The 115343-nt window shown below is 73.0% G+C and carries 82 protein-coding genes and 1 pseudogene (2 of these 83 running past the window's edge); 27 read left to right on the forward strand and 56 right to left on the reverse strand.

The features are described from left to right. The 4 genes from ACGFYU_RS20600 to ACGFYU_RS20615 all read right to left on the reverse strand — a co-directional run. Positions 1-1531: the 5' portion of an amino acid adenylation domain-containing protein gene (locus ACGFYU_RS20600; protein ID WP_393828724.1), read on the reverse strand. It extends 8651 nt beyond the left edge of the window; only the first 1531 of its 10182 coding nucleotides appear in the window; it begins with the start codon at positions 1529-1531; its stop codon lies off the left edge, out of view. After that, positions 1528-14028, reverse strand: coding sequence for an amino acid adenylation domain-containing protein (locus ACGFYU_RS20605; RefSeq protein ID WP_393828725.1), 12501 nt, complete (start codon positions 14026-14028; stop codon positions 1528-1530). The genes ACGFYU_RS20600 and ACGFYU_RS20605 overlap by 4 nt, the downstream gene beginning before the upstream one ends. A 14-nt stretch (positions 14029-14042) precedes the next feature. Next, entirely contained in the window at positions 14043-35876 is a 21834-nt protein-coding gene (locus ACGFYU_RS20610) for a non-ribosomal peptide synthase/polyketide synthase (RefSeq protein ID WP_393828726.1), read from the reverse strand. Between the two features lie 153 nt (positions 35877-36029). Further along, positions 36030-36725 carry a DedA family protein gene (locus ACGFYU_RS20615; protein WP_393828727.1) on the reverse strand — a complete coding sequence of 232 codons (696 nt, stop codon included), beginning with the start codon at positions 36723-36725 and terminating at the stop codon, positions 36030-36032. Between the two features lie 245 nt (positions 36726-36970). On the opposite strand from ACGFYU_RS20615, the gene ACGFYU_RS20620 reads away from it, so the two are divergent. The 3 genes from ACGFYU_RS20620 to purU are packed head-to-tail and all read left to right on the forward strand — an operon-like array spanning position 36971 to position 40154. After that, positions 36971-38686 carry a sensor histidine kinase gene (locus ACGFYU_RS20620; protein WP_393828728.1) on the forward strand — a complete coding sequence of 572 codons (1716 nt, stop codon included), beginning with the start codon at positions 36971-36973 and terminating at the stop codon, positions 38684-38686. 40 nt (positions 38687-38726) lie between these two features. Next, positions 38727-39242 (forward strand): flavin reductase family protein, encoded by a 516-nt coding sequence (locus ACGFYU_RS20625; RefSeq protein WP_393828729.1) that lies wholly within the window; start codon positions 38727-38729, stop codon positions 39240-39242. A 42-nt stretch (positions 39243-39284) separates the two neighbouring features. Beyond that, positions 39285-40154: a formyltetrahydrofolate deformylase gene (gene purU / locus ACGFYU_RS20630; RefSeq protein WP_393828730.1), complete on the forward strand. Its 870-nt coding sequence runs from the start codon at positions 39285-39287 to the stop codon at positions 40152-40154. Between the two features lie 77 nt (positions 40155-40231). Here the strand turns inward: purU and ACGFYU_RS20635 are convergent, their stop codons facing one another. Together ACGFYU_RS20635 and ACGFYU_RS20640 are read right to left on the reverse strand one after the other, a co-directional pair. Next, complete coding sequence (locus ACGFYU_RS20635; RefSeq protein ID WP_393828731.1) at positions 40232-40762, reverse strand: NUDIX domain-containing protein; 531 nt, start codon at positions 40760-40762, stop codon at positions 40232-40234. A 1-nt stretch (position 40763) separates the two neighbouring features. Continuing rightward, positions 40764-42125 carry a tetratricopeptide repeat protein gene (locus ACGFYU_RS20640; protein ID WP_393828732.1) on the reverse strand — a complete coding sequence of 454 codons (1362 nt, stop codon included), beginning with the start codon at positions 42123-42125 and terminating at the stop codon, positions 40764-40766. Positions 42126-42318: 193 nt separating this feature from the next. Between ACGFYU_RS20640 and ACGFYU_RS20645 the strand changes: the two genes are divergently transcribed. The 5 genes and pseudogenes from ACGFYU_RS20645 to hemC all read left to right on the forward strand — a co-directional run bounded on the left by ACGFYU_RS20645 (position 42319) and on the right by hemC (position 46329). Next, the gene (locus ACGFYU_RS20645; protein ID WP_393828733.1) at positions 42319-43068 is read left to right on the forward strand and encodes a hypothetical protein; all 750 of its coding nucleotides are present in this window, start codon (positions 42319-42321) and stop codon (positions 43066-43068) included. Between the two features lie 78 nt (positions 43069-43146). Next, on the forward strand, positions 43147-44058 hold the full coding sequence (locus ACGFYU_RS20650; RefSeq protein ID WP_393828734.1) for an aminoglycoside phosphotransferase family protein: 912 nt from the start codon (positions 43147-43149) through the stop codon (positions 44056-44058). Beyond that, positions 44059-44750: pseudogene (locus ACGFYU_RS20655) on the forward strand (class I SAM-dependent methyltransferase). Positions 44751-44765: 15 nt separating this feature from the next. Then, positions 44766-45335: an HAD domain-containing protein gene (locus ACGFYU_RS20660; RefSeq protein WP_393828735.1), complete on the forward strand. Its 570-nt coding sequence runs from the start codon at positions 44766-44768 to the stop codon at positions 45333-45335. Between the two features lie 58 nt (positions 45336-45393). Continuing rightward, on the forward strand, positions 45394-46329 hold the full coding sequence (gene hemC, locus ACGFYU_RS20665) for a hydroxymethylbilane synthase (protein ID WP_393828736.1): 936 nt from the start codon (positions 45394-45396) through the stop codon (positions 46327-46329). A gap of 6 nt (positions 46330-46335) precedes the next feature. Here hemC and ACGFYU_RS20670 read toward each other — a convergent pair whose 3' ends face one another. From ACGFYU_RS20670 to ACGFYU_RS20770, 21 genes are all read right to left on the reverse strand, one after another. Further along, complete coding sequence (locus ACGFYU_RS20670) at positions 46336-46647, reverse strand: acyl carrier protein (RefSeq protein ID WP_393828737.1); 312 nt, start codon at positions 46645-46647, stop codon at positions 46336-46338. An 8-nt stretch (positions 46648-46655) separates the two neighbouring features. Beyond that, complete coding sequence (locus ACGFYU_RS20675) at positions 46656-48494, reverse strand: acyl-CoA dehydrogenase family protein (RefSeq protein WP_393828738.1); 1839 nt, start codon at positions 48492-48494, stop codon at positions 46656-46658. Further along, positions 48491-50326: an acyl-CoA dehydrogenase family protein gene (locus ACGFYU_RS20680; RefSeq protein ID WP_393828739.1), complete on the reverse strand. Its 1836-nt coding sequence runs from the start codon at positions 50324-50326 to the stop codon at positions 48491-48493. Before ACGFYU_RS20680 ends, ACGFYU_RS20675 begins: the two co-directional genes overlap by 4 nt. Further along, on the reverse strand, positions 50323-52542 hold the full coding sequence (locus ACGFYU_RS20685) for a fatty acyl-AMP ligase (RefSeq protein ID WP_393828740.1): 2220 nt from the start codon (positions 52540-52542) through the stop codon (positions 50323-50325). Before ACGFYU_RS20685 ends, ACGFYU_RS20680 begins: the two co-directional genes overlap by 4 nt. Positions 52543-52798: 256 nt before the next feature. Next, entirely contained in the window at positions 52799-53530 is a 732-nt protein-coding gene (locus ACGFYU_RS20690) for a 2-hydroxychromene-2-carboxylate isomerase (protein ID WP_393828741.1), read from the reverse strand. Further along, entirely contained in the window at positions 53527-54285 is a 759-nt protein-coding gene (fabG, locus tag ACGFYU_RS20695) for a 3-oxoacyl-[acyl-carrier-protein] reductase (protein ID WP_393828742.1), read from the reverse strand. Before fabG ends, ACGFYU_RS20690 begins: the two co-directional genes overlap by 4 nt. After that, entirely contained in the window at positions 54282-54785 is a 504-nt protein-coding gene (locus ACGFYU_RS20700; RefSeq protein ID WP_393828743.1) for a 3-hydroxyacyl-ACP dehydratase FabZ family protein, read from the reverse strand. Before ACGFYU_RS20700 ends, fabG begins: the two co-directional genes overlap by 4 nt. After that, positions 54782-55183 (reverse strand): 3-hydroxyacyl-ACP dehydratase FabZ family protein, encoded by a 402-nt coding sequence (locus ACGFYU_RS20705; RefSeq protein ID WP_393828744.1) that lies wholly within the window; start codon positions 55181-55183, stop codon positions 54782-54784. The genes ACGFYU_RS20700 and ACGFYU_RS20705 overlap by 4 nt, the downstream gene beginning before the upstream one ends. Continuing rightward, positions 55180-55674: an acyl carrier protein gene (locus ACGFYU_RS20710; protein ID WP_393828745.1), complete on the reverse strand. Its 495-nt coding sequence runs from the start codon at positions 55672-55674 to the stop codon at positions 55180-55182. The genes ACGFYU_RS20705 and ACGFYU_RS20710 overlap by 4 nt, the downstream gene beginning before the upstream one ends. Continuing rightward, positions 55671-56768 carry a beta-ketoacyl synthase N-terminal-like domain-containing protein gene (locus ACGFYU_RS20715; RefSeq protein WP_393828746.1) on the reverse strand — a complete coding sequence of 366 codons (1098 nt, stop codon included), beginning with the start codon at positions 56766-56768 and terminating at the stop codon, positions 55671-55673. The genes ACGFYU_RS20710 and ACGFYU_RS20715 overlap by 4 nt, the downstream gene beginning before the upstream one ends. Next, positions 56765-57607: an SDR family oxidoreductase gene (locus tag ACGFYU_RS20720; RefSeq protein ID WP_393828747.1), complete on the reverse strand. Its 843-nt coding sequence runs from the start codon at positions 57605-57607 to the stop codon at positions 56765-56767. Before ACGFYU_RS20720 ends, ACGFYU_RS20715 begins: the two co-directional genes overlap by 4 nt. Continuing rightward, complete coding sequence (locus tag ACGFYU_RS20725; protein ID WP_393828748.1) at positions 57607-58650, reverse strand: beta-ketoacyl synthase N-terminal-like domain-containing protein; 1044 nt, start codon at positions 58648-58650, stop codon at positions 57607-57609. The genes ACGFYU_RS20720 and ACGFYU_RS20725 overlap by 1 nt, the downstream gene beginning before the upstream one ends. Continuing rightward, positions 58647-59834 (reverse strand): beta-ketoacyl-[acyl-carrier-protein] synthase family protein, encoded by a 1188-nt coding sequence (locus tag ACGFYU_RS20730; protein WP_393828749.1) that lies wholly within the window; start codon positions 59832-59834, stop codon positions 58647-58649. Before ACGFYU_RS20730 ends, ACGFYU_RS20725 begins: the two co-directional genes overlap by 4 nt. Continuing rightward, a complete protein-coding gene (locus ACGFYU_RS20735) occupies positions 59831-60781 on the reverse strand; it encodes an acyl-CoA thioesterase (protein WP_393828750.1) in 951 nt (316 codons plus the stop codon). The genes ACGFYU_RS20730 and ACGFYU_RS20735 overlap by 4 nt, the downstream gene beginning before the upstream one ends. A 1-nt stretch (position 60782) precedes the next feature. Next, positions 60783-61619: an alpha/beta fold hydrolase gene (locus ACGFYU_RS20740; RefSeq protein WP_393828751.1), complete on the reverse strand. Its 837-nt coding sequence runs from the start codon at positions 61617-61619 to the stop codon at positions 60783-60785. Beyond that, positions 61616-62749: a beta-ketoacyl synthase N-terminal-like domain-containing protein gene (locus ACGFYU_RS20745; RefSeq protein ID WP_393828752.1), complete on the reverse strand. Its 1134-nt coding sequence runs from the start codon at positions 62747-62749 to the stop codon at positions 61616-61618. Before ACGFYU_RS20745 ends, ACGFYU_RS20740 begins: the two co-directional genes overlap by 4 nt. Then, on the reverse strand, positions 62746-63912 hold the full coding sequence (locus ACGFYU_RS20750) for a beta-ketoacyl synthase N-terminal-like domain-containing protein (protein ID WP_393828753.1): 1167 nt from the start codon (positions 63910-63912) through the stop codon (positions 62746-62748). The genes ACGFYU_RS20745 and ACGFYU_RS20750 overlap by 4 nt, the downstream gene beginning before the upstream one ends. Then, positions 63909-65198, reverse strand: coding sequence for a beta-ketoacyl-[acyl-carrier-protein] synthase family protein (locus ACGFYU_RS20755; protein WP_393828754.1), 1290 nt, complete (start codon positions 65196-65198; stop codon positions 63909-63911). The genes ACGFYU_RS20750 and ACGFYU_RS20755 overlap by 4 nt, the downstream gene beginning before the upstream one ends. A 78-nt stretch (positions 65199-65276) precedes the next feature. Next, positions 65277-65540 carry an acyl carrier protein gene (locus ACGFYU_RS20760; protein WP_382645567.1) on the reverse strand — a complete coding sequence of 88 codons (264 nt, stop codon included), beginning with the start codon at positions 65538-65540 and terminating at the stop codon, positions 65277-65279. Positions 65541-65630: 90 nt separating this feature from the next. Next, complete coding sequence (locus ACGFYU_RS20765) at positions 65631-66605, reverse strand: LuxR C-terminal-related transcriptional regulator (protein WP_393828755.1); 975 nt, start codon at positions 66603-66605, stop codon at positions 65631-65633. A gap of 242 nt (positions 66606-66847) precedes the next feature. Beyond that, a complete protein-coding gene (locus tag ACGFYU_RS20770) occupies positions 66848-67048 on the reverse strand; it encodes a hypothetical protein (RefSeq protein ID WP_393828756.1) in 201 nt (66 codons plus the stop codon). A gap of 288 nt (positions 67049-67336) precedes the next feature. Here ACGFYU_RS20770 and ACGFYU_RS20775 point away from each other — a divergent pair, with 288 nt between their 5' ends. The 4 genes from ACGFYU_RS20775 to ACGFYU_RS20790 all read left to right on the forward strand — a co-directional run bounded on the left by ACGFYU_RS20775 (position 67337) and on the right by ACGFYU_RS20790 (position 70321). Further along, positions 67337-68944 (forward strand): acyl-CoA carboxylase subunit beta, encoded by a 1608-nt coding sequence (locus tag ACGFYU_RS20775; RefSeq protein WP_393828757.1) that lies wholly within the window; start codon positions 67337-67339, stop codon positions 68942-68944. A gap of 9 nt (positions 68945-68953) precedes the next feature. Continuing rightward, a complete protein-coding gene (locus ACGFYU_RS20780; RefSeq protein ID WP_393828758.1) occupies positions 68954-69220 on the forward strand; it encodes an acyl-CoA carboxylase subunit epsilon in 267 nt (88 codons plus the stop codon). 111 nt (positions 69221-69331) lie between these two features. Next, the gene (locus ACGFYU_RS20785; RefSeq protein WP_393828759.1) at positions 69332-69808 is read left to right on the forward strand and encodes a phospholipase; all 477 of its coding nucleotides are present in this window, start codon (positions 69332-69334) and stop codon (positions 69806-69808) included. Positions 69809-69934: 126 nt separating this feature from the next. Next, positions 69935-70321, forward strand: a complete 387-nt coding sequence (locus ACGFYU_RS20790; protein ID WP_393828760.1) for a hypothetical protein — start codon at positions 69935-69937, stop codon at positions 70319-70321. A gap of 133 nt (positions 70322-70454) precedes the next feature. Here ACGFYU_RS20790 and ACGFYU_RS20795 read toward each other — a convergent pair whose 3' ends face one another. Next, a complete protein-coding gene (locus tag ACGFYU_RS20795) occupies positions 70455-71288 on the reverse strand; it encodes an alpha/beta fold hydrolase (RefSeq protein ID WP_393828761.1) in 834 nt (277 codons plus the stop codon). Between the two features lie 167 nt (positions 71289-71455). On the opposite strand from ACGFYU_RS20795, the gene ACGFYU_RS20800 reads away from it, so the two are divergent. Beyond that, positions 71456-71869, forward strand: coding sequence for a MarR family transcriptional regulator (locus ACGFYU_RS20800; protein WP_393828856.1), 414 nt, complete (start codon positions 71456-71458; stop codon positions 71867-71869). A gap of 19 nt (positions 71870-71888) precedes the next feature. Here the strand turns inward: ACGFYU_RS20800 and ACGFYU_RS20805 are convergent, their stop codons facing one another. Together ACGFYU_RS20805 and ACGFYU_RS20810 are read right to left on the reverse strand one after the other, a co-directional pair. Then, positions 71889-72785 (reverse strand): RNA polymerase sigma-70 factor, encoded by an 897-nt coding sequence (locus tag ACGFYU_RS20805; protein WP_393828762.1) that lies wholly within the window; start codon positions 72783-72785, stop codon positions 71889-71891. Continuing rightward, entirely contained in the window at positions 72782-73987 is a 1206-nt protein-coding gene (locus ACGFYU_RS20810; RefSeq protein WP_393828763.1) for an NAD(P)/FAD-dependent oxidoreductase, read from the reverse strand. Before ACGFYU_RS20810 ends, ACGFYU_RS20805 begins: the two co-directional genes overlap by 4 nt. A 205-nt stretch (positions 73988-74192) precedes the next feature. Here ACGFYU_RS20810 and ACGFYU_RS20815 point away from each other — a divergent pair, with 205 nt between their 5' ends. Further along, positions 74193-74837, forward strand: a complete 645-nt coding sequence (locus ACGFYU_RS20815; RefSeq protein WP_393828764.1) for a TetR/AcrR family transcriptional regulator — start codon at positions 74193-74195, stop codon at positions 74835-74837. A 94-nt stretch (positions 74838-74931) separates the two neighbouring features. On the opposite strand, the gene ACGFYU_RS20820 is transcribed toward ACGFYU_RS20815, so the two are convergent. Genes ACGFYU_RS20820 through ACGFYU_RS20830 form a run of 3 tightly spaced genes read right to left on the reverse strand, consistent with a single transcriptional unit; the run spans position 74932 to position 77374 of the window. Then, positions 74932-75717 (reverse strand): ABC transporter permease, encoded by a 786-nt coding sequence (locus ACGFYU_RS20820; RefSeq protein ID WP_393828765.1) that lies wholly within the window; start codon positions 75715-75717, stop codon positions 74932-74934. Next, complete coding sequence (locus ACGFYU_RS20825) at positions 75714-76676, reverse strand: ATP-binding cassette domain-containing protein (RefSeq protein ID WP_393828766.1); 963 nt, start codon at positions 76674-76676, stop codon at positions 75714-75716. Before ACGFYU_RS20825 ends, ACGFYU_RS20820 begins: the two co-directional genes overlap by 4 nt. Positions 76677-76702: 26 nt before the next feature. After that, positions 76703-77374 carry a DUF4097 family beta strand repeat-containing protein gene (locus ACGFYU_RS20830; RefSeq protein ID WP_393828767.1) on the reverse strand — a complete coding sequence of 224 codons (672 nt, stop codon included), beginning with the start codon at positions 77372-77374 and terminating at the stop codon, positions 76703-76705. 224 nt (positions 77375-77598) lie between these two features. On the opposite strand from ACGFYU_RS20830, the gene ACGFYU_RS20835 reads away from it, so the two are divergent. After that, positions 77599-78366, forward strand: a complete 768-nt coding sequence (locus tag ACGFYU_RS20835; protein WP_393828768.1) for a helix-turn-helix domain-containing protein — start codon at positions 77599-77601, stop codon at positions 78364-78366. A gap of 7 nt (positions 78367-78373) precedes the next feature. Here ACGFYU_RS20835 and ACGFYU_RS20840 read toward each other — a convergent pair whose 3' ends face one another. Then, entirely contained in the window at positions 78374-79726 is a 1353-nt protein-coding gene (locus ACGFYU_RS20840; RefSeq protein WP_393828769.1) for an acyl-CoA synthetase, read from the reverse strand. Between the two features lie 228 nt (positions 79727-79954). Here ACGFYU_RS20840 and ACGFYU_RS20845 point away from each other — a divergent pair, with 228 nt between their 5' ends. Further along, positions 79955-80452, forward strand: coding sequence for a DUF1772 domain-containing protein (locus tag ACGFYU_RS20845; RefSeq protein ID WP_393828770.1), 498 nt, complete (start codon positions 79955-79957; stop codon positions 80450-80452). A 64-nt stretch (positions 80453-80516) separates the two neighbouring features. On the opposite strand, the gene ACGFYU_RS20850 is transcribed toward ACGFYU_RS20845, so the two are convergent. From ACGFYU_RS20850 to ACGFYU_RS20885, 8 genes are all read right to left on the reverse strand, one after another. Beyond that, complete coding sequence (locus tag ACGFYU_RS20850; RefSeq protein ID WP_393828771.1) at positions 80517-81158, reverse strand: DUF1772 domain-containing protein; 642 nt, start codon at positions 81156-81158, stop codon at positions 80517-80519. A 144-nt stretch (positions 81159-81302) separates the two neighbouring features. Continuing rightward, entirely contained in the window at positions 81303-82694 is a 1392-nt protein-coding gene (gene ahcY, locus ACGFYU_RS20855) for an adenosylhomocysteinase (RefSeq protein WP_393828772.1), read from the reverse strand. A 5-nt stretch (positions 82695-82699) separates the two neighbouring features. Further along, positions 82700-83656: a methylenetetrahydrofolate reductase [NAD(P)H] gene (metF, locus tag ACGFYU_RS20860; protein WP_393828773.1), complete on the reverse strand. Its 957-nt coding sequence runs from the start codon at positions 83654-83656 to the stop codon at positions 82700-82702. A 28-nt stretch (positions 83657-83684) separates the two neighbouring features. Beyond that, the gene (gene metH, locus ACGFYU_RS20865) at positions 83685-87155 is read right to left on the reverse strand and encodes a methionine synthase (RefSeq protein WP_393828774.1); all 3471 of its coding nucleotides are present in this window, start codon (positions 87153-87155) and stop codon (positions 83685-83687) included. After that, a complete protein-coding gene (locus ACGFYU_RS20870; protein WP_393828775.1) occupies positions 87152-88132 on the reverse strand; it encodes a carbohydrate kinase family protein in 981 nt (326 codons plus the stop codon). The genes metH and ACGFYU_RS20870 overlap by 4 nt, the downstream gene beginning before the upstream one ends. Before the next feature lie 74 nt (positions 88133-88206). Then, the gene (gene metK, locus ACGFYU_RS20875) at positions 88207-89415 is read right to left on the reverse strand and encodes a methionine adenosyltransferase (protein WP_393828776.1); all 1209 of its coding nucleotides are present in this window, start codon (positions 89413-89415) and stop codon (positions 88207-88209) included. A gap of 33 nt (positions 89416-89448) precedes the next feature. After that, positions 89449-91701 (reverse strand): condensation domain-containing protein, encoded by a 2253-nt coding sequence (locus ACGFYU_RS20880; RefSeq protein WP_393828777.1) that lies wholly within the window; start codon positions 91699-91701, stop codon positions 89449-89451. Positions 91702-91872: 171 nt separating this feature from the next. Next, on the reverse strand, positions 91873-93339 hold the full coding sequence (locus tag ACGFYU_RS20885; RefSeq protein WP_393828778.1) for a multicopper oxidase family protein: 1467 nt from the start codon (positions 93337-93339) through the stop codon (positions 91873-91875). A gap of 273 nt (positions 93340-93612) precedes the next feature. Here ACGFYU_RS20885 and ACGFYU_RS20890 point away from each other — a divergent pair, with 273 nt between their 5' ends. From ACGFYU_RS20890 to ACGFYU_RS20935, 10 genes are all read left to right on the forward strand, one after another. Beyond that, positions 93613-95007, forward strand: a complete 1395-nt coding sequence (locus ACGFYU_RS20890; RefSeq protein WP_393828779.1) for a pyridoxal phosphate-dependent decarboxylase family protein — start codon at positions 93613-93615, stop codon at positions 95005-95007. Positions 95008-95045: 38 nt separating this feature from the next. After that, on the forward strand, positions 95046-95639 hold the full coding sequence (locus ACGFYU_RS20895; RefSeq protein ID WP_393828780.1) for a hypothetical protein: 594 nt from the start codon (positions 95046-95048) through the stop codon (positions 95637-95639). Then, a complete protein-coding gene (locus ACGFYU_RS20900) occupies positions 95636-96271 on the forward strand; it encodes a DUF6875 domain-containing protein (RefSeq protein WP_393828781.1) in 636 nt (211 codons plus the stop codon). The genes ACGFYU_RS20895 and ACGFYU_RS20900 overlap by 4 nt, the downstream gene beginning before the upstream one ends. A 157-nt stretch (positions 96272-96428) precedes the next feature. Then, complete coding sequence (locus ACGFYU_RS20905) at positions 96429-97007, forward strand: Uma2 family endonuclease (RefSeq protein WP_393828782.1); 579 nt, start codon at positions 96429-96431, stop codon at positions 97005-97007. A 325-nt stretch (positions 97008-97332) separates the two neighbouring features. Continuing rightward, positions 97333-98589 (forward strand): helix-turn-helix domain-containing protein, encoded by a 1257-nt coding sequence (locus tag ACGFYU_RS20910; RefSeq protein WP_393828783.1) that lies wholly within the window; start codon positions 97333-97335, stop codon positions 98587-98589. Between the two features lie 88 nt (positions 98590-98677). After that, on the forward strand, positions 98678-98851 hold the full coding sequence (locus ACGFYU_RS20915) for a hypothetical protein (RefSeq protein ID WP_393828784.1): 174 nt from the start codon (positions 98678-98680) through the stop codon (positions 98849-98851). Then, entirely contained in the window at positions 98844-99053 is a 210-nt protein-coding gene (locus ACGFYU_RS20920; protein WP_393828785.1) for a hypothetical protein, read from the forward strand. The genes ACGFYU_RS20915 and ACGFYU_RS20920 overlap by 8 nt, the downstream gene beginning before the upstream one ends. Before the next feature lie 114 nt (positions 99054-99167). Next, positions 99168-100403 (forward strand): protein-L-isoaspartate O-methyltransferase, encoded by a 1236-nt coding sequence (locus tag ACGFYU_RS20925; protein ID WP_393828786.1) that lies wholly within the window; start codon positions 99168-99170, stop codon positions 100401-100403. Between the two features lie 109 nt (positions 100404-100512). After that, the gene (locus ACGFYU_RS20930; protein ID WP_393828787.1) at positions 100513-100788 is read left to right on the forward strand and encodes a hypothetical protein; all 276 of its coding nucleotides are present in this window, start codon (positions 100513-100515) and stop codon (positions 100786-100788) included. Then, entirely contained in the window at positions 100785-101192 is a 408-nt protein-coding gene (locus tag ACGFYU_RS20935) for a type II toxin-antitoxin system VapC family toxin (protein ID WP_393828788.1), read from the forward strand. The genes ACGFYU_RS20930 and ACGFYU_RS20935 overlap by 4 nt, the downstream gene beginning before the upstream one ends. Before the next feature lie 20 nt (positions 101193-101212). Here the strand turns inward: ACGFYU_RS20935 and ACGFYU_RS20940 are convergent, their stop codons facing one another. From ACGFYU_RS20940 to ACGFYU_RS20995, 12 genes are all read right to left on the reverse strand, one after another. Then, positions 101213-102058, reverse strand: coding sequence for an alpha/beta hydrolase (locus ACGFYU_RS20940; protein ID WP_393828789.1), 846 nt, complete (start codon positions 102056-102058; stop codon positions 101213-101215). After that, entirely contained in the window at positions 102055-102777 is a 723-nt protein-coding gene (locus ACGFYU_RS20945; RefSeq protein WP_393828790.1) for an indole-3-glycerol-phosphate synthase, read from the reverse strand. Before ACGFYU_RS20945 ends, ACGFYU_RS20940 begins: the two co-directional genes overlap by 4 nt. Continuing rightward, positions 102774-103520, reverse strand: a complete 747-nt coding sequence (locus ACGFYU_RS20950) for an N-(5'-phosphoribosyl)anthranilate isomerase (RefSeq protein ID WP_393828791.1) — start codon at positions 103518-103520, stop codon at positions 102774-102776. Before ACGFYU_RS20950 ends, ACGFYU_RS20945 begins: the two co-directional genes overlap by 4 nt. Continuing rightward, the gene (locus ACGFYU_RS20955; RefSeq protein WP_393828792.1) at positions 103517-104662 is read right to left on the reverse strand and encodes an acyl-CoA dehydrogenase family protein; all 1146 of its coding nucleotides are present in this window, start codon (positions 104660-104662) and stop codon (positions 103517-103519) included. The genes ACGFYU_RS20950 and ACGFYU_RS20955 overlap by 4 nt, the downstream gene beginning before the upstream one ends. 83 nt (positions 104663-104745) lie before the next feature. Then, positions 104746-105120 carry an ectoine synthase gene (locus ACGFYU_RS20960; RefSeq protein WP_030390275.1) on the reverse strand — a complete coding sequence of 125 codons (375 nt, stop codon included), beginning with the start codon at positions 105118-105120 and terminating at the stop codon, positions 104746-104748. A gap of 69 nt (positions 105121-105189) precedes the next feature. Further along, complete coding sequence (gene trpA / locus ACGFYU_RS20965; protein WP_393828793.1) at positions 105190-106125, reverse strand: tryptophan synthase subunit alpha; 936 nt, start codon at positions 106123-106125, stop codon at positions 105190-105192. Beyond that, complete coding sequence (locus tag ACGFYU_RS20970) at positions 106118-107173, reverse strand: hypothetical protein (protein WP_393828794.1); 1056 nt, start codon at positions 107171-107173, stop codon at positions 106118-106120. The genes trpA and ACGFYU_RS20970 overlap by 8 nt, the downstream gene beginning before the upstream one ends. A 40-nt stretch (positions 107174-107213) precedes the next feature. Continuing rightward, positions 107214-107471 (reverse strand): phosphopantetheine-binding protein, encoded by a 258-nt coding sequence (locus ACGFYU_RS20975; protein ID WP_393828795.1) that lies wholly within the window; start codon positions 107469-107471, stop codon positions 107214-107216. Continuing rightward, complete coding sequence (locus ACGFYU_RS20980) at positions 107468-109042, reverse strand: AMP-binding protein (RefSeq protein ID WP_393828796.1); 1575 nt, start codon at positions 109040-109042, stop codon at positions 107468-107470. The genes ACGFYU_RS20975 and ACGFYU_RS20980 overlap by 4 nt, the downstream gene beginning before the upstream one ends. Next, positions 109039-109887 carry a MaoC/PaaZ C-terminal domain-containing protein gene (locus ACGFYU_RS20985; RefSeq protein WP_393828797.1) on the reverse strand — a complete coding sequence of 283 codons (849 nt, stop codon included), beginning with the start codon at positions 109885-109887 and terminating at the stop codon, positions 109039-109041. Before ACGFYU_RS20985 ends, ACGFYU_RS20980 begins: the two co-directional genes overlap by 4 nt. Beyond that, positions 109884-111137 carry a beta-ketoacyl-[acyl-carrier-protein] synthase family protein gene (locus ACGFYU_RS20990; RefSeq protein WP_393828798.1) on the reverse strand — a complete coding sequence of 418 codons (1254 nt, stop codon included), beginning with the start codon at positions 111135-111137 and terminating at the stop codon, positions 109884-109886. The genes ACGFYU_RS20985 and ACGFYU_RS20990 overlap by 4 nt, the downstream gene beginning before the upstream one ends. A 41-nt stretch (positions 111138-111178) precedes the next feature. Then, on the reverse strand, positions 111179-112390 hold the full coding sequence (locus ACGFYU_RS20995; protein WP_393828799.1) for an aminotransferase class I/II-fold pyridoxal phosphate-dependent enzyme: 1212 nt from the start codon (positions 112388-112390) through the stop codon (positions 111179-111181). A gap of 316 nt (positions 112391-112706) precedes the next feature. Between ACGFYU_RS20995 and ACGFYU_RS21000 the strand changes: the two genes are divergently transcribed. Beyond that, complete coding sequence (locus ACGFYU_RS21000; RefSeq protein ID WP_393828800.1) at positions 112707-113609, forward strand: BTAD domain-containing putative transcriptional regulator; 903 nt, start codon at positions 112707-112709, stop codon at positions 113607-113609. A gap of 145 nt (positions 113610-113754) precedes the next feature. Here ACGFYU_RS21000 and ACGFYU_RS21005 read toward each other — a convergent pair whose 3' ends face one another. After that, a complete protein-coding gene (locus tag ACGFYU_RS21005; RefSeq protein ID WP_393828801.1) occupies positions 113755-114507 on the reverse strand; it encodes an SDR family NAD(P)-dependent oxidoreductase in 753 nt (250 codons plus the stop codon). Continuing rightward, positions 114504-115343, reverse strand: the 3' portion of a protein-coding gene (locus ACGFYU_RS21010; RefSeq protein ID WP_393828802.1) for a 3-oxoacyl-ACP synthase III family protein. Its footprint extends 147 nt past the window's final position; only the last 840 of its 987 coding nucleotides appear in the window; the start codon falls outside the window, past its right edge — the gene reads right to left on this strand; it ends in the stop codon at positions 114504-114506. Before ACGFYU_RS21010 ends, ACGFYU_RS21005 begins: the two co-directional genes overlap by 4 nt.

Raw genomic sequence — 115343 nt, forward strand, 5'->3', positions numbered from 1 at the left:
GACGGTTGGAGGCCTGGTCCAACTCCCCGTACGAGTACGAGACCTCACCCGACACGACGGCCACCGCATCCGGCGCACCGGCCGCCCGGGACGCGAACAGCCCGACCACATCGGCGGCGGGCAGCTCGCGGGCGGTCGCGTTCCACGCGTCGAGGAGCTGCCCCCGCTCCCCCGCCCCCAGCACGGCCACCCGCCCGACCGGCAGGTCCGGGTCGGCGGCGAGCCGGGTGAGGACGTGCACCAGGCGGTCGGCGAGGGCCTGGGCGGTGGAGCGGTCGTAGAGGTCGGTGGCGTAGGTCAGCGCGCCCACGAGACCGGCGTGCCGGTCCCCGGCCGCCTCGGAGATGCTGAAGGCCAGGTCGAAGCGGGCGGACGCGCTCGCGACGGGGTGGCCCTCGACCGTCAGGCCGGGAAGCTCGGCGAGCGCGGCGCGGGCGGCGCTGCGGTCGTTGTTGTCCCAGGTGAACGAGGTCTGGAAGAGCGGGTGCCGCCCCTTGGAGCGGGGCGGGTTGAGGACCTCGACCAGGCGCTCGAAGGGCACGTCCTGGTTCTCGTACGCGGCCAGGGAGGCCTCGCGGGTACGCCGGACGAGTTCGGTGAAGGCCGGGTCCCCGGACAGGTCGGTCCGCAGCACCAGGGTGTTGACGAAGTAGCCGATCAGCTCTTCGAGCGCGTCGTCCGTACGGCCCGCGATGGGCGTGCCGATGGGGATATCCTCGCCGGCGCCGAGCCGGTGCAGCAGCACCGCCAGGGCCGCCTGCACCACCATGAACAGCGAGGCGTGCTGCTCGCGCGCCACGGCGGCGAGCCGCGCGTGCGCGTCCGCCGGGACCCTGAAGGTGACGGTGTCGCCGCGGTGGGAGGCGGTGGCGGGGCGCGGCCGGTCGGTGGGGAGGGCGAGCTCCTCCGGGAGGCCGGCCAGCGCCGTACGCCAGTGGTCGAGCTGCTGCGAGACGACGCTGTCGGGGTCGTCCTCGGAGCCGAGCACCTCGCGCTGCCACAGGGTGAAGTCCGTGTACTGGACGGGCAGCGGCTCCCAGTCGGGCTCCTGACCGCCGGCGGCGCGGGCGGCGTACGCGGTGACCAGGTCGCGGACGAGCAGCGGCTGCGACCAGCCGTCGCCCGCGATGTGGTGCAGGAGCAGGAGCAGCACGTACTGCTCCTGCCCCTGCTCGAACAGCCAGACCCGCAGGGGGAGGTCGGCGGCCAGGTCGAAGGGCGTACGGACCGCCTCCGCGAGCGCCGCCTCCAGCGCGGCCGGGTCCCCCGGGGCTCCGGCCGGGACGACCGTGAGCTCCGGGGTGGCGGACCCGGCCGCCAGTACCACCTGGTGGGCGCCGTCCGGACCGTCGGCGATCAGGGTGCGCAGGCTGTCGTGCCGGGCCACCAGGTCGCCGAGCGCCGCCCGGAGCGCCGGGAGGTCCGGCGTTCCGGTCAGGCGCAGCGCGGTCGGGATGTTGTAGAGGGAGTTGGCGCCCTCCAGCTGTTGCAGGAACCAGAGGCGGCGTTGCGCGAACGACAGCGGAATCACGAGTTCTCCTTCGGCCTGAGCATCGGGCGCAGCGCCGGCCGGGAGACGGACTTGGTGGCCCTGTTCCGCGATTCCAGCTCCGCCACCGCTTCGCCGAGCGTGGCCACGGTCGGCGCTTCGAAGAAGACGCGGACCGGGACCTCGACACCGAGCGCGGACCGCAGCCGGCTGAGCAGCTTGGTGGCGAGCAGCGAGTGCCCGCCGAGGTCGAAGAAGTCGTCGTCGATGGTGACGGCGTCGGTCTTCAGCACCTCGGCGAACAGCCCGCACAGCAGCTCTTCGCGTTCCGTGCGCGGCGCCCGGCCGGAGGAGGCCGTGCGGTGGTCGGGGGCGGGGAGGGCGGATCGGTCGAGCTTGCCGTTCGGGGTCAGCGGCAGGGTGTCGAGCTGGACGACGGACGAGGGCACCATGTATCCCGGCAGCGAGGCACTGACGTGCCTGCGCAGCTCATTCACTTCTAGTGAGCCGCCCTCTACGGGAACTACATAGCCGACCAGGCGCTTGTCGCCGGGGGTGTCCTCGCGGACGAGCGCGGCGGCGCGGGCGACGGCCTCGTGGGAGGCCAGGGCCGCTTCGACCTCGCCGAGCTCGATGCGGAAGCCGCGGAGCTTGACCTGCTGGTCCACCCGGGACAGGTAGTCCAGCTCTCCGTCGGCGGTCCAGCGGACCAGGTCGCCCGTGCGGTACATGCGGGAGCCGGACGGGCCGTAGGGGTTCGCCACGAAGCGTTCGGCGGAGAGGCCGGGCCGGTTGAGGTAGCCGCGGGCGAGGCCGGTGCCCGCGATGTAGAGCTCTCCCGCGACCCCGGCCGGAACGGGCCGGAGGGACGCGTCGAGCACGTAGACCTGGGTGTTGGCGATCGGCCGGCCGATGGTGACCTCGGCGGACGTCACCTCGGTGGCCGTGGACCAGATGGTCGTCTCCGTCGGCCCGTACAGGTTCGTCACGGACGCCGCGTGGTCGGCCAGCTGCGCCGCCAGATCGGACGGCAGCGCCTCACCACCCGCCAGGACGCGTACGCCGCGCAGGGCGGCCGGGTCCTCGGCAAGCAGGGCGTGCCAGAGGCTCGGGGTCGCCTGGACCACCGTGGCCTGCGCCAGCCGGCGGACGAGGACGGCCGGGTCCTGGACGGCCTCGCGGTCGGCGAGGACGACGGAGGCACCGTTGAGGAGGGGGAGGTAGATCTCCAGGCCCGCGATGTCGAAGGCCACGGTGGTGACGGCCAGCAGGCGGTCCTCGGCGCCCAGCTCGAAGCGGTCCTGCATGCCCGTGAGGAAGTTCAGCAGCGCGCCGCGCGGCACGACCACGCCCTTCGGGCGGCCCGTCGAACCCGACGTGTAGATCACGTACGCCGGAGCATCCGCCGGAACGACCAGCTCCAATGCCTCGGCCGAGTAGCCGGAGACGTCCGGCAGCTCGTCCAGGACCACCGCCGGGGCCGCGTCCTCCAGCATGTACGCGATACGGTCCGCCGGATACTCCGGGTCGATCGGCACGTACGCCGCACCCGACTTCAACACGGCCACCAACGCGACCACCAGATCGGCCGAACGCGGCAGCTTCACCGCGACCAGGCCCTCCGGACCCGCACCCTGCTCGCGCAGCCACCGCGCCAGACGGTTCGACGCCGCGTCCAACTCCCCGTACGAGTACGAGACCCCGCCCGACACCACGGCCACCGCATCCGGCGCACCGGCGGCCCGCGCCTCGAAGAGGGAGACCACGTCGCCCGACGGCAGGGCACGCGCGGTCGCGTTCCACCCGTAGAGCACCTGCTCCCGCTCCCCCGCCCCCAGCACGTCGATGTCGCGCACGCGCAGCTCGGGGTCGGCGGCGACGGCCGCCAGGAGCCGCTCGAAGCGGGCCACCAGCGTCCGCGCCGACGCCGGGTCGAAGAGGTCCGTCGCGAAGTCGAGCGCGCCGCGCAGACCGGCGGGCGCGCCCTGCTCGTCGAAGGACTCGGCGAGGTTCAGCGAGAGGTCCGTCTTGGCGACGCCGGCCGCGACCGGCAGCGGGGCCACGGTGAGTTCGGCGAGGGCTCCGACGGCGTCCGCGCCGAGGCTCTGGTCGTTGTTGTTCCAGAGCAGCATCGTCTGGAAGAGCGGGTGCCGGGAGAGCGAGCGGTTCGGGTTGAGGGCCTCGACCAGCTGCTCGAAGGGCACGTCCTGGTGGGCGTACGCCGCCAGGTCCGCCTCGCGGACCCGGCCGACGAGCTCGGCGAAGGTCGGGTCGCCGGAGACGTCGGTCCGCAGCACGAGCGTGTTGACGAAGAAGCCGACCAGGTCCTCCAGCGCGTCGTCCGTACGGCCCGCGATGGGCGTGCCCACCGGGATGTCGTCGCCTGCGCCGAGCCGGTGCAGCAGGGCTGCGAAGGCCGCCTGGACGACCATGAAGAGGCTGGCCTGCCGGTCCCGTGCCACGCCCGCGAGCGCCGCGTGGAGCGCGGCCGGGATCTCCACCGGGACGAGGTCGCCCCGGTACGTGGCGACCGCGGGACGCGGCCGGTCGGTGGGGAGGGCGATCTCCTCGGGGAGCCCGGCCAGTACGTCCTTCCAGTGCGCGAGCTGCCGCCCGAGCGCGCTCCCGTCCTCCTCGGCGGAACCGAGGGCGGCCCGCTGCCACAGGGTGTAGTCGGCGTACTGGACGGGCAGCGGCGCCCAGTCCGGTGCTCCGCCGGCGCTCCGCGCCGCGTAGGCGCGGGTCAGGTCGCGGGCGAGGAGCGGGGTGGACCAGCCGTCGCCCGCGATGTGGTGCAGCAGGATCAGCAGTACGTGGTCCTGCTCGCCGACCTCGAACAGCGACAGCTTGAGCGGGACTTCGCGGGTGAGGTCGAAGCCGTGGCGGGCGGCCTGCGCCAGCCGGTCCGCCAGTTCCGCCTCGGTGGTGGTGGCGAAGTCCGGTGCGGGGCGCGCGGCTTCCGGTTCCAGGACCACCTGGTAGGCGCCGTCCGCGTCCTCCGCGAAGACGGTGCGCAGGGACTCGTGGCGGGCGAGTACGTCGTGCAGGGCGGCGGCAAGGGCCTCGCGGTCCACGGGCCCGGTGAGGCGCAGGGCGGTGGACAGGTTGTAGGTGGCGCTGGGGCCCTCCAGCCGGTGCAGGAACCACAGGCGCTGCTGCGCGAAGGACAGCGGGATCCGCTCGGGCCGCGTCTCGGCCCGTACGACGGCTCCGCGGGCCCGGTCGGCGGTGGAGAGGGATCCGGCGAGGGACGCCACGGTGGGCGTCTCGAAGAGCCGGCGTACGGACAGCTCCACGCCGAGGACGGTACGGATCCGGCTGGTGAGCTTGGTGACCAGCAGGGAGTGGCCGCCGCGCTCGAAGAAGTTGTCGTCGACGGTCACGGCGGGCAGCCGCAGGACTTCGGCGAACAGCCCGCAGAGGATCTCCTCCTGCGGCGATCGGGGGGCCCGGCCGGTGCCGGCTGCCGCCGAACCGTCGGGGGCGGGCAGGGCGGCCCGGTCGAGCTTGCCGTTGGGGGTGAGCGGGAGGGCTTCGAGGGTGACGAAGGCGGCCGGGACCATGTAGTCGGGAAGCACGGAGGCGAGGTGCTTGCGCAGCAGACCGGTCTCGACGCTCTCGCCGGTGGGCGGGACGACGTAGGCGACGAGGCGGCGGGCACCGGGGCTGTCCTCGCGGAGGAGAACGGCGGCACGGGCCACGGCCGCGTGCGAGGTGAGCGCGGCCTCGATCTCGCCGAGCTCGATGCGGAAGCCGCGGAGCTTGACCTGGTGGTCTGCGCGGCCGAGGTATTCGAGCTCGCCGTCGCGGGTCCAGCGGGCGAGGTCGCCGGTGCGGTACATGCGGGCGCCGGGGCCGTCGTACGGGTTCGCGACGAACCGTTCGGCGGTCAGGACGGGGCGGTTGAGGTAGCCGCGGGCGAGTTGGACTCCGGAGAGGTACAGCTCGCCGGAGGCGCCGGCCGGGACGGGGCGCAGGTGCCGGTCCAGTACGTAGGCACGGCAGTTGTCGATCGGACGGCCGATCGGGGCCACGCGCGGCCACTCCTCCTGCTCGGCGGGGAGCGTGTAGGCGGTGACGACGTGCGTCTCGGCCGGGCCGTAGTGGTTGTGCAGGACGGAGGCAGGGCCCGCGGCCGCATAGTGCGCTCGGACCGGCTCACGCAGGGTCAGGGCCTCCCCCGCCTGGGCCACATGCGCCAGGTCAGGGAGGGGGAGGGCGAGGTCGCGGGCGGCCTCGAAGACCGCGTCGACGACCAGGTTCGGGGCGTACAGCTCCGCGACACGGTGTTCCGCGAGCCAGGCGGCCAGCGCGGCCGGGTCGCGGCGGACCTCCTCCGGGCACACCACCAGCGTCCGGCCCGAGACGACCGCGGAGAGGATCTCCTGCACCGATACGTCGAAGCTGACAGCCGTGAACTGGGCGGTGACCGTGCCGGGACCACCCGGAACGGCTCCCTCGTGCCAGGCCAGAAGGTTCCGGACCGCACCGGCCGGCATCACGATGCCCTTCGGACGACCCGTGGACCCTGAGGTGTAGATGACGTATGCGGGAGCCTCGGCCGGGACGGCCAGGTTCAGGTCCCCGTCCTCGTATCCCGACGTGTCGGGGAGGGTGTCCAGGACCACTGCCGGAGCTGCGTCCTCGACCATGTACGCGATCCGGTCCGCCGGATACTCCGGGTCCAGAGGCAGATACGCCGCGCCCGCCTTCAGCGTCGCGAGCATCGCGACCACGAGGTCCGCCGAACGCGGCAGGCGAACACCCACCACCGACTCCGCACGCACACCCCGATCGGCCAGCCAGCGCGCCAGCCGGTTCGCCGACGCGTTCAACTCCCCGTACGAGAGACCGCCGTCACCGGCCAGCACGGCGGGCGTGTGCGGGGCAGCAGCCACCCGCGCCTCGAACATCGCCGGGAGAGTCAGCGGGGCGTGGCCCGTCTCCGTCGCGTTCCAAGCGGTCAGGAGCTGCTCGCGCTCATCGTCGGCGAGGATCTCCACCCGGTGGAGCGGAGCGGCCGGATCCGCGGTCGCCGCTTCCAGCACCCGGACGAGTCGGGCCGCGAGGGCCTCGGCCGTCTCGGGGTCGAAGAGGTCCGCGCTGTACTCCAGGGTGCCCTGGAGCCCGGCCGGGGCGCCCTTGTCGCCGCGCAGGTCCGTGACGGCGAACAGGAGGTCGAAGGTCGCGACGCCCGTGTCCAGCTCGTGGCCGGCCAGCCGCAGTCCGGGCAGTTGGACACCGCTGCTCAGGGACTCCTGCTGGGAGGCGTTGTTCCAGGTCAGCATGGTCTGGAAGAGCGGGTTCCGGGACATCGAGCGGGTCGGGTTGAGGACCTCCACCAGGCGCTCGAAGGGCACGTCCTGATTGCCGTACGCCGCCAGGTCCGTCTTCCGCACCCGGCCGACCAGCTCGGCGAACGTGGGGTCGCCGGACAGGTCGGTGCGCAGCACGAGGGTGTTGACGAAGAAGCCGACGAGGTCTTCCAGGGCGTCGTCCGTACGGCCCGCGATGGGCGTGCCGATCGGGATGTCCTCGCCCGCGCCCAGCCGGCCGAGCAGCAGCGCGAGCGCGGCCTGGACCACCATGAAGGAGCTGGCCTGCTGGTCGCGGGCCACGTCCTCCAGGCGGGCGTGCGTCTCGGCGGAGATCCGGAAGGGGATCCGGCCGCCCTGCCTGGTGCCGACCGCCGGGCGCGGCCGGTCGACGGGGAGGGCGAGCTCCTCGGGCAGTCCGGCGAGGGCTTCGGTCCAGTACGCGAGCTGGCGGGCGGCCAGGCTGTCGGGGTCCTCCTCGGAGCCGAGGAGCTCGGCCTGCCACAGGGTGAAGTCGGCGTACTGGACGGGCAGCGGGGTCCAGGCGGGGGCCTCGCCCGCGGTACGGGCCGCGTAGGCGACGGTGAGGTCGCGTACGAGGACCGGCATGGACCAGCCGCCGTCGGCGGCGATGTGGTGGACCACGATCAGCAGGGCGTGTTCGCCGGGCGCCAGCTCGAACAGCCGGGTCCGCAGCGGGATCTCGGCGGCGAGGTCGAAGCCCTCGGCGACCGCGTCGCCGATCGCCCGGTCGAGGGCGACCTCGGTGACGGGGACGATCCGCGGCTCGGGGTGGACGTCGGCCGGGTCGAGGACGACCTGGTGGGCGCCGTCGGCGTCCTCGGCGAAGACGGTGCGCAGGGACTCGTGCCGGGCGATGACGTCGCGCAGGGCGGCGGCGAGGGCCGGGCGGTCGAGGGCGCCGGACAGGCGCAGGGCGGCCGGGACGTTGTAGGCGGGGTTGGGGCCCTCGAACTGGTTGAGGAACCAGAGCCGCTGCTGGGCGGTGGACAGCGGGATGCGTTCCGGGCGTGCGTACGGGGCGAGTTCGGGGCGTACGGCGCCGCCGCCGGCGAGGGCGGCGGACAGGCCGGCCACGGTCGGGGCGTCGAAGAGCTGGGCGATGGGGAGTTCCACGCCGAGGACGGAGCGGATCCTGCCCGCCAGGCGCATGGCGGCGAGGGAGTGGCCGCCGTTGACGAAGAAGTCGTCGTCGATGGAGATCCGGGGCAGGCCGAGCACCTCGCCGAAGAGGCCGCAGAGGATCTCCTCCTGCGGGGTGCGCGGGCGGCGGCCCTGGGCGTCCGGGCCGAAGTCCGGGGCGGGGAGGGCGCGGCGGTCGAGCTTGCCGTTGGGGGTGAGCGGGAGGGCGTCGAGGGTCAGGACGGCCGACGGCACCATGTACTCGGGCAGCACCTCGGCGAGGCGCTTGCGCAGCAGTGCCTGGGAGGGCAGGGACACGCCGGTCCTGGGCACGAGGTAGGCGGTGAGGCGCTGGTCGCCGGGGGTGTCCTCGCGGACGAGGACGGCGGCCTGTTCGACGGCCTCGTGGGAGGTGAGGGCGGCCTCGATCTCGCCGAGCTCGATGCGGTGGCCGCGGAGCTTGACCTGCTGGTCGACGCGGGACAGGTAGTCCAGCTCGCCGTTCTTGGTCCAGCGGACGAGGTCGCCGGTGCGGTACATGCGGGAGCCGGACGGGCCGTAGGGGTTCGCGACGAAGCGTTCGGCGGACAGGCCCGGGCGCTTGAGGTAGCCGCGGGCCAGACCGGTCCCCGCGATGTACAGCTCGCCCGCGACCCCGGCCGGGACCGGCTGCAGGGCGGCGTCCAGGACGTAGACCTGGGTGTTGGCGATCGGCCGGCCGATGGTGACCTCGGACGAGGTGACCTCGTAGGCCGTGGACCAGATGGTGGTCTCCGTCGGGCCGTACAGGTTCGTGACGGCGGCCGCGTGGTCGGCCAGCTGCGCCGCCAGATCGGACGGCAGCGCCTCACCACCCGCCAGGACGCGCACCTGACCCAGCACGGAGGGGTCCACGTAGCGCCACAGGCTCGGGGTGGCCTGCATGACCGTGATCCCGCGGCTCTCGATGAGGGTGCGCAGGGCCGCCGGCTCGCGGACCTCGTCGCGGTCGGCGAGGACGACGGTGGCGCCGTTGAGCAGCGGGAGGTAGAGCTCCAGGCCTGCGATGTCGAAGGCCACGGTGGTCACCGCCAGCAGGCGGTCCCCGGCACCCAGCTCGAAGCGGTCCTGCATCGAGGTCAGGAAGTTCAGCAGCGCGCCGCGCGGGACGACCACGCCCTTCGGGCGGCCGGTGGAGCCCGAGGTGTAGATGACGTACGCCGGAGCGTCCGCCGGGACGGTCAGGCCCAGGGCCGTCGGCGCATAAGCAGAGGTGTCGGGCAGGGAGTCCAGGACCACCGCCGGAGCCGCGTCCTCCAGCATGTACGCGATACGGTCCGCCGGATACTCCGGGTCGATCGGCACGTACGCCGCACCCGACTTCAACACCGCCAGCAGAGCCACGACCAGATCGGCCGAACGCGGCAGCTTCACCGCGACCAGGCCCTCCGGACCCGCACCCTGCTCGCGCAGCCAGCGCGCGAGCCGGTTGGAGGCCTGGTCCAGCTCGGCGTACGTGTACGTGATCCCGCCCGACACCACGGCCACCGCGTCCGGCGCACCGGCGGCCCGCGCCTCGAAGAGGGAGACCACGTCGCCGGACGGCAGGGCACGCGCGGTCGCGTTCCACCCGTGCAGCACCTGCTCCCGCTCCCCCGCGGCCAGTACGTCCACCCGGCCCACCGGCTGCCCGGGTTCGGTGATGACCGTGTCCAGGAGACGTACGAACCGCGCCACCAGGGACTCGACCGTGGCGTGGTCGAACAGGTCCGTCGCGTACTCGAGTACGCCGCCCAGCCCGGCCGGGGTGCCCTCCTCGTCGAAGGACTCGGCGAGGTTGAGCGCCAGGTCGAACTTGGCGACCCCCGAGTCGACCGGGAGCCCGGTGACCGTGAGGTCGGAGAGCCGGGTCACGGCGCTGCGGGCGCCCTGCTGGTCGTTGTTGTTGAAGGCCAGCATGGTCTGGAAGAGCGGGTGGCGGGCCATGGAGCGGGCCGGGTTGAGGATCTCCACCAGCCGCTCGAAGGGCACGTCCTGGTGGGCGTACGCCGCCAGGTCCGCCTCGCGGACCCGGCCGACGAGCTCGGCGAAGGTCGGGTCGCCGGAGACGTCGGTGCGCAGGACGAGGGTGTTCACGAAGAAGCCGACCAGGTCCTCGACGGCGTCGTCGGTGCGGCCGGCGATGGGCGTGCCGATCGGGATGTCGTCCCCGGCGCCGAGGCGGCGCAGCAGCAGGGCCAGGGCGGCCTGGACGACCATGAAGACGCTGGCCTGCTGTGCGCGGGCGAACTCGGCGAGGGCCGCGTGGAGGCGGGCCGGGACCTGGACCGGGACCTGTGCGCCCCGGTAGGTGGCGGTCGCCGGGCGGGGCCGGTCGACGGGCAGGGCCAGCTCCTCGGGGAGGCCCGCGAGGGTTTTGGTCCAGTGGGCCAGCTGGGTGGCGGCGAGGCTCTCGGGGTCGTCCTCGGAGCCGAGGAGCCCGGCCTGCCACAGGGTGAAGTCGGCGTACTGGACGGGCAGCGGGGCCCACTGCGGGGTCTCGCCGGCGGTGCGGGCGGCGTAGGCGACGGTGAGGTCGCGGGCGAGCAGCGGGGTGGACCAGCCGTCGCCCGCGATGTGGTGCAGCAGGATCAGCAGGGCGTGGTCCTGCTCGCCGGTCTCGAACAGCCAGAGCCTGATCGGGACTTCGCGCCTCAGGTCGAAGCCGTGGCGGGCGGCCTCGGCCAGCCGGCCGGGGAGCTCCGCCTCGGTGGTGGTGGCGACGACGAGTTCGGGGCGGGCGTCCTCCGGGCTGAGGACCACCTGGTAGGCGCCGACCGTGTCCTCCGCGAAGACGGTGCGCAGCGCCTCGTGCCGGGCGACGACGTCGTGCAGGGCGGCGCGCAGCGCCTCGGGGTCGACGGGGCCGGTCAGGCGCAGGGCCGCGGCCAGGTTGTAGGTGGCGCTGGGGCCTTCCAGCTGGTGCAGGAACCACAGGCGGCGCTGGGCGAAGGACAGCGGGATCCGCTCGGGGCGGTCGGCGGCGGCGACGGGCAGCACGGGGGCGCGGGTGACGCCGCGGGAGCCGAGGGCGCGGGCGAGGGCCGAGACGGTGGGCGACTCGAACAGGGTCCGGATGGGGAGTTCCAGGCCGAGGGAGGAGCGGACCCGGCTGACCAGGCGGATGGCGAGCAGGGAGTGGCCGCCGAGTTCGAAGAAGCTGTCGTCGATGGAGACGGACGGCACGCGCAGGATCTCGGCGAACAGGTCGCAGAGGATCTCCTCGCGCGGGTCGCGGGGGCCGCGCCGGGTGCGGGCGAGGGTGCCGGGGCCGGCGGCGGGGGCGGGCAGGGCCTTGCGGTCCAGCTTGCCGTTGGGGGTCAGCGGCAGGGCGTCGAGGACGACGACGGCCGAGGGGACCATGTACTCGGGGAGCCGGCCGGCGGCCTCCTCCAGGAGGGTCTTCGGGTCGAGGGCCGGGGCGCCGGGGCGCTGGACGGCGTACGCGACGAGCCGCTGGTCTCCGGGCTCGTCCTCGCGGACGATCACGGCGGACTGGCCGACGGAGACGGAGGCGGCGATCACGGACTGGATCTCGCCCAGCTCGATGCGGAAGCCGCGCAGTTTGACCTGGTCGTCGGCGCGGCCGACGAACTCGATGAGGCCGTCCTCGGTCCAGCGGACCACGTCTCCGGTGCGGTACATGCGGGAGCCGGCCGGGCCGTACGGGTCGGCGAGGAACCGTTCGGCGGTCAGGCCGGGGCGGCGCAGGTAGCCGCGGGCGAGGACCACGCCTGCGATGTACAGCTCGCCGGCCACGCCGGGGGCGACGGGGCGCAGGGCGGCGTCGAGGACGAGGGCCCGGGTGTTCCAGAAGGGGCGGCCGACGGGGACGGGGCCGGCGGGGACGGGCGTGCCGGGGGCGATGACGTGGTCGAGGCAGTTGACGGTGGCCTCGGTGGGGCCGTACGCGTTGATGACGGTGGCCTCGGGGTGGGCGGCGCGCCAGCCGCGCAGGGTTTCGCCGAGGAGGGCCTCGCCGCCCAGGATGAGGGTGCCGGAGGGGGAGACCTCGTCGGGGAGGTTCTCCAGCAGGGCCAGGTGGCTGGGGGTGCCCTTGAGGAAGGTGGGGCGGGGGCCGGTGGTGGCGGCCTGCTCGTCGAGGTCGGCGAGGCGGACGCAGCCGCCGACGGTGAGCGGGGTGTAGAGCGCGGTGACGGTGAGGTCGAAGGCGACGGAGGAGTGCACGAGGGAGACCCCGGAGGCGTCCGGGTAGACCTCGCCCGCGCGGACCAGGTAGGCGCCGACGGAGCCGTGCTCGACGACGACGCCCTTGGGGCGGCCGGTGGAGCCGGAGGTGTAGATGACGTAGGCGCTCTGGTGGGGGTGGAGCGCCACGTCCAGGGGCTCCGCCGAGTAGCCGGTGAGGTCGGGCAGTTCGTCCAGGACCACCGCCGGAGCCGCGTCCTCCAGCATGTACGCGATACGGTCCGCCGGGTACTCCGGGTCGACGGGGACGTAGGCGGCGCCGGACTTGAGGGTGCCGAGGAGGGCGACGGCGAGGTCGGCGGAGCGGTCCATGCGGATGGCGACGAGTGCGTCGGGGCCGGCGCCGTGCTCGCGCAGGTGGCGGGCGAGCCGGTTGGCGCGGGCGTCGAGTTCGCCGTAGGTGAGGCGGTCGGCGCCGGCGATCAGGGCGGGCGCGTCGGGGGTGCGGGCGGCCTGGGCGGCGAACAGCTCGGGCAGGCTGCGGTACGGGACCTCGCGGGCGGTGTCGTTCCAGGCGTGCAGCACCTGGTGGCGTTCGGCCGGGGCGAGCAGGTCGATGCGGCCGAGGGGGAGTTCGGGGTGGTCGGCGACGGCCTCGAGGACGCGCAGGAACAGGCCGGTGATGGCCAGGGCGGCGGGGCCGTCGAAGAGGTCGGGCTGGTGGAACAGCTTGAAGTGCAGGGCGTCCTGCGGCATGCCGACGAGGCTGAGCGCGAAGTGGTTGGCGGAGTGGCTCTGGGCGCCGACGATCCGCAGGTCGTCCGGGTCGCCGTCGGCGGTGGGCTCGGGGGCGGCCTCGAAGGGGAAGTTCTCGAAGACGACGGAGGTGTCGAAGAGTTCGCCGAGGCCGGCGATCTGCTGCACCTCGGCGAGGCCCAGGTACTGGTGGGGCAGGAGCGCGGACTGCTGCTCCTGGATGCGGGTGACCAGCGCCCCGAGGGACTCCTCGGGGCGCAGCCGGGCGCGCAGCGGGAGGGTGTTGATGAAGAGGCCGACCATCTGCTCGACGCCGGGGAGTTCGGCGGGGCGGCCGTTGACGGTGACGCCGAAGACGACGTCGTCGCGGCCGGTGACGCGACCGAGTACGACGGCCCAGGCGGCCTGGACGAGGGTGTTGAGGGTGACGCCGTGGGCGCGGGCCTGGGCGGTGAGGGCCGCGGTCCGCTCCTCGCTGATCGCGAACTCGTGCCGGCCCGGTTCCACGGGGACCCGGCCGCTGTCGGCGGGCGGCGCGAGGCGGGTGGCCTCCTCCAGGCCGGCGAGGGAGTCGGCCCAGGCGGCGCGGGCGGCGTCGCGGTCCTGGGTGCCGAGCCAGGTGAGGTAGTCGCGGTAGGGGCGGACGGGCGGCAGGGCGCGGGCGTCGCCGCCCAGCGCGTAGAGGGCCTGGAACTCCTTGAGGAGCATGGGCAGCGACCAGCCGTCGAGCAGGGTGTGGTGGATGGTCATCACCAGGCGGTGGCGGCGGTCGGCCAGGCGTATGAGGGTGAAGCGGATCAGCGGGGGCTTGGCGGTGTCGAAGCGGCGGGCGCGGTCGTCGGCGACGATCCGCGCGGCGGCCCCGTCCCGCTCGTCCTCGGGGAGGGTGCGCAGGTCCTCGTCGTGCCAGGGGAGGGGGACCTCCCCCAGGACGAGCTGGGCCCAGTCGCCGTTCTTGCGCTGGCGGAAGGCGACCCGCAGGTTGGGGTGGCGCCGGAGCAGGGCCCCCGCGGCGGCGCGGGCCGCCGCGTGGTCCAGGTTCCCGTCCAGGTGGAAGACCAGCTGGACGGTGTAGATGTCGGGTGCCGACTGGTCGTACACGCTGTGGAAGAGGAGCCCCTCCTGCAGCGGCGACAACGGCAGAATGTCCTCGATCACGCGCGACGGTCGGCTCACAACGTCTCCCACTCGAATTCCATGGCGTCTTCGAACTCTTCGATCTCGCTCTGGGTGATCTCGGCCAGCGCCACGTCGGAGGGGGTGAGCCCGCCGGCGTCGGGTCGTTCGGCGTGGGCGGCGAGGGCACGCAGCGCACTGAAGAAGGCTTCGGCAAGCTCCTCTACGACTTCTACGTCGAGCAGTTCGCCGGCCCAGGTCCAGACGGCCGTGAGCCGGGGGCCGTCGCCGTTCCCGGCGTCCGCGGTGAACGAGTTGAGTTCGAGGGTGTGGGCGAGCGGGGTGTGCTCGGACTCGCCCGCCGGGGCGCGCAGCACGGGGTGGACGGTCCAGGCGTCGGGGCTGTCGGGGGCGGCTTCCTCGACGAACCTGCCGAGGTAGTTGAAGCCGATCTGGGGGCGGGAGAGGGAGTCGAAGGCGCGGGCGGTCTCCGGGTTGAGGTGGCGCAGCAGGCCGTGTCCGAGGCCGTGGTCGGGGATCTCCCGCAGCTGCTCCTTGACGCGCTTGAGGACGGTTCCGGCGGCCGCTCCGCCGCGCCGGGCGTCGGCGCGGTCGAACCGGCCGGGGTCGAGGCGGACGGGGTACATGCTGGTGAACCAGCCGACGGTGCGGGTGAGGTCGGTGCCGGGGACGGCCGCCTCCTCGCGGCCGTGGCTCTCCAGGTCGACGAGGGTGGCGGTGTCCGCGCCCGGCCGCCATTCGGCGAGCGCCCAGGCGAAGGCGGTGAGCAGGACGTCCTCGACGCCCGCGTGGAAGGCGGCGGGGGCGGTGGTGAGCAGGGTTTCGGTGGTGTCGGCGGGGAGGGTGACCTCCAGGCGTCCGGCGGTGGCGTGGGTGTCGCGGACCGGGTCGAGGGGGGCGCTGCCGATGAGGGCTTCGGAGGGCTGGAGCATGCCGGTCCACAGGGCGGTCTCGGCGACCCGTTCGGGGGTGGCGGCCTGGGCCTGGAGGCGCTGGGCCCAGCGGCGCAGGGAGGTGCCGACGGGTGCCGGGTCGGGGGCCTGGCCGGCGGCGGCGGCCTGCCAGGCCTCGTGGAGGTCGGGCAGCAGGATCCGCCAGGAGACGCCGTCGACGACGAGGTGGTTGACGGTGAGCAGCAGCACGCCGTCGGTGTCGGGGCCGCGGTCCAGCCACAGGGCCTGGAGCATGCGGGCCTCGGCGGGTGCGAGGCGGCCCACGGTCTCGTCGGCGAGGGCGGTGTAGGCGGCTTCCAGGGCCGTGTCGTCGAGGCCGGCGGCGTCCACGCGGCGGACGCAGTCGGCGGCGTCGACGGCTCCGGCCTCCAGGATCTCGCAGTCCCACGCGGTGGTGCCGGTCCCGGGGCGGGTGACCTTCATGCGCAGGGCGTCGTGCCGGTCGAGGACGGCCTGTACGGCGGTGCGCAGGGCGTCCTCGCCGAGCCGGCCGGGGACGCGCAGCACGGTGGACTGGCTGAACCGGTCGGTGTCGCCGCCGCGTTCGGCGAGCCAGTGGGTGATGGGCAGGGCGGGCAGCGGGCCCGTGCCCTGGTCGTCGGCGGCCTCTGCCTCGGCTGCGGGGTCTTCGGACACGGCGGCGGCGAGTTCGGCGACCGTGCGGTGGACGAAGACGTCCCGGGCGGTGAGGACCAGGCCGGCCTTGCGGGCGCGGCTGACGAGCTGGATGGACATGATGCTGTCGCCGCCGAGGTCGAAGAACCCGTCGTCGATGCCGACCTGTTCGAGGCCGAGGATCTGGGCGAACAGGCCGCAGAGGATCTCCTCGCGGCGGTTGCGCGGGGCGCGGCCGGTGCCGGCGCCCCGGCCGTAGTCGGGGACGGGCAGGGCCCTGCGGTCGAGTTTTCCGACGCTGGTCAGGGGCAGTTCGGGGAGTTCGACGACGGCCGCGGGCACCATGTAGTCGGGCAGGGCGGTGGCGAGGTGCGCGGCGAGGTCCTGGGCGTCGTAGGGGGCGGGGGCGCCGTCGGTGACGATGTAGGCGACGAGCTTCTTGTCGCCGGGGCGGTCCTGGCGGACGACGACGACGGCCCGGCGGACGGCGGCGTGGGCGGTGAGCGCGGCCTCGATCTCGCCGAGCTCGATGCGGAAGCCGCGGACCTTGACCTGGTCGTCGGCGCGGCCGACGAACTCGACGAGGCCGTCCTCGGTCCAGCGGACCACGTCGCCGGTGCGGTAGAGCCGGCCGCCGGCGGGGCCGTACGGGTCGGCGACGAACCGTACGGCGGTGAGGTCGGCGCGCCCCCAGTAGCCGCGGGCGACGCCGGTGCCGCCGATGTACAGCTCGCCGGGGACGCCGGGCGGGACGGGGCGCAGGGCGGCGTCGAGGACGTAGTGCCGCATGTTGTCGAGGGGGCGGCCGATGGGGACGGTGGTGGGGCTGCCGTCGAGGGATGCGGCGGGGACGGGGTGGCAGGTGGAGAAGACGGTGGTCTCGGTGGGTCCGTAGACGTGCACGACCCGGGTGTCGGGGCAGTGTTCGGTGACCCGGCGCATGGCGGCCGGTGAGGCCATGTCGCCGCCGGTCCACACCTGGCGGACGGTGGTGAAGGCCTCGGGGTGTTCCTGGGCCATGACGCCGAAGAGTCCGGTGGTCATGAACAGGGAGGTGATCCCGTTGGCGGTGATCAGGGTGCGCAGGGACTCGATGTCGAGTTCGCCGGGGGGTGCGACGACGACGCGGCCGCCGTGCAGCAGGGGGGCCCACAGTTCGAAGGTGGAGCCGTCCCAGGCGTGCGGGGAGTGCAGCGGCACCCGGTCGACGGTGCCGCCGGACCAGCGGTGGTCGCGGGCGAGCGCGGCGACGTCCCGGTGGGTGACGGCGACGCCCTTGGGGGTGCCGGTGGAGCCGGAGGTGAACATGACGTACGCGAGGCGCTGCGGGCCGCCGGCCGGGGCCGGGTCGGTGTCGGGGTGTGCGGCGGTCCCGGGGCTGTCGTCGACGAGGAGGAGCCGGCCGTCCAGGCCCAGGGAGGCGGAGCGGGCGGCCTGGGCGCGGTCGGTGAGCAGGATGTCGGCGCCGGTGCCGGTGAGGATCCAGCGCATCCGGTCGTCGGGGTAGGAGGCGCTCAGCGGTACGTACGCGCCGCCCGCCTTGACGACGGCCAGGAGGGCGACGACGAGGTCGGCGGAGCGGTCCATGAGGACGCCGATCCGGGATTCGGGCAGGGTCCCCAGGGATCGCAGGTGGTGGGCGAGGCGGTTGGCGCGCGCGTTGAGTCCGGCGTACGACAGTTCCGTGTCGCCGAAGACCACGGCGGTGGCGCCGGGGGTGCGGGCGGCCTGCTCCTCGAAGAGCGCGGCGAGGGTGTCGTCGGTGAGGGGGCGGGCGGTGTCGTTCCAGTCGTGGACCATCGTGGCGCGCAGGTCGTCGCCGAGCAGGTCGGCTTCGCCGACGGGCGCGTCGGGGGCCGCCACGACGGCCTCCAGCATCCGTACGAGCCTCTCGGCGAGGCGTTCTGCGGTGGCCGCGTCGAACAGGTCGGCGCTGTACTCGACGGTGCCGTCGAGGCCGGGGACGGGGGTTCCGTCGGGGGCGTAGCGGTCGGCGAAGGTGAAGGACAGGTCGAACTTGGCGATGGCCAGGTCGGGGACCTCGGGGGTGACGGTGAGGCCGGGCAGGGCACGGGCGGCCGCGAAGGATCCGGTCTGGTCGGTGTCGAATCCGAGGGCGACCTGGAAGAGCGGGTGGCGGGCGGCCGAGCGGGCCGGGTTGAGGAGCTCCACGAGGCGTTCGAAGGGGACGTCCTGGTGGGCGTAGGCGGCGAGGTCGGTCTCCCGGACGCGGGCGAGGAGTTCGCCGAAGGACGGGTCGCCGGAGAGGTCGGTGCGCAGGACGAGGGTGTTGACGAAGAAGCCGATGATCTCCCCGACGGCGTCGTCGGTGCGGCCCGCGATGGGGGTGCCGATGGGGATGTCGGTGCCGGCGCCGAGCCGGTGCAGGAGGGCCGCGAGGGCCGCGTGCACGACCATGAAGGGGCTGGCCTGCCGCTCCCGCGCCAACGCGGTGATCTTCTGGTGGAGTTCGGCGGGTACGGGGAACGCGATGCGGCCGCCGGCGTGTCCGGTGGTGGCCGGGCGGGGCCGGTCGGTGGGCAGCTCCAGCTGCTCGGGCAGGCCCTGGAGGGTCTCCTTCCAGTAGGCCTGCTGCCGGGCGAGCGGGCTGTCCGCGTCGTCCTCGGCGCCGAGCTGTTCGTGCTGCCACAGCGCGTAGTCGGCGTACTGGACGGGCAGCGGCGTCCAGTCGGGTGCCGTGTTGCTGCTGCGGGCTGCGTAGGCGGTGGTCAGGTCGCGGGCGAGCAGCGGCAGGGACCAGCCGTCGCCGGCGATGTGGTGGATGAGCAGCAGGGCCACGTGCTCCTCGGGCGCGGTGCGGAAGAGCCAGGCGCGCATCGGGAGTTCGGCGGTGAGGTCGAAGGCGTGCCGGGCGGCCGCGGCGAGTGCGGCGGGCAGGGCCTCCTCGGTGGTGTCCTCGAAGGTCAGGGTCGGGTGGGCGGTGGCGGGGTCCTGGATCAGCTGGCGGCCGCCGTCGGCGTCCGCCGCGTAGAGGGTGCGCAGGGATTCGTGGCGGGCGGTGACGTCGCGCAGCGCGGAGGCGAAGGCGTCCCGGTCGAGGTCGCCGGTCAGGCGCAGCCCCATGGGCATGTTGTAGGTGGCGCTGGGGCCCTGCATCTCGTGCATGAGCCACAGGCGCCGCTGGGCGGCGGAGAGCGGGATCCGTTCGGGCCGGCCGGCGGGGTCGGCGGTGAGGGCGGGCCGGGTGTCGGCGGCGGTGAGGGAGCCGGCGAGGCCGGCGACGGTCGGGGCCTCGAAGAGCTGCCGGATGGTGAGTTCGGCGCCGAGGGCGGAGCGGATCCGCCCGGCGAGCTTGGTGGCGAGGATGGAGTGGCCGCCGAGCTCGAAGAAACTGTCGTCGATGGAGACGGACGGCACGGCGAGGACCTCGGCGAAGATCTGGCAGAGGATCTGTTCCTGCGGGGAGCGCGGGGCGCGGCCCGCCGCGGCGGCGGTGCGCTGCGGGGCGGGCAGGGCCCGGCGGTCCAGTTTGCCGTTGCCGGTGAGGGGCAGCGCGTCGAGGGTGACGAAGGCGGCGGGCAGCATGTAGTCGGGCAGGGTGGCGGCGAGGTGCTTGCGCAGGGCCGCCGCCTCGGGGTGGTCGGCGCCGCGGGCGGGGACGACGTAGCCGACGAGCTGCTTGTCGCCGGGCCTGTCCTCGCGGACGACGACGGCGGCCTGGGCGATGGCCGGGTGTTCGGCCAGGGCGGTCTGGATCTCGCCGAGTTCGATGCGGAAGCCGCGGATCTTGACCTGGTCGTCGGCCCGGCCGAGGTACTCCAGTTCACCGGTGCGGTCCCAGCGGGCGAGGTCGCCGGTGCGGTACATGCGGGTTCCGGCGGGGCCGAAGGGGTCGGCGACGAACCGTCCCGCGGACAGGCCGGGGCGGCCGAGGTAGCCGCGGGCGAGGCCCGCCCCGGCCACGTACATCTCGCCGGTGACGCCGGGCGCGACGGGGCGCAGCCTCCGGTCGAGGACGTAGATCCGCAGGTCGGGGATGCCGGTGCCGATGAGGCTGCGGTGGGCGCCGGCGGCGGTGGCGGCGTCCAGGGCCCGGTGGGTGACGTGCACGGTCGTCTCGGTGATGCCGTACATGTTGACGAGGACGGGGGCGTCGTCGGCGTGCCGGGCGTACCAGTCCTCCAGGCGGGCGGGTTCGAGTGCCTCACCGCCGAAGACGACGTGGCGCAGGGCGAGCCGGCGGCCGGTGTCGGGGTCCTCGGCGTCGGCCTGCATCAGCTGGTAGAAGGCGGACGGGGTCTGGTTGAGGACGGTGACCCGCTCGTCGGCGAGCAGCTTGAGGAAGCCGGCCGGGGTGCGGCTGGTCTCGTGCGGGACGACGACGAGGGTGCCGCCGTGCAGGAGCGGGCCCCACAGTTCCCAGACGGAGAAGTCGAAGGCGTAGGAGTGGAAGAGCGTCCACACCTGGTCGGGGCCGAAGCCGAACCAGTGGTCGGTGGCGGTGAACAGCCGGGTGACGTTGCGGTGGGTGACGACGACGCCCTTGGGGGTGCCGGTGGAGCCGGAGGTGTAGATGACGTAGGCGGGGTGGAGGGGGGCGAGGGGGGCGCGCCGGTCGGTGTCGGCGAGGTCGGTGTCGGGGCGGGCGGCGAGGTCGGTGTCGGGGCGGGCGGCGAGGTCGGCGGCGGTGTCCGGGTCGTCCAGGTGCAGCCAGCGCAGGTCGGCCCGGCCGCCGGCGGCGAGCCGGCCCGCGGTCTCGGTGGTGGAGACGACGAGGGCCGGGTCGGAGTCGGTGAGCAGGAAGGCGATCCGGTCGGCGGGGTAGGCGGGGTCGACGGGGACGTAGGCGGCGCCGGTCTTGAGGACGGCGAGGACGGCGACGACGAGGTCGGTGGAGCGGGGCAGGGCGAGGGCGACGAACTGCTCGGGTCCGGCGCCGCGGGCGGCGAGCAGCCGGGCCATCCGGTTGGCGCGGGCGTTGAGTTCGCCGTAGGTGAGGCGGTCGTCCTGGAAGACGAGGGCGGTCGCGTCGGGGGTGGCGGCGGCTCGGGCCTCGAAGAGGGCGGGCAGGGTGGTGTCGTCGGCCGTCTCGGCGAGGGTGCCGTTCCACGCGGTGAGGATGGTGGTGCGTTCGGTGTCGCCGAGGATCTCGGCGGTGGCGACGGGCAGGTCGGGGCGGGCGAGCAGGGCGTCGAGGACGCGGACGAAGCGTTCGGTGAGGGTGACCGCGCTCTCGGGGTCGAAGAGGTCGACGGCGTATTCGAGGGTGCCGTCGACTCCGGCGGGGGCGCCGTCGGTGGCGGGCCGGGCGGTGAGGTGCAGCACGAGGTCGAACTTGGCGACGCCGGTGGCGGCGGGCTCGGGGGCCGCGGCCAGGCCGGGCAGCCCGTCGAGGGCGGTCAGGGCGGCGCGCTGGTCGTCGCCGCCGTTCCAGGTGAGAACGGTCTGGAAGAGGGGGTGGCGGGCCATCGATCGGGCCGGGTTGAGGACTTCCACCAGGCGCTCGAAGGGCACGTCCTGGTTCCCGTACGCGGCCAGGTCCGCCTCCCGTACGCGGGCCAGCAGCTCGGCGAAGGTCGGATCCCCGGACAGATCCGTCCGCAGGACCAGGGTGTTCACGAAGAACCCGACCAGGTCCTCCAGCGCGTCGTCCGTACGCCCCGCGACCGGCGTACCGATCGCGACGTCCTCACCCGCACCCAACTGGTACAGCAGGGTCGCCAGGGCCGCCTGCGCGACCATGAAGGGGCTCGCGCCATGCGCACGGGCCACCTCCTCCAGCCGGGCGTGCACCACCGCCGGGACCTCGAAGGACACCGAACCACCCCGGTACGAAGCCACGGCCGGACGCGGCCGGTCCACCGGCAAAACCAACTCCTCCGGAAGCCCGGCCAGCCGCTCCTTCCAGAACGCCAACTGCGCCGCGACCACACTCTCGGCGTCGTCCTCCGAACCCAGCAGCTCCCGCTGCCACAGCGAGTAGTCCGCGTACTGCACCGGCAGCGGAGCCCAACCCGGCTCGGCCCCCGACACCCGGGCCGCGTAGGCGGTGGCCAGGTCGCGGGCCAGGGGGCCCATCGAGCCGCCGTCGCCCGCGATGTGGTGCAGCAGGATCAGCAGCACGTGCTCCCGTACGCCGTCCCGCTCGCCCAGGTCGAAGAGGGTGACGGCCAGGGGCGGTTCGGCGGACAGGTCGAAGCCGTGGGCGGCGGCGGCCGCGAGGGCCTCGGGCAGCGCGGCTTCGGTGGTGGTGACGAGCTCGGGCACGACGACGGCGGCGGCCGGGTCGAGGACGACCTGGTGGGCGCCGTCGGCGTCCTCGGCGAATACGGTGCGCAGGGACTCGTGGCGGGTGACGAGGTCGGCCAGGGCGGCGGTGAGGGCCGCGCGGTCGACGCTGCCGGTGAGCCGGAGCGCGGCCGGCACGTTGTAGGTGGGGCTCGGTCCCTCGAACTGGTTGAGGAACCACAGCCGCTGCTGCGCGAAGGACAGCGGGATCCGCTCGGGCCGCGCCGCGGGGGCGAGGGCCGCCCGGACGGCGCCGGGCACGGCGTGCGGGGCGAGTCCGGCCACGGTGGGCGTCTCGAACAGCTGGCGGACGGGGAGTTCGGCGCCGAAGACGGACCGGATCCGGTTGACGAGGCGGGTGGCGAGCAGGGAGTGCCCGCCCAGGTCGAAGAAGCCGTCGTCGACGGAGACGGCGTCGAGACCGAGGACCTCCGCGAACAGGTCGGCGAGGATCGCCTCCTGCGGGGAGCGCGGGGCCCGGCCGCTGCCCGCGCCGCCGAAGTCGGGGGCGGGCAGCGCCCTGCGGTCCAGTTTGCCGTTGGGGGTCAGCGGCAGCTCGTCGAGGAGGACGACGGCCGCGGGCACCATGTGCTCCGGCAGGTGCGAGCCGACGTGGGCGCGCAGCGCGGCGGGGGCCGGGGCGGCGGCCCCGGCGAGCGGGACGGCGTAGGCGACGAGCCTCTTGTCGCCGGGCCGGTCCTCGCGGACGATCACGGCGGCGCGGGCTATGGCGGGGTGGGCGGCGAGGACGGCCTCGATCTCGCCGGGCTCCACGCGGAAGCCGCGTACCTTGACCTGGGTGTCGCTGCGGCCGGTGAACTCCAGCTCGCCGTCCTCGGTCCAGCGGCCGACGTCGCCGGTGCGGTACATGCGGGAGCCGGCCGGGCCGTACGGGTCGGCGACGAACCGGTCGGCGGACAGGCCGGGCCGGTGCAGGTAGCCGCGGGCCAGGCCCGCGCCCGCGATGTACAGGTCGCCGGTGACCCCGGCGGGGGCCGGGCGCAGCGCCGGGTCCAGTACGTACATGCGGGTGTTGGCGATGGGCCGGCCGATGGGCGGGACGACCGCGCCGGACAGCGGATCGCTCATGGTGGCGCAGACGGTGGACTCCGTCGGACCGTACGCGTTGATCATGCGGCGGCCTGCGGACCAGCGGCCCACCTGGTCGGGGGCGCACAGCTCGCCCGCGACGACGAGGCTGCGTACGCCGTGCAGGTCTCCGTCGGCGAGGACGGGCAGCGCGGAGGGCGGCAGGGTGACGTGGGTGACGCGCTGCTCGGCGACGAGCGCGGCCAGCGCCGGGCCGGGCAGCAGCCGCTCCTGCGGGGCCAGCACCAGGCAGGACCCGGAGAGCAGGGTCATGCAGAGCTCGGAGAAGGCGGCGTCGAAGCTGGGCGAGGCGAACTGCAGGACCCGGCTGCCGGGGGTGACGTCGAAGACGTCGATCTGGCCGTGGGCGAGGCTGGGGATGCCCGCGTGGGTGACGACGACGCCCTTGGGGCGGCCCGTCGAGCCGGAGGTGTAGATGACGTACGCGGGGTGCGCGGCGGAGATCGCCGTGCCGAGGTCGGCGCCGGACAGGCCGGCGGCCTCGGCCTCGGCTTCGGCGGCGGGCAGGGTGGCCGCGTCGAGGGTGAGGACGGGCCGGGCGTCGTCGAGCATGTAGGCGATGCGGTCGGCCGGGTAGGCGGGGTCGACGGGCAGGTAGGCGCCGCCCGCCTTGAGGACGGCGGTGATCGCGACGACCAGGTCGGCGGAGCGGGGCAGCGAGACGGCGACGAAGCTCTCGGCGCCCACCCCCCGGTCCACGAGGAGCCGGGCGAGCCGGTTGGCGCGGGCGTTCAGCCCGGCGTAGGTGAGCACCTCGCCCTCGAAGGCGACGGCCTCGGCGTCCGGCGTACGGGCCACCTGGGCCTCGAACAGCTCCGGCCAGGTGCCGGTGGGCAGTTCGCGCGCCGAGTCGTTCCACTCGGTGAGGACGCGGTGGCGCTCGGACGGGGCCAGCAGGTCGAGGCGGGCCGGCGGCAGCGAGGGGTCGGCGGCGAACGCCTCCAGGGCGCGGACGAGCCGGTCGGCGATCCGGCCGGCGGCGGCCGCGTCGAGCAGGTCGGGGCGGTGGCCGATGCGCAGGGCCAGGGCGCCGTCGGGCTCGGGCACCGCCATCAGGGACAGCGCGAAGTGCGTCGCGTCCCAGCTGCTCGCGCCGGTGACGGGCAGCCCGGAGCGGTCGGCGAGGGTGCGCAGCGCCTCGGGGTCCAGCGGGTAGTTCTCGAACACCATGGAGGTGTCGAAGAGATCCCCGATGCCCGCGAGGGACTGGATCTCGGCGAGGCCGAGGTGATGGTGGTCCAGGAGGGCGACCTGCCCGTCCTGGATGCGGCGGGCGAGGTCGCCGAGGGACGCGGCGGCGTCCAGGCGGACGCGCAGCGGCAGGGTGTTGATGAACAGGCCCACCATCTCGTCGGCGCCGGGCAGGTCGGCGGGGCGGCCGGAGACGGTGATGCCGAAGGCGACGTCGTCGCGGCCGGTGGCCTGGCCGAGGACGAGCGCCCAGGCGGCCTGGACGAGGGTGTTGAGGGTGACGCCGAGGGTACGGGCCGCCGCGGCCAGGACGGTACCGGTGGCCTCGGGCAGGGTCAGGTCGATCAGTTCGGGCAGGGCGGCGGGGCCGTCGGCCGCTTCCGTGGAGGCGGTGGCCGCGCGGGTGGGCTCCTCGAAGCCGGCGAGGGCCTCCCGCCAGGCGGCGCGGGCCGCGTCCCGGTCGCGGGCGGCCAGCAGGCGCAGGTGGTCGCGGTACGGGCGGGCGGCGGGCAGCGCCGGGTGCCCGCCGTACAGCTCCAGCAGTTCGCGCACCAGCAGGGAGACCGACCAGCCGTCGGTGACCAGGTGGTGGGCGGTCTGCACGAGCCGTCGGCGGCCGTCGCCGAGGTCGGCGAGGAGGTAGCGCAGCAGCGGCGGCCGGGCGGGGTCGAAGCGCTCGGTGCGCTCCTGCTCGGCCGCCCGGTCGGCGGCCGCGTCCCGGTCGGCGGCGGGCAGGCCGGTAAGGTCCAGCTCGCGCCACGGCAGTTCGACCCGGTCGGCGACGACCTGGAGGGGCTGTCCGGAGGCGCCGCGGACGAAGGCGGCGCGCAGCGCGGTGTGCCGTTCGGTGAGGAGGACCGCGGCGGCGCGCAGCCGGGCGGTGTCGAGGTCCCCGTCGAGGTCCAGGGCGAGCTGGGTGACGTACGGGTCGGCGCCCTCGGTGTCGTACAGGCTGTGGAAGAACAGCCCGTCCTGGAGGGGCGTCAGCGGCAGTACGTCGGCCGGGGGCCCGGCGGCTTCGAGGGTGTCGACGTCGGCCTGCGAGAGGCCCGGGACGAGCGGGAAGTCGGACGGGGTGTGCCCGCCCGCGGCGGGCCCCCGGGCGTGCTCGGCCAGGGCCCGCAGGGCGGCGAACCAGGCCTCGGCGAGCTCGCGGACCCGGTCGGCGCCGAGCAGGCCGTCCGCCCAGGTCCAGTGGGCGACGAGGCGGGGCCCGGCGTCGGTGTCGTGGGTGACGGCGTTGACCTCGACGGCGTGCGCGAGCGGCAGCCGGGGGTCCTGGCCGGCGCCGGGGTGCCCCAGCAGGGACCAGTCGTCGGCGGCGGAGACGGTCATCCGGCCCAGGTAGTTGAAACCGATCTGCGGGGTGGCGAGGCCGGTGAAGGCTCCGGAGCTCTCCGGGTCGAGGTGGCGGAGCAGGCCGTAGCCGAGGCCGCCGCCGGGGACGGCGCGCAGCTGCTCCTTGACGTGCTTGAGGGCGGCCCCGGCGGCGGGACCGGCGGACAGGATCTCCGCCCACGTGTACGGGCCGGGGTCGAGCCGGACCGGGTGGAGGGAGGTGAACCAGCCGACGGTGCGGGACAGGTCGGCGCCCGGGACGAGTTCCTCCCGGCGGCCGTGGCCCTCGACGTGCAGCAGCGGGGCCGCGGCGCCGGTCGCCTCGCCGCCGAGCCAGTGGCGGGCGGCCGGGGCGAAGGCGGCGAGCAGGACGTCCTCGACGCCGGTGTGGAAGGCCGCCGGGGCGGTGGTGAGCAGCGCCTCGGTGAGGTCGGCGGGGAGGGTCAGCTCCAGGTGCCCGGCGGTGGCGTGGGTGTCGCGGGCGGGGTCGAGGGCCCGGCCGCCGAGGGGGGCCTCGGGAGCCCCCAGGGTCCGTGTCCAGTACGGCAGTTCGGCGCGGACGGCGGGCGTGCGGGCGGCCTCGGCCAGCCCGGCCGCCCAGCGGCGCGGGGAGGTGGCGGGGAGGGCCGGCTCCGGGCCGCCGCGTACGGCTTCGGCGAGGTCCTCGCCGAGGATGCGCCAGGACACCCCGTCGACGGACAGGTGGTGGACGACCAGGAGCAGCCGGCCGGGTGCGTCCTCGCCCCGGTCGAACCAGACGGCCTGCAGCATGCGCCCCTCGGCGGGGGCGAGCCGGTCGCGGGCCGCCTCGCCCTCGGCGGTGGTGCGCTCGTCGAGGGCGGCTTCGGACAGGCCGGCGGCGTCGACGCGGCGCAGCACACCGGCGGCGTCGACGCCGCCGGGGGCGGGGACGGTGAGCCGCGGACCGGCGGACAGGGTGAGGCGCAGGGCGTCGTGCCGGTCGAGGAGGGTCTGCAGCGCGGCGGTGAGGGCCTCCCCGGTGAGCCCGGCGGGGGTGCGCAGCACGGCGGACTGGTTGAACCCCTCGTAGGAGCCGCCGCGTTCGGCCAGCCAGTGCACGATCGGCGTGGCGGTGACCTCGCCGAGGCCGGCGCCCGGCGCCTCGGCGGCCGGGGCCGCGGAGACGGCGGCCGGGGCGAGCGCCAGGGCGGCGGCGAGCGCGGACACCGTACGGTGCTCGAAGACCTGGCGGGGGGTCAGCGCGAGGCCCGCGCGGCGGGCTCGGCCGACGAGCTGGATGGAGACGATGCTGTCGCCGCCCCGGTCGAAGAAGTCGTCGTCGACGCAGACGCCGGCCGTGCCGAGCGCCTCCGCGAACAGGGCGCACAGCTGCTCTTCGAGCGGGGTGGCCGGGGCCCGGCCGGCGCCGGAGGCGGCTCCGCCGGTCCAGTCGGGGGCGGGCAGGGCACGGCGGTCCAGCTTGCCGTTGGGGGTGACGGGCAGGGCGTCGAGGGTGACGAAGGCGGCGGGGACCATGAACTCGGGCAGCCCGGCGCGCAGGTGCTCGCGCAGCGCCTCGGGGGCGACGGTGGCGGGGTCGGCGTCGGGGGCGGGCACGGTGTAGGCGACCAGGCGCTTGTCGCCCGGCCGGTCCTCGCGGACGACGACGGTGTTCCAGGCGAGCCCGGGGTGCTCGGCGAGCGCGGCCTGGATCTCGCCGAGCTCGATGCGCAGCCCGTTGAGCTTGACCTGGTCGTCGGCGCGGCCGAGGTAGTCGACGGCCCCGTCGGCGCGGCGCCGGGCGAGGTCGCCGGTGCGGTACATGCGGGAGCCGGACGGGCCGTAGGGGTTCGCGACGAACCGTTCGGCGGACAGGCCGGGCCGCTTGAGGTAGCCGCGGGCGAGGCCGGTGCCGGCGAGGTAGAGCTCGCCCTCGACGCCGGCGGGCACGGGGCGCAGGGCAGCGTCCAGGACGTAGACGTCGATGTTCCAGATGGGGCGGCCGATGGGGACGGCGCCCCGGCCGTCGTCGGCGGTGCACTCCCAGGAGGTGACGTCGACGGCGGCCTCGGTGGGGCCGTACAGGTTGTGCAGGCCGGTGCCCGGCAGCAGCTGCCGGAAGCGGTCGGTCAGTTCGCGGGAGAGTGCCTCGCCGCTGCAGATGACCCGGCGCAGCCCCGTGCACAGGGCGGCCGACTCCTCCTGGACGAAGACCTGCAGCATCGAGGGCACGAAGTGGACGGTCGTGATGTCCTCGGCGCGGATCAGCTCGGCGAGGTAGGCGGGGTCCTTGTGGCCCTCGGGGGCGGCCACGACGAGCGTGGCGCCCTCGATGAGCGGCCAGAAGAACTCCCAGACGGAGACGTCGAAGCCGGACGGGGTCTTCTGCAGGACCCGCTCGCCGGGCTGGAGCCCGTACTCGGCCTGCATCCACGCCAGCCGGTTCACGATCGCCTCGTGCGGGACGACGACGCCCTTCGGGCGGCCCGTCGAACCCGAGGTGTAGATCACGTACGCCGGGTGCGAGCCGGAGACCGGCACGCCCGGGTCGGTGTCCGGCAGGCCGGACAGGTCGGGGAGTTCGGTCAGGACCACCGAGGCGCCGGAGTCCTCCAGCAGGTAGGCGATGCGCTCCGCCGGATATCCCGGGTCGACGGGCACGTACGCCCCGCCGGCCTTGTGCACCGCGTAGAGGGCGGTCACGAGGTCGAGGGACCTCGGCAGGGCCACGGCCACCCGCTGCTCCGGGCCCACGCCCCGGCCGATCAGCCAGTGGGCGAGCCGGTTCGCCCGCGCGTCCAGCTCCGCGTACGAGAGCGTCTCGCCCTCGAACACCAGCGCCGGGGCCCGCGGCGTGCGCGCCACCTGCGCCCGGAACAGCTCGGGCAGCGGGGCCGCCGGGAAGGCGTGCAGGGCGCCCTGGCCGTGGACGACGGCCTCGGCGTACTCGGCGGGCGAGACCGTGCCGCGCCGTCCGGTCGGCAGCTCCGGCCGGGTGACCAGGTCCGCGAGGGTGTGCCGGAAGGCCTCCAGCACCCCGACCGCCCGCTCGGCGTCGACCAGGTCGGGCCGGTGGTCGAGCCGGAAGGCCAGGTGGTCCTCGGCGGGGAAGGCGGTCAGGCTCAGCGCGAAGTGCGTGGCGTCGCGTACGTCGGCGCCGACGACCCGAAGTCCCCCCTGCGCGGCGGCGCCGTCGACGGCGGCCGCGTCGAGCGGGAAGTTCTCGAAGACGACCGAGGTGTCGAAGAGTTCGCCCCGGCCGGTCCGCCGCTGGATCTCGGCGAGCCCGAGGTGCTGGTGTTCCAGCAGCCCGGACTGCTCGTCCTGGATGCGCCGGGCGAGGTCGCCGAGGGTCTCGGCGGAGTCGAGCCGGGCGCGCAGCGGCAGCGTGTTGATGAACAGGCCCACCATGTCGCCGGAGCCGGGCAGTTCGGCCGGGCGCGCGGAGACCGTCGCGCCGAAGACCACGTCCTCGCGTCCCGTGCGGCCGGCCAGGGTCAGCGCCCAGGCGGTCTGGACGAGGGTGCTGGGGGTGACGCCGAGCGCCCGTGCGGTGCGGTGGAGGAGGGCGGTGTCGTCGGCGGTGAGCGCGAAGGGGGTGCGCACCGGGGCGGCGGGGCGGCCGGAGGTCCCGGCGGTGTCCGCGCCCATGCGGGTGGGCCCGGAGAGGGAGTCGAGCGCCGCGTCCCAGGCGGCGCGGGCCGGCTCCGGGTCCTGGGCGGCGAGGTGGCCCAGGTAGTCGCGGTAGGGGCGTACGTCGCCCAGCGCGGCGGCCGGGTCCGCGTACAGCGCGAGCAGCTCGCGGACCAGTACGGGCACCGACCAGCCGTCCAGCACCAGGTGGTGCACGGTCATGACGAGCTGCCAGGTGTCCTCGCGCAGCCGCAGCAGGGTGAAGCGGACGAGCGGCGGGCGGGCGGGGTCGAAGCGCTCGGCGCGGTCGGCGGCGAGGAGCAGGTCGAGGGCCCCGGAGGTGACGGCGGTCGGCCCGCCGGTGGCGGAGACGGTGAGGTCGTGCTCGCGCCAGGGCAGTTCGACGGCGCCGGCGACGATCTGGACGGGGCGGCTGAGGCCCTCGTGCCGGAAGCCGGTGCGCAGGGCGGGGTGCCGGTCGAGGAGGGCTTCGGCGGCGGACCGCATCCGCGGGAGGTCGAGGTCGCCGGAGAGGGTCAGGGAGACCTGGATGGTGTAGACGTCGCCGTCGCTGTCGCCCTCCTCGCCGCCGTCGTCGTAGAGGGCGTGGAAGAGCAGCCCTTCGGCGGCGGGAGACAGGGGGAGGATGTCGGTGAGGTCGGGCTCGGCGACCGCGAGGGCCTTCAGTTCGGCCTCGGGCAGCGGAGCGGGAATCTCGTACTCCGCCGGCTCGACGACGCTCGCGGCGACGCCGGCGAGGGCGGCGGGCGTCCGGTGCGTGAGGACGTCGCGGGCGGTGAAGCCGAGTCCGGCGGCGCGGGCACCGCTGAGGAGCCGGAAGGACAGCACGCTGTCGCCGCCGAGGTCGAAGAAGTCGGCGTCGGCGCAGACCCCGTCGACCCGCAGCACCTCGGCGAACAGGTCGCAGAGCAGCCGCTCGCGGTCGGTACGGGGGGCCCGGCCGGCGGTCGGGCGCTGCTGGTCCGGGGCGGGGAAGGCGCGGCGGTCGAGCTTGCCGTTGGGGGTGAGGGGGAGGGCTTCGAGGGTGACGAAGGCCGACGGGAGCATGTAGTCGGGGAGTTCGGCGGCCGCGTGCGCACGGACGGCGACGGTGTCCACCGGGGCCGCGTCGGCGGGCACGAGGTAGGCGACGAGCCTCTTGTCGCCAGGGGTGTCCTCCCGTACGAGCGCGGCCGCGCGGGCCACGGAGGGGTGCACGGCGAGCACCGACTCGATCTCACCCAGCTCGATGCGGTGACCGCGCAGCTTGACCTGCTGGTCCACCCGGGACAGGTAGTCGAGACGGCCGTCGGCGGTCCAGCGCACGAGGTCGCCGGTGCGGTACATCCGCGAGCCGGACGGGCCGTACGGGTTCGCCACGAAGCGTTCGGCGGAGAGGCCGGGCCGGTTGAGGTAGCCGCGGGCGAGGCCGGTGCCCGCGATGTAGAGCTCTCCCGCGACCCCGGCCGGAACGGGCCGGAGGGACGCGTCGAGCACGTAGACCTGGGTGTTGGCGATCGGCCGGCCGATGGTGACCTCGGCGGACGTCACCTCGGTGGCCGTGGACCAGATGGTCGTCTCCGTCGGCCCGTACAGGTTCGTCACGGACGCCGCGTGCCCGGCCAGCTGCGCCGCCAGATCGGACGGCAGCGCCTCACCACCCGCCAGGACGCGTACGCCGCGCAGGGCGGCCGGGTCCACGTAACGCCACAGGCTCGGGGTGGCCTGCATGACCGTGATCCCGCGGCTCTCGATCAGGGCACGCAGAGCCTCCGGCTCGCGGACCTCGTCCCGGTCGGCGAGCACGACGGAAGCGCCGTTCAGCAGCGGCAGGTACAGCTCCAGGCCCGCGATGTCGAAGGCCACGGTGGTCACCGCCAGCAGACGGTCCTCGGCACCCAGCCCGAAGTGGTCCTGCATGCCCGTGAGGAAGTTCAGGAGGGCGCCGCGCGGCACGACCACGCCCTTCGGGCGACCCGTCGAGCCGGAGGTGTAGATCACGTACGCGGGAGCGTCCGCCGGGACCGTCACGGACAGGGCCTCGGCCGAGTAGCCGGAGACGTCCGGCAGCTCCTCCAGGACCACGGCCGGGGCCGCGTCCTCCAGCATGTAGGCGATACGGTCCGCCGGGTACTCCGGGTCGATCGGCACGTACGCCGCACCCGACTTCAGCACCGCCAGCAACGCGACGACCAGATCGGCCGAACGCGGCAGCGTCACGGCGACGAGGCCCTCGGGACCCGCGCCCTGGCCGACCAGCCAACGGGCGAGACGGTTCGACGCCGCGTCCAGCTCGGCATACCCGTACGAGACCTCACCCGACAGCACGGCCACCGCATCCGGCGCACCGGCCGCCCGGACCTCGAAGAGGGAGACCACGTCGCCGGACGGCAGGGCACGCGCGGTCGCGTTCCACCCGTGGAGCACCTGCTCCCGCTCCCCCGCCCCCAGCAGCTCCGCCCGGCCCACCGGCTGCCCGGGGGCGGCCGTCAGGGCGCGGGTGAAGCGGGCCGCGATGTGCTCGGCGTCCTCGGCAGTGAACTGGCCGGGGTGGTAGTCGAGCCGGCAGTCCAGCCGCTCGCCCGGGGTGATCACCAGGGTCACCGGGTAGTGGGTGGCGTCCCGCACCTCCGCGCCGGTGACGCGCAGCCCGCCCGCGCCGGCGGCCGCGTCGATGGCCGCCGCGTCCAGGGGGTAGCTCTCGAAGAGGACGAGGGTGTCGAAGAGTTCACCGACCCCGGCGGTCCGCTGGATGTCGGCGAGCGCGATGTGCTGGTGTCCGAGGGTCGCGGTCTGCTCGCGCTGGATCCGTATGCCCAGCTCGCCGACGGTCTCCCCGGCCCGCAGCCGCACGCGCTGCGGCACGGTGTTGATGAACAGGCCGACCGACTGCTCCACGCCGTCGAGCTCGGCGGGGCGTCCGGCGACGGTGGTGCCGAAGACGATGTCGTCGCGCCCGGTCCACTGGGACAGGACCAGCGACCAGGCACCCTGCACGAGGGAGTTGACCGTGACGCCGAGCGCGCGGGCGCGGTCGGCGAGTGCGGCGGTCTCCGGCCCGGTCAGGGTGAAGGGGAACCGTCCCGGGGCCCGGGGCGCGAGTCCGGCGCCGACGCGGGTCGGCTCGTCCAGTCCGGCCAGGGCCTCGCGCCAGGCGTCGAGGGCGGCCTCCTGGTCCTGGGCGGCGAGCCAGCCGAGGTGGTCGCGGTACGGGCGGACGGCAGGGAGGCCGGCGGAGGCGGTACCGCCGTACAGCTCCAGCAGCTCGCGGACCAGCACCGGCAGGGACCAGCCGTCGAGCAGGAGGTGGTGGTGGGTGATGACCAGCCGGAAGCGCTCGGTCGCCGTCCCGCTGAGCAGGGTGAAGCGGATCAGCGGGGGCCGGGTCAGGTCGAACGGCTCGGCGCGGTCGGCGCGCAGCGCGTCCTCGAACGCACTCCCGTCGGCGGCGTGCAGCTCCCGCCAGGGCAGTTCGACGGCGCCGGCGACGATCTGGACGGGGCGGCTGAGGCCCTCGTGCCGGAAGCCGGTGCGCAGGGCGGCGTGGCGGTCGATGAGCTGCCCGGCGGCCGCCCGGAGGGCGTCGGCGTCGACGCTCCCGACCAGGTCGAGGACGATCTGCACGGTGTACACGTCGTGCGCCTCGGTGGCGGCGTGGGCCAGCAGCCCCTCCTGGAGCGGGGTGACGGGCAGCACGTCCGCGATACCGGGGTCGGCCGCGTGCAGGCGGGCCAGCTCGTGCTGCGGGAGCGGGGCGGGGACGGGGTACGCGCGGTCGCGGGTGTCGGTGTGGGCGCCGAGGGCCGGGGCGAGGGCGGCGACGGTCCGCAGGTCGAAGACCTCGCGTGCGGTGGCGGCGATGCCGTGCCGCCGGAGCCGGCTGATCAGGCGGGTGACGAGGAGGGAGTGACCGCCCCGCGCGAAGAAGTCGTCGTCGATGGAGACGGAGGCGGCCTCCAGCCCGAGGACCTCGGCGAACAGGCCGCAGAGGAGGGCCTCGCGCTCGGTACGGGGGATGCGGCCCTGGGTCTCGGTCTCGTACGCGGGCGCGGGGAGGGCGCGGCGGTCGAGCTTGCCGTTGGGGGTGAGGGGGAGGGCTTCGAGGGTGACGAAGGCCGACGGGAGCATGTAGTCGGGGAGTTCGGCGGCCGCGTGCGCACGGACGGCGACGGTGTCCACCGGGGCCGCGTCGGCGGGCACGAGGTAGGCGACGAGCCTCTTGTCGCCAGGGGTGTCCTCCCGTACGAGCGCGGCCGCGCGGGCCACGGAGGGGTGCGCGGCGAGCACCGACTCGATCTCACCCAGCTCGATGCGGTGACCGCGCAGCTTGACCTGCTGGTCCACCCGGGACAGGTAGTCCAGCTCTCCGTCGGGGGTCCAGCGCACGAGGTCGCCCGTGCGGTACATCCGCGAGCCGGACGGGCCGTACGGGTTCGCCACGAACCGCTCGGCGGACAGACCCGGCCGCTTCAGATAGCCGCGCGCCAGACCATGACCCGCGATGTACAGCTCACCCACCGAACCGGCGGGGACGGGCTGCAGACCGGAGTCCAGGACGTAGACCTGGGTGTTGGTGATCGGCCGGCCGATGGTGACGTCGGACGAGGTGACCTCGTAGGCCGTGGACCAGATGGTGGTCTCCGTCGGCCCGTAGAGGTTCGTAACGGCGGCCGCGTGCCCGGTCAGCTGCGCCGCCAAATCGGACGGCAGCGCCTCACCACCCGCCAGGACGCGCACCTGGCCCAGCACGGAGGGGTCCACGTAACGCCACAGGCTCGGGGTGGCCTGCATGACCGTGATCGCACGGCTCTCGATCAGGGCACGCAGGGCATCGGGGTCCCGGACCTCGTCCCGGTCGGCGAGGACGACGGAAGCGCCGTTCAGCAGCGGCAGGTACAGCTCCAGGCCCGCGATGTCGAAGGCCACGGTGGTCACCGCCAGCAGACGGTCCTCGGCACCCAGCCCGAAGCGGTCCTCCATGCCCGTGAGGAAGTTCAGCAGCGCGCCACGCGGCACGACCACGCCCTTCGGGCGACCCGTCGAACCCGACGTGTAGATCACGTACGCCGGAGCATCCGCCGAAACGACCAGGTCCAAGGCCTCGGCAGAGTACGAAGAGGTGTCGGGCAGCTCGTCCAGGACGACCGCCGGAGCCGCGTCCTCCAGCATGTAGGCGATACGGTCCGCCGGATACTCCGGGTCGATCGGCACGTACGCCGCACCCGACTTCAACACGGCCACCAACGCGACGACCAGATCGGCCGAACGCGGCAGCGTCACGGCAACCAGCCGCTCCGGCCCCGCACCCTGCTCACGCAGCCACCGCGCGAGACGGTTGGAGGCCTGGTCCAACTCCCCGTACGAGTACGAGACCTCACCCGACACCACAGCGGTGGCCTCCGGCACACCAGCCGCCCGGGACGCGAACAACCCGACCACATCGCCCGACGGCAGCTCGCGGGCGGTCGCGTTCCAGGTGTCGAGAAGCTGCCCCCGCTCCCCCGCCCCCAGCACGTCCACCCGCCCGACCGGCAGGTCCGGGTCGGCGGCGAGGGTGTCCAGGAACGCGAGGAACCGCTCCTGGTGGCGGGCGAGTTCGGTGGCGTCGTACAGCTCCGGGTTGGCGCTGAACTCGAACGAGACGCCGGCGCGCCCCGTCGGGTCCCCGTGCGCGAGCACCGACAGGTCGTGGACCGGGCCGGTCCACAGCGGCCGGCCGGTGGTCTCCAGGTCGCCGAAGTGGACGTCCTGGCCGAAGGACATGATGTTGACGAGGACCGAGCCGATCGGGCGGCCCGCACCCGTGAAGGCGGTGTCGTCCTCGCCGGCGCGGTAGCGCTGGGCCTTCATCAGCTCGCCGACCCGGCGGGTGACCTGGGCGATCAGGTCGGCGTACGTGCTCTCAGGGCGGACCTCGACGCGCAGCGGCAGTTCGCCCGCGAGCATGGCCGGGGTGGACAGGGCCGCCGGGGTGGCACGCCCGGTGACGGGCAGGCCGATGACCACGTCGGCGGCCGAGGTGAGGCGGTGCAGGTAGGCGGCGACGGCCGCGATGACGGCGGTGGACCAGCGTCCGGCGGCGGTCACCGGCGCGACGCGTTCGGCCGGGAGCTCCTCGGTACGGCGCAGGGCCCGGTCGGCGGGGGCGGCGGAGCGGCCGGTGAGGAGGGCGGGCTCGGGGGCGTCGCGGAAGGCGTCGAGCCAGTGGGCGCGGTCGCGGGCGTAGCGGGGGCTCTCGCGGTAGGCGCGGTCCTCGTCCAGCAGCACGGCGAGCGGCCGGAACCGGCCGGGCTCGGGCTCGCGGCCGGCGGCGAAGGCGGTGTAGAGGTCGGCGATCCGCTTGCAGTGCAGGTACTGGCCGTAGCCGTCCATGACGGCGTGGTGGTAGCGGAAGTAGAAGAGGGAGCGGTCCTCGGCCAGGGTGTGGAGGGCGTGCTCGAAGAGGGCTCCCCCGCCGGCGCCGAGGTCCACGGGGGTGGCGAGGTTCTCGTCCATCAGGGCGCGGGCGGCCGCGTCGGGGTCGCTCTCGCCCCTGAGGTCCGTGAGGTGCAGGGGGGCCGGGGTGGCCGGGTCGAGGTACTGGACGACGCGGTCCCCGTCCTCGGCGAAACGGGCGTGCAGGGCCTGCGTCTCGGCCACGGCCTGCCGTACGGCGCGCGCGAGGAGCTCGGGGTCGAGCGGGCCGCGGATCTCGAAGGCGGCGCCGCAGTTGTACTGCGGGCTGTCGGGATCGAGCTGCTGTGCCACCCAGACACCCAGTTGAGCAGAGGTAACCGACTCGCGAGCAATCCGGTGTTCAGACACAGTCAACCCACCCATACATTCGAGGCATTGGCGTGTCCGAGAATGCGCGTGCGGGCTGTGCCGACCTCTACGTGCGGCCTATACGGGGGCCGCGGCTCCCGTGGACGCACCGCGGCCCGCCGCCGGCACGGGCCGGGCGGCGGGCCGCGGAAGGCGGAGCCGTGGTGATCAGGGGCGGGGGAACGACCCGGTTGCCAGCGACTCCGGCTCTCGGGCCGCCGGGTCGGGGATCGACCCGGCGACGGTCAGGGACTGCTGGTTGCGGGCGGCGCGGCGGTGGCGCAGCCAGCGGACGACCTCCACGGTGACGGTGATGGTGAAGGCCAGGCCGAGGCCGGTCATCAGGCCCTTCAGCGGGTCGTGTTCGAAGGCGGCGCCGCCGAGGTAGCCGATGCAGGCCGAGTAGATCGCCCAGCTGCCGGCGGCGAGGGCGTCGAAGCGGGTGAAGGAGCGGCGGGGGAAGCCGGTGGCGCCGGTGGTGACGGTGGCGGCGGTCCGGCCGCCGGGGATGTAGCGGGCGACGACCAGGACGAGTCCGCCGCGCTCGGCGAGGGCCTGGCCGACCCAGTCGTAGGCCTTGCGGGTACGGCTGCCGGGCTTCATCTTCCCGATGATGCGGTGGCCGGACTTGCGGCCGATGAAGTAGGAGATGTGGTCGCCGACGAACGCTCCGGCGGCGGCGACGGCGATGACGAGGAGCAGGTTGGGGTCGCCGTTCGCGGCGAAGACGCCCAGGGTGATCACGAGGGTCTCGCTCGGTACCACGGGGAAGAAGCCGTCGAGGGCCGCGATGGCGAAGAGCAGCACGTAGACCCACGGGCTGGAGACTGCTCCTTCCACGGCTTGCAGAAGTGCGTCGGTCATCGCTCACTCCGATGGTCGTCCGGGTTCCGTGCTGTCCGGTACGACGGTAGGAGCGGGATCTATACGGATGCCTTACCCGATGGTCGTCACTTGCACCTGACTTTCGTCAGGGTCGGCGCCCGGCGCCCGGCCCCGTATAGGACGGGCGTAGGGGGGACCGGGACGGTCGGGGAGCATGGACACCCGCCTCACGACTCCGACACGACGCCGACGGCGACGCCGATGCGCGTCAGTAGGGTGACCCGGTGACAGGCATCGGGAGTTCGTACCGGCGGATCGCCGCGGACGCGGTCCTGTGGGCGCTGGTCGCGTCCATGGTGGCCCTGGAGGTGTTCCGGCCGAACGGGCCGGACGGGTGGACGCGTTGGGTGCTGGTGGCGGGGCTGCCGCTGCTGGCGGTCGCGGTACGGATGAGCCGCGGTGCGCCGTTGGCCGCGCTCGCGGTGCCGGTGGGGCTGAGCCTGCTGCTGTCGGCGGAGCTGTTCACGACCGCGTTCTCGCTCGCGATGCTGGTCCTCGCGTATCTGGTGGGGGTGCGGGCGGAGGGCACCCGGCCGGCGCTCACGCTGTTCGGTGCGGTGTGCGCGGTCGGTCTGCTGCCGGTGCTGGCGACCTCGGCGGACCTGTGGGCGTGGTTCACGCTGGTCCTGACCGTGGTGCTGAACCTGGTCTTCCCCTGGATGGTGGGGCGCTACCGCAGGCACTACGCGGGGCTCGTACGGGCGGGCTGGGAGCTGGCCGAGCGGCTGGAGCGGGAGCAGCACCTGGTGAGCGAGCAGACGCGGCTGCGCGAACGGTCCCGGATCGCCGGGGACATGCACGATTCGCTGGGCCACGAGCTGAGCCTGATCGCGCTCCGCGCGGGCGCGCTGGAGGTGGCTCCCGAGCTGTCGGAGAAGCGGCGCAAGGCGGCCGGTGAGCTGCGGGCCGCGGCCGGGGCGGCGACGGAGCGGCTGCACGAGATCATCCACGTGCTGCGCGAGGACGGGGAGCAGGCGCCGACCGTACCGGCGCAGGACACGGTCGAGGACCTGGTGGAGCGGGCGGCGGCGTCGGGGATGGCGGTGCGGCTGGAACCGGTGTCGCCCGGCGACGGCGCGGACGGTCAGGGCGGTACGGGCCTGGCGGGCACTGCGGCCGGTACGGGCGGTGCGGCCGGTACGGGCGGTGCGGCCGGTACGGGCGGTGCGGCCGGTACGGGCGGTGCGGCCGGTACGGGGCTGCCCGGCGCGGACCCGGTGGGGGCGGAGCTGGCGCCGATGGCGCGGCGGGCGCTGTACCGGGTGGTGCAGGAGGCGCTGACCAACGCGGCGAAGCACGCGCCCGGCGCGGAGGTCGTCGTACGGCTGCTGCCGGGGCCGGAGTACCTCCTCGCGACGGTGGAGAACGCGGCCCGGCCGGCCGGGCCGCTGCCGGGCGCGGTCTCCAGCGGGACCGGCCTGGTCGGGCTCGACGAACGGGTGCGGTTGGCGGGCGGCACCCTGGAGTCCGGGCCGCGCCCGGGCGGCGGCTTCGCGGTGTCGGCGCGGCTGCCGGTGGCGGGCGGGAAGGCGCTCCCGGCGGAGCGCGGCGGGCCGCCGCCGAGCACCTCGGCGCGCGAGCTGGCGGCGGCCCGCCGGCAGGTGCGGCGCCGGCTGTGGGAGGCGCTGGTGGTGCCGGTCGCGGTGTGCGCGGCCGTCGGCGTCCTGATGCTGGGCTTTCAGTTCTACGTACAGCACCGCTCGGTGCTGGACCGGCAGACCTTCGAGCAGCTGCGGGTCGGCGACAGCCGGTCCGCGGTGCTGCCGAAGCTGCCGAAGTACGAGTTGGACGAGACCCCGCAGGAGGTGGCGGCCGGCGAACCGGCCGGCGCCTCCTGCAGGTACTACCGGATCACGGCGTACTCCGCCTCGCCCGCCTACCGGCTGTGCTTCGCCGACGGGCGGCTGGTGGTCAAGGAGCGCGCCGGGTCCGGCCCCTGACCGTTCCCTTCCGCCTTCTCCTGCCATCCGAGGGGTCCTCATGGACACGAACGCTTCGACGCTCCGCTTCGACCAGCGGCAGTTCCGCGATGTGCTCGGGCACTTCTGCACCGGGCTGACCGTGATCGCCGCCACCGACGGGACGGGCCGGCCCGCCGGCTTCGCCTGCCAGTCCTTCGCCTCGCTCTCGCTCGATCCGCCGCTGGTCACCTTCTCGGTGGCCGCCACCTCCTCCAGCTGGCCGCGCATCGAGCGGGCCGGGGCGTTCTGCGCGACCGTGCTGAGCGCGGGACAGGGCGCCCTGTGCCGGGCGTTCGGGACGCGCGGCGGCGACAAGTTCGCCGGGGTCGACTGGTCGCCTGCGCCGGCCACGGGGTCGCCGCGCATCGGCGGCGCGCTGGCCTGGGTGGACTGCGAGATCGAGTCGGTGCTGCCGGGCGGCGACCACCGGATCGTCATAGGCCGGGTGCTGGACCTGGACGTGAGCGGCGAGGCGGACCACGCCGAGCCGCTGCTGTTCTACCGGGGCGCGTTCCTCCGCCCGGCCGCCGCCTGACCCCGCACGCTCCCCTTACGGATTACGGAAGAGAGTCCTCTCATGCCTGTCGCACACCCGACCGAACCCGAGTACGTCCTGACCCTCTCCTGCGCCGACGACCAGGGCATCGTGCACGCGGTGACCAGCTTCCTGTTCATGACGGGCGGCAACATCATCGACAGCCAGCAGTTCGCCGACCGCTCCAACGGCCGGTTCTTCATGCGGGTGCACTTCACGGTGGATCCGCCCGTCCGCCTGGAGAACCTGCGGGCGAGCTTCGCGGCGGTGGGCGCCGCGCTGCGGATGGACTGGGAGATCCACGAGGCGGGCCGCCCGATGCGGGTGGTCATCATGGTGAGCCAGTTCGGGCACTGCCTGAACGACCTGCTGTTCCGCGCGTCCAGCGGGGCGCTGCCGGTGGAGGTGGCCGCGGTGGTCTCCAACCACCGGCAGTTCGAGGGGCTGACGGCTTCGCACGGGATCCCCTTCCACCACGTGCCGGTCACCAGGGAGACGAAGGAGCAGGCAGAGGCGGCGCTGCTGCGGGTGGTGGCCGACGAGGGGGCGGAGCTGGTGGTGCTGGCCCGCTACATGCAGATCCTCTCCGCCGACCTGTGCAAGGAGCTGGAGGGGCGGGTCATCAACATCCACCACTCCTTCCTGCCGAGCTTCAAGGGCGCCAAGCCGTACCACCAGGCGCACGAGCGCGGGGTGAAGCTGATCGGCGCGAGCGCCCACTACGTCACGGCGGACCTGGACGAGGGCCCGATCATCGAGCAGGAGGTGGCCCGGGTCCGCCACGACATGACCCCGGACCAGCTGGTGGCGCTCGGCCGCGACCTGGAGGGCCAGGCCCTGGCCCGCGCGGTGAAGTGGCACGCCGAACACCGTGTCCTCCTGAACGGCCGCCGCACGGTGGTCTTCGGCTGACCCGGAGTCTCATCGACAGAGCGCAGACCCGATCTTGTTTCTTCGAGGTCGGGGCCTGTGCCTTTCAGCGGGGAGCGTTAGAGCCATCCGTTGAGAGAGACCTGTGGCCCGTTGGTGAGGAAGGCGAGTAGGGCGCTGCGGGTGGTTGGCACGAATTCGTCCGGCAGGTCGTCGGCGTCGATCCAGCGGACCTGGGAGTGCTTGCGGGGTTCGCGGTTTTCGAGTTCGCCGGTCCAATCATGGGCGGCGAAGACGACCGTCAGGAACCCGTTGGGGGCTTCTACGCCCCAGGCGCCGTGGATGACGTGGGCGACCTTGAGGGACTCGGGCTTGACCATGAGGCCGGTCTCCTCATGCAGCTCGCGGACTGCGGTCTGTGTGATGGGCTCGCCCGGTTCGCTCTTGCCGACGGGGAGGTCCCACAGGCCCTGGGCGAACTTGGCGTTCTCGCTGCGCTGGAGGAGGACGACGCGGTTGGTGGCCTTGTCGTGGACGATGACGGCCGCGACCAGCAGGGTCATCGATTCGAGCGCCGGCTTGAGGGCTTGGGAGCGGTCGTCGGTCTGCTGGGCCACGGTGTTCCCTTCGTCGGGCGGGTTGTTGGGCATGTTAGGCGAGCGCCTCGCGTGCGCGGCAGGCGAGATCGGCCGCGCCGGGAACGCGGCGGCGCCGGTAGACCGCGAGCGTGGAGCGGATCGAGGTGATCGCCTTCCGGGTCCGGTCGGAGGTCATGCCCTCCATGAGGACGAGAGCCTGGGTCCAGGCGGCGACGGCCTCGTCGGCGCGTGCCTGGGCGGCGAGGCTGTCGCCGAGGTCGGCGTGGGTGAGGGCGTGGACCCGTTTGTATTTCTCTGGGTCCCAGCGGGTGAGGGCGTCGCGGTGCTGCTGTTCTGTGCCGATGTGGTCGGCGAGGTCGGTCAGGGTGCGGGCGGTGTGGCTGGCCACGGTGCCGGCGGCGGGGCCACTGACTCGGGAGTAGCTGGGCTGCGGGCCATCGTCCCTTAGCAAGGCGTCTTCAGCGACGAGGAGGGCACGTGCGGCCGACGGGTTCTCGTCGGTAGCGGCGTAGGCGCGGGCGTGGGTGATGTGGAGAAGGGCCTCGGTCTGTCCGTCAACGTGGCCGAGGCCCCGTCGCAGGGCGCCTTCGACGAGGTCGACGCAGTGGTGGGGCTGCTTGAGGCTCAGGGCCTGGTGGGCGAGGGCGCGCATCATCCAGGCCGCGTGCCCGTGGGGGTCGGCTTCGCAGGCGAGCTGGTAGCCGACCTGGTAGTAGCGCTGGGCGGCGCCTTCGTGGCCCAGGTCGTGGTGTTTCCACCCGGCGAGGTAGGCGAGTTCGGCTACGGCACCGAAGGCGGCCTGGCGTAACGGCTCCGAGGGGAAGCGTCCGCGGAGCATCGGGGCGGCGGTGTCGGCGAGGTAGGCGGTGACGGTGGTCAGGCCGTGGCCGCCGCCGAGGCGTTCGTCGGCTGCGCTGAAGGCGGCGGTGATCTGGCGTACGACGTCGATGTCCTCGGTTCCGACGAGGGAGCGGCCCGTGCGGGCGCGGAGCATCCGGGATGTCGCTTCGTGGTCGTGGAGCAGCGGCATGGCGACGCCGGCTGTGGTGAAGGCGGCGATGGCGAGGAAGCGGCGGCGTTCGACATCCGCGCGGCCGAGATCGGTGACGGTCACGACCGGATCGCCGTTCAAGGTGGCCTCGGCTTCGGCGTTGCCGGGGTGGAGGCCGATCTGGGTCTGAGTGACGACGCGGCCGAGGCGGCGGGAGAGGGCTTCGGCGAGGTACTGGCCGACCTGGCCTGAGGGCGCGCGGGTGCCGTTGGCCCAGTGCGAAATCGCGGACTTGTTGGTCTGGAGCAGTTCGCCGTTCTCGGCGGCGATGCGGCGGACGTCCTTGGCGAGGGCTTCGTAGGTGCATCTTGCGACGTGGATCGTCTCGCGCAGGCGGGAGTTGGGTTCGGACGGCGCTGGCACGTTCCTCCGTCCCGGAGCTGTAAACCGCGTATACCGCTTGGGCTCGCTCACACCGTACCCACTCTGCGTAGCGGGCGGTTCACTTATCGACAGCCGCCCCACTCTCGGGCCGGGCGGCCCCCACGTTCCGTACGCCCCTACCGGGCTCGGGCATTCCTATGCCCTGGCCCGGACGATCAGAGACGGAGACACGGTGACCACCATCGACACCGCGACCATCACAGTCGAGCTGCCCGACGCCTTCGACCCGCGCTGGAGCCGCCTCCCCGGCATCCAGGTCGACAGCCAGCGCCTCACCATCGACCCGGCCGAGTACTTCTTCCGCTTCGAGTCCAACACCTGGCTCGTCGCCGACTGGGAGCTGGTCAAGGCCCAGCTCTTGGACGTGGACGAGACCACTGAGAGCGCGGTCGAGCAGCTGGCGCTCGACTTCATCAAGAACCACGGCGAGTCCACCTCCGACGCCGCCCGCGTCCTGGCCACCGCGTACGGGGTGTACGCGTACCTCTTCCGCGACGAGCACCTCGCCGGCCTCGGACTCCCGCAGATCACCGCCGACCACCTGCGGATGCTCCGCGAGGCCGCCACGCTCATGGCGCTCAACAAGGTTGAGCTGGACGGGCACATCTCCAACGTCGGCCCGTGCTGGTTCTTCCCCGCCGCCACCTCCGTCGTCTTCGACCTGGACGACGAGACGGGCGGGATGCTCGACGAGGTCTACCACGGCGGCTGGTTCAACGAGCACCGCCGGATCGAGTCCATCAAGGCCCACGCCGCCCTCGGCGGCCGGCTCGTGCACGGCTGCCAGTCCGTGCCGGACCAGTCCGGCGGCGTGGTCGCGCCCTACGGTGCCTCGATGGCCAACTTCCGTGACGACCTCGCCGCGTTCAAGGCGGGCTGGATCGAGCAGGTCTACGCCCACCGCGTGACCACGGCCGAGTAGCCCCCACCCCCGTACGGCTCCGGGGCGGGCCGGCATGCTCGCCCGCCCCGGAGCCCACCAGCCCCTGGAGACACCCCCATGGACCAGAGCCTGACCGCCGCCCTGCTGGACGACCTGTGCGCCCTCATCCGCAAGCCCCTCCCCGAACGCACGGAGATCCGCGTCTGGGGCATGTCCGGCGTCGAGCGCGTCACCTTCCCCGATGGCACCACGGCCGTCTTCAAGTACGCCAAGGAGCCCTTCGACCGCGAGGCCCAGGCCCTGCGGATCGCCCACCAGCGGGGGCTGCCGGTTCCCGAACTTCACGCCACCGCCATGCGGGACCAGTGGCTCGGGATGCTCATGGACGACCTCGGCACCCCGGTACGGGACGCCGACGACCTCGACGGCGTCGCCGCCGCCGTGATGCTGCACGCCGCCCGCCCGGCCAGCGGCTTGCCCTTCCTGGACGGCACGGGCCTCGTGGCCCTGCCCGGGCGGGCCCTGGATCACCTCCAGCGGCTGCGGAAGGCCGAGCGGTGGACGGACTGCGACGACATCGAGACCGCGCTGGGGAAGATCTCCGCAGCGGCCGAGGCCCGTGCCCAGGGGGCGACGCTCGACCCGTTCGGCTGGGTGCACTCCGAGTTCCACCCCACGAGCGTCCACATCGGGGAGGAGGGCTGGCACCTCCTCGACTTCGCCCGCGCCTTCACCGGCCCCGGCCTCATCGACCTCGCCTCCTACCACGGCACCACCGACACACCGAGCCCCGTCCGGCTGCGGGTATTCCTGGAGCAGTACGTCACCGCCGGCGGGCACGAGGACACCCTCGCCGCCCGGGGCGGCCTGACCGCCGAGGCATGGGCCCTGGGCTGGCACCGCATGTGGGCCGTCGAGTGGTTCATGGAGCAGGCGATCCGCTGGATCAACGACCCGACCAGGGACTTCGCGTACATCCCCGTCGTCCGCCGCCACCTGAACGACGTGGTCCAACTCCTGGAGGTCTAGGTGCTCGCCCAGGTCTCCCCCTGGTACGCCCACGCAGCCCAGCGCCTGACCACCGCACCGGCCCACGCCCTCACTCCTCCGACACGGATGGAGTGGAGCACCCACCCCGGCCTTGGCCCCGGCGCGGAAATCCTCTGCCGCGAGCTGCGCGGCAGGCGCATCCTGGAGCTGGGCTGCGGCCCCGGCCACAACGTCGCCCACCTCGCCCAGCACCACCAAGCCCGCGTCACCGGAGTCGACCTGGTGGGCCTCCAGGTACGGCGAGCTCGGTCGCACTACGGCCACATCGAGGGAGCCGCCTTCGCCGCCGGCCATGCACTGCACCACCTCCAGGCCACCGGGCAGACCTTCGACGCGATCTACTCGGTCTTCGGTGCCGTCGGCCTGGTCGCCCCTGAGCTTCTGCTCGCTGCGGTCTCCCGTCGTCTGGTACTGGGTGGCGTACTGGCCTTCTCCGTCCCCACCCGGCACGGGCAGGAAGACATCCTTCGACGGACGACCGCCCCCGCGAGGACTACGTCACCATGCCCGACCGCACCCGGCTGCCCATCGCCCGCTGGGAATTCGACGCCCACCGCTGGGCCGCCCATCTCTCCCGGACCGGCCTGCGGATCACCTCCGCCATCGCGCTGCGGCACCCACGCCTCGACCCGTGGCCCACCACCCTCCTGATCACCGCCCGGAAACACTGACCGACGGAGGCAACGATGCCCCTGCCCTACCTCCTGCTGGACATCGACGGCGTCCTCATACCGTTCCCAGCGCCCGACGGCAGCACCCCACCCACCCACGTCCGCCACACCGTCCTGCCCACGGGCCGCAACCCCGACGATCCGGTGCCGATCTGGCTCAACCCCGCCCACGGCCCGTTGCTCGCCGACTTCCTTGCCGGCGCTCTCGTCACCCCCGTGTGGTGCACGAGCTGGCGCAAGGACGCCACCACCATCGTCGGGCCACTCCTCGGACTGCCGGAGTTCCCGTACCTCGACCTCCCCCGCCCCCAGATCACCACCAGCCACCCCAACGGCTACCTCTGGAAGCGCGACCACGTCGAACCGTGGCTCGGCGGGTCGGCGGTCGCCTGGGTCGACGACGACTTCACCGACCTCGACCACACCTGGGCCGCCGAACGCACCGCCCGCGGATGTCCCACGCTGCTCGTCCAACCCGATCCGTACGTCGGCCTCCAACCGGCTCAAGTTGCGGCAGTTGAGAGCTGGGCTGCCGGGCGAATCCTTCGCCGTGCGCAGGGTACAACCTCCTTTCCACACCGTTGAGATGGGCGCCTGATCTGGTCGTCGGGAGTCCGGATCTGAAAGGTCTATCGTGGGCGGCATGTCCGCCCCTGACCTGATCCGTATCGTCTCCCGCGACTCCCCGATGGCACTCGCCCAGGTAGAGCGCGTCCGCCGCGAGCTCGCCGCGCTCTACCCGCACATCACCACCGAAGTCATCCCCGTGAAGACGACCGGGGACCGGTGGATGGGCGACCTGGCCGCCGTCGAGGGAAAGGGGGCCTTCACCAAGGAAGTCGACGCCGCCCTACTGGACGGAACCGCAGACCTGGCCGTGCACTGCGTGAAGGATGTCCCTGCGGACCGGCCGCTACCGACCGGAACCGCCTTCGCCGCGTTCCTCAAACGCGACGACATTCGGGATGCCTTCGTACACCCCGGCGGACTCACCCTGGACGACGTTCCGGCCGGGACACGCATCGGCACCTCGTCGGTGCGGCGTATCGCCCAGCTCGCCGCCTCTCACCCGCACCTGGATTGCGTCCCCATCAGAGGCAACGCAAATCGCCGACTCGACAAGCTCGCCGCAGGCGAGGCGGACGCCTTGTTGCTGGCCGTCTCCGGGCTGGAGAGGATCGGCCGCACGGACGCGATCACCGAAATCCTCCCCACCGAGAGGATGTGCCCGCCCATCGGCGCGGGCATCCTGGCGCTTCAGTGCCGCGAGGGCGACGCTGCCCTGATCGAGACCGTGAGCGCACTCGGTGACCCGGCCACCCACCGCGAGGCCACCGCCGAGCGCATGTTCCTCCACGTCCTCCAAGGCCATTGCAACTCGCCGATCGCCGGATACGCCGCCACCGAGGAGGACGGCGAGCTCAGCATGTACGCGAAGGTGTTCACGCCCGACGGAAAGCGCGTCCTTCGCGCACGCGAGTGGGCCGGACCGCTGGACCCCGCCACTCTTGGTACGTCCGTAGCCGTCGCGCTTCTCCGGCAGGGCGCCCGCGAGCTCATCGACGGCATCCCGCACTGACCGCCGTCAAAAGGGAGATGCCTGGGGAGGCTCCCCACGGCCGCGGTCGGCCGATACACCGCCATACACGTCTGTGGCGAGGTAGGCCGTGATGGCGTCCACGGTGGGGTGGTCCCAGGCCATGGTGGGTTCGACGGCCAGGCCGAAGCGGTCCTCCACGTCGCCGCAGAGGGTGAAGGCGTAGACGGAGTCGAGGCCCATCTCGACCAGTTCGGCGCCCTCGTCGATCTCGGCGGCGGGGCGCTCCAGGTAGTAGGCCACCCGTTCGATCAGCCAGGCCCGGATCTCCTTGGTGGGCACCTCGGTGCTGTTCGCCATGTCGTATCTCAACTCCCTTGGATGAGTTCGGTGTTCGGGGACAGGTCGAAGGAGGCGCCGGACTCGAAGCGGGCGGCGAGCTCCGTGTGCAGGCGGGCGGCCGTCTCGGGGGGCAGCGGTCCGGGGTTCAGGCCCAGGCGGACCGCGAGGCGGTGCAGGGTGCCGATGGCCCAGGCGGGGTCGGGGCCCCGGTGGAGGCCCAGGCAGGCGGCGGCCGCGAGGAGGTGGGCGTAGCGGTCGGCGAGGACGAAGCCCTGGCGGCCGGCGAGGACCGTGCGGTCCCGTGGGGCGAGGGCCTGGACGCGGGCGGCGAGGTCGGCGAGGGCGTCCGCCAGGAGCCCGGCGAGGCGGGCCAGTTCGGGCCGGTCGCCGGCGGCCGCCAGCTCGCGGGCCGCGGCGGGCAGCACGGCGGCCAGGGTGTCGCGGCCGCGGGAGTTCAGCTCCAGCCGGTCGAAGTCCAGTGCGGGCAGGTCGGCCGCGGCGTCGAAGAGGGCCGCCGGGGGCAGCTCGCCGGCGCCCCAGGAGCGGGCGGCGAGGCGCGGCAGCTGGGGCAGGATCGTGGCCTGGCAGACGGCGCTGCCCGCGTGGGCGAGGGCGACGACGGGGAGGTCCCGGGCCATCTTCTGGAAGAGGGCGTACGGGCCTTCGCGGACGTAGCTGCGGGCGCCGAGCAGCACCGACAGCCGGTAGCTGGAGTCCTGGAGGAGGCGCGGGACGAGGTACTTCACGGCCGCCGAGTGGACGCTGGTCTGCTCCGGCATCAGGTGCAGGGAGCGGGCCACGGTGGTGGCGAGGGCGTCGCAGACCTGGAGGTCGAGGAAGGCGTCGGTGAGGGTGGCCCGGGCGTGCGGGAGTTCGGCGACGGGGCGCCCGTACAGGCGGCGCTCGCGGGCGAAGCCGAGGACGGTGCGCAGCTGGGTGTCGCCGACGCCGACGACCATCGACGGCAGGACGCTGCGGGTGACCTGGAAGGCGCGCAGGACGGTTTCCATCGCGGCGCCCTCCTCGCCGAGCAGGGCGTCGGCGGGGACCGGGTGGTCGTCGAAGGAGATCCCGCCGAGGAGACAGCCCCGGACGCCGGAGGTGGGGTAGCGGCCGGAGCGGTCGATGCGGGGGGTGTCGTCGAGGCCGACGAGGAGGTGGGAGTGGCTGCGGCTGCCGGGGCGGTCGTTGGTGCGGGCGAAGACGACGGCGGCCTCGGCCCGGGAGACGTTGTTGACCAGCTGCTTGCCGCCGGTCAGGCGGTAGCCGCCGGGGCGGGCCGGGTCCGGGGTGGCGGTCAGCGCGATGCGGGAGAAGTCGCTGCCGTGGGCGAGTTCGGTGTAGGCGGCGACGATCCGGCCGCCGGACAGCAGCAGGTCGGCGGCGCGGCGCTGCTGTTCGGGGCTGCCGGAGGCCCAGATGGGCAGTCCGGCGATGAAGCTGGTGACGCCGTAGCCGATGCCGAGGGCACAGTCGCGGCGGAAGACGGTCCGCATGAGGCGGGCGAACTCGTCGGCGCGGGTGAACCGGCCGCCGAGGGCCCGCGGCACGAACTCGGCGTTCAGGCCGAACGCGGCCAGGGCCTCCTCGCCCGCGGCGAGCAGTTCGCCGCGTTCGTCCGCGGCCAGGACGGCGGCGGCGCCGAGCGGGTTGGCGGGGTCGTCGGCGTCCCCGAGCAGGAGGGCGAGCTCCCGGAACCGGGCCGGGGCCGGGGCCGGCGCCTCGGCAGGGGCCTGCACGTCGGCCCGGACCGCAGGGGCCACGGCCGGGGCCGCGGGCACGGGTGCGTGCGGCGCCGGAAGGCCGGCGCAGGCCGGGGGGCGGGGCCGGGTGGCCGGTGACGGGGCTTCGGCGTAGGCGGTCATGGGGTCTCCTCCTTCTCGGGCGTGGAGCCCTCGGCCAGCGGGCAGGGCAGCAGCGAGAAGAGCAGGTGCTCGGTGTGCTGGGCGTGCAGGGCGGGGAGCAGCCGGTCGAGGGCGGGGCCGTCGGCGTCGTCGAGGTCGGGGGCCGGGTCGAGCTTGCGCAGCAGGCGGGTGAGTACGGCCTCCAGCCAGGCGGCGTCCGTCCACAGCGGGCCGTTCGCGAACGGCAGGTCGCGGTTGCGGAGGTACAGGTGCAGGCTCGCGGCGGCCGCGTAGAGGACGGCGTAGCGGCCCGCGAGGTCGAAGGCGCCGACCGGGACGTCCCGTGCCGAGGGCCGCTGGGCGGCCATCTCCTCGTGGAGGGCGTCGGCGAGGGCGTGCAGCCGGGCGCCGAGAGCGGCCGCGCCGCGCGGTACCAGGCCGGCGTCGGCGAGGCCGGTCAGCTCGGCTGCGGCGGCCGGGAGGGCCTGGACGACGCTGGAGCCGGAGCGGGAGTAGAGCGCGAGGCGGGCCGGGTCCAGGGCGGGGACCGGGGCGTCGAGACGGGCCGAGGCGGTGAGGCCCGCGGTGTCGGCGAGGCCCTTGCGGTAGGCGCGGGCCAGCACCGGGAACTGGTTGATCAGGGAGTTGAGGTTGACGACCGTACTGCCGTCGAAGATGCCGACGATGCGGTGGTCGCGCTCCAGCTTCTGGAAGGCGCCGTCCGCGTGCGCGTCGACCAGCATGGCGCGGGCGCCGAGGAGTCCGCGCAGGTCGGCGATGGTGCGGTCGGCGGAGGTGGGGACGAAGTACTTGACGGCGGCCGATACGACGCTCTGCTCGCCGGTCAGGGTGTGGATGCCGCGGGTGGCGACCAGGGCGGCCGCTTCGGCGGCGAGGAGGTCGGCGTACGCCTCGGCGAGGGTGCGGGCGGCGTGCGGGACGCCGGCGAGGGGGCGGCCGTACAGCCGGTGGGCGGTGGCGAAGTCGAGCGCGAGGCGCAGGGCGTGGTCGGTCATGCCGAGGGACATGGCGGAGCACAGGGTGCGGGTGATCTGGAAGCCCTTGAGGACGACTTCGAGGCCCTCGCCCTCGGCCCCGACGCGGGCGCCGGCGGGGACGGTGGCGCCGCGGAAGGCGATGCCGCTGATGTCGGCGCCGCGTACGCCCTGGGTGGGGACGGGGGGCAGCGGGTGCCAGGTGCCGTCCGCCAGGGCCGCCTTGTCGACGAGGAGGGTGGTGAACCCGCGGGTGCCGCCGGACGCGGCGGTGCGGGCGAGGACGGTGAGCGCGTGGGCGCGGGTGGCGTTGTTGATGAGCCACTTCTCGCCGGTGAGGCGGTAGCCGCCGTCGGGCGTGGGTTCGGCGGCGAGTTCTCCGGCCAGCAGGTCGCTGCCGTGGGCCTGTTCGGTCACGGCGAGGGAGACGATGTCGCCGGCGGCGACGCGGGCGCCGAGGGCGGCGGCCTGTTCGGGGGTGCCGGCGACCCAGACGGAGACGGCGCCGAGGTAGGTCTTGGTGTGGGCGAGGGCCACGGTGAAGTCGCGGCGGCCCAGGATCCGGATGATCTGGAGGAGCTCGTCGGCGGCGGTGAGGGCGCCGCCGTGCTCGGCGGGCACGAACCAGCGGGGCAGGCCGAGTGCGTCGAGGTGCCGGCAGGCGTCGGCGGGGAAGGCCTCGGCGCGGTCGAGCGCGGCGCCGCGGGCGGCGGAGAGCGGTCCGGCGGGGTCGCGGGGATCGCCGAGGGCCCGCTCCAGCCGGACGCTGAGCCGGTACGGGTCCCAGGGCCGGCCCGGGTCGGCGGGCGGCTCGGGGGTGAGGGCGCCCGCGATCGGCGCCGGGGTCGCCGCGGTCATCGGGCACCACCCGCCGCGGGCGCGGGCGCGGCCTCGGGTGCAGGACCGGGCGGGGGCGGGGGCGAGGGCACGGCCGTGGGCGGCGAAGCAAGCGCGGACGCAGGCGCGGGCACGGACGCAGACCCGGGCGCGAGCGCAGGACTGGGCGCAGGCGCAGGACTGGGCGCAGGCGCAGGACTGGGCGCAGGCGCAGGACTGGGCGCAGGCGCAGACCCGGGCGCGGACGCGGGTGCAGGCGCAGACCCGGGCGCGGACGCGGGTGCAGGCGCAGACCCGGGCGCGGACGCGGGACCGGGCACAGACCCGGGCGCGGACGCGGGACCGGGCACAGACCCGGGCGCGGACGCGGGACCGGGCACAGACCCGGGCGCGGACGCGGGACCGGGCACAGACCCGGGCGCGGACGCGGGACCGGGCGGGGCCGCGGGCGCGGACGCGGGACCGGGCGGGGCCGCGGGCGCGGACGCGGGACCGGGCGGGGCCGCGGGCGCGGACGCGGGACCGGGCGGGGCCGCGGGTTGGAGCAGGGTCGTGAGTTCCGGGGCGAGGTCCGCGTGGGTCGGGTGGAGGGCGCCGCGGAGGAACAGGTCGCGCATGGCGGCGCGTTGGATCTTGCCGCTGGTGGTGCGGCGGATGCGGCTCACCTTGACCAGGGCGAAGCCGCCGACGCGCAGGCCCAGGCGGCGGCTGAGGGCGCTGCGGCTGCGGCGGGCGAGGGCCGAGAGGTCGTCCTCGGACAGGCCGCGGGTCCGGGTCTCCTGGATCACCACGATCTCCTCGTGGGGGCCGGCGCGGACGGAGAAGACCGCGCTGGGGAAGTCCGCGAAGGCCGGGTCCAGCTCGCGGACCTCGCGTTCGATGTCGTGCGGGTAGAGGTTCTTCCCGTGCACGATGATCATTTCCTTGATCCGGCCGGTGACGTACAGGTGGCCGTCGAGGAGCGCGCCCAGGTCCCCGGTCCGCAGGAATCCCGCCTCGCCCTCCGCCGTGGCCGCCCCGAAGGTGAGGGCTGTCTCCACGGGGCGGTTCCAGTAGCCCGAGGCCACGCTCGCGCCCCGGATCCATATCTCGCCCACCTCTCCGGGGGCCCGTTCGGCGCGGGTCCGCGGGTCGACGACGCGGACGTCCAGGTCGCGTACGACACCACTGCTCACCAGCGCCTGCCCGCCCCCTTCGACGAGGGCCCCGGACTCGGCGGAGGCGCGCAGCACGCGCGGCGCCTCGTCGGCCGGGGTGCCCGAGACGTACAGGGTGGATTCGGCGAGGCCGTAGCCGGGGAGCAGGGCCTCGGGGCGGAAGCCGTGCGGGGCGAAGCGCTCCGCGAAGAGGTCCAGCGTGGCGGCGTGGATCGGCTCGGCGCCGTTGCAGGCGTAGCGCCAGCGGGACAGGTCCAGGCCCCGCGTCTGCTCCGGCGTCAGGCGGCGCGCGCACAGGTCGTAGGCGAAGTTCGGCGCGCAGGAGATCTCGGCGCGGTGCCGGTCGATGAGCCGGAGCCAGCTGACGGGGCGCTTGAGGAAGTCGGAGGCGGGCATGAGGACCGCCGTCCCGCCGAGGTACAGCGGGGTGAGCATCATCGCGATGAGGCCCATGTCGTGGTAGGCCGGGAGCCAGCTGCACCAGGTCATGTCCGCGGTCCAGCCGTGACTGCGGCGCATCAGGCCGATGTTGTGCACCAGCGCCCCGTGCGGGACGGTGACGCCCTTCGGCTCGCTGGTGGAGCCGGAGGTGTACTGGAGGAAGGCCGTGTCGTTCCCGTCGACCGGGACGGGGCGCCAGGCCTCCGGGTCGCCGGCCCGCTCCGCCTCCTCCACGGACGCCGCCGTCAGCGGGGCGAGCGCGCCGTCGGCGAGCCACTCCCGCACGGCGGGCAGGGTCTGCGCGTCGGTCAGTACGAGGACGGCGGCGCAGTCCCGGGCGATCCCGGTGGTACGGGCGACCTGGTGGGCGTAGCCGCCGGGGGCGGGCACCGGGACAGGCACCACGCCGGCGTACAGGCAGCCGAGGAAGGCGCGCAGGAAGCCGGTACCGGGGAGGAAGGACAGCAGCACCCGCTCGCCGGGGGCGGCCCGGGTGCCCAGCCAGTCGGCGGTGGCGCTGGCGGCCCGGTCCAGGGCGGCGTAGTCGAGCTCCTCCTCCGTCGTACCGGCGCAGTAGCGGACGGCGCTCTTGGCGGGCGCGGCCGCGGCGTTCCCGCGCAGCTCTTGGACGAAACTCACGAAGCCCGACACTCCGAACTCCCCACTGGATACGGCTGGATGAGCACAACCCTGCGGAGAGGCGCTATGCCGCGCCTATACGTGCGGGGGCGGTTCCGGGCACGGCGGAGGGGCCGGGGGGGGCCGGGGGGGGGGGGGCCGGGCCCGCCCCCCTCGGGGGGGGGGGGGGGGGGGGGGGCGGGGGGGCGGCCCCCCCCCCCGGGGGGGGGGGGGGGGGGGGCCCCCCCCCTCGGTGGGCCGGGCGGACGTGTGCGCGTCAGCCGCAGCCTCCCGCATGGCCGTCGTCGACGGAGCGGCCATGCGGGTGCCCCTGGTCCCGGGGAAGGGCCGGGGCGGTCTCGCGGGCGGGGGCCGGGGCCGGGTCCTCGTGCGCCGCGAGCGCGGCGACGAAGGCCGGGAGCCGGTCCAGTCCCCAGTACTTGTCGTAGTGGTCGGTGAAGAAGGGCACTCCGAACACCCCGCCGCGGTGCACCTCCAGCAGGGCGCGCACCCCCGCCTCGCGCAGCTCCGGGTCGTCCGAGGCCCCGGCCAGCTCGTCGCGGTCGAGGCCGAGCTTCGCGCCGAAGGCGCCGATCACCTCGGGGTCGCAGATGTCCAGGCCGCCCTGCCAGCGGGCTCGGGCGGCGAGCGCGATGAACTCGGCCCCCTTGCCGTGCCGTTCGGCGGCGAGGTAGCCGAGGTGCGGCACCTCCCATACGGGCTCGCGGTCGACGGGCCAGCGGAAGACGAGGCCGCGCTCGTCGGCGAGCCGGCGCACGTCCTGCAGGATGTAGCGGTGCTTGGCCTTGGACATCGGGGTGTACGGGAACTCCCCGCCCGCCGCCTGGAGCATCTTCAGGCTCAGCTCGTCGGGCTCGAAGAACGGCACCCATTCGAGCCGGTCGGCGACCTCCCGGTGGCGGTCTTGGAGTTCCCGGTAGGCGAGCCACGAGTAGGGGCTGCGCAGCGAGAAGTAGAACCGCGGCCGGCGCCGGGGGCGCCTGCTCACAGCGAGATCCCGCCGTCCACCTGGAAGACCTGGCCGGTGACGTAGCCGGCCTGTTCGGAGACGAGGAAGGAGACGGTCGCGGCGACGTCCTCGGGGGCACCGAAACGGCCCAGCGCGATGCGCTTCTTCATCTCCTTGCCGGTCTTCTCCGGCAGGACGGAGGTCATGTCGGTGTCGATGAAGCCGGGGGCGACCGCGTTGGCGCGGATGCCGTAGCGGCCCGCCTCCTTGGCGAGGGACCGGGTGAAGCCGATGATCCCGGCCTTGGACGCCGCGTAGTTGGTCTGCCCCGCGTTGCCGGCGACCCCGGCCACCGAGGAGAGGGTGACGACCGAGCCGCCGCCCCGCTTGATCATCGGGAAGACGACGGAGCGGGCCAGGTTGTAGGTGCCGTCGAGGTTGGTGCGGATGACCGCGTCCCACTCCTCGTCGGGCATCAGCACCAGGGGCTTGTCCCGGGTGATGCCGGCGGAGGTGACGGCGGCCCACACCGGTCCCAGCTCGTCCTCGGCGGCGTCGACGAACGCCTGGACCTGGCTGCGCTCGGCGACGTCCACGCGGCGCGACAGGACCCGGCGGCCCAGCTCCCGTACGTCCTTCTCGGCCAGGGCGGCGGCCTCGTCGTCCGAGCGGTAGCAGAAGGCGATGTCGTAGCCGTCGCGGGCGAGGCGGGTGACGACGGCGCGGCCGATGCCGCGGGATCCGCCGGTGACCACCGCGACCCTGCCCTCGTTCGGATTCGGGCTGTCGCTCATGCCGGGACCCCTTCGGGCTGCGGGCGCAGTTCGGTGACGTCGCGCAGGGCGACGACGAAGCTGGCGACGGACAGGATCTGCCGGCCGTCCACGAAGGACTCGCCCGCCAGGATCGCGGTGTCGCCGGCCTGTTTGACCAGGCGCACCTCGTGCTCGATGAGCTGGCCCGGGTAGGCCCGGCCGGAGAACTCGGCTCCGTTGATGGAGCCGGCCAGCTCCACCTTGCCCGCGAGCACGTCGGGGTTGGGGGCGTCCCAGACGGACAGCAGGACCGCGGACTGCGCCCAGGACTCGACGACGAAGGCGGTCGGGTAGGCGTACTCCTCGGGCTGGGCGTCCTGTCCCAGGCGTCCGTAGCAGGGCTCGTTGGCGGAGACCGCCTTGTACGTGGTGATGCGCTCGCCGGGAACGATCTCGGCCACGCGGTCGATCAGCAGGATCGGCGCGCGGTGCGGCATCGTGTTCTTGATCCGGTGGAGGCCGGGGTCGTGCGGAATCACTTCGGTCCCTCGCTTTCGGCGCGGCGATAGCGGAGCCGGAGGTCGGCGACGGGGCCGGTGCCGGAGACGGCCTTGGCCCGTACGTCGAGCTCCTCGGCGGAGGCGGCGCCCTTGACGGGGCCGACGGTGACGGTGGTGGTGACCCGGTCGCCGGGGAAGACCGGCCGGTGGAAGCGGCAGCGGTCCATGGCGACCAGGTCCAGCGGGGCGCCGTGGGCCCACAGCCGGGCGGTGCGGTCGGCGGCTTCGAGCAGGTAGACGCCGGGCTGCACGGGGAACCCCGGGTAGTGGCCCGCGAGTACGGGATCGGCCGGGTCGGCGGTGAAGGCCGTCACGGCGCCGTTCTCGTCGGCGGAGACGAGTTCCAGGACGTCCCCGAGGGCCGTCGCCGGGCTCATGCGGCGGCCGCCTCGGCGAGCTTCGCGTTCAGCAGCTCGAAGGTGCCCTGCAGCGAGGTGATGCCGGTGATCTCGGCCTCGGACATCTTCACGCTGTACTCGCGCTCCAGGCTCACGGTGATCTCGAGCGCCATCAGGGAGTCGACCTCCAGGTCGTCGACGAAGTGCGCGTCGTCGGTGACCTCGGCCGCGTCCAGGTCGAGGACGTCGGCGACGAGCCGGCGCAGCTCCTCCTTGTCGAGGGCCGGGGCGGCGAGGGAACTGGTCTGGGACATGGCGGACATCCATTCGTGGTTGCGGTGGCCGTGGGCACGGGGCGCACTGTGCGGACCGTCCGCCGCGGCCGGGGTGTGGACACGATGGGGGGTGGCTGTGACGTGGAAGAGCAGTCGGCGCACCTGGTAGGAGCGGCGCCGCGCGGCCGTGAGGGCGGCCGCGGAGGTGGCCCGGCCCGGCCGGGCGAGCCGGGTGGACGCCAGGGCCCAGGTCAACTGCGCTCCCCCGCCTGGAGGACGGTGGCTCCGGTCTGGCCGTCGGGGTCGACGGAGGTGACGAGTGCGAGTTCGCCCGGGCGCGCCGCGGTGACGGCCGCGGCCAGCTGGAAGGCGGCGGAGGCGGCGGAGGCGTCGCCGATGAGGCGGCGCAGGCGCACGGCGCGGGCGCCGGTGCGGTCGAAGATCTCGCCGAGGGCGGCCTCCTCGCGGCCGCCGAGGACGCCCCCGCAGTCGGAGGGCACGAGCACGGCAATGTCCTCGGGCCGTACGTCGGCCTCCTTGAGCGCCTCGGCGACGGCCCGGGTGAGGGCCTGGCCCACGCGGTCGGGCTCGCTGAAGGCGGTGAAGCGGGCGGAGCGCAGGGTGGCCAGGACCGGGCGGCCGTAGCGGCCGGCGCGGGCGAGGGATTCGACGAGGAAGAGGGCGCAGCCCTCGCCGAGCGGGCCGGCCGGGCGGTGCGGCCCCCGGCTGTGGTACTCCAGCCAGGCCCGTTCGGCGGAGAACTCCTCGACGGCCCCGGCCAGTACGGCCTCGCAGTGGCCCTGGCGCAGCAGCCGGGAGGCGTAGTTGAGGGCGAGGAGCCCGGTGAGCGCGCCGCCGGAGACGGTGGTGTTGGGGCCGCGCAGCTTGTGCCAGATGGCGCTCTGGCCGGCGGCGCGGTTCATCACCGTGTTGGGGAAGAGCGCGGGGTCCACGTGGAAGGGCTTCTCGGCGGTGAGCGAGGACCGGGTGAACTCCATGATCGACTGGATGCTGCCGTGGCCGGTGCCGAGCACCATGCCGATGTCGTCGGGGCGGTCCTGGGCCAGGCCCGCGCCCGCCGAGTCGAGCAGCATGCCGGCGGTGGTGACGGCGAGGGCGGTGGCCCGGTCCATGGAGCGGGTGCCCTTGCGGCCGAGGGCCTGGCGGATGTCGAAGCCGGGGACGGTGCCCGCGCGGTCGTACGGGCCGGACGCCGGGTCGTCGGCGGTCAGCTCGGTGGTGGCGGGCTCGGCGGCGGCCAGGCCCGCGGCGAACGGCTCGGCGCCGAGGCCGTACGGGGACGCGGCCGACCAGCCCGAGATGACCAGGGTGGCGGTGGGGGAAGTCATGACTCGCTCCTCACGGGGGTGGCGGAGCCCCAGGCCCCGGCGGCGGCGTGGAGTTCGGCACCGTCCACGCCGATGGTGTTGCCGCTGATCCAGGAGGACTCGGTACGGGAGAGCAGCGCGACCGCGTCGGCCACGTCATCGGGGCGGGTCAGCCGGCCGTGCGGGTTGTTCTGCGCCGCCCGGGCCACGTACACGGCGTGTTCGGGGATGCGCTCCAGGGCGGGGGTGACGGTGACCCCGGCCCGGATGGCGTTCACCGCGACGCCCTGGGGGGCGAGTTCGCAGGCGAGCTGGCGTACGTGGGCCTCCAGCGCGACCTTCGCGGCGGAGACGGCGCCGTAGCTGGGCAGGGCCTGCGAGGTGCCGGCGCTGGTCATCGCGTAGACCTTGGAGCCGGCGCGCAGCAGTCCGGCGGCGGCCAGGTCCTGGGTCCAGTAGACGAGGCTGTGCGCCATGACGTCGAGGGTCATCTCCAGCTGGCGGTGGCTGATGGGCTTGTCCCAGCCCTCGCGCGGCAGGAAGGGCACCAGGGTGCCGAAGGCGAGGGAGTGGACGAGGATCCGCACGCCGCCGGTGTCGGCGGTCAGCTCCCGGACGGCGGCGACGAGTCCCGCGCGGGCGGTGCGGTTGGCCGCGTTGGCGTTGTGGAAGCGCACCTCGACGCCCTGCGCGGCGATGTCCCGGGCCAGCCGGTCCACCTCGGCCTGGCGGGCGGCGGTGTCGAAGTGGACGCCGAAGACGTTGACGCCCTCGCTCGCGAGGCCCAGGGCGACGGCCCGGCCGATGCCGCTGGAGGCGCCGAGGACCACGCACCAGCTGCCTTCTAGTGACTTCAGCATCAGTTCTTCTCCCGTGGATGGGGCGGGTTCGGGGCGGCCTGCGCGCCGTGCGGCGGGTGCGGGCGGGCGCGCAGCAGTGCGAGCGCCACGTGGCCGCGGGCGCCGGCGGTGACCAGGAGGCGGTCGCCGGGCGGTCCGGTCAGCAGGTCGGCGAGGCGGACGGCGGCGGTCAGGGTGCCCGCGCCGAGCGCCGCGGCCCCGGCCGCCGGCCGGCGCATCGCGGCGTCCACGGCGGCCCGGACCTGGGCGGCGACCGCCGAGTCGTCGAGTACGTAGTGCACTTCGGGCGCCTCGGGGGCCCAGCCGTGGAGCAGCCGGTCCAGGGTGGAGCCGACCAGGGCGGTCAGCCGGGCCCGGCCCGCCTCCGTCTCCAGGGTGCGCGGCGGGACGAAGAGGGATCCGGCACGGCAGGTGCCGAGCACCCGGGCCCCGCGCGCCTCGGCGGCGGCCTGCCGCTCCAGGACGAGGGCGACGGCGCCCTGCTCCCCTGGCTCGCCCGCGGCCTTGGGCAGCCGGTGCTCGGCCGCGCCGATGAACAGGGAGTCGCAGCGGCCCGCGTACAGCGCGCGGGCGCCCGCCTCGACGGCCTCCAGGGCGGCGGTGCCCGGTGAGGCCAGGGTCAGCGCGAAGCCCTTGAGTCCGTGCTCGGCGGCGAGCCGGGCACCGAGCACGCTCACCGCGAAGTAGGGGGCGGTGGCCGGGGAGAGGCCGGCCGCGCCGCCCTCCAGGGCCACCTGGCGGTCCATCCGGTCGAAGAGCCCGGCGAGCGCCCCGTTGAGGGCGAGTACGGAGCCCCGCCGGTCCTCGGGGACCGCGTCGAGGCCGCTTCCGCCGGCGGCCGCCTCGCGGGCGGCCGCCAGCAGGTACTGGGCGGCGGCGGGCAGGTACTTGTAGCCGCGCGGCCCGAGGCGGCTGCGGTAGTCGAACCAGTCCTCGGGCGGGCCGTCGCCGGGGCCGTCCGCGCCGTCGGGGGACGGCGGCAGGACCACCGAGGCGCCGGTGACGGCGAGGGCGGGTGTCACGTCGGTGGTGTCGGACGTCATGCCGCCGCTCCTTCCTTGCGCGTCGCCCGTTCGAGGTCCTCGAGTACGAGCGAGGAGTTGCTGCCGCCGAAGCCGTACGCGTTGACGAGCACCCGGCGGCGGTCCTCGGGCAGCCGCACCGGCTGGTCCTGCGGCAGCCACACCGCGCACTCCGGGTCCTGCCGCTCCAGGCGGATGTTGCGGGGGACCCGGCCGTGGCGGAGCACCAGGGCGCCGGCGACGGCGCCCAGGGCGGCGGAGGCCCCACCGGTGTGGCCGAGGAGCGCCTTCAGGCTGTAGAGCGGCACCTCGCGGACGCGGCGGCCCAGCAGGTGGTGCAGGGCGCGGCTCTCCACCTCGTCGTTGAGGCGGGTTCCGGTGCCGTGCGGGATGACGCAGCCGATGCCGTGCGCGCCGGCCTCCCCGCCGACCGCCTCGCGCATCGCGCGGACGATCTGCTCCCCGTCGGCGTGCGGCGCGGTGGGGTGGCCCGCGTCGCAGCTCCAGCCGACGCCGGACAGCCGCAGCGGCCGGGGGGTCCTGCGTCCGACGGCGCGCTTGCGGGCGTGGGAGAGGGACTCGACGACGAGCATCCCCGCGCCCTCGGCGAAGACCGTGCCCGCCCGCGCCTTCTCGAACGGGCGGCAGCGCACCGGGTCGACGGCGCCGAGCCGGTTGAAGCAGCCGAGCGCGACCCGGGAGTACGCGTCGGAGCCGCCGGCCAGCACCACGTCGGCCTCGCCGGCGCGCACCATGTCCACGGCCATGCCGAGCGCGTAGCCGCCGGCCGAGCAGGCGGTGGCCACGTCGTGCGCGGCGCCGATGACGCCCAGCTCCTCGGCGAGGGCGGCGGCCAGCCGGAACGGCGGGGTCCAGCCGCCGTCGCCCCGGCCCCGCTCGTTCGTGCCGGGCTCGCCCATGCAGCTGCCGACGACGACGGCGGTGCGGGTGTGGGGGGACACCGCGAGCCGTGCCTCGGAGAGCGCTTCACGGGCCGCCCTGACGGCGAACCGGGTGGCCCGGGCCGCCGTGAGGTCGGGGTCGGGGACCAGGTTCATCAGCGGCAGGTCCATCTCGGCGAGCGGGTCCGCCGGCCGGTCCGGCAGGCGGGTCCCGGCCGCCGTCATGGCCCGCCACAGGGCAGCCGTACCCCCGCCGTGGCAGGTGACGGCGCCGAGCCCGGTGACCACGACCTCCTCGGTCATGCCTGCTTGCCCTCCAGCGCCGCGTTCATGCGGTCGTCGAAGGGGACCAGGCTCCAGTCGGCGCGGTTCTCGATGACCGCGTAGCCGTGGGTGATCTGGCCGGTGGCCGTGTGCAGCAGCTCGCCGTCGCGGACCACGTAGGTGTCCATGCGGGAGTCGTAGGTGAAGCCCTTGAAGACGTTCTCGACGGTGATGACGACGTACAGGTCCTCCTCCATCCGCGCCTCGTCCAGGACGGTGATCCGCGAGTGCGGGACGACGGGGATCCAGTTCTGCTCGTCCAGCAGGGTCTTGATGGAGACGCCGCGGGAGGCGACGAGCTGGTCCTTGGCCTCCTCCATCAGGCGCAGGTAGCCGGACATCTGGATGCGCTCGGTGAAGTGGCAGTACCAGTACGGGATGCGGAACTTCCAGGCGAAGGCGTTGCGGCCGGCCGTGAGCTCCTTGGTGAGGTCGTCGGCGTCGAGGTTGACCTCGGGGACCTCGGTCTTCCAGGCCGGGGCGGCGTGCAGCTTGTCGACGGCGTACGGGGCGAGGGCCGCGGTGGCGGGCTGCTCGCCGCCGCCGCGCGGGTCGAAGCGCAGCTGGACGCGGACGGTGGAGGTGACGGCCTTCAGGAGGGTCTCGCGCTGCACGTGCAGGGTGACCGCGAGGAGGATCTCGCCGTCCTTGGCCTTGCGGTGCGGCTTGACCTCGGCGACGGCGACGTCGTCGATGTGGAAGGCGTGCAGGATGCGGGTGTCGATGTCGACGATGTCGGTGCACAGCCCGTACGTCTCGTAGACGGTGCCGGGCAGCAGGCCGGACTGCCGCAGGTGGTTGAGTACGGCTTCCTCGACCAGGTAGTTGACGTGCTTGAAGCCGATCCAGGTGCAGATGTTGGAGCCCTCGTAGCGGGGGCGGATCTCCAGGGTGGACGGGGTCGACAGGGTCAGGGTCTCGGTCACGTCAGCTCCGGTGCGGGCGGGATGGGGTCTGGGCAAGGGCGAGGGCGGGATGGCGTCCGGGGGCCGGCTCGCCGGTGATGAAGGCGTTGACGGCGGCGGCGAAGAGCTCGGGCTGCTCGGCCATCGGGAAGTGGCCGCTGTCCCCGAAGACGTGGACCTCGGCGTCGGGCAGGGCCCCGGCGAGGCCGCGGGCGTCGCCGGGCGGCGCCGCGAAGTCGTGCTCCCCGGCGATCACGAGGACGGGCCGGGCGAGGGCCGAGGTGTCCACGAAGGGGCTGCGCAGGTAGGAGTCGAAGAACCGCATCCAGCCGTACGGGCCGATGCGCTCGCGCATGCGCAGGGCCATCAGCTCGCGCAGGTCCTCGGGCAGCCGGCCGTCGGAGCTGATCCGCAGGCCCTCGTCGAGGATCCGGTGGAAGCCGTTGAGGTAGTACTGGGCCGTCTCGAAGTCGAAGTCGGCGGGGTCCCGGCGGTGGAAGGGCGCGACCAGGACGGCCTTGTCCGGGCCGGTGCCGGGCTCGGCGGCGGCGAGCAGTTCCAGCGTGGCGTTGGCCGCGAAGGAGTGGGCGATGACGACGTCGGGTCCGCCGGGCACCTCCGCGAGGGCCTCGCGGACCCAGGGCACCGGGTCGGGGTGGTGGCTCCAACCGTGCGTGCCGACGGCGGAGGCCGCCCAGGGCAGTTCGGCCTCCCAGATCTCCAGGGAGGGGTGGGCGAGGGCGTTGAACCGGCGCCAGACCTCGGTGGTGCCGGCCAGGCCGTGCAGGGTGAGCACCCGCAGGGGTGCCGGGTCCCCTGCGGCGGCCCGGCGCAGCCGGACCCCGGTGGTCGCTGTCATCGCACGGTCCCGGCGGCCTCGGCGGTCTCGGCAGTCCCGGCGGCCCCGGCGGTCCCGGCGACCTCGGAGACCTCGGCGGCCTCGGCGGCCTCGGCGGCTTGGGCAGCCTCGGAAGGAACGTTTCCTCGCTTGGCTGCCACCGGCGCGACCACCAGCGCGGCCGCCGCGTCGTCCCCGCCCGCGTCCCCGGTACCGGCCGTGGCGAGCACGACGCGCGCTCCGGCTCCGGCCCCCGACAGCCACGCGGTGGCGGCCACCGCCTGGAGCACGCCCAGCGCCCCGGAGGACGGTCCGAGCAGGTCCGACAGGTCGTGCACGGGGGCTCCCCCGACACCGTTGCCGAGCGCCGGCGCGGGTGCCTTGATGCCCTCGGGGTGCTGCGGTACGCACCACAGCCCGATCTCCCTCGGGTCCCGCTCCCGTACGCCGGCCACGGCCGCGGCGTGCGTGGCGCGCCGCGCGTACGGGCCGATCTCGGCGAGCGGGCGCACCCCGCGCGCCTCGGCGGAGGCCGCGGACTCCAGTACCAGGGCGGCGGCCCCGTCGAAGAACACGCTCTGCTCGGGGAGCAGGTGGCGCACCGCGGGGTTGTCCGGCTCGACGCCCACGACCAGCGCCCGCTCCACCCGGCCGGCGGCGATGAGCAGCCGGGCCCAGTGGACGGCGTCCAGTCCGGAGGTCGGTCCGTTGCACAGGGTCAGGTTGGCGCCGCGCAGCCCGTGGGTGATGGCGATCCAGGAGGCGACGACGTTGCTGGAGGTGGCGGGCAGCATCATCGGACTGGTGGCGACGTAGGTGTCGCGGGCGATCGTGGCGACCGTCTCGCAGACCGTGTCCACGTTGCCGTAGTTGGTGCTGACCACGCAGCCGACGGAGGCGCCGGGCACCGTGGGGGAACCGTCGGCGGCGATCAGCGCGGCCTCGGCGAGGGCCTCGCGGGCCGCCACCATGCCGAGCTTGGTCGCGCGGTCCTTGTAGCGCAGGCCGCGGCCCTTGAGCCGGGCGACCGGATCGGAGCCCCCGCCGACAGGCCGTGGCGCGAGCAGGTCGGCGGGGGTGGCGGGGCCGTCCAGGGCGATGCCGAGCCCGGTGACGACCGTCCCCGTCCGTACGGTGTCGGTGCCGCTCACGGCCGACCTCCTTCGAGGCTCTCGACGACGGCGACGGCATTGAGTCCGCCGAAGCCGAACGAGTTGATCTGGGCCAGCCGCAGCGGCTCGTCCGGGCGCAGCGCGGCGGTGCCGCGGATCATCCGGAAGTCGCCCACCGAGTCGACCGGGTGGTCGAGCCCGAGGATCGGCGGGACGCCGCCGCGGCGCATGACGTCCACGGCCGCGACCAGGCTGTGCAGCCCGGAGGCGCCGGCGGTGTGGCCGGTCATGCACTTGATGGCGGTCATGTACGGGGAGGGGCTGACGCCCGCGAACACCGAGCCCAGCGCGTCCAGTTCGGCCTCGTCGTTGAGCGGGGTGCCCGTGCCGTGCAGCATCAGCAGGTCGATGTCGGCGGGGGCGACCCCGGCCCGGCGGTGGGCGTCGCGTACGGCGGAGGCGATGTTCTTGGCCTCCGGCGCGGAGGGGTGGTGGGCGTCGCAGTTGACGGCGACGGAACGCACCCGGACGTGGGCGCGCCCGGCGGGTCCGGGCCCGTCGGCCTCGCGGCGCAGGACGACGGCCACCGCGCCCTCGCCCTGGAGCATGCCGCGCCGGTCCTTGTCGAACGGGCGGACCCGGTCGGGCGCTTCGGGGTAGCAGCGGTCGAGCAGCCCGTAGGTGGACTCCGAGATGGTGTCCACGCCCGCCACCACCACGGTGTCGGCGGCGCCGAGGTCGAGCAGGTCGGCGCCCAGCCCGAGGGCGTACAGCGAAGCGGAGCAGGCGTTGGCGACGGTGTGCGTGTCGGCGGCGTTGAAGCGCTCCCGCAGCATCGTGCCGAAGTGCAGGTCGCGGGGATCGAAGGGGGCCCCGTCGCGCCAGGACAGCTCGACCGAGCGCAGTTCGCGCAGGGTGGTGCCGACCAGCACGGGGATCCCCGCGAGGTCCTCGCCGAGACCGGCGTCGGCGACCGCGGCGGCGACCGCCTGCTCCAGCCAGCGGGTGGCGCGCAGGGGCTCGTCCACGCCGGGGGCCGGCCGGTCGTCTATCTCGTAGGCGACCTGGGCGCGGAACCGGGTGGGGTCGTAGCCGCGCAGCGGGGCGAGGCCGCTGCGGCCGGCGACGAGGGAGTCGTAGATCTCCTCCACGGAGCCGCCGATGCTGGCGACGGCGCCCATTCCGGTGACGATCCAGCTCATACGGCGATCAGCTCCCCGGTGCGGACGCCGCCGACGCGGCGCTCGGGGCGGTACTTCGCGAGGATCACGACGGCGTTGTTGCCGCCGAAGGCGAGGGCGTTGTTCTGGACGATGTCGAGGTCGGCCTCGACCGCGTGGTTGGGCACGCAGTCCACGCCGCACTCGGGGTCCGTCTCGACGTGGTTGATCGTCGGCGGGATGAAGCCCTCGGTGAGCGCGATCGAGCAGGCGGCGAGGGCGACGGCGCTCGCCGCGCCCATGCTGTGGCCGATCATCGACTTGATGGACACGGTGCGGGGCATCGCCTCGGCGCCGAAGACCTGCCGGATGGCGCCGGCCTCGGTGATGTCGTTGGCGTTGGTGCCCGTGCCGTGCGCGGAGACGAAGTCGATCTGGTCGGGGCTCACGCCCGCGTTGCGGTGGGCGATCGCGATGGTTCGGGCGATGCTGTCGCGGTCCGGGGCGACGGGGTGCAGCGCGTCGCAGGCCAGGCCGTAGCCGAGCACCTCGGCGTAGATGCGGGCGCCGCGGGCGAGCGCCGACTCCAGGCTCTCCAGGACGAGGATGCCGGAGCCCTCGCCGGTGAGGATGCCCTTGCGGTCCTTGTCGAACGGCTGGCAGACCTCGGGGGCGATGGTGCCGAGCCGGTAGAAGCCGGTGAAGGTCTTGCGGCACAGCGCGTCGGCGCCGCCGACCAGGGCGATGTCCACGTCCCCGCTGCGCAGGGCGTCGTACCCGTAGCCGACCGCGTAGTTGCCGGCCGCGCAGGCGGTGGGTATGGAGACGGCCTCGACGTCCTCCAGGGCGAACTCGCGGACGATGCCGGAGGAGAGCCGGCCCGCGGGGATGCGCGCGGCGACCACCGGGTCGTAGCCGTCGGGGCCGCTGCCGAGGCTGCCCTCGACGAGCTGGTCGAGGTCCCTCGACTCGCCGTCGGTGGTGCCGACGGAGACGAGGGACCGGCGGGCCCGGACGTCCTCGACGGTCAGGCCCGCGTCCGCCACGGCCATCCGCGCGGCGGCCACCGAGAACTGGCTGGCCCGGCCGAGGTCCTCGGGGGCGACGCGGTGGATCCACTGCGCCGGATCGAAGTCGACGACCTCGCAGGCGTTCGCGTAAGCGAAGCCCTCGGTGTCGAAGGCGGTGATCGGCTTGACTCCGCCGCGCCCTTCCCGCAGGCCTGCGGCGAACGCCTCGATGCCGATCCCGATGCTGGTCACCACGCCGAGCCCGGTGACGACCACCCGGCGCGGGGCGACGCCCGGACTTGGCTGAACTGTGCTCATGGCTCACCCTCTGGCTCTCTCGGGGCGGCGCCGGGGCCGGCACCGCCGTCCGCTGCACGCGGTGGTCGCGGTGCCTGATCAGGCGGCGAGGGCCTCGGAGACGACGGCGTAGACGCCGACGAGGTTGACCATGCGGGCCAGCTCGGCCTGGTCGATGGTGACGTGCTGGGTCCGCTCGAGGGCGGCGAGGATCTCGATCGCGCGGAGCGAGTCCGCGTCGTGGTCCTCCTTGAACAGGCTGACCTCGGTGACCTCGTCCTCGTCGATCTCGAGGATGTCGCAGACGATCTCCTTGATCTCCTGCTTGCGCTCGGCGGCCAGCTCGCTCACGACGTTGCTCATTCTCGGCTCCCTCGGAAGGTGTTCGGACGGAGCCGTTCGACTCCCGATCCGTTCGCTGGAGCGATCCTGAGCGTCGGTACTATCGCTTCTCTATACGAGGATCTCCCGCAGGTCCCCGCTGTCGCCTTCGCCGTCCGAGGAGGGTCCGGGCTCGTCGAGCCAGCCGAGTTTGGCGGCGCTCATGCCCGCCTGGAAGCGGCTCTTGGCGCCGAGGCGGCCCATGAGTTCGGCGGTGATGCGCCGGCCGGTGCGCACGGACACGCCGAGCTTGCGGGCGACGACCTCGTCGGTGAGGCCCTCGCCGAGCAGCCGCAGGACGGCCCGCTCCTGGCTGCTGAGCTCCTCGGAGTCGGCGCTGCTGGCGCGCCGGCGCGGGCCCGTGCTGATGGGGACGGCCTTCTCCCACACGAGCTGGAAGAGCTCGCCGAGGCTGGAGAGGATGCCGGGACCGCGGAAGAGGAGGGCGCCGGCCCCCGAATCCTCCGGGTCCATGGGCAGGATGACCACCTCGCCGTCGAAGATGATCATCCGGGTGGGTAAGGAGGCGACGGTACGGACCTCGTTGCCCTGCTCCACGAGCCAGCGGGCGTGCTCCACCGACGGCGGGTCGTTGTAAATGCTGTCGAGGTAGACGGTGCGCATGGACACGCCGCGCTCGATGAGGCTCGCGCCGAGCGGGCGGCTGGACTGGCGGGCGGCCTGGGACTGGCCGCCGCCCGGGGCGAAGGTGAGCAGGCTCTTGCGGCAGGCCATCGAGATTTCCTCGATGCGGTCGCGGATCCGGTCGATCCCCTCGATCCGTTCGACCTCGCTGTGCCGGCGCTGCTGCCGGGAGACGGTGAATTCCTCTATGAGGCGGGCGACTTCCACCCGGGTCTCGGCCATTTGCCGCTGCCGCGACAGGAGATCGGCCTCGTGCTGGGCGAGCAGGGCCTGGAGTCCGAGGTCGGGGCTGATGGCGCGCAGCCGGCCGGGGGTCTCCCAGGAGGGTCTGATGAGGCTGAGCCGGACGCATTCGTCCAGGGCGGCCCGCACCTTGGCGATCGGCCAGTGTAAGTGGTCCACCAGATCCTCTACCGTGCCGCAGGAGTTCAGCAGCAACGTACGGTACAACTCGGTGGCCTCAGCACTCATTCCGATCGGTTCAAGCACACGTCCCCCCGGCCCGCCGATTAACCATGCCTGATCATCAAAGCCCTACGGCGCGGCGAGCGTAACATGAACCGGCCGGTAATAACGGAACTCCCTTCATCGAGCGCACACTCGGCGAGGGGCGTTCCGTTATTACCGGCTGTAACCGAAATTCGTCAGGCCTGACCCGGCCGCGGCGGAAGGTCCCAAGTGGGGTCCTCGAACGGTGCGGCGACAACGGAGTCCCACGTCGGGTCCGGCGGCGTGCCGACACCGCCGGCTTCGCCCGCCAGGACCGCACCGAGCACCGGTGATCCACCCAGCGCGAGCACCGCGGCAACCGCCACGAAGGTCGCCTTGAACAAATTGGCCGTCATTTCTCTGCTCCCCCAAAACTGCCATTCGACTTCGATATCAAGCGTTAATCGGTGAGCTAAGTCCGGAGGCTGTTTCCGCCTTCCGTTCCGCTGACAGGATTCTTGCCGCGCCGGTCCCGAGCTCACCAGGGGAATGGATTGTCAGGCTCTTGCCCTGGCAGAAGACTGTCACCGGTGGAATTCGTTCCGCTTGGTCCGGGGGAGACCCCGCGCGTAGAAGAAGTAGAGGTCGCGGGCCTACTACTGGCCGATGACGTGCATCCCCCTCCGGACTCTGGGAGCAGCCGCATGACCGTCATCGACGCCTCGACCGCCGCTCCACCGGTCCTCGAGCCGCCCCCGAGGCCGGACCTTGCCACGCGGACCGCCGAGCTGCGGGACCGGCACCGGCGGGCGGCGGACGGTACGGACCCGTCGGCGACCGAGCGGCAACATGCCCGCGGCAAACTCACCGCGCGCGAGCGGCTGGACCTGCTCTTCGACAAGGACTCGTTCTGCGAGGTGGAGCCCCTGCGGGTGCACCGGGCGACGGGTTTCGGGCTGGAGCACAAGCGCCCCTACACCGACGGGGTGGTGACCGGCTGGGGCACCGTGGAGGGGCGGACGGTGTTCGCCTACGCCCATGACTTCCGGATCTTCGGCGGGGCGCTCGGGGAGGCCCACGCCGAGAAGATCCACAAGGTGATGGACCTGGCCGAGGCGGCCGGCGCCCCGCTGGTGGCCCTGTGCGACGGCGCGGGCGCCCGCATCCAGGAGGGGGTCACCGCGCTGGCCGGGTACGGCGGCATCTTCCGCCGCAACGTCCGCATGTCCGGGGTGGTTCCGCAGATCAGCGTCATGCTCGGCCCGTGCGCGGGCGGGGCGGCGTACTCGCCGGCGCTCACCGACTTCGTCTTCATGGTGCGCGGGATCTCCCAGATGTTCATCACCGGACCGGACGTGGTGCGGGCGGTGACGGGCGAGGAGATCAGCCAGGACGGGCTGGGCGGGGCGGACGTGCACGGCGGCACGACGGGCGTGGCAGCTTTCGTCCACGACGACGAGGAGTCCTGCCTCCTGGAGGTACGGCATCTGCTGTCGCTGCTCCCGGCCAACAACCGGGAGCTGCCGCCCCGCGAATGGACGAACGACCCCGCGAACCGGCGTACGGAATCCCTCGCCGACCTCGTACCCGCCGACCCGGCCCGGTCGTACGACATCCGCGACGTCATCGCGGAGATCGTGGACGACGGGGACTGGACGGAGATCCACGCCCAGTGGGCGCAGAACGTGGTGTGCGCGCTGGCCAGGCTCGACGGGCACACGGTCGGCATCGTCGCCAACCAGCCCGCGCACCTCGCGGGCGTACTCGACATCAACGCCTCGGAGAAGGCGGCCCGGTTCGTACGGACCTGCGACGCCTTCAGCATTCCGCTGGTGACGCTGCTGGACGTGCCGGGCTTCCTGCCGGGCGCCGACCAGGAGCACGGCGGGATCATCCGGCACGGCGCGAAGCTGCTGTACGCGTACTGCGACGCGACCGTCCCGCGGGTCCAGCTGATCCTGCGCAAGGCGTACGGCGGCGCGTACATCGTCATGGACTCCCGTTCCATCGGCGCCGACCTGTCGTTCGCCTGGCCGACCAACGAGATCGCCGTGATGGGCGCGGAGGGCGCGGCCAATGTGGTGTTCCGCCGGGAGATCGCGGCGGCGGACGACCCGGAGGCGACCCGGCAGCGGCTGATCGAGGAGTACCGCGAGCAGCTGATGCATCCGTACTACGCCGCCGAGCGCGGCCTGGTCGACGACGTGATCGACCCGGCCGAGACCCGGGCCGTGCTGATCCGGTCGCTGTCGATGCTGCGCAGCAAGCAGACGTCGCTGCCGTCCCGGAAGCACGGCAACTCCCCCACCTAGGAGGCTCCCTTGAAGACACTGACGTCCCCGCCCCCGGCCAAGCCGGCTCCCGCGCCCGACCCGGCGGTCAACTCGACCGAGCCGCTGATCTCCGTCCTGCGGGGTACCCCGGACCCGGCGGAGCTGGCGGCGCTCACCGCCGTCCTGCTGTCCCGGCTGCGCGAGGCCAAAGCCGCGCCCGCGGAGCCGGCCCCGGCTCCGGCGCGGGCCCCGTGGAGCCGGCCGGCCTTCCACTCGGCCGCCTCCTGGCACGCACCGGACGGCCTCGGGCGCTGACCGCGAGAGGTCCCGTATAGGCGCGGCGGAGATCCGCGATATCTCCCCCTCCCACTCTGAGGCACGTCGGCGCCGGGAAGATCCCGGCGCCCCTCTCGTTGGAGGACTCTGATGCGCCGTCGTCTCGCCACCGTCATCGCCGCTTCCGCCGCCGCGATCGTCGCCATAGCCACCCCGGCCGCGGCCGCCCCGGCCGACAAGCCGCAGGTGCTGAGCAGTTGGACGCAGACCAGTGCGGCCAGCTACAACGCCTGGGCGTCGGCGCGCGCGAACCAGGGCAACTGGTCGGCGTACGGCTTCGACTGGTCGACGGACTACTGCACGACCTCTCCGGACAACCCGTTCGGCTTCCCGTTCCAGACGGCCTGTGCCCGGCACGACTTCGGCTACCGCAACTACAAGGCGACCGGCACCTTCAGCGCGAACAAGCCGCGTCTCGACGACGCCTTCTACTCGGACCTCAAGCGGGTCTGCTCCGCCTACTCGGGTCTGAAGAAGACCTCGTGCGATTCGACCGCGTGGACCTACTACCAGGCCGTGAAGGCCTTCGGGAACACCGCCGCGGTGGACAGCGGCGCCTCGGCCTGACCCCCGGCGCGGGGCACAGGAGTGAAGACGTACCCATCATGACAGGTCAGAGGGCGTTTTCGTAGGACGAAGGGCACAGGCGAATGCCCTTGTTTGGGTACCTGTGCGGCTTTCAGAATCACCGTCATGAATCACACGGCGCACATCAATCACGACGCGGTACTCCGAGCCCGGGTGGCCCTCCTCGGATCGGGGAGGCTGCCGGTCCAGCAGCGGGTCGCCGCCTACCGCGTCCTCGTCCAGGTGAGCCCGCTCGCATACCTGCCCATGCTGCCGAAGGCGCTGTACGACTACAGCAAGGAGTTCACCCACGAGCCCGCCATAGCCCTGGCCCTGCGGGCCGAGTCCGTCGCCGCCGCGCGCCGCCTGTGCGGACTGGAGCCCGAACGGGCCCCCCTGCTCGCCGCCGCGCTGACCGGCTACCGCGAGCAGCTCGAGCTCATGGAGCGCCGGGAGGAACTGGCCGCCGTGGACGAGGAGATCGCGCGCATCGGCCGGGGCCCCGGTTTCTGACGCGTCGTCGGCCCCGTCAGGCGGCGACGCGTTCGGGCCGTCTGCGGGAGACGGCGACGCCGGCCAGGCAGATCGCGCCGCCCAGCAGGGTCAGATCCATGCGCGCCAACGTACTCACGCCGCCCCCGGCTCCCTAAGCGATTTCCGCGGCCGCATCGGCCGGCACCGCCCGCAGGGCGGCCGCGTAGGCCTGCGGGTGAGTGGTGTTGCCGTTGTGCCCGCCCGGGAACGTCCGTATCCGGGTGTCCAGCAGGTCCGCCAGTGCGAGCGCGCACTGGCGGTCGAAGACGGTCGCCGGTGTGGTCTCGCCCAGGGCCGGGATGATCCGCGTCGTGGTCTGGGCAAGCGCGGCCGGGTCGAGGGTGTCCTGGATGATCGCCGAGAAGTCGTGCGCGATGAAGTAGTCGAAGTTGGCCCGCCGCCGGTCGTCGAGGGGCTGGGGGGTCAGTCCCGGCTCGACGTCCTTCCGGGAGAGGTCTATGCCGAGCACCCGGGCCATCTCCGAGAAGACGGCGCCGAGTCCGCCCGTGCGGTAGGTGTCCTGGAGACCGGCGAGCTCCGCCTCGTGGTGGGCTCGGGCGGCCGCGGGCAGCAGCCTCGGGGCGACCGGCTCGTGGGCGACCAGCGTGGCGACCTGCTCCGGATGCCGGGCGGCCAGGTGGAGTCCTATGACCGCGCCCAGGCTGCAACCGAGCATCAGGACCGGTTCGTCGGTGACGGCGGCGAGCAGGTGGTGCACGTCCTCGGCGTGCTCGGCGAGTGTCGTGGTCCGCCCGGGCTCCGCCGCCCGGCTGCGCGAGAGGCCGCGCCGGTCGTAGGTGAGGACGGTGTAGGCGTCGGTGAGGTGCGGGAGCAGGTCCACGGTGCGGTCCGCGTCGCCCTCGCCGCTCTGCGCGATCAGCAACAGCGGGCCGGAACCCTGGAGTTCGTAGTGCAGCGTGGCGCCGGGAACGGTCAGGCCGGGCATGGTGACTCCTTCGTACGGCGGCGCGGACCCTTCGTCCGCTGCTCTGCGACCAGCCTAATCCATCGAAATCGATACATCAAGAGAGATGCATCTCTGGAGATACATCTCCTCTGATGTACCGTGACCGGGTGGATGGCATCGAACTGTTCCTGCTGGGCCGCGCCCTGATGAAGCTCGGCGAAGAGGCCCTGCCCGAACCCCCGGGCGGCTCCGGCCAGTACGCCGGCAGCACCCGCGCCGTGGTCATCGTGGCGGGGGACATCGCCGCGCACCCGGACACCACCGTCGGCGAGACCGCCCAGCGCACGGGCCTGCCGCAGAGTCAGGTCTCGGGCGCCGTGGCCCGCCTGAAGGAGGCCGGGTCCGTGGAGACGGCCGCCGACCCCGCCGACCGCCGCCGCACACTGGTCCGCCAGGCCCCCGAGGTCTCCGCGCGCGTGGCCGCCGTACGGTCCGCCGGCTCCTCCAAGGTGGAGGCGGCCCTTGCCCGGGTCCTCGGCGAGGCGGAGGCACAGCGCCTGCCCGAGGTGGCAGAGGCCCTGGAGGTACTGGCCCGGCACCTGGTCCGCGACGGCCGCTGACTCGGTCGGCGCACCGTGTTCATCGCAGGGTGAGCGGGGTCTGCGACTCGATGCGGGTCAGCTTCTCGGGGTTGCGGACGTAGTAGAGGCCCGTGATGCGGCCGTCCTGGACGCGTACCGCCATGACCCCGTCGAGCTCCCCGTCCAGGTGTACGACGAGTGCCGGGCTGCCGTTGACCACGGTGAGGGCGACGGTGAGGGGGGTCTCGTTCTTGCGCAGCCCGCCGACCATGAAGCGGGCCACCTTGTCGGCACCGAGGATCGGCCGTACCGCGGCCTGCTTGATGCCGCCGCCGTCGCCCATCAGGACGACCTCCGGCGCGAGCACGTCGAGGAGGCCCTGCAGGTCTCCGCCGTCGAGCGCGCGCCGGAACGACTCCAGTGCCAGCCGCGTCTCGCTCGCGGAGACCACCTCGCGGGGGCGGCGGGCGTCGACGTGTTTGCGGGCGCGGTGGGCGATCTGGCGGACAGCGGCAGGGGTCTTGTCGACGGCGGCCGCGATCTCCTCGTAGCCGACGTCGAAGACCTCTCGCAGCACGAAGACCGCGCGCTCGGTCGGCGACAGCGTCTCCAGGACGAGCATCATCGCCATCGACACGCTCTCGGCGAGCTCGACGTCCTCGGCCACGTCCGGCGCCGTCAGCAGCGGCTCGGGCAGCCACTGGCCCACGTACGCCTCCTTGCGGCGCGTCATGGTGCGCAGCCGGTTCAGGGCCTGACGGGTCGTGATCCGGACCAGGTAGGCGCGCTGGTCGCCCACCTGGTCCAGGTCGACGCGGACCCACCGCAGCCACGTCTCCTGGAGGACGTCCTCGGCGTCGGCCGCCGATCCGAGCATCTCGTAGGCGACGGTGAAGAGCAGGTTGCGGTGGGCGACGAACGCGCCGGTCGCCGGGTCGGGGGCGTGCTCGCTCATACGGCCCGCTCGGCGGGGGCCGGCGCCTGGCCGCTCTTGGCCTGCAGCTGCTGTCGGCGCGTGTCGGCTCCCCCGGCGCGGTGCAGGCGGTACCCGCCGGGCTTGTGCGCCTCGTCGGCCATGTGCTTGATGACGCCCACGCACACGACCTCCTTGAGCTTGGCGCCCAGACGGCCGTCGACGTTGAACCACACCGCGACGTCGGTCCGCTTGGCGAACTGGAAGATGCCGTCGGCGCGGCCCAGGCTGATGCACTGGGCCGCGAACGACTGGTTGAGGGTCTCGGGCCGTTCGCCGGCGATCCGGCTGAGGATCGTGTCGGCGGCCCGCGCGCCCAGCGGCATCGCGGCCTGGCAGCTCATCCGCAGCGGCAGGTCCGACGGCGCCGCCGAATCCCCGGCCGCGATGATGCGTACATCGTCCACGCTGGTCAGCGTCTCGTCCGTGAGCAGGCGGCCCAGCACGTCGGTGCTCAGCCCGCTGCGCACGGCCAGGTCCGGCACGCCGAAGCCGACGGTCCAGATGGTCACGGCGCTCGGCAACTCGCGGCCGCCGCCGATCCGGACGGCATCCGCGGTCACGGCCGTCACCTTCGTGTCGGGGCCGTCGAGCACGGTCACGCCGAGCCGGGCCAGGCGCTTGGCGACCGAGCGGCGGCCCCGGGAGTGCAGGTACGGGCCGAGCACCCCGCCGCACACCAGGGTCACGCTGCGGCCCTGCTCCGCCAGCTCGGCCGCCGTCTCGATGCCGGTCGGACCCGCGCCGACCACCGTCACCGCGGCCGTCGCGGGTGCGGCGTCCAGGACCGGCCGCAGCCGCTGCGCCTCCTCGAAGGTGCCGATCGGGTAGGCGAACTCGGCCGCCCCGGGCACGTTCGGGTCGGCGCTGCCGCTGCCGACCGCGTAGACGAGGTAGTCGTAGCCGACCGTGGCGCCCGAGGCCAGCTCCACGCCGCGCCCGGCCGCGTCGATCCGGGTCACGGTGTCGACCACCAGCCGGACCCCCTCGGCCAGGACCTCCCGGTAGTCGTGGACCGCACCGTCCGTACCGCCCACCAGCTGGTGCAGGCGGATCCGGTGCACGAAGGACGGGCGCGGGTTGATCAGCGTCACCGTCACATCGCCGCGCTGCGTGAGGCGGTTGGCCGCCATGACGCCCGCGTACCCGCCGCCGATCACGACCACTTCGGTGTTCTCGTTCATGGTGTCTCCTCCGCTTCAAGGGGTTCGGCCTCAAGACACCGACGCCCCGGCCCTTGTGACAGGTACGGCCATGTGACCTGCGCCATAGGTCCTCACATCGGTGCAGTCACTGCACTGCTGTGCAGTGACTGCATGAAGATATACTTATTGCCTGAGGGGGCGTCAAGCCCCGTCCCACTCACCGACCCGGGAGCGACAGGCAACGATGACCAGTGACGATCCAGTCCGCCGCGGCGGCCGCGAAGCGCAGCGCCGCCGCACCCGCAAGGCGATCGTCGAAGCGGCGGTCCGGCTGAGCGCCGGCGGAGCGACGCCGTCCATAGACGAGATCGCGGCCGCCGCCGACGTGTCGCGACGCACGGTCTACGCGTACTTCCCGAGCCTCGACCACCTGCTGATCGACGCCACCGCCGGCGCGCTCAACGAGCCCCCGGTCGAGGAGGCGTTGAACGACCCCTCGATCGCCGACGACCCGGCAGCCCGGGTGGACGCCCTCATAAGGACGCTGTTGAAGTACTCACCGCAGTCGCTCCCCCTGGGCCGCCGGCTGATCCGGCTGACCGTCGACCCGCCGGTGGCGAGCGGCACCGAGGAGCCGACCGGCCCGCGCCGGGGCCCCCGCCGGATCGAATGGCTGGAGCAGGCCTGCGAACCGCTCCGCGACACCCTCGGCCAGGAGGCGTACCAGCGCCTGATCTCGGCGCTGACCATCGTGGTCGGCTGGGAGGCCCAGATCGCCCTGCGCGACGTCCGCGGCCTCGGCCCGGAAGCCGAGGAGGAGGCCATCACCTGGGCGGCCCGCGCCCTGGTGGAGGCGGCGATCAGGGAACACGCAGCGGACACCCGTTAAGACACGAAAACGGGCGGCGTACCCGACTCGGTGTCGGAGTACGCCGCCCTCGGGCGGTACGGGGTGCGGGAGGCGGCCCGCGCTGTCATGCCGGTTACTTCGGGTCGCTGTTGAACTTCGAGGCCGACCAGAAGTAGCCGAGCACCGCGAGGCCCAGGCACCAGGCGACCGCGAGCCACCCGTTGTGGCCGATCTCGGTGCCGAGCAGCAGCCCGCGCAGGGTCTCGATGGCGGGCGTGAACGGCTGGTACTCGGCGATCGGCTGGAACCAGCCCGGCATCGAGTCGACCGGGACGAAGGCGCTGGACAGGAGCGGCAGCAGGATCATCGGCAGCGCGTTGTTGCTGGCGCCCTCCGCGTTCGGGCTGACCAGGCCCATGCCGACCGCGATCCAGGTGAGCCCCAGGGCGAAGAGCACGAGCAGTCCGAACGCCGCCAGCCACTCCAGGGCCGTGGCGTCCGTGGACCGGAAGCCGATGGCCACGGCGACGGCGCCCACGAGGACCACGCTGGCGATGCACTGCAGCACGCTGCCGATGACGTGCCCGATCAGCACCGAGCCGCGGTGGATCGCCATCGTGCGGAAGCGGGCGATGATGCCCTCGTTCATGTCGGTGGAGACGGACACCGCGGTGCCGATCGTGGTGCTGCCGACGGTCATCAGCAGCAGGCCCGGCACGAGATAGGCGATGTACGCGGAGCGGTCGCCGCCGCCGATGCCCGCGCTCATGGTGTCGCCGAAGATGTAGACGAAGAGCAGCAGCAGCATGATCGGCGTGAGCAGCAGGTTCAGGGTGAGGGACGGGTAGCGCCGGGCGTGCAGGAGGTTGCGGCGCAGCATCGTGGCGGAGTCGCGGACGGCGAGGGAGAGGGAACTCATCGGACAGACTCCTTGGGCTGGTTCGGCTGGGTGGGGACGCTGGGGCCGGTCAGGGCGAAGAACACGTCGTCGAGGTCGGGGGTGTGGACGGTGAGCTCGTCGGCCTCGATGCCGGCCGAGTCCAGCCGGTCGAGGATGGAGCGCAGCTCGCGCTGGCTGCCGTCGCTGGGGATCTGCAGGGAGAGCGACTCCTCGTCCGGGGTGACCTCGCGCAGCGCGGAGGCGGCGCTCCGGTACGCGGAAGGGTCGGAGAAGCGGAGCCGGACGTGGCCGCCGGGGATCATCCGCTTGAGCTCCTCGGCGGTGCCCTGGGCGGCGATCCTGCCGTCGTTGAGCACGGCGATACGGTCGGCGAGCTGGTCGGCCTCCTCCAGGTACTGGGTGGTGAGGAAGACGGTGACGCCGTCGGAGACGAGGTCCCGGATGATCTGCCACATGTTGTGGCGGGAGCGGGGGTCGAGGCCGGTGGTGGGCTCGTCGAGGAAGATGATCCGCGGGTTGCCGACCAGGGTCATGGCGATGTCGAGGCGGCGCTTCATGCCGCCGGAGTAGGTGGAGGCGGGCTTCGACGCGGCCTCCACCAGGTCGAAGCGCCCGAGGAGTTCGGCGGCGACCCGCCGCCCCTCGCGCTTGGAGAGGTGGTGCAGGTCGGCCATGAGGAGCATGTTCTCCTCGCCGGTGATCAGGCCGTCGACGGCGGAGAACTGTCCGGTGACACCGATCGCGGCGCGCACGGCCTGGGGGTCGGTGGCGAGGTCGTGGCCGCCGACGCGGATCTCGCCGGCGTCGGCGGTAACGAGGGTGGAGAGGATCTTGACCGCGGTGGTCTTGCCCGCGCCGTTCGGGCCGAGCAGGGAGAAGATCGTTCCTTCGGGGACGACCAGGTCGACTCCGTCGAGGACGGTCTTGTCGCCGTAGGACTTGCGCAGCCCGTTCGCCGCGATGGCCGGGGTGGTCATGATGGGTGCTCCTCGGTGGCTTCGGGTCAGTTGCTGCGGGCGGTGATGTTGCCGTAGGCGGTGGTCGCCTGGATGTTCAGGCCGGCGGCGGCGCCGTCGGCGTTCTGGAGCGCGTTGCTGATGCGGCCGTAGCCGGTGCCGGCGTCCAGGGAGGCCGAGACTCCGCGGGCCGCGCCGACCGAGATGTCGCCGGCCTGCGTGCGCAGTTCGACGGTGCCGTTCACAGCCTCGGCGATCTTGAGGTCGCCCTTCTGGGTGCTGATCTCCGCCGGGCCGCCCAGGCGGCCGACCGAGATGTCACCGGCCTGGAGGGTCAGGCGGGCACCCGCGGTCTCGTCGAGCTTGACCGAACCGGCCGCACCCTCGAAGGCGACGTCGCCCAGGCGTCCGACGCCCCGGAACTCGGCGGCGGCCGCCTTCGCCTCCACCCGGGAGCCGGCCGGCAGCTGGACCGTCACCTCGACGGAACCGGAGTTCCCCAGGATCCGGTTCTTCGCCGGCGCGGCCTCGATCCGCAGGACGCCCTCGCGGTACTCGACCGTGACCTGCTCGGCCGCCTTCACGTCGCGGCCACTCGAAGCGCTCGCCGGCCGGACCTCGACCGTGGTGTCCGCCCGGTCCGCGGCGATGAACCGGATGCTCCCCGCCGGGATGTCCAGGACGGCGGCGATCGGGGCGGCGGTGTCGAACTTCTGCATGGTGGCTCTCCTTGAGCTCGTCGTTTCCGATGACCCAAACGCTACGTTGCCTTCAAGGATTCATCAACAAGCTCGTTGCACACAGTCATCATTCATGCAGGTCAGAGCCGGTAAATCGTTGCAACGGCCCCAGGAAGTAACGCAACGACAACCATCCACGCGTTGCAATGAACTGAGAATGAACGCTATGCTGGGGGCACACAAGGAGAACGAAGGAGACCGCAATGCCGGGAGGCAGGCTCACCCAGCAGGAACGCCGGCAGATCGCACTGGGGCTGGCCGACGACCTCGCCTACGCGGAGATCGCCAGGCGTCTCGACCGCCCGACCTCGACGATCACGCGCGAGGTCATGCGCAACGGCGGCCCCGCCGCCTACCGCGCCGACCTGGCCCACCACGCCACCGAACGCCGCGCCCACCGGCGCAGGCAGGCCGCGCCCCGGGGTGCCGAGGCACCGGTGCAGGCCTACGGACGCGACCCCGAGGCCGTGCGCGAGTACGAGGAGGTCTTCACCGCCGTCATGCTGGCCTCGGGCATGCCCTCGATGACGGCCCGGGTGATGGCCCGCCTCACCCTCACCGACAGCGGCAGCCTCACCGCGTCCGAACTCGTCCAGGGCCTCCAGGTCAGCCCGGCGTCCATCTCCAAGGCGATCGCGTTCCTCGACAGCCAGGGCATGGTCCGCCGGGAACGCGACGGTGACGGCCGCCGCGAGCGCTACGCCGTCGACGACGACGTCTGGTACCAGTCGATGATGGCCAGCGCCCGCGCCATCGCCCAGGTCGTCGAGACCGCACGGCAGGGCGTCGGCGTCCTCGGCCCCGGCACCCCGGCCGCCACCCGTCTGGAGAACGTCGCCCGCTTCCTCGACTTCGTCTCCGAGACCACCCTCCGCGCGGCGGAGCAGGCCCGCGAGATCCTCCACACGAAGACCGAAATGCCCTCGGACGACCCTGCCGACCCGGCCGAGCCGCCTTCGGACCGCGGTTAGCCGGCCGTCAGCACCGGCCCTCGGAGCCGTCCTCCGTCAGCAGCAGTTTCTTCTGCGGCTTGCCCATGGCGTTGCGCGGGACGGCCGCGACGAAGCGGACCTCGCGCGGGCGCTTGTGCACCGACAGGTGTGCGGCGACGAAATCGGTGAGCTCCTCGCCCGTGACCCCCTCGGCGACGACGAAGGCGACGATGCGCTGCCCCAGGTCCGCGTCCGGGACACCGACCACGGCGGCCTCGCTCACCTTGGGGTGGTCGAGGAGCGCGTTCTCGATCTCGCCCGCGCCGATCCGGTAGCCGCCGGACTTGATCATGTCGATGGAGGCGCGGCCCACGATCCGGTGGACCCCGTCCGCCGCGTCGACGGCCGCGATGTCGCCCGTACGGAACCAGCCGTCCTCGGTGTACGCGGCCGCGGTGGCCTCCGGCCGCCCCAGGTACCCGGAGAACAACGTGGGGCCGGTGAGCTGGAGTTCCCCGATCTCGGCGCCCGGCTCGGCCGCGACGCGGGTACGGATGCCGGGCAGCGGGGTGCCGACCGTACCGGGGCGGACCTCGCCGCCCGCCCGGCCGCTGATGGTGATCAGCGTCTCCGTCATCCCGTACCGCTCCACGGGCCGCAGCCCGGTCAAGGCCTCCAGGTCCCGGAACACGGGCGCGGGCAGGGCCGCGCTGCCCGACACCAGCAGCCGCGCCCCGGACAGCGCGGCCGCCGCCCCCGGTTCGGCGGCGATACGGGACCACACGGTCGGCACCCCGAAGTACAGGCTGCCGCCGGCCCCGGCGTAGGCGGCGGGCGTCGGCCGCCCGGTGTGCACGAGGCGGCTGCCGGTGCGCAGGGCCCCGAGGACGCCGAGCACCAGCCCGTGCACGTGGAACAGCGGCAGCCCGTGCACCAGCGTGTCCTCGGCGCTCCACTGCCAGGCCCCGGCGAGCGCGTCCAGGTCGGCGGTGATGGCCGCGCCGCTCAGCACCACGCCCTTGGGGGCGCCCGTGGTCCCGGAGGTGTACAGGATCAGCGCGGGGTCCTCGGGCGCCGCGGCGGGCCCGGTCCAGGCGGAACGCCGGGCGAAGTCCGCCTCGATGAGCCGTGCTCCGGAGTCGCGCAGGATGTGCTCCCGCTCGGCGGGACCGGCGTCGGGCGGCAGGGGTACGCAGGGCACCCCGGCCAGCAGCCCGCCGACCACGGCGGCGACGGTCTCCAGGGAGGCGGTGGCGGTCACCGCGAAGGCCGGGAGTCCCGCGACATCGGCGGCCACCGCCCGCGCCGCGCCGAGCAGTTCCTCGTAGGAGGCGGTGCGGCCGGCGATCGCGACGGCGTCCTCCCGGTCTCCGTATGCGCCTTCAAGTGCCGTGAGCACGGTGACTCCCCTCTGTGGTCCCGGGGACAGGCTGCCAAACGGAAGGAGGGGCGGGCGACACCGGCCCGCCCTGCGCGCCGCTCAAGACATGCTGGAGGGTCGCTCGATTCCGGGGCGACGCGGGGCACCCTCGCCCGTATAGTCGCCATGACTTGACGATTCGATGACCCGTTCCCGAAGAATCGATGACCGAGAAGCTCCGAGGACGGACGAGCAGGGGGACACACGATGGAGACCGCACGCCTGGCCTCGCTCATCGCCGCCACGGTCACGATGGGTCTGGTCAGCGGCCTGTTCTACGGCTTCTCCGTCGCCGTGATGCCGGGCCTGAAGCGCACCGACGACCGTACGGTCATCGAGGTCATGCAGAACGTCAACAAGGCCATCCTCAACGGCTGGTTCGTGCTCGGCTACATCGGCGCGTTCCTCTTCACCGCGCTGGCCCTGGCCCTGCACGTCCCCTCCGACGGCCGTGACGTGCTGCCCCCGCTGATCGCGGCCCTGGTCTGCTACATCCTGTCGATGGGCCTCACCAACAAGGTGAACATCCCGCTGAACAACGCCCTGGAGAAGGCCGGCCCGATCGCCCGCATCAGCGACCCGGCCGCCGTCCGCCGCGCCTTCGAAGGCCCCTGGAGCCGCGCCAACGTCTGGCGCACGCTGCTGTGCACGGCCGCGGTCGGCTTCCTGGGCTGGGCTCTCTACCTGAACGGCCAGCTGGGCTGACGACGTACGGAAGTCCCCCGGCCGGGGCGGCCGGGGGACTCCGTGGCGTGGCGCGGGACCGCGGTCAGCGGGTGGCGCGACCGTAGAGGACCAGGGCACGGGAGAGGGCGGTCAGGGCCACCGTGCACAGCAGGGTGCGGACGATGTTGGTGGAGACCCAGGTGCCCTTGAACTTGTCGACGATGGAGAAATCGGTGAGCTTCGCCGCGTCGCCCACGTCGGCCAGCTCGTTGTTGAGCGGGATGTTCACGGAGAAGGTGATCATCAGGACGACGAGGTACGCGACGGCGGCCGCGCCGACCCAGATCGCGACACCCCGGCGGCCCTTGCGGAACTCGACGATCGCCGAGGCGGCGGACGCCAGCAGGGCGAGGACGAACGCCATGCCGAAGATGCCGTTGCCGTCGATGGCCGAGTTGAAGTTCTGCATCGCGGTGACGTAGGTGCGCTCGTCGCCCGCCGCCAGACCCGGCATCACCGAGACGTCGAAGGCGAAGAAGAGGCCCGCCATCAGGCCGACGAGGACCGTGGAGACCAGGAGGAGGACGGTGGCCAGCTTGCCCCGCTCGGCCGTCGCCGGCACGGGCGCCCCGGGCTGGGGCCAGCCACCGGGCTGGGGCTGCGCGTAGGAGCCGGGCGGGGCCGCGTAGGGACTCGGGCCGCCCGCGGGGTACTGCTGGGGGCTACCGGCCGGATTGGGGTTCATTGGGACATCCTCATCTGCGGGTGGTGGGAGTACTGCTCGCCCTCGGCACGGACATCCGATCGTGGCATTCCCCGGGATACCCGGCCATGGGGTTTCCACCGGCTCTCGAGTGAAACTCGAGAGCCGGTGGCGAAATCGGATCGGTCAGTAGCGGTAGTGGTCCGGCTTGTACGGGCCCTCGACGTCCACGCCGATGTACGCGGCCTGCTCGGGGCGCAGGGTGGTGAGCTTGACGCTGAGGGCGTCGAGGTGGAGGCGGGCGACCTTCTCGTCGAGGTGCTTGGGCAGCACGTAGACGTCGGTCGGGTACTCCTCCGGCTTCGTGAAGAGCTCGATCTGGGCCAGGGTCTGGTCCGCGAAGGAGTTCGACATGACGAAGGACGGGTGGCCGGTCGCGTTGCCCAGGTTCAGCAGACGGCCCTCGGAGAGGACGATCAGGACCTTGCCGTCGGGGAACTTCCAGGTGTGGACCTGCGGCTTGACCTCGTCCTTGACGATGCCCTCGATCTTCGCGAGACCGGCCATGTCGATCTCGTTGTCGAAGTGGCCGATGTTGCCCACGATCGCCTGGTGCTTCATCTTCGCCATGTCGGACGCCATGATGATGTCCTTGTTGCCGGTCGTGGTGATGAAGATGTCGGCGATCTCGACGACGTCGTCCAGCGTGGCGACCTGGTAGCCGTCCATGGCGGCCTGCAGGGCGCAGATCGGGTCGATCTCGGTGACGATGACGCGGGCGCCCTGGCCGCGCAGGGACTCGGCGCAGCCCTTGCCGACGTCGCCGTAGCCGAAGACCACGGCCGTCTTCCCGCCGATGAGGACGTCGGTGGCGCGGTTGATGCCGTCGATCAGGGAGTGGCGGCAGCCGTACTTGTTGTCGAACTTCGACTTGGTGACGGCGTCGTTCACGTTGATCGCCGGGAAGAGGAGCGCGCCGTCGCGGTGCATCTCGTAGAGGCGGTGGACGCCGGTGGTGGTCTCCTCGGTCACGCCGCGGATCCCGGCGGCCAGGGTCGTCCAGTCGATGGTGCTCTTGCCCAGCAGCTCCAGGACCAGGGCCATTTCCTCGTTGTCCGCGGTCGACGGGTCCGGGACCCGTCCCGCCTTCTGGTACTCGACGCCCTTGTGGACGAGGAGGGTGGCGTCACCGCCGTCGTCGAGGATCATGTTGGGGCCGACGTGTCCGGGCCAGGTCAGCGCCTGCTCCGTGCACCACCAGTACTCCTCCAGCGTCTCGCCCTTCCAGGCGAAGACCGGGATGCCGGCGGCGGCGATCGCGGCGGCGGCGTGGTCCTGGGTGGAGTAGATGTTGCAGGACACCCAGCGGACCTCGGCGCCGAGCGCGACGAGGGTCTCGATGAGCACGGCGGTCTGCACAGTCATGTGCAGGGAGCCGGTGATCCGCGCCCCGGCCAGCGGCTGCGAGGGTGCGTACTCCTTGCGGATCGACATCAGACCGGGCATCTCGTGCTCGGCAAGGGTGATCTCCTTGCGGCCGAAGTCCGCGAGCGAGAGATCTGCGACCTTGAAGTCCATGGGTTCTACTCCGTGATGGTGGTGGCTGGGTTCTGGCTGACGTTCAGGTTCTGATGGATCTCTAGAGTCGCGGTGGACTTGTTGAGGGTGATGTAGTGCAGGCCGGGGGCGCCCTCGGCGAGCAGCCGCTCCGACATGGCGGTCGCGTACTCGACGCCGATCCGGTGCCCGTCCGCCGGATTGTCCTGCGCGGCTTCGAGGCGCTGCGCGAGGGCGTCCGGGAAGCGGGCGTCGCTGAGTTCGGCGAAGCGGCGGATCTGGCGGAAATCGGTCGCCGGCATGATCTCGGGGATGATCGGGGTCAGGCAGCCCACGGAGGACAGCCGGTCGCGCAGCCGCAGGTAGTCCTCGGCGTGGAAGAACATCTGGGTGATGGCGTAGTCCGCGCCGGCGTGGCACTTCGCGGCGAAGTGCCGGATGTCCTCGGTCCAGGAGAGGGAGCGGGGATGGCGCTCCGGGAAGGCCGCCACGCCCACCGTGAAGTCGCCCAGCCGGCGGATGAGCGAGACCAGCTCGTGGGCGTGGTTCAGGCCCTCCGGGTGGGGGGTCCACTCCCCCTTCGGGTCGCCCGGCGGGTCCCCGCGCAGGGCGAGGACGTCGCGGATGCCCGCGTCGGCGTACTGGCCGATGATGTGGCGCAGTTCGGCCACCGAGTGCCCGACGGCGGTCAGGTGCGCTACGGGGCGCAGGGTGGTCTCGGCGGCGATGCGCTTGGTGACCTCGACGGTGCGGCTGCGGGAGGAGCCTCCGGCGCCGTACGTGACGGAGACGAAGGAGGGCGCGAGGGCCTCGATGCGGCGGATCGCCGCCCACAGCGTCCGCTCCCCGGCATCCGTCTTCGGCGGGAAGAACTCGAACGAGAAGGTCCGCCGGCCCGTGGCCAGCAGTTCACGGACGCCGAGGGGGGCGGGGGCGGAGGACGTGCGGGGGCGTTCGGCGGTGGCGGCCAGGGCAGCCGGCATGTCGGACTCCTTTCCGGCTCGTGGGTGGTCAGCGTGCGTTGAAGTAGCTGGCTTCGGGGTGGTGGATGACGATGGCGTCGGTGGACTGCTCGGGGTGGAGCTGGAACTCCTCGGAGAGGTGGACCCCGATGCGCTCCGGCTGGAGGAGGTCGGCGATCTTGGCGCGGTCCTCCAGGTCGGGGCAGGCCGGGTAGCCGAGGGAGTAGCGGCAGCCCTGGTACTCGGTGCGGAACATGCCGTCCATGGAGTCCGGGTCGGAGCCGGCGATGCCGAGGTCGGCGCGGACCCGGGCGTGCCAGTACTCGGCGAGGGCCTCGGCGAGCTGCACGGAGAGGCCGTGGAGTTCCATGTACTCGCGGTAGGCGTCGGCGGCGAACAGCCGTGCGGTCTCCTCGCCGATGCGGCTGCCGACGGTGACCACCTGGAGGCCGACGATGTCGGTCTCGCCGGACTCCTCCGGGCGGAAGAAGTCGGCGAGGCACAGGCGGCGGCCGCGCTGCTGGCGGGGGAAGGTGAAGCGGGTGCGCTCCGAGCCGTTCTCGCCCAGGATGATGAGGTCGTCGCCCTTGGAGACGCAGGGGAAGTAGCCGTGCACGACGGCGGCTTCGAGGAGGCCGTCGGTGTGCAGCCGGTCCAGCCAGCCGCGCAGCCGGGGCCGGCCGTCGGTGGCGATGGTGTCGGCGCCCTTGAGTCCCCACTGGCCCTTGAACAGCGCGTTCTCGTCGAGCCAGGAGGCGTACTCCTTGAGCGGGATGCCCTTGACCACGCGGGTGCCGAGGAAGGGCGGGGTGGGGACCGGGTTGTCGACGGCCACGTCGGAGCGGCCGCCGTCGACGGGTTCCACCACCTGGAGGAGCGGTGTGTCCCGCTTGGCCACGCGGCGCTGCTTGAGGGGCGGGAGTTCGACTCCGGGGACGCCGCGCTTGACGCCCATCAGGGCGTCCATCAGCCGCAGGCCTTCGAAGGCGTCGCGGGCGTAGCGGACTTCGCCCTCGTAGATCTCGTGGAGGTCCTGTTCGACGTAGGCGCGGGTCAGGGCGGCGCCGCCGAGGATGACCGGGTAGTCGGCGGCCATCTTGCGCTGGTTGAGCTCCTCCAGGTTCTCCTTCATGATCACCGTCGACTTGACGAGGAGACCGGACATGCCGATGACGTCGGCCTTGTGCTCCTGCGCGGCTTCCAGGATCGCGGAGACCGGCTGCTTGATGCCGATGTTCACGACGTTGTAGCCGTTGTTGGTCAGGATGATGTCGACGAGGTTCTTGCCGATGTCGTGGACATCGCCGCGGACCGTGGCGAGCACGATGGTGCCCTTGCCCTCGTCGTCGGACTTCTCCATGTGCGGCTCGAGGTGGGCCACGGCGGTCTTCATGACCTCGGCCGACTGGAGGACGAACGGCAGCTGCATCTGGCCGGAGCCGAACAGCTCACCGACGACCTTCATGCCCCCCAGCAGGGTGTCGTTGACGATGTCCAGGGCCGGGCGGGTCTGCAGGGCCTCGTCGAGGTCGGCCTCCAGGCCGTTCTTCTCCCCGTCGATGATCCGGCGCTGAAGCCGCTCCTCCAGGGGCAGGGCGAGGAGCTCTTCCGCCCGCCCGTCCTTCATCGACTTCATGTTGACGCCCTCGAAGAGCGCCATCAGCTTCTGGAGGGGGTCGTAGTCCTCGGCGCGCCGGTCGTGGATCAGGTCCAGTGCGACCTCGACCTGCTCCTCGTCGAACCGCGCGATGGGGAGGATCTTGCTCGCGTGGACGATCGCCGAGTCCAGGCCCGCCTTGACGCACTCGTCGAGGAAGACCGAGTTCAGCAGGACGCGGGCGGCCGGGTTCAGACCGAAGGAGATGTTCGACAGACCCAGGGTGGTCTGGACGTCCGGGTGGCGGCGCTTGAGCTCGCGGATCGACTCGATCGTCGCGATGCCGTCGCCCCGGGACTCCTCCTGACCCGTGCAGATGGTGAAGGTCAGGGTGTCGATGAGGATGTCCGACTCCCGGATCCCCCAATTCGCCGTGAGATCGGCGATCAGGCGCTCCGCGATCGCGACCTTGTGCTCGACGGTACGGGCCTGGCCCTCCTCGTCGATGGTCAGCGCGATCAGCGCGGCGCCGTGCTCCTGCGCCAGCCGGGTGACCTTCGCGAAGCGGGACTCCGGCCCGTCACCGTCCTCGTAGTTCACGGAGTTGATGACCGCGCGGCCGCCGAGCATCTCCAGGCCCGCCTGGATCACGGGAACCTCGGTCGAGTCCAGGACGACGGGAAGGGTGGAAGCGGTCGCGAAGCGCCCCGCCAGCTCCTTCATGTCGGCGACGCCGTCGCGGCCCACGTAGTCGACGCACAGGTCCAGCATGTGCGCGCCCTCACGGATCTGGTCCCGGGCCATCTCCACGCAGTCGTCCCAGCGGGCCTCCAGCATCGCCTCGCGGAACTTCTTCGACCCGTTCGCGTTCGTCCGCTCACCGATCGCCATGTACGAGGTGTCCTGCCGGAACGGCACCGTCTGGTACAGCGAGGCAGCGCCCGGCTCCGGGCGCGGATCCCGCTCGGCCACGGCCGTACCGCGTACCCGCTCCACCACGTGCCGCAGGTGCTCCGGCGTCGTACCGCAGCAGCCGCCCACCAGGGAGAGCCCGTACTCGCGTACGAACCCCTCCTGCGCGTCCGCCATCTCGGCGGCCGAGAGCGGGTAGTGGGCGCCGTCCTTGGTCAGGACGGGCAGGCCGGCGTTGGGCATGCAGGAGAGCGGGATGCGGGCGTTGCGCGCCAGGTAGCGCAGGTGCTCGCTCATCTCGGCCGGACCGGTCGCGCAGTTCAGCCCGATCATGTCGATGCCGAGCGGCTCCAGCGCGGTCAGCGCCGCCCCGATCTCCGAACCGAGCAGCATCGTGCCGGTGGTCTCGACGGTGACGGAGCAGATCAGCGGGACGGTGACGCCCAGGGCCTCCATGGCGCGGCGGGCGCCGATGATGGAGGACTTGGTCTGGAGCAGGTCCTGGGTGGTCTCCACGAGCAGCGCGTCCGCGCCACCGGAGATCAGGCCCTCGGCGTTGATCTGGTAGGCGTCGCGGATCTGCGCGTACGTGATGTGGCCGAGGGTGGGCAGCTTGGTGCCGGGGCCCATGGAGCCCAGGACCCAGCGCTGCTGCCCGGTCGAGGCCGTGAACTCGTCCGCGACCTCACGCGCGATGCGCGCGCCGGACTCCGAGAGCTCGAAGTTCCGCTCGGCGATGTCGTACTCCGCGAGCGCCGCGAAGTTCGCACCGAAGGTGTTGGTCTCCACACAGTCCACGCCCACCGAGAAATAGGCCTCGTGAACCGAGCGCACGATGTCGGGACGCGTCACGTTCAGGACCTCGTTGCAGCCCTCCAGCTGCTGGAAGTCCTCCATCGTCGGGTCCTGCGCCTGGAGCATCGTCCCCATCGCCCCGTCGGCCACCACCACGCGCGTGGCGAACGCCTCTCGGAGGGCATCGGCCCGGGTCTGTGTGTTCGTCGTCGTCATCCCAGCCGCCCCAGCTTCGGTTCCAGCAGCCCTGCCGCGTGCTCCCCGTAGACCGTGCGTACGGTGGCGAGGAGCCGCTCGGGCTGGATCTCGTACGACTGCGAGCCCACGGCGGCAAGGACCAGCGCGGACATCGCGCAGCCGAGCTGGGCGGCGGTCTCCAGCGGCAGCCCCCATCCGACGGCGGCCAGGAAGCCGGAGCGGAAGGCGTCGCCGACGCCCGTCGGGTCCTCCGCGTGGACGTCGGGGATGGCGGGGACGGTGATCGTCGGCTCGCCCTTGGCGTCGATGCGGACGCCCTGCGCGCCCAGCGTGGTGACCCAGGTGCCGACGCGGTCGAGGACCTCCCCGTGGCTCCACTCGGCGCGTTCGCGCAGGAGCGCGGACTCGTACTCGTTGGTGAAGAGCCAGCGGGCCCCGGTGACGAGGGTGCGCACCTCGGCGCCGGTGAGGCGGGCGAGCTGCTGCGAGGGGTCGGCGGCGAAGGGGATGCCCAGTTCGCGGGCCTGCTCGGTATGGCGGACCATCGCGCCCGGGTCGTTGGGCGAGACGAGGATCAGGTCGAGGGGGGTGCGGGCGTGCACGGCGTGCAGGTCGATGCGGGCGGATTCGGCCATGGCGCCCGCGTAGAAGGAGGCGATCTGGTTGGAGTCCTGGTCGGTCATGCACATGAAGCGGGCGGTCTGGTGCTCGGCGGAGACGTACACCGAACCGGTGTCGACGCCGTGTTCCTTGAGCCAGACCTCGTACTCGGCGAAGTCGGGGCCCACGGCGCCCGCGAGGAGGGGTTCGAGGCGCAGGCCGCCGAGGCCGTAGGCGATGTTGGCCGCCACTCCGCCCCGCCGCACCTCGAGGGTGTCGACGAGGAAGGACAACGAGATGTTCTGCAGCTGGTCGGGGAGCAGCTGGTCGACGAACCGGCCCGGGAAGGCCATGAGGTGATCTGTGGCGATGGATCCGGTCACCGCGATACGCACGTGGACTCCTGTGAGCTGGTCTGTTGTCGGCGGGGCGGAGCGGGGGCGGGGCAAGCGGGTCGGGCAGGTGGTGCTCAGAGGCCGGCGGCGGCCTTCAGCAGCTCGGCGCGGTCGGTGCGCTCCCAGGTGAAGTCCGGGAGCTCGCGGCCGAAGTGGCCGTAGGCGGCGGTCTGGGCGTAGATGGGCCGCAGCAGGTCCAGGTCGCGGATGATGGCGGCCGGGCGGAGGTCGAAGACCTCGGCGATGGCGTCCTCGATCTTCGCGATGTCGGTCTTCTCGGTGCCGAAGGTCTCGACGAAGAGACCGACGGGCTCGGCCTTGCCGATGGCGTACGCGACCTGGACCTCGCAGCGCGAGGCGAGACCGGCGGCGACGACGTTCTTGGCGACCCAGCGCATCGCGTAGGCGGCCGAACGGTCCACCTTCGACGGGTCCTTGCCGGAGAAGGCACCGCCACCGTGGCGGGCCATGCCGCCGTACGTGTCGATGATGATCTTGCGGCCGGTCAGGCCGGCGTCGCCCATCGGGCCGCCGATCTCGAAGCGGCCGGTCGGGTTCACCAGCAGGCGGTAGCCCTCGGTCTCCAGCTTGATGCCGTCGTCGGCCAGCTGGGCGAGCACGTACTCGACCACGTGCTCCTTGACGTCGGGGGCCAGCAGCGCCTCCAGGTCGATGTCGGAGGCGTGCTGCGAGGAGACGACGACCGTGTCGAGGCGGACGGCCTTGGCGCCGTCGTACTCGATGGTGACCTGGGTCTTGCCGTCCGGGCGCAGGTACGGGAGCGTGCCGTTCTTGCGGACCTCGGACAGCCGGCGGGAGAGCCGGTGGGCAAGGTGGATGGGGAGGGGCATGAGCTCGGGGGTCTCGTCGGTGGCGTAGCCGAACATCAGGCCCTGGTCGCCGGCGCCCTGCTTGTCGAGCTCGTCCTCATCGCCCTCGACCCGGTTCTCGTACGCCGTGTCCACGCCCTGCGCGATGTCCGGGGACTGCGCGCCGATCGAGACGGACACACCGCAGGAGGCGCCGTCGAAGCCCTTGACGGACGAGTCGTAGCCGATCTCCAGGATCTTCTCGCGCACGAGCTGGGCTATCGGCGCGTACGCCTGCGTCGTCACCTCGCCCGCGATGTGCACGAGACCGGTCGTGATCAGCGTCTCGACCGCGACGCGCGAGGCGGGGTCCTGGGCGAGCAGCGCGTCGAGGATCGTGTCGCTGATCTGGTCGGCGATCTTGTCGGGGTGTCCCTCGGTCACGGACTCCGAGGTGAACAGACGACGGGACATGTCACTCCTGGTGGTGGTGTGGGACGGGACGGGTCAGGGTCGGGCGGTGGCGGCGGCCGCCGCCGCGGCCGTCTCCAGGGTCCGGGCGAGGGCCCGCACCGGGTCGGCGCCGCCTTCGCCCTCGGTGGGGAGGGTGCCGCCGATCGCGACGAGCGGCGGGTGCCAGCCGTGCGAGGCGATGCGTTCCGCGACCTCGCAGGCGAGGGAGCCCGCGCCGGAGAACCCGCCCAGCAGCAGCGGTTCGCCCCGGGCGAGGGCGGGCCGGAGCGCGGCCAGTACGGTCCGTGCGTCGGCGGACGGCCGTACGGTGGTCAGCGCCTGCGGGCCGGGGTAGGCCTCGGCGAGCGCGTCGTAGCAGCCGGGCGGTGCGTCGGGCGGCGGGACCAGGCAGATCGTGCCGGCGCCGGTGCGGGCCGCCGCGCGCAGGATGCGCAGCGTGCGGGCGGCCACCGCCGACGCGCGGGTCACGCGGGGCACCGGGCTGCCGTCGAGCAGTTCGAGGGCCTCGGCGACGGTGGTGGTCTCGCCGGTGGCGTCGGGCAGTTCGCGCAGCAGCAGGGTGGTCTGGGCGAGGCTCTCGGCGGCGTCGGAGTCGGCGATGCGGGCCCGGTCGTAGACGGAGGTGAGGACGAGCCCGCCCTCGGCGTCGTGGTGGGCCGTGACGGCGAAGGGCAGCGCGGTGTGCGCGCCGATGGCCTCGGCGGCGCCGACGCGTACGCCCTCGGCGGCGAGTTCGGCGTGGACGGGATCGTCGGCGGTCCCGGCGGGCGCCTTGGCCTCGAAGGCGATGAGCGAGTCGGGAGCCGGGCCCGGGTCGGGCTCGGTCGCCGGCGGGCGGGACCACCGGGCCGCCTGGCCCGGGGAGACCCACTCGTAGGAGGCCGCGTCCAGGCTGTGGCCCGTCAGCGTGCTCAGCAGGCCGGTCAGTGGCGCGGACGGCTCGATGCGGACGTGCACCGGGAGGGCGCTGCGCAGCGGGCCCGGGAGGCGGTCGGCGCCCGGGAGGGCGATGCCGCGGCCCGAGACCGCCGCCGCGAAGGTGACGGCGGGCGCGCCCGGGGTGGCGCGGTGGAGCTGGAGGGCCCAGACCGCGTGCAGGGCCGTGCTCTCCGTGGCGCCCCGGAGCGCCGCCCAGTTCCGCAGGCGCAGCGCCTCGTACGGGGTGAGCCGCTGCCGGGTCCGCCCGTGGCCGCGCTGCCGCGAACCGCCCTCCGGCGCCTGTACGGGCACGCCCGGCCGGCCCGGCATGCTCGCCAGGCCCGGCAGGCCCAGCAGGCCCGGCAGGCCCAGCAGGCCCGGCAGGCCCAGCAGCCCCGGGAGGCTCGGCAGGCCCGGGAGGCCCGCCGGAACACCGGCGCGGGCTCCGGCGCGGGCCCAGAACGCCCGGGCCGGTGCCAGGTCCTGCCGGGCCAGCCAGCGCATGTGGTCGCGGATGTCGGGCCGCCGCTCGCTGCCGACGGGGCGCCCGTCGGCGAGGTAGGCCCGGTAGAGCGTGCGCTGGAGCACGCGTGCGCTCCAGCCGTCGAGGAGGGCCTGGTGGTAGGTCAGCAGCACCCGGAACACCTGGCCCGGCTCCTCCAGCACCGCGATCCGCAGCGCCGTGCCGGGCCGGTACAGGTCGAAGTCCCGCATCCGCTCGCTCAGCAGCAGCGCGTGCCAGTCGGCGCTGTCCCGAGCGTGCCGTTCCAGTTGCGGCGCGGCGTGCGGATGTACGGCGACCAGCGGCCCGGCGCCGGGTGCGGCGGGCCTGGCCAGGGAGGTGCGGAGCACCGCCTCGCTGTCGTACAGCGTCTGCCACGCGGCCGCGAACCGCCGGGCGTCCAGCGGTCCGTACCAGCGCCAGTGGAGCTGTTCCACGTGGAGGCCGGCGCCCGGGTGGGTCATCGCGTCGAGCAGGACGTCACGTTGCAGGGGGGTGATGGGAAGAGGTCCCTCCGGTCCCAGGTCGATGCGTTCGGTGCGTTCGTTGGCGTGGGTGCGTTCGTTGGCGTGGGTGCGTTCGGCATACGGGACATACGCGGCGCCGCCCGGTTCCCGGGCGGCGGACGTCTCCTCCCCCGCCGCCGCGGCCCCGGTGAGTAGGTCGGACAGCCGTCCCGCGGGGAACGGCGGCGGGGGCAGGGTGAGCGTGTGGTGGTGGGCGGTGTGCCGGTGCAGCGTCGGCGTGCACGGCGGCAGCACCGCGAGGGCGGCGCCGAGTGCGGCGGGTGTGAGCCGGCCGTGGAGGTCGAGGGAGGTGGGAGGGCCGGGTGTGAGGACCACGGTCATGGCCACGGTGGCGGCCATCGGCTTCCCTCCTCTTCCCTTTCGGCTTCGGACACATGTGTGGACTCGTGGGGGACACGGCCGGACATGGTCTGTTGTCGAGGATTCTTCCGCCCGGTCCTCGGCCCGTCCTTGAGCGCGCGTCGAGCGGGGATCCCCCCGCTCATCGCCCCTCATCCCCCTTCATCGCCCCTATCGGATGCGGAAGTTGGCCATCATCCCCATCGCCGAGTGGTCCAGGAGGTGGCAGTGGTAGACGTACGTCCCCTTGTAGGTGTCGAAGGTGGCGTGCAGCTTCACGGTCTCGCCGGGGAAGAGGCGGACCGTGTCCTTCAGCCCGGCCTCGGCCGGCCCGACCGGGGCGCCGTTGCGCTCCAGCACCCGGAACTGGACCAGGTGCATGTGGAAGTTGTGCGGAATGATCTTGTTGGCGTTGGTGACGGTCCAGATCTCCGAGGTGCCGTGCGCGATGGTCTGGTCGATGCGCTGCGCGTCCCACTCCTGGCCGTCCATGAGCCCCCGCGGCTCCTGCCGGCCGTCCTCGTCCATGCTGAGGACGATGTTGCGCTGAACGGTGGCCGACGGCATGGCCGGCAGGGTGCGCAGCACGTCCGGCACCCGGCTCGGGTCGGAGGCCGTGCGTACGACGTCGAAGCGCAGCACCTTGCCCACCTGGTCCGGCGTCCCCGGGCCCAGGGTGTTCTCCAGGACGATCTTCGTGCCGACGGGGTAGCGGGAGAAGTCGATGACCACGTCCGCCCGCTCCGCCGGGGACAGGCCGACGGTGTCCGTCGTGAAGGGGCGCTCCAGCAGCCCGCCGTCCGTGCCGATCTGGATCATCTGGCCGCCGTCCGACAGGCGCAGCTGGAAGAAGCGCATGTTGGAGGAGTTGAGCAGCCGGAAGCGGTACTTGCGGGCGGCGACCTCGAAGTACGGGGTCGGGCGGCCGTTGGCGAGGATGGTGGTCCGGCCGAAGACGTCGTCCATGACGTAGACCAGCTGCCCGGCCTCGTCGAAGCGGGCGTCGCGCAGCGCGATCGGGACCTCGTACTGGCCGGCCGGCAGCGGCAGCGACCGCTCGTTCTCGTCCGAGAGCAGGTAGGTCGCGGACAGGCCGCGGAAGACGTGCTCCGACTCCATGTGGTGCGCGTGGTCGTGGAACCACAGCCCGGCGCCCGGCTGCTGGTTCGGGTAGCTGTACGTACGGGAGGTGCCCGGGCCGAAGGTGTCCATCGGGCCGCCGTCGTTCTCCGGTGAGACGCTGCCGCCGTGCAGGTGGACCGAGACCGGCATGGTCAGGGTGTTGCGGTGCCGGATCACCACCCGCCGCCCGCTGCGGGCCCGCAGCACCGGCCCCGGGAAGTGGCCGTCGTAGGTGAGGACCTTCGTCTGCACCCCCGGGATGATCTCCCGCGCCACCTCCTTGATGGTGACGGCGTACGTGTCCTGCCCGCCGAGGGTGGATATCGGCGAGAGCACCGGCAGCGTCGGCATCTTCACGGTGAAGGGCGCCGGGACGGTGACCCCCGTCGCGCCCGCGTCGGCGGCGGTGGCCTGCGCGGATCCGGCGGCGAACAGGGGCGTCAGACCGCCGGCGGTGAGCAGGCCGGCGCCGGTCGCGGCGAAGGCGCCGCCGAGCACGGTGCGTCTGGTGACCATGGGATGTCCTCCTGGGAAAGAAGTGGGATGCGCGCGGGCCGCCCGGGGCAGGGCCGATCGCGCTACGGGCAGCCGGCGAGTGGTCCTCCTCGCACAGGTGGCGCGCCGCGAGTGCACCAGACCCGGCTTGCGCATCACTCGAGGCCGGATGGTGTGCGGGCGTTCGGCGTTGCGCGGGGCTTGCGGGGGCTGGGCAACGCTCCTCGTGCGTACGTACGACGCGTACGCGTGACTCGTGCCGCCGCTCAGGGCGGCGGCTGGGGGGAGGCACCCGTGGACCTGCACGACCTGCACGACTTACGCGACTGGCTGCCGCGCGCGCTCGGGGTGGCCGAGCGGTGGGGCGGGCAGTTCGGCCCGTACGAGACCCATGACGCGCACCGGGTGGACCCCGACGCGTTCACCGAGGCCTTCGACCGCCTCGCCAAGCGGATGGACCACAACTATCCGTTCTTCCACCCGCGTTACGCCGGACAAATGGTCAAGCCGCCGCATCCGGCGGCCGTCACCGGCTACCTCACCGCCATGCTGTTCAACCCCAACAACCACGCCGCCGAGGGCGGGCCCGCGACCACCGAGATGGAACGCGAGGCCGTCGCCGAGCTGGCCGGCATGTTCGGCCTCGACGCGCACGTCGGGCACCTCACCACCAGCGGCACCATGGCCAACCTGGAGGCGCTGTACGTAGCCCGGCAGCTGCACCCGGACCGCGGGATCGCGTACAGCTCCGAATGCCACTACACGCACGAGCGGATGTGCCACGTCCTGGGCATGGAGGGCCACCGCATCCAGGCCGACGGGCACGGCCGCATCGACCTCGGCGCGCTGGAGAGCGCGCTGCGCGGCGGGCGGATCGGCACCGTCGTCGTCACCACCGGCACGACGGGGCTGGGGGCCGTCGACCCCGTGCACGAGGTGCTGCCGCTGGCGCGCCGGTACGGGGCACGCGTGCACGTCGACGCGGCGTACGGCGGCTTCTACGCGATCCTCGGCCGGGCGGGGGCCGACGGCATCGACCCGGCGCCCTGGCGGGCGATCGCCGGGTGCGACTCGGTGGTCGTGGACCCGCACAAGCAGGGGCTGCAGCCGTACGGCTGCGGGGCGGTGCTCTTCCCGGACCCGCGCGCCGGGCGGCACTTCGCGCACGACTCCCCGTACACCTACTTCACCGACGCGGACCTGCACCTGGGCGAGATCAGCCTGGAGTGCTCCCGGGCGGGCGCGGCGGCCGCCGCCCTGTGGCTGACCCTGCAGCTGCTGCCGCTCACCCCGGACGGCTTCGGGCGGATCCTCGCCGCGAACCGGCGGGCCGCGCTGCGCTGGGCGGACCTGCTGACGGAGTCCGACGAACTGACCCTCTACCAGCGCCCGGACCTGGACATCGTGACGTACTTCCCCACGACCGCCGACTCCGCCCTGTCCTCGATCGACGCGGCGTCGGAGCGGCTGCTGCGCGACGGCATGACGGCCGAGGCGGACCCGGTGTTCCTGAGCGTGCTGCGCGCGGACGCCGACGCGTTCGTACGGCGCCACCCGGGCGCGGTACGGGACGCGGAGGCGGCCCGGATCGTCCGCAGCGTCCTGATCAAGCCGGAGCACGAGCACTACCTGCCGGTGCTGCACGCGCGCGTGGCACAGCTCGCGGCGCAGGGCCGCACGACCCCATGACCACAGCCCCCGTCCCTTCACCAGACCGGAGACCAGCCTTGCCCACGCCATCCACCACGCCTCAGCTCAGCCCATCGACCATCACCCACCTCTCCTCCCTCCTCGCCACCGCCTTCCACGAGGACGCGCTGACCCGCTGGATGATCCCCGACGAGAAGCTCCGAGCCGAGCTGCTGCCCGGGTTCTTCCGGGTGTTCGTGGAACTGTCCGCCGCCCACGGCGGGGTGCTCAGCACCCCTGACGGCGACGCGGTGCTGCTCTTCCTGCCGCCCGGCGCCGAGCCGGACGGGGCGGCCCTGGACGCGGCCTTCGCCGCGGCCCTGGGCGAGTACGCGGACGCGCTGCGCACGATCGCCGGCCTCCAGGAGGAACGCCATCCGCACGGCCCCCCGCACTACTACGTCTCGTTCGGGGCGGTCCGCCCCGGCCGGCAGCAGGGCGGCCTGATCTCGGGACTCCTCGGCGAGCTGCTGGCCCGCGCCGATGCCGAGGGCGTCGGCATGTACGCAGAGGCCAGCTCGCCGGGCGGCGAGGCCGCGAGCCGCCGCGCCGGCTTCGAGCTCCTGGGCGAGGACATCGTGCTGCCCGGGGACGGGCCCACCCTGCGACCGATGTGGAGGAACCCCCGATGAGGGGAGACGACCTGATACAGTCCTGGACCGCCGGCGAGGTGGCCCGCGGCGAGGTACCGGCGGAGCACCTCGGCCCGCTGCTCCAAGTCCTCCTCTGGAGCCGCGACTTCCTGGTCTCCAGCCACCCCGAACTGGGCCGCACCGGCCCGGTGTGCCCGTACACCCAGCCCTCGCTGCGCAAGGAGCTGTTCCACCTGGCGGTACCGTCCGCGGACTGCGAAGACCTGGCCTCGGCCGTCGACTCCCTCCGCACCCGCCACGCGGCCCTCTCGGAACCCCTCTCCCCGGAGGACCGCGAACTCCTGACGATCCTCCTGGTCCTCCCGTCCTTCGACCCGACGGACTCAGTAGAACTCGACGAACTCCAGCGCAAGGCGAAGGACGAGTTCGTGGCGGAGGGCCTGATGATCGGCCAGTTCCACCCGGTGTGCGAGGAGCCCGGCCTCTACAACGAGGCCTTCCGCCCCCTGCGCGCCCCGCTCCCCCTCCTCGCCGTCCGCAAGCTCCTGGTCTTCGACCTCCCGTTCCTGGTGAGCGACGACTCCCACATGGACCACTACCTCCAGCGCTTCGCCCCGGCCATCCCGGCCCGCATCCGCGACCAGCTGGTCAGCCGCGTGGTCGCCGCCTGACCCCTGCCCGCCCCGAACCGAACCGCTGCCTCCCCCGTCCTGCGGGGGAGGCAGCGCCGCGTTCGGGCCCTCGTTCGAGTGACTCACGGGGCACTGCGGGGCGCCCGGCCTCCCTCGGATGTACCTTCGCGTTTACGGACGGAAGGAGCGCGGCGGTATGAGCACAGCACCGGTTGAGCCGGGCGGGGGCTCGGGCGAGTACAACCTGGTCGCGGACCCTGAGCGCGCATTGAAGTACGCCGTTCAGCGCATCAAGGGTGATCGCGCAGAGATCATCGAGGGGGTCATCGAACTCATGCCACCGTCCTGGGATCACGAGCGTGCTGCGAAGATCGTGCGTCGGCAGATCTCCGACCGCGTCGACGAACTCGGCTGCCTGGAGGGCTCCGGCAACATCGATCTGCCCGGGTCGCCGAACTGGTACGTGCCCGACATCGCCGTCGTACCTGAAGACCTCGCGAAGGGCGGCGAGGCTCTGTTGCCCGATCAGACGCTGCTCGTCGTCGAGGTGACCTCGGAGTCGAACGCCGAGACCGACCGGGTCGTCAAGCGCAGGCGGTACGCCGAGTACGGCGCGCCGCTGTACCTCCTCATCGACCGGGTCGAAGGGACCGTCACGCTCTTCTCCGAGCCCGGGCGGCTCGGGTACACCCGGACCGAAGGCCCGCACCCCTTCGGGACGGCTGTACGGCTGCCCGAGCCGTTCGGGATCGACCTCGACACCTCGGAGCTCTAGGCCCGCGCCGCCAGGAGGCAGTCCTCCAGGAAGGTCAGGACCCGCAGGTGGTAGGCGGGGCCGGGGGCGTGAATGTCCCTGGACCCGCCGTCTTGGGGGCGCCTTGAGGTAATCGAACGAATCCTGCGGTTCCTTCACTTACCACTGACGACATGACCATGCACGCCATGTAATGGCATCGGCGCGAGCGCGCGCCGCACCTCACGGACCCGCTCCAGACCCGTCGGGGTCCGCAGGAGGCACTTTCGTACGTTCGGGATCACACGAAAGCGGCCCTGCCCCATACGCTGCTCAGTGTCGAGCTGCTCAGAGAAGGGGCAAGGCCGTGTCATCCGATGCTACCCCCGACCCGTACGACAACCCCGTCGCGTTCGGGCAACGTGTCCTGATCTACCGCAACCGCAGAGGGATGACCCGCGAGCAACTGGCCGACCTCCTCGGCCACCACGCGTCGTGGGTCAAGAAGATCGAGACCGGCACCATGAGAATGCCGCGCCTGTCGGAGATCCTTCGCATCGCCGAGGCCCTCCGCGTCCGCCGCCTGAATGACCTCGTGGGGGACGTAGGCGCCGAACCACACACCGATCTCTTCGTGGGGCCAGGACACGACAGACTGCCCGCCGTACGCACCGCTCTGACCACATTTCCCACTCGGGCTGATCGCCCCGCACCCTCAACGGCGTACCTACGCGCCGCGCTGGATGCCGCGTGGAGCGCCCGCCATGGAGCGCCCAACCACCGCGAGGTCATCGGCGATCTGCTGCCCGGGCTGCTCCGGGACGCCCAGCTCGCGGTACGGCAGGCGAACACGTCTGCCGACCGCCGGACTGCCCAGGCGCTCCAGGCGGAGGTGTACTTCCTCGCGCAGTTCTTCGTCGCCTACCAGCCAGACCCGTCGCTGCTGTGGCGCGTGTCCGAGCGCGGCATGACCGCCGCTCAGGAGTCCGAGGACCCGCATGCCATTGGTGTCGCCGCCTGGTTGTCCGCGCAGGCTCACCGCGACTCCGGCCCCGGGCACTACGAGGAGGCGGACCACGTCGTGTTGGAAGCGCTGAGGCGCCTGGAGCCCGGACTTTCTGAGGCGCCGCTGGACGTACAGGCGGTCGTCGGGGCCCTGAAGTTCGAGGCCGGATTCACCGCGGCCAAGCGCCGCGACAGCGGCATGGCCTGGGGCTGGTGGGACCGCGCGGACCTCGTTGCGCAGCAGCTACCGGGGGGCTATTTCCACCGAGTCACCAGTTTCGGCCGTGCTGTCATGGCGGCGCACGGCGTCACCGTCGCGGTCGAGCTGCGGTCCGGCGGTGAGTCGGTTCGACAAGCGAACCGGGCAGAAGCCGAGTCGATTCCGTCCCGTCCTCGGCGTGCAAGGCATCGGATCGAGCAGGCCCGCGCCTACTACTTGGACGGCCAGCAAGAAGCCGCGCTAACTACGCTGCAGCAAGCACACGCGGCAGCGCCCGAGACGGTTCGCTACAACGGCTACGCGAAACGGATCCTCCTGGAGGAGGCATCATCCAGGCTGCCGGAGCGTCGGCAGCGGGCCAGCCGGTTGGCTGTGCAAATCGGCCTGTTGGCCGCCTGAACGAGGGGGCCCAAACCGGGCCCCTTCCTTCCGCTGTTCGGCCGTACCGTCGCCCTACGACCCGGTGACGACGGTAGGGAGTGCCCACGTGGCCAACCACACGATCCGTAGCTGCGCCCGCGGGGTGCTCTGCATCGACACCCCGGACGACCCGAGCCCGGGTCTGACCCCGGTGCCCGAACCCAGCGCAGACCTTCTCGACCGTGCGAGGGTTGGCTGGGAGCGGTTCATCGGCGCCGACGAGGAGCCTGCCGATGCCTGAGCGGTACGAGTACCTGCCGCACCGGCTGCTGCGCCATCGCGTCCGCGATATCGCGTCCGGCGCCGAGGGCGAACTGATGGCCGTGATCCACGAGGACGTGTCGGACTCGGTCGTCTGCGAACGCTGGGTGGAGCTCACTTACATCCGCGCCAAGTCCGGTCGCGAGTTCTCGACGCTGGTCGACAACATCGAGCCCGCCTGATGAGCACGCTGGACAGACAGGCCCTGTACCCGCCCCCACCCGGCGGTCATCCTGCACACCAAACCGATGGGAGAACCTGATGGGCAAGCACACCGGACCCCCGCAGGACAAGCCGTGGACACCTCCCTCCCAGCCCTCCAGCCCGGACGGGAGCCGCCCGTCGCCCCAACCCTCGACGCCCTCGAACCCTCCCTCTTCCCCACCGCCGGGGAAGAAGTGAACCGGGCGATCTGCCGCGAGGCCCTCATGACCGCAGGGTTACTGCGTGAGCCCTGGCTGGCACAGGCCTTCGACGCTGTCGACAGGGAAGCCTTCATCCCGCAGGCCGTATGGCTCCCTGTACGGGACGACGAAGGCCTTTGGCAGTTCGTCGACCGCGACGAGGAGCCCGAAACGTGGCGCCGCGCGGTGTGGAACCCACACCAGTCGGTGGTCACGCAGCTGGACGACGGCGACGTCACACCGGGGTCAAGCGCGGGGGACTTCACCTCCTCCGTGTCCGCCCTCGACATCGTCATGCGGAAGCTCCAGCACCTGGACCTGAAGTCGCCGTCCCGCGTATTGGAGATCGGCTATGGCTCCGGTTATCACACCGCCCTGCTGTGCGAGCGCGTCGGCTCGGAGCGGGTGGTGGCCGTCGAGATCGACGAGGAGATCGCGCGCGCAGGCGCCTCCAACCTCAAGGCCGCCGACTACGACCCGGAACTGATCGTCGGGGACGGTCTTCAGGGCGCCCCCGGCGGGGACCCGTTCGACCGGATCATCAGCACGGCGTCCCTTCGACGTATCCCGTACACCTGGATCGAGCAGTCCAGGCGGAGCGGGGTGATCCTGACCCCGTTCGGGACGGCGTACAGCAATGCGGGGCTCCTGCGGCTCCGCGTGGACGGCGAGGGCACGACGGCGCAGGGCTGGTTCGTCGGCGCGTCCTCGTACATGTGGATCCGCTCCGAGCGACCGACCGTCGACCTCCACGTTCCGGAGGAGTCGGCCGGCCGCAGGTCACCGATCGACCCGGCGCAGGTTCTGGGGGGCGGCTACCTCCAGGACTTCGCCATCGGACTACAGGTCCCGGACATCTCGTACTCGCACCGCGGGGAAGGCGACGCCCGACAGGTCCAGTTCGTCGACGAGGCCGGTACGTCGGCCACGATCGTCCGCTACCGCGACTGGTGGGGAGAAGACGCGGTCCGCTCGTGGGGACCGCGCGATCTGTGGTCAGAGGTGACGGCGGCGTACACCTGGTATGAGCTCCGGGGCCGTCCCCACATCACCCGCTTCGGCATCACGGTCGACGGGAGTGGCCAATACACATGGCTCGATGAACCCCGTCGGCTCGTGGGCTCCTGATCCGTAGCCCCGGCCGGGCCATTCCCGGCCAGGGCTACTCGGCCATACCGGGAGCCGGGCAGGTCAGAGAGGAAGCGCCTGTAAGAGTGCCTGTAATACACTGGTCCTCATGAGAACCTCCCGGCCCGGCGGCACAGAAAACATCTCGGTGTCCATGCCCGCGGACCTCGTCGACGCGCTGCGTTCCCGTACGGGCAAACGTGGCGTGTCCGCCTACGTGACCGAGGCGGTCCGCCAGCAGATGGCCATGGACGGACTCGCCGAGATCGTCGCTGCCCACGAGACAGAACATGGCCCCCTGACAGAAGAAGAGATCCTGTCCGCTCATCGCGAGCTTTTCGGTGAAGCGGATGAGTCGAGCGCGGCCCAGGAGAGCGCTGCGTGAGGGAACCGCAGGCTCGCTCCATCGTCCTCGACGCACAGGCGCTCTCGCTGCTGCTGCGCGACGACCGCCGAATGATCGCCAGGGTAGAAGCCGCGCGGCGCGAGCACGTCCTGTTCAAGGTCTCCGCCCTGACCATCGTGGAAGCCGTCTACGGCAAGACCAACACCGCACGACTGAAGTGGGTGCTCTCCCGGCTTCATGTGGAGGAAGTCACCGAGGACGACAGCCTGAAGGCAGTACAGCTCCTGGAGGAGGCCGGCGGCCTCCACGGCCACAAGTACGCCATCGACGCCCTCGTCGCCGCGATGGCGCTCCGCTCCCCCGCCCCCACACTCGTCCTGACCTCGGACCGTGACGACTGGTCCAAACTGTGCGGCGACCGCGTCAAGATCAAGGACGTCTGACCCTCATCCGCGCTGCCACCCTAGGCCCGCGCCGCCAGCAGGCAGTCCTCCAGGAAGGTCAGGACCCGCAGGTGGTAGGCGGGGGCCGTGTGGCCCAGGCTGATGTTGTGGCCCGAGGCGGGGAGGTGGTCGACGGTGACCGACGGGGCCGCCGTCAGGCGGGCGGTCATCGCCGAGACGGTGGGGGCGTCCAGGTGCCACCAGGCCTCGTGTTCCGCGAAGGTGAGGCGGACCGGGACGCGGACGCGCGGGGCCAGTTCCTCGTACTGGCCGGGCCAGCGGAGGGTTTCCGCCGACTCGCGCGGCGGGGTCGGGGACAGCAGGGTGCGGCTCGCCTGGAAGGTGCCGCGCGGGTAGAGGTTCAGGGGGCCCCAGTTGAGCTTCGTGGCGCCGCCGCCGAGGGTGGACGGGAAGTGCAGGGCCTCGGGGTTGTAGCGGTAGCCGACGCCCGAGGCGTCGAGGCCGAGGAGGGGGACGGCGCCGTTCGTGGCCGCCGTGTGGAGGGCGACCTTGCCGCCGTCCGAGTGGCCCAGCAGGAAGACCCCGGCGCCGATGTCGTGCTCGGCGGCGTGCTCCTTCAGCGCCGCGTGGAGGGTTTCCGCCTGGTCGGCCAGGCCCTGGCCCTCGGGCAGCAGGTTCGCCGAGTCCCCGTAGCCCGGCCGGTCGACGGCCAGGACCGCGTGGCCCAGGCCGGTGGCGAGGGGGATGAAGGAGTTCCAGTACGCCGCCCGCATGCCCCGGCCGTGGATCGCCAGGATCGTGGAGCGGGGCGCGGCCCCGCCCTCCGGCAGGGCGAGGATCCCCGACAGGGGGATTCCGGCGGCGTTCAGCGTGTACGGGCGTACCCCGTCGAGGAGCTTCGTCATCGGACCGCCAGCCCCCTCCGCGCACCGTCCATCGCGTCCACCCACACCGACGGCGAACCGGTGCGCAGCAGCGAGGTGCCCACCAGCAGCCCGCCGAAGCCGGCGTCCAGCAGGCCGGCGGCCGTCGCCGGGCTGTCGATGCCGCTCGCGCTGACCGGGCAGGCGGCGCCGGCCGCGCGGACCGCCGGCAGCAGGTCCAGGGAGCGGCCCAGGTCGCCCGCGCCGCGCTCCCGCGTCTTGATGTCCTTGTTGTTGACCGCGATCACGCACTCCTCGGGGAGGTGCACCGATTCGAGTTCGGCCTCGTTCGTGATCTCGACGAAGGGGGTCAGGCCGGTCAGCAGGCACTCCGTGACCAGGGTGCGCATGCTCGACGCGGGGAGCATGGCCGCCGTCAGCAGCACCGCGGACGCGCCCAGTTCCTTCGCCGTGCGGACCTGGTCCTTCCTGGTGATGAAGTCCTTCTGGAGCAGCGGGAGGTCGGTCAGCGCCGCCACGTCCCGCAGCAGCGCCGGCGAGCCGCCGAACCAGCGGCCCGTGACCACCGAGATGCAGGGGGCGCCCGCCGTCTCGTACGCCCCCACGATCGCGGCCGGCGTCCGGCCGCCGACCAGGTCGTAGCCGTGGGCGTCGCGCCGCTTCACCTCCATCACCACGGGGGTCGGAGAGGCCAGGAGGGCCTCGAGGAAAGGGAAGCCGGTCCGGTTCTGCTTCGTCATCGCGACAGCTCCAGCTGGGGGTGGTCGGGGATACGAGCCGTACGGGCGCCCGTGCGCCAGGCGCGGGCCAGGGCGGCGATCTGCGGGACGCCGAAGCCGCCGGTCGCCCCGTCGCGCGCCGCGGTGTCCACGTCGATGCCGCGGAACCCGGGGTGGCGCACGACCTCCTCGTACGCCGGACGGTTGGCCGGGGTCAGTCCCCCGGCCAGCAGGAACGGCCGGGTCAGCCGGGGCAGCAGGGCGGTGACGCGGTCCGGGTCGAGCGTGCGGCCGGTGCTGCCGATCCGGCCGTCGCCGGTGGCGGTGTCGAGGAGGAAGAGGTCGGTGCCGGCCCGGTCGTAGGCGCCGATCAGCGGCCGTTCCACACAGCCCCCGCCCTCCTCGACGTGCAGCACCTTGACGATGCCGACCTCCGCGGGGAGCGCCTCGCGCAGCGCCCGTACGAGGGCCGGCGGCTGGTAGGCGTGCAGCTGGACCCAGCCGACCCCGGTGCGCCGCACGATCGCGGCCAGTTCACCGGCGTCGGCCAGGAACGTCACCAGCACCGGCAGGAGGCCGGCCGAACGGGCCGCCGCCGCGAGGGCGGCGAGCCCGTCCTGGTCCAGCTCGGAGGGGCCGCCGGGTACGCCGTGCCAGAGGCCGACGCAGTCCGCCCCGGCGGCCGCCGCCGCCTCGATGTCCTGCGGGGCCGTGGCCCCGCAGACCTTCAGCAGCGTCCGGGACAGCGGGTGTGCGGTGCTCACTTGCCCAGTCCCAGCGTCGAGGCGATCCGGTTGTACTGGATCTCGTTCGAACCGGAGTAGATGGTGCCGCCGACGGCGTTGCGCACTTCCTGCTCCAGCCCGAACTCCGACATGTAGCCGTGGCCGCCGAAGATCTGGACGGCACTGATGCTGCCGGCCAGGTTGGCCTCGCTGGTGACGAGCTTGGCGATGGCGAGGTCCTGGGTGACGTTCTCGCCCGCCTGCAGCTTCTCGCCCGTGTCGTAGAGCCACTTGCGGGCGGTCTCCAGCTGGATCTTCATGTCGACGATCTTGTTGGCGATCGTCTGGTACGAACCGATCGCCTTTCCGAACGACTTACGCGTCTTCGCGTAATCGACACACCGTTCCAGCCGGTGCTGCATCTCGCCCACGTTGACGATGAAGGAGAAGAGGATCTCCCGCTTCATCACGTGGTCCATGACCATGAACCCGCCGCCGACCCGGCCGAGCACCGCGCTCCTGGGTACCCGTACGTCGTCGAAGAACAGCTCGCTGATCGGCGAGGTCCGCAGGCCCATCTTCTTGATGGGCCTGCCGGCGGTGATGCCGGGGGTGTTTCGGTCCACCAGGAACGCCGTCGTCCCGAGCGGGCCGCCGTCCGGATGGGTCCGGGCGTAGACCACGACCACGTCGGCGACCGGTCCGTTGCTGACGAAGACCTTGCTGCCGTTGATGACGAAGTCGTCCCCGTCCCGCACGGCCCTGGTGGCCATCGCCATGGCGTCCGAGCCGCCCTCGGCCTCGGTGATGGCGTGGGCGCCGATCGCCTCGCCCGAGGAGATCAGGGGCAGCCAGCGCTCCTTCTGCTCCACGGTGCCGAACTGCTGGAGGGGGATTCCCGTGGAGCAGATCGACGTCGTGATGGAGAAGCTGAGGCCCGCGTCGCGGTTGTACTCGCCGAGGCCCTCCAGCACGTACATGGTGGTGAGGATCGACTGCCCGAGGCCTCCGTGTTCCTCGTCGAAGGGCAGTCCCAGGATTCCGGTCTTCTGGACGAGCTTCCACTTGTCCTCCGAGAAGGCGGACTGCTCGTCGAGTTCGATGTGGTCTGCGCTGAGTGCGTCTCCCCACCTCTCCAGGCCTTCGCGCAGATCTGCCTGGTCGGCGTTCCAACGGATCACGACGGACCCCTTTGATTCGGTGATGGTGCGGATGGGTGGTGCACGCGGTGCGGGCGGTGCCCGCGGTGCACGGGGTGTGCGCCTCAGTAGGCGGAGGAGGAGTGGGCGTCGAGGCTGTGGACCTCGTCGCCGCGCAGGGCGGGCGAGAAGACGCAGACCAGGCGCAGGTCCTCGTGCGGGCTGGCGACGAGGTAGTGGGCGTCGTGCTGGTCGAGCGCGTACATCCGGCCGGGGACGATCTCGTGCGAGGTGCCGTCGAGCTCGATGACCTCGCCGGAGCCCTCGATGCAGTAGCAGGCCTCGAGGTGGTTGACGTACTCCAGGCGGGACTTGGTGCCGGCCAGCACGGTGGTGTCGGTGAGCGAGTAGCCCAGGCCGTCCTCGGCGAGGAGGAAGCGGCGGCTGAGGCCGTTGCCCCACTCGACGGTCTTCACGGACTCGATGTCGCGAACGATCATGGCAATCTCCCGGTGTGAGGGTGGTGCTCGGATGTCTCGGATGAGGGGTGGAGCTCTCTTCCCCGCCGGTCAGGCGGTTCGGTGCGGCGGTGCGTCGTGCGGCGGTGCGCCGGGCAGGACCGAGCGGACGAAGCCGCGGAAGGCCTCGGTCACGTCGACGCCGTCCTCCTGTGCCCGCTCGATGGCGGCGACGGCGGCGGAGCCGATGATCGCGGCGTCGGCGCCACTGGCCCCGACGGCCTCCACGTCCTGCCGTGTGCTGACCCCGAAGCCGACGGCGATCGGGGACGTCGTGTGCGCCCGGAGTCCGGCGACCGTCTGCGCCAGCGCGGCATGGCCGGCGGCGGGTGCGGTCCCGCTGCGTCCGTAGTGGGCGACGAGATAGAGGTAGGCGGAGGCCTGTGCGGCGGCCTGGGCCTGCGTCTCGGACGGGCTCTTGGTGTAGCAGGTCGTGACCACCGGGAGTCCGGCCGCCGCGGCCGACTCCAGGTGCGTCTCGCGCAGCCGCGGGGGGAGCGCGTGGACGAGGAGTCCGTCCGCGCCCGACGCGGCGATCTCGCGGGTGACGGCGGCCAGGTCCCGGTGCTTGAGGGAGTGGCTCCAGTCGGCGAGCAGGGCGATCCGCAGGTGTGCCAGGTGCGGCCGTACGTCCTCGATGAACTCGAGTACGTCGATCAGGCCGACCCCGCGGTCCAGTGCCCGGCGGGCCGAGCGGCGGATGACCGGGCCGTCGGTGACCGAGTCGGGGAACGGAACGGCCAGTTCGAGGCAGTCCACGCCCTCCTCGTCGAGCATCAGGACCAGGTCGCGCAGGACCGGGAGCGGCGGGTCCCCGGCGTTGAGGAACAGCGCCAGGCCGGGTGCGCCGCCGGGCCGCCGGACCGGGAAGAACGGAGCGGGACCGGCCGCCGGTGTCAGGGTCGAGGCCGTGGCGGTCCCCGCCCGTTCCGCGGCCGGCGCCGCCGTGTCCGGGGTGCGCAGCGTCAGCGCCGCGGGCCTAGGCACCGGCCACCGCCAGGGTGCGGGGCGCCGGGGCCGGGGCCAAGGCGGCAGCCAGGCGCTGCGCCAGGTCGTGGGCGGCGCCGGAGCGGACCGCCTCCTCGGCGACCGAGACCGCCGAGAGCCAGTCCCGGCGGGTGCCGGAGGCCACCACCAGGGCGGCCGCGCCCAGGCAGACCGTACGGGTGGCCACCCGGCCCGCCGTACCGGACAGGACGGAGAGGAAGTGCTCGACCGCTCCGGCCGGGTCGGCGGCCGGCCGCAGGTCCCCGAAGGAGCCGTCGCCCGGGGTGAGTTCGCCGGGCCGGATGATCCGGCTCCCGGCGTTCCCCCCGTGGACGGTGTTGGTCGCAAAGGGCAGCAGCTCGTCCGCGCCGGTGTCGTTCGAGGTCAGCCAGATCCGGCGGCCGGTGGTGGTCGCGGCGAGCTTCCGCAGGGTGTCGAGGGGCGCGGCCGCCGAGACCCCGGTGACCTGGGCGGTCACCGGCAGGTCGGCGAGGAAGGGGCCCAGCGCGTTCAGGAAGCGGCCGAACGGCTTCATGCTGTACGGGGCCACGGTCCGCGCCAGCCGGGTCAGTTGTGCCGGGTAGACGAACGGCCCGGCGAAGGCGATCCCGTACTCGGCGAGGGTGTCCTCGGTCTGGGCGTAGGAGGAGGTGAGACGGACACCGAGCCGTTCCAGCAGGTCGACGGAGCCGAGTGAGCTGGTGTAGGCGCGGGAGCCCGTTTTGACGACCTTGACCCCGGCCGCCGCGGCGACGAACGCCGAGGCGGTGGAGATGTTGAAGGTCTTGGGCCCGCCGCCGGTGCCGACGACGTTCACGGTGCCCTCCCAGGAGGTGGTCACCGCCGCCGCCGGCCGGCGCTCGGCGAGCGAGTCCAGCAGGTGGCGCAGGGTCTCGTGGTCGGGGAGCCGGCTGGTCAGGGAGGCCAGCAGGGCGACGACCTCGGCCTTTTCCAGGCCGCCGTCGCCGAGCTGGTCCCACCAGGACCGCCAGGTCTCGCGGCCGACCGGGGCCCGCTGCTCCAGCAGGCCGGTGAGTGCGTCATGCACGGCTGGTCTCCGTCTCGTCTCCGTCGGGTTGGGGGCGGTGCTACGCGGCCGCGGTGCTGCGGGACGCGGTGATGAAGGTGTCGATGGCCTCGACGCTGCGGAAGTTGTTGGGGTCCAGGTCGGCGTCGCCGATGGCGAGCTCGAAGCGGTCCTCGACCCAGGCGATGAGCTTGAGGACGCCCAGGCTGTCGATGACCCCGTCGTTGAGCAGGTCGTGGTCGACCGCGAGCTCACCGGCCGCGGTGCCCGGGAGGAACTCGGTGATGACGAAGTTCTTGATGGTGTCGACGTTGCTCATGACGGGATTCCTTCGGCGAGAGGTGTGGCTGCGGGTGTGGTGGTCGGGACCGGCTGGTCGAGGCGGTCGAGCGCCTTGCGGTCGACCTTTCCGGTGGCCGTCTTCGGCAACGGCGCGTCGGTGAGGGTGAGCTGGTGGGGTACGGCGGCCCTCGGCAGGTGCCGGGCGCAGTGCGTGCGCAGCTGCAGGCCGGTCAGCTGGGAGCCGGGGGCGCGCTGGACGCCGGCGACGAGCCTCTTGCCGGCGATCGGGTCGGGCAGGGCGGCGACGCCCGCCTCCAGCACTCCGGGGTGTTCCTGGAGAACACGTTCGATCTCCGCCGTGTTGACGGCGACTCCGCGCACCTTGACCTGGAAGTCGGTGCGTCCGGTCAGGTGCAGGGTGCCGGCGGCGTCGCGCCGTACGAGGTCCCCGGTGCGGAACCAGCGGCGGTCGTCGAGACCGAGCGGGTGGCCGGTGAACTTGTCGGCGTGGCGGGTGCGGTCGAGGTAGCCGCGGGTCTGGAAGGGCGTGGAGACGAAGAGCTCTCCGCTGCCGGGCCCTTCGACGAGGGTGTCGGTGTCGGGGTCGATGACGAGGGCGTGCACGCCGGGAAGCGGGCGGCCGATGGGTACGGGCGGGAAGGCGGTGGCCGAGGTGTCGACCTCGTGGACGAAGCTGTCGTTGGTCTCCGTACAGCCGTAGATGTTGTGGATGCGGGCCCGCGGGAAGAGCTGGGGCAGGGCGGCGAAGGTGCGGTCGGGGATGGCGTCGCCGGTGAACATGACGTGCTCGACGCCGGGGAAGGTGTCGCCGGTCTTCGCGGCCGCGTCCTGCAGGAGCCCGAAGGCCATCGGGACGGCCTGGACGACGTCGACCTCGTGGCGCAGGACCAGGTCCCGCAGGTGGCGGCCGTGGGCGGCCAGCGCCGGGTCGACGAGGACCACGCGTCCGCCGCGGGCGAGGGTGGTCCAGACGTCGAGGAGGCAGAGGTCGAAGTTGAGGGGGGCGTAGTTGAGGACGGTGCGGCCGGGGCCGATCCCGAAGGCGTTGCCGGCCCACCGGGTGAAGCGGTCCACGGCGTCCAGGGCCAGCGGGACGATCTTCGGCAGGCTGGTGGAGCCGGAGGTGGTGAGCATGAAGGCCACCTCGGCGGCCTCGCCGGCCGGCAGCGGCTTGGCGGCGACCTCCGGGTTGGGGGCGACCCGGGCGGGCTCCCCGCCGGGGGCGAGGACCGTGGCGCAGCCGGCCTGGGCGAAGAGGTCGGCGAGCAGGGTGTCGGCCAGGGCGGGCGACGGGAGCAGCAGCGGCCGCCGCGCCAGCAGGCAGGCCAGTACGAGGGCCACCGCGGCGGGGGACTTGTCGGCGAGGACGCCGACCGGCACCCCGGGGGCGAGGTCCAGGAGCGCGAGCCGGTCGCGCTCCTTCCCGGCGAGCTCGTACAGCTCGCGGTAGGTGGTCTCCTCCCCGTTGAAGAGGAGCGCGGTGGCGTGGGGGCGGTCGCGGACTTGGGTCAGGAAGCCCCCGAGCAGGCCGAGTTCGACGGTGGCGGCGGCCTGGCCTTCGGTAACGACCGGGTGGGGCGCGGTCATCGGGGGCCTCCTTCCGCGGGGGCGGCGAACTCGATCCAGCCGGACTTCACGGCGGCGCCCTTGGGCGTCTTGCAGGTGAAGCGGACGACGCGGGCCTCGGCGTCGGGCTGGAGGGCGATCTCCAGCGGGATGCCGGGGGGCACGGGGGCCGAGAAGCGGCAGCCGAGGCCGCGCACCCGGGCGGAGTCGCCGGCCGCGAAGCGGTCCACGGCCTCCTCCACGGCGAGGGCGACGACGCTCATGCCGTGCGCGATGACGCTGTCGAAGCCGGCGCCGCGGGCCGCCTCCTCGTCGAGGTGGATGGGGTTCAGGTCGCCGGAGGCCTGGGCGTAGGTGGTGATCCAGTCGGTGGTCAGCTCGTGCACCGCGGTCTGCGGTTCGCCGGTGCCCAGCGGGGTGGGGGCGGCGGGGCCGCCCGCGATGTCGCCGAACGGCTCCAGCAGGGTCGCGCCGACCAGCAGGGCGGAGATGACCAGTTCCGCGAAGGGCTCGGGGCCGTCCTCGCCGATGAGGCGGACCCGCAGCGCGATCCGGGCGCCGCGCGGCTCCTTGCGGATGCCGAGCACGTCCAGGCGTACGGTCACCTCCTCGCCGGGCCGGACCGGCCGCACGGTGCGGATGTCCTGGCCGAGGTGGACCACGGAGACCGGGCCCGGCTCGGCCTCGGTCAGCGCGGCGACGGTCTGCTCGGCCACCGTGTGGGCGAGGACGAAGGTGTGGACGGGCGAGGCCTGGCCGGGCCGGGCGGTCGGCAGTCCGCGCCGGGCGGCGCCGCGGTAGTCGGTGATCTCGGGCTCGGTGACGGTGAGCGTACGGACCGGGGAGGGGAGCGAGAGGGTCGTCATACCGGCGTCACCACCACGGAGGAGTTGTGGCCGCCGAATCCGAAGGAGTTCGTGATCGCGGGCCCCGAGGGCACGGCGCGGGGTACGCCGTGGACGACGTCGATGTCCATTCCTGGCTCCAGCTGTTCGTGGTTGGCGGTGGGCGGCACCTCGCAGTGCCGCATGGCCTGCACGGTGGCGATGAGTTCGACGGCCCCGGCGGCGCCGATGAGGTGGCCGATGACCGACTTGGGCGCGGTGACGGGCGGCTGGGCGGTGCCGAACACCTTGGTGAGGGCGGCCGCCTCGGACCGGTCGTTGTACGGGGTGGAGGTGCCGTGCGCGTTGACGTGCACGATGTCGGAGGGGTCGAGGCCGGCGTCGGCGATGGCCCCGGCCATGGCGGCCGCGGCTCCCGCGCCGTCGGGGAGCGGCATCGCGAGGTGGTGGGCGTCGGCGGTGGCGGCGTATCCGGCGACGATCCCGTAGGTCTTCGCCCCGCGCGCCTTCGCGTCCTCCAGCCGTTCCAGTACGACGAACCCGGCTCCCTCGCCCATCACGAACCCGTCGCGGTCCTTGTCGAAGGGGCGCGAGGCGTGCTCGGGGTCGTCGTTGCGGAAGGAGACCGCGCTCAGGTTCCCGAAGCCGGCCAGCGTGACCGGGGTGAGCGTGTGCTCGGTGCCGCCCGCGATGACCAGGTCGGCGCGTCCGGTCTGGAGCAGCATCAGCGCGTGGCCGATGGCGTCGGCGCCGCTGGCGCAGGTGTTGGCGACGGTCAGGGCGGGGCCGGTCCAGCCGAGCCGGATGGCGATCTGGGCGGCGGCCGCGTTGGGCATCGTCATCAGCGGCATCAGCGGGTTGACCCGGGCCGGGCCGCCCTCGGTGAAGTGCGCGGACTCCAGGTCGCTGGTGGCGCGGCCGCCGACGGCGTTGCCGACGACGATGGCGGTGCGGCCCGACGGGGCGGTGGGCGATCCCGCGTCGAGGTGGGCGGCGAGGGCCGCGGCCGTTCCGTAGTGGGCGAAGGGGTCCATCCGGCGGGCTTCCTTGGCCGGGACGAGCCCGGCGAGGCCGTCGAGGCCGCGGACCCGGCAGCCGATCCGCACCCGGTGGCGGCTGAGGTCGATGTGGGTGAGTTCGGCGGCGGTGGACCGGCCGGCCCGAAGCGTGTGCCACAGCTCGTCCGGGGTGCACCCGCCGGGGGTGACCACGCCCATGCCGGTGATGGCTACGGGCGGCTGTGCCGAACTGCCCCTGGACGGTCCAGGCATGTCTGCTCCCTAAGGCGTGTGGGCGGTCGTCACGAGGGCGGTCAGATGATCCGGCACTCGCGGGCCGACTTGATGAGGGCGTCGGCGGCGAAGTCGAGGTCGGAGGTGGTGTGCGCGGCGGTGATGGCGATGCGCAGCCGGGCCAGGTCGTTGGGGACGGCCGGGGTGACCACGGGCAGTCCGATCGCGCCGTTCTTGCGCAGGACGGTCGCCAGGTCGTAGGCGGACTCGTCGGATCCGGCGATGACCGGGACGACCGCGGTCTCGCTGTCGACGGTGGAGATGCCGGCCTCGTTGAGGAGACCGCGGAAGCGCTCGGACTCGCGCTGGATGAACCGCACGCGCTCCGGCTCGCGCTGCATGATCCGCAGGGACTCCAGGGCGGCGCCGGTCTGCGCTCCGCCGAGGGCGGCGGAGAAGAGGAAGGGGCGGGCCGCGTAGCGCAGGTGGTGGATGAAGTCGGCGGAGCCGGCGACCCAGCCGCCCATGGAGGGGATGGCCTTGGACAGGGTGCCGAGCTTGACGTCGACCTTCACCTCGTAGTTGAAGTGCTCCTCGATGCCCTTGCCGGTGGCGCCGATGACGCCGAGCGCGTGGGCCTCGTCGACCATCAGCAGCGCGTTGTGGGCGTCGCAGACCTTGCGCAGGTCGACCAGGGGGGCGATGTCGCCGTCCATGGAGTAGACGCTGTCGACGATGACGAGGCGTACGCCGGTGTCGGGGGCGGCGGCGAGGCGGCGCTCCAGGTGGGCGACGTCGTTGTGGCGGAAGCGGGTGACGGTGGCGCCGGAGAGCTTGCAGCCGTCGACGATGCTGGCGTGGTCGTACTTGTCGATGAAGACGGTGTCGCCGGGGCCGACGATCGCGCCGACGGTGCCGGTGTTCGCGGCGTAGCCGGAGCCGAAGACCAGGGCCTTCTCGCGGCCGGCCACCTTGGCGACCTCGGCCTCCAGCTCCTCGTGCAGCGGGGTCGTGCCGGCCAGGGCTCGCACACCGTGGTTGCCGGTGCCGTAGAGGTCGACGGCGGCCTTGGCGGCCGCGACGACGCGCTCGTCGCCGGCGAGGCCGAGGTAGGAGTAGCCGGACATCATCAGCAGCCGGCGGCCGTCCTGGTCCGCGTACGCGGAGTCCCGCTCGGCGGTGTAGGCGACGAAGCTGTTCTTGCGGTTGGGCTCGTACTCCAGGTGCCGGACCCGGTCGCGGAAGTAGGCCAGCTTCGGTTCGAGACGGTCCCAGGCGGCGGATGCGTTCACGTGCTTCTCCTCATCGCGATCGTCCGGCGGACCCGGAACTCCATCGGCGCCCTGCCTTTTTTCCGGCGGGGCTCTAGTGGAATTCCATTAAGGCTCGGGGGGCGCAATAGCGGCGCAAGAGCCGGACCGGAGCGGGGCCGGAGCGGGACCACAGCCGCGCTCGAAAATCAAAAAAGGATGCCCGGACCTGGGGTTTTATTCGGAAGGGAATGTTTGCGGGCCGCTGTTGACATCCCGAGAAGGCCCGCCGGTATCCTCTGAATCGCACGACACCATGGGGGACACGGCCGGAAGCGACCGTTTCGGAGAGTGCATAGTGCTGATCAGACTGATAGGTCTTGTCACGATCGAGCCGGACGGAGCACCGCCTCAACACCTCTCGAGCGCCCAGGCGCAGGTGGCCTTCGCCCGTCTGCTCATCGAGCGGACCGAGGGAACGGACCGTGACCAACTGGCCGAGACCATCTGGCCCGAGGGCCTTCCCGACACCTGGGCTTCCGCGCTGCGCAGCCTCGTCAGCCGGGTGCGTACGTTCGTCACGACCCCGCAGGACCAGCCGGGGGTCACTCCCCTGGTCGCACAGGGCGGCCGGTACCTCCTGCGGGTGCCGCAGGACGCGGCCGTGGACGTCGAGGTCGCGGAGACCGCGGTGACCGAGGCCGCCGAGGCGTACGCGGAGGGCGCCTACGCGGTGGCCCAACAGCTCGCGGCCGGCGCGGTGTCGAACCTGCGCGGCTCTTTCCTGCCCTCCCACGAGGGCGAATGGGTCAACGCGATGCGCGAGCAGCTCGAAGAGCTGCGCCTGAAGGCACTGGAGACCGCGAGCCTTTCCTCCTCCGCCCTGGGCGACGAGCACCACGCCCTGCGGTACGCGGAGGAGGCCGTGCGCCGCGCCCCGTTCCGGGAGAGCGCGTACCGCTGCCGGATGGCGGCCCACACCCGGGCCGGCAACCGTGCGGAAGCGCTGCGCAGCTACCAGCAGTTGCGGGAGGTGCTCGCGGAGGAGCTGGGCATCGACCCGGCGCCCGAGACGGAGGCCGCGTACCTGGAACTGCTGCGCACGCCCGAACCCCGGGCGGCCGCACCCTCCGTCACCTGCCTGGACCCGGTGCTGATGGGGGTCTTCGAGGTGGACCACCGCGTGCCGGTGCCGCGCCCGTGCTCACTCGCCGAGCACGGCTGCGTCACCCACGGCGTGGCGGCCAAGCCCGCCGCCTGACCCGCGACGACAGGAAGCCGCCGCCACGCTGTGCGTGGCGGCGGCCTTCGCGTGCCCGTGCGCGCGGCTCCCGCGGGAACGACGGGCGGCCCCGGCCTCCCTGTGGGGGGAAGGGAAGGCCGGGGCTGGGGGGAGCGGCGGGGGATCAGGTGATGGATACGCCGCTGTCGATGCTGATGACCTGGCCCGTCATGCAGTCCTGGTCCAGGAAGAGGCCGACGCTGCGGGCGACCTCCTCGACCGTGACGAAGCGGGGGATGGGGGCCTTGTCCTCCATGCCCTCGATCACCCGGTCCGGCAGGGTGTTGGTCATGCCGGTGATCATGAAGCCGGGGGACAGCGCGTTCACCGTCACCCCGCGCCGGCCGCACTCCGAGGCGAGGGTGCGGGTGAAGCCGATCAGCCCCGCCTTGGAGGCCGAGTAGGCGGTCTGGCCGGCCGTCGCGATGATGCCCGACGGGGACACGATGTTGATCACCCGGCCCCAGCGCTTGCGCAGCATGTGCGGCACCGAGACCCGGGCGGTGTGGAAGGACCCGATCAGGTTGGTCTGGATGACCTGGGCCCAGTCCGCCGGGTTCTGCATCGCCATCAGGCTGTCCTTGCGGATGGCCCCGTTGTTGACGAGGACGTCCACCGGGCCCAGCTCTTCGGAGATCTGCGCGTAGAGGGCCTGGGTGGCCTCCCACGAACCGACGTCACCGGTGACCAGCACCGAGGGGTTGGTCAGTTTCTCCCGGACGGCCTCGGCTCCCTCCCGGGAGCTGTTGTAGTGGACCGCGACCCGGCAGCCCAGCGCGTCCAGTTCCAGCGCCAGGGCCTGGCCGAGGCCGCCCGAGGCGCCGGTCACGAGCGCGACCGGGGACTCCGGCCGCACTCCCGCACCGTTCTTGCTCATGCCGCGACACCGCCCCACTCCATCAGGATCGAACCCCAGGTCATACCGGCTCCGAAGCCGGCCAGCAGGACCTTGTCGCCGGCCTTGATACGGCCCTCGTCGAGGGCCTCGGTCAGCGCGATCGGGATCGACGCCGAGGCGGTGTTCCCGTACTTCTGGAGGTTGGTGATCAGGGCCTCCTGCCGGAGCCCGGTGTGCGACAGGATCGAGTTGATGATCCGGATGTTGGCCTGGTGCGGCACGACGTGGTCGATGTCCGCGGCGTCCACCTTGGCGTTCTCCAGCGTCTCGCGCACCGTACGGACGGTGTAGCGGACGGCGTTGAGGTAGATCTCGTTGCCGTTGATCTGCGCGTAGTGCAGGCCCGCGTCCAGCGTCTCCTGGGTGGTGGGCATCCGGCTGCCGCCGGCGAGCACCTTGAGGGAGCCGGTGCAGGAGCCGTCGGCGCCCAGGTTCCAGGCCTTGACCCGGTTCTCCGCACCCGGCTGGAGGACGATGGCGCCCGCGCCGTCGCCGACCAGGATGGACAGGTCCCGGTCGGCCGGGTTGGCCGTCAGGGTGTGGGTGTCGGAGCCGATGAGCAGGATCGGGCGGGGGTCGATGGCGATCAGCGCCATGGCCGACACCAGCCCGTAGACGAAGCCCGCGCACTCGGAGTTGACGTCGTGCGCGCTGCCCGCGATGCCCAGCTCGTGGTGGACGAAGGCGGAGGTCGCCGGCGACGGCTGCTCGGGCGTGGCCGTCGCGACGATGAGGTGGGCGATGTCGGCGCCGGTCAGGCCCGCCTTCTCCAGCGCGCGCCGGCCGGCCTCGACGGCCAGGGAGGCGGTGGTCTG

Source organism: Streptomyces sp. NPDC048337 (assembly GCF_043201175.1).
GTDB lineage: Bacteria > Actinomycetota > Actinomycetes > Streptomycetales > Streptomycetaceae > Streptomyces.

What these genes read in the sequence shown, in the direction of transcription:
- ACGFYU_RS20610 (WP_393828726.1), bottom strand. Translation starts at nt 35,876, where the DNA reads ATGGGTGGGTTGACTGTGTCTGAACACCGGATTGCTCGCGAGTCGGTT.
- ACGFYU_RS20615 (WP_393828727.1), bottom strand. Translation starts at nt 36,725, where the DNA reads ATGACCGACGCACTTCTGCAAGCCGTGGAAGGAGCAGTCTCCAGCCCG.
- ACGFYU_RS20625 (WP_393828729.1), top strand. Translation starts at nt 38,727, where the DNA reads ATGGACACGAACGCTTCGACGCTCCGCTTCGACCAGCGGCAGTTCCGC.
- purU (WP_393828730.1), top strand. Translation starts at nt 39,285, where the DNA reads ATGCCTGTCGCACACCCGACCGAACCCGAGTACGTCCTGACCCTCTCC.
- ACGFYU_RS20635 (WP_393828731.1), bottom strand. Translation starts at nt 40,762, where the DNA reads ATGCCCAACAACCCGCCCGACGAAGGGAACACCGTGGCCCAGCAGACC.
- ACGFYU_RS20650 (WP_393828734.1), top strand. Translation starts at nt 43,147, where the DNA reads ATGGACCAGAGCCTGACCGCCGCCCTGCTGGACGACCTGTGCGCCCTC.
- ACGFYU_RS20660 (WP_393828735.1), top strand. Translation starts at nt 44,766, where the DNA reads ATGCCCCTGCCCTACCTCCTGCTGGACATCGACGGCGTCCTCATACCG.
- hemC (WP_393828736.1), top strand. Translation starts at nt 45,394, where the DNA reads ATGTCCGCCCCTGACCTGATCCGTATCGTCTCCCGCGACTCCCCGATG.
- ACGFYU_RS20670 (WP_393828737.1), bottom strand. Translation starts at nt 46,647, where the DNA reads ATGGCGAACAGCACCGAGGTGCCCACCAAGGAGATCCGGGCCTGGCTG.
- ACGFYU_RS20675 (WP_393828738.1), bottom strand. Translation starts at nt 48,494, where the DNA reads ATGACCGCCTACGCCGAAGCCCCGTCACCGGCCACCCGGCCCCGCCCC.
- ACGFYU_RS20680 (WP_393828739.1), bottom strand. Translation starts at nt 50,326, where the DNA reads ATGACCGCGGCGACCCCGGCGCCGATCGCGGGCGCCCTCACCCCCGAG.
- fabG (WP_393828742.1), bottom strand. Translation starts at nt 54,285, where the DNA reads ATGAGCGACAGCCCGAATCCGAACGAGGGCAGGGTCGCGGTGGTCACC.
- ACGFYU_RS20705 (WP_393828744.1), bottom strand. Translation starts at nt 55,183, where the DNA reads ATGAGCCCGGCGACGGCCCTCGGGGACGTCCTGGAACTCGTCTCCGCC.
- ACGFYU_RS20715 (WP_393828746.1), bottom strand. Translation starts at nt 56,768, where the DNA reads ATGACTTCCCCCACCGCCACCCTGGTCATCTCGGGCTGGTCGGCCGCG.
- ACGFYU_RS20720 (WP_393828747.1), bottom strand. Translation starts at nt 57,607, where the DNA reads ATGCTGAAGTCACTAGAAGGCAGCTGGTGCGTGGTCCTCGGCGCCTCC.
- ACGFYU_RS20725 (WP_393828748.1), bottom strand. Translation starts at nt 58,650, where the DNA reads ATGACGTCCGACACCACCGACGTGACACCCGCCCTCGCCGTCACCGGC.
- ACGFYU_RS20730 (WP_393828749.1), bottom strand. Translation starts at nt 59,834, where the DNA reads ATGACCGAGGAGGTCGTGGTCACCGGGCTCGGCGCCGTCACCTGCCAC.
- ACGFYU_RS20740 (WP_393828751.1), bottom strand. Translation starts at nt 61,619, where the DNA reads ATGACAGCGACCACCGGGGTCCGGCTGCGCCGGGCCGCCGCAGGGGAC.
- ACGFYU_RS20750 (WP_393828753.1), bottom strand. Translation starts at nt 63,912, where the DNA reads ATGAGCTGGATCGTCACCGGAATGGGCGCCGTCGCCAGCATCGGCGGC.
- ACGFYU_RS20755 (WP_393828754.1), bottom strand. Translation starts at nt 65,198, where the DNA reads ATGAGCACAGTTCAGCCAAGTCCGGGCGTCGCCCCGCGCCGGGTGGTC.
- ACGFYU_RS20760 (WP_382645567.1), bottom strand. Translation starts at nt 65,540, where the DNA reads ATGAGCAACGTCGTGAGCGAGCTGGCCGCCGAGCGCAAGCAGGAGATC.
- ACGFYU_RS20770 (WP_393828756.1), bottom strand. Translation starts at nt 67,048, where the DNA reads ATGACGGCCAATTTGTTCAAGGCGACCTTCGTGGCGGTTGCCGCGGTG.
- ACGFYU_RS20775 (WP_393828757.1), top strand. Translation starts at nt 67,337, where the DNA reads ATGACCGTCATCGACGCCTCGACCGCCGCTCCACCGGTCCTCGAGCCG.
- ACGFYU_RS20785 (WP_393828759.1), top strand. Translation starts at nt 69,332, where the DNA reads ATGCGCCGTCGTCTCGCCACCGTCATCGCCGCTTCCGCCGCCGCGATC.
- ACGFYU_RS20790 (WP_393828760.1), top strand. Translation starts at nt 69,935, where the DNA reads ATGAATCACACGGCGCACATCAATCACGACGCGGTACTCCGAGCCCGG.
- ACGFYU_RS20795 (WP_393828761.1), bottom strand. Translation starts at nt 71,288, where the DNA reads ATGCCCGGCCTGACCGTTCCCGGCGCCACGCTGCACTACGAACTCCAG.
- ACGFYU_RS20800 (WP_393828856.1), top strand. Translation starts at nt 71,456, where the DNA reads ATGAAGCTCGGCGAAGAGGCCCTGCCCGAACCCCCGGGCGGCTCCGGC.
- ACGFYU_RS20805 (WP_393828762.1), bottom strand. Translation starts at nt 72,785, where the DNA reads ATGAGCGAGCACGCCCCCGACCCGGCGACCGGCGCGTTCGTCGCCCAC.
- ACGFYU_RS20810 (WP_393828763.1), bottom strand. Translation starts at nt 73,987, where the DNA reads ATGAACGAGAACACCGAAGTGGTCGTGATCGGCGGCGGGTACGCGGGC.
- ACGFYU_RS20815 (WP_393828764.1), top strand. Translation starts at nt 74,193, where the DNA reads ATGACCAGTGACGATCCAGTCCGCCGCGGCGGCCGCGAAGCGCAGCGC.
- ACGFYU_RS20820 (WP_393828765.1), bottom strand. Translation starts at nt 75,717, where the DNA reads ATGAGTTCCCTCTCCCTCGCCGTCCGCGACTCCGCCACGATGCTGCGC.
- ACGFYU_RS20825 (WP_393828766.1), bottom strand. Translation starts at nt 76,676, where the DNA reads ATGACCACCCCGGCCATCGCGGCGAACGGGCTGCGCAAGTCCTACGGC.
- ACGFYU_RS20830 (WP_393828767.1), bottom strand. Translation starts at nt 77,374, where the DNA reads ATGCAGAAGTTCGACACCGCCGCCCCGATCGCCGCCGTCCTGGACATC.
- ACGFYU_RS20835 (WP_393828768.1), top strand. Translation starts at nt 77,599, where the DNA reads ATGCCGGGAGGCAGGCTCACCCAGCAGGAACGCCGGCAGATCGCACTG.
- ACGFYU_RS20845 (WP_393828770.1), top strand. Translation starts at nt 79,955, where the DNA reads ATGGAGACCGCACGCCTGGCCTCGCTCATCGCCGCCACGGTCACGATG.
- ACGFYU_RS20850 (WP_393828771.1), bottom strand. Translation starts at nt 81,158, where the DNA reads ATGAACCCCAATCCGGCCGGTAGCCCCCAGCAGTACCCCGCGGGCGGC.
- ahcY (WP_393828772.1), bottom strand. Translation starts at nt 82,694, where the DNA reads ATGGACTTCAAGGTCGCAGATCTCTCGCTCGCGGACTTCGGCCGCAAG.
- metF (WP_393828773.1), bottom strand. Translation starts at nt 83,656, where the DNA reads ATGCCGGCTGCCCTGGCCGCCACCGCCGAACGCCCCCGCACGTCCTCC.
- metH (WP_393828774.1), bottom strand. Translation starts at nt 87,155, where the DNA reads ATGACGACGACGAACACACAGACCCGGGCCGATGCCCTCCGAGAGGCG.
- metK (WP_393828776.1), bottom strand. Translation starts at nt 89,415, where the DNA reads ATGTCCCGTCGTCTGTTCACCTCGGAGTCCGTGACCGAGGGACACCCC.
- ACGFYU_RS20880 (WP_393828777.1), bottom strand. Translation starts at nt 91,701, where the DNA reads ATGGCCGCCACCGTGGCCATGACCGTGGTCCTCACACCCGGCCCTCCC.
- ACGFYU_RS20885 (WP_393828778.1), bottom strand. Translation starts at nt 93,339, where the DNA reads ATGGTCACCAGACGCACCGTGCTCGGCGGCGCCTTCGCCGCGACCGGC.
- ACGFYU_RS20900 (WP_393828781.1), top strand. Translation starts at nt 95,636, where the DNA reads ATGAGGGGAGACGACCTGATACAGTCCTGGACCGCCGGCGAGGTGGCC.
- ACGFYU_RS20905 (WP_393828782.1), top strand. Translation starts at nt 96,429, where the DNA reads ATGAGCACAGCACCGGTTGAGCCGGGCGGGGGCTCGGGCGAGTACAAC.
- ACGFYU_RS20920 (WP_393828785.1), top strand. Translation starts at nt 98,844, where the DNA reads ATGCCTGAGCGGTACGAGTACCTGCCGCACCGGCTGCTGCGCCATCGC.
- ACGFYU_RS20930 (WP_393828787.1), top strand. Translation starts at nt 100,513, where the DNA reads ATGAGAACCTCCCGGCCCGGCGGCACAGAAAACATCTCGGTGTCCATG.
- ACGFYU_RS20940 (WP_393828789.1), bottom strand. Translation starts at nt 102,058, where the DNA reads ATGACGAAGCTCCTCGACGGGGTACGCCCGTACACGCTGAACGCCGCC.
- ACGFYU_RS20945 (WP_393828790.1), bottom strand. Translation starts at nt 102,777, where the DNA reads ATGACGAAGCAGAACCGGACCGGCTTCCCTTTCCTCGAGGCCCTCCTG.
- ACGFYU_RS20960 (WP_030390275.1), bottom strand. Translation starts at nt 105,120, where the DNA reads ATGATCGTTCGCGACATCGAGTCCGTGAAGACCGTCGAGTGGGGCAAC.
- ACGFYU_RS20975 (WP_393828795.1), bottom strand. Translation starts at nt 107,471, where the DNA reads ATGAGCAACGTCGACACCATCAAGAACTTCGTCATCACCGAGTTCCTC.
- ACGFYU_RS20980 (WP_393828796.1), bottom strand. Translation starts at nt 109,042, where the DNA reads ATGACCGCGCCCCACCCGGTCGTTACCGAAGGCCAGGCCGCCGCCACC.
- ACGFYU_RS20985 (WP_393828797.1), bottom strand. Translation starts at nt 109,887, where the DNA reads ATGACGACCCTCTCGCTCCCCTCCCCGGTCCGTACGCTCACCGTCACC.
- ACGFYU_RS20990 (WP_393828798.1), bottom strand. Translation starts at nt 111,137, where the DNA reads ATGCCTGGACCGTCCAGGGGCAGTTCGGCACAGCCGCCCGTAGCCATC.
- ACGFYU_RS21005 (WP_393828801.1), bottom strand. Translation starts at nt 114,507, where the DNA reads ATGAGCAAGAACGGTGCGGGAGTGCGGCCGGAGTCCCCGGTCGCGCTC.